The organism is Fibrobacter sp. UWB2 (genome assembly GCF_002210425.1).
In the GTDB taxonomy this organism is placed as follows: Bacteria; Fibrobacterota; Fibrobacteria; order Fibrobacterales; family Fibrobacteraceae; genus Fibrobacter; species Fibrobacter elongatus.
The window spans coordinates 230,687-346,029 of record NZ_MWQK01000005.1 but is presented as its reverse complement, the minus strand read 5'-3'; the positions used below and the strand labels follow the sequence as shown (position 1 = coordinate 346,029).

General features: G+C 49.7%; 96 protein-coding genes, 1 pseudogene and 1 riboswitch (2 of these 98 running past the window's edge). Of the genes and pseudogenes, 59 read left to right on the top strand and 38 right to left on the bottom strand.

Translation table 11 applies throughout. The features are described from left to right. The 24 genes from B7982_RS11720 to B7982_RS11605 form a co-directional block, all read left to right on the top strand. Window positions 1–466, top strand: the 3' end of a protein-coding gene (locus B7982_RS11720; protein ID WP_088660907.1) for an adenylosuccinate synthase. It extends 818 nt beyond the left edge of the window; 466 of the gene's 1,284 nt are visible here — the last part of the coding sequence; its start codon lies beyond the left edge, outside the window; the stop codon is at window positions 464–466. A gap of 20 nt (window positions 467–486) precedes the next feature. Further along, window positions 487–1,197, top strand: a complete 711-nt coding sequence (locus tag B7982_RS11715; protein WP_088660906.1) for a Crp/Fnr family transcriptional regulator — start codon at window positions 487–489, stop codon at window positions 1,195–1,197. A 16-nt stretch (window positions 1,198–1,213) separates the two neighbouring features. Further along, complete coding sequence (locus B7982_RS11710) at window positions 1,214–1,975, top strand: PASTA domain-containing protein (RefSeq protein WP_088660905.1); 762 nt, start codon at window positions 1,214–1,216, stop codon at window positions 1,973–1,975. A gap of 20 nt (window positions 1,976–1,995) precedes the next feature. Next, complete coding sequence (locus B7982_RS11705) at window positions 1,996–3,912, top strand: hypothetical protein (protein ID WP_088660904.1); 1,917 nt, start codon at window positions 1,996–1,998, stop codon at window positions 3,910–3,912. Between the two features lie 57 nt (window positions 3,913–3,969). Continuing rightward, entirely contained in the window at window positions 3,970–4,707 is a 738-nt protein-coding gene (locus B7982_RS11700; protein WP_233138527.1) for a hypothetical protein, read from the top strand. A gap of 133 nt (window positions 4,708–4,840) precedes the next feature. Beyond that, window positions 4,841–8,272: a hypothetical protein gene (locus B7982_RS11695; RefSeq protein ID WP_088660902.1), complete on the top strand. Its 3,432-nt coding sequence runs from the start codon at window positions 4,841–4,843 to the stop codon at window positions 8,270–8,272. Window positions 8,273–8,305: 33 nt separating this feature from the next. Further along, the gene (locus tag B7982_RS11690) at window positions 8,306–9,199 is read left to right on the top strand and encodes an SUMF1/EgtB/PvdO family nonheme iron enzyme (RefSeq protein ID WP_088660901.1); all 894 of its coding nucleotides are present in this window, start codon (window positions 8,306–8,308) and stop codon (window positions 9,197–9,199) included. Between the two features lie 46 nt (window positions 9,200–9,245). Beyond that, window positions 9,246–9,674, top strand: coding sequence for a copper resistance protein NlpE N-terminal domain-containing protein (locus tag B7982_RS11685; RefSeq protein WP_088660900.1), 429 nt, complete (start codon window positions 9,246–9,248; stop codon window positions 9,672–9,674). Between the two features lie 12 nt (window positions 9,675–9,686). Continuing rightward, entirely contained in the window at window positions 9,687–10,451 is a 765-nt protein-coding gene (locus B7982_RS11680) for a LytTR family DNA-binding domain-containing protein (RefSeq protein WP_088660899.1), read from the top strand. Between the two features lie 12 nt (window positions 10,452–10,463). Continuing rightward, window positions 10,464–11,813: a signal peptidase I gene (lepB, locus tag B7982_RS11675; protein ID WP_088660898.1), complete on the top strand. Its 1,350-nt coding sequence runs from the start codon at window positions 10,464–10,466 to the stop codon at window positions 11,811–11,813. A gap of 15 nt (window positions 11,814–11,828) precedes the next feature. Continuing rightward, window positions 11,829–13,583, top strand: a complete 1,755-nt coding sequence (locus B7982_RS11670) for an Ig-like domain-containing protein (protein ID WP_233138526.1) — start codon at window positions 11,829–11,831, stop codon at window positions 13,581–13,583. 13 nt (window positions 13,584–13,596) lie between these two features. Next, window positions 13,597–16,314: a helicase C-terminal domain-containing protein gene (locus B7982_RS11665; RefSeq protein ID WP_088660896.1), complete on the top strand. Its 2,718-nt coding sequence runs from the start codon at window positions 13,597–13,599 to the stop codon at window positions 16,312–16,314. Between the two features lie 302 nt (window positions 16,315–16,616). Next, complete coding sequence (locus B7982_RS11660; protein ID WP_088660895.1) at window positions 16,617–17,306, top strand: hypothetical protein; 690 nt, start codon at window positions 16,617–16,619, stop codon at window positions 17,304–17,306. A gap of 142 nt (window positions 17,307–17,448) precedes the next feature. After that, entirely contained in the window at window positions 17,449–19,314 is a 1,866-nt protein-coding gene (locus tag B7982_RS11655; protein WP_233138525.1) for a hypothetical protein, read from the top strand. 74 nt (window positions 19,315–19,388) lie between these two features. Then, entirely contained in the window at window positions 19,389–20,438 is a 1,050-nt protein-coding gene (locus tag B7982_RS11650; protein WP_088660893.1) for an SGNH/GDSL hydrolase family protein, read from the top strand. A gap of 107 nt (window positions 20,439–20,545) precedes the next feature. Continuing rightward, window positions 20,546–21,835 (top strand): GGDEF domain-containing protein, encoded by a 1,290-nt coding sequence (locus tag B7982_RS11645; protein ID WP_233138524.1) that lies wholly within the window; start codon window positions 20,546–20,548, stop codon window positions 21,833–21,835. A 9-nt stretch (window positions 21,836–21,844) separates the two neighbouring features. Beyond that, window positions 21,845–22,225, top strand: coding sequence for a hypothetical protein (locus B7982_RS11640; protein WP_088660891.1), 381 nt, complete (start codon window positions 21,845–21,847; stop codon window positions 22,223–22,225). A gap of 98 nt (window positions 22,226–22,323) precedes the next feature. Continuing rightward, the gene (locus B7982_RS11635) at window positions 22,324–23,160 is read left to right on the top strand and encodes a TIGR02147 family protein (protein ID WP_073425402.1); all 837 of its coding nucleotides are present in this window, start codon (window positions 22,324–22,326) and stop codon (window positions 23,158–23,160) included. Further along, a complete protein-coding gene (locus tag B7982_RS11630) occupies window positions 23,157–24,785 on the top strand; it encodes a hypothetical protein (RefSeq protein WP_088660890.1) in 1,629 nt (542 codons plus the stop codon). Before B7982_RS11635 ends, B7982_RS11630 begins: the two co-directional genes overlap by 4 nt. A gap of 46 nt (window positions 24,786–24,831) precedes the next feature. Beyond that, on the top strand, window positions 24,832–25,719 hold the full coding sequence (locus B7982_RS11625) for a polyprenyl synthetase family protein (protein ID WP_088660983.1): 888 nt from the start codon (window positions 24,832–24,834) through the stop codon (window positions 25,717–25,719). After that, a complete protein-coding gene (dxs, locus tag B7982_RS11620; protein ID WP_088660889.1) occupies window positions 25,720–27,588 on the top strand; it encodes a 1-deoxy-D-xylulose-5-phosphate synthase in 1,869 nt (622 codons plus the stop codon). It abuts the gene before it with no gap. Then, a complete protein-coding gene (locus B7982_RS11615) occupies window positions 27,585–28,832 on the top strand; it encodes an RNA methyltransferase (protein WP_088660888.1) in 1,248 nt (415 codons plus the stop codon). The genes dxs and B7982_RS11615 overlap by 4 nt, the downstream gene beginning before the upstream one ends. Beyond that, window positions 28,832–29,719 (top strand): orotidine-5'-phosphate decarboxylase, encoded by an 888-nt coding sequence (pyrF, locus tag B7982_RS11610; RefSeq protein ID WP_088660887.1) that lies wholly within the window; start codon window positions 28,832–28,834, stop codon window positions 29,717–29,719. The genes B7982_RS11615 and pyrF overlap by 1 nt, the downstream gene beginning before the upstream one ends. A 7-nt stretch (window positions 29,720–29,726) precedes the next feature. Next, window positions 29,727–30,566, top strand: a complete 840-nt coding sequence (locus tag B7982_RS11605; RefSeq protein WP_088660886.1) for a hypothetical protein — start codon at window positions 29,727–29,729, stop codon at window positions 30,564–30,566. A 1-nt stretch (window position 30,567) separates the two neighbouring features. Here the strand turns inward: B7982_RS11605 and B7982_RS11600 are convergent, their stop codons facing one another. Together B7982_RS11600 and B7982_RS11595 are read right to left on the bottom strand one after the other, a co-directional pair. Then, window positions 30,568–31,344: a hypothetical protein gene (locus B7982_RS11600; RefSeq protein ID WP_088660885.1), complete on the bottom strand. Its 777-nt coding sequence runs from the start codon at window positions 31,342–31,344 to the stop codon at window positions 30,568–30,570. Further along, window positions 31,338–32,348: an MlaD family protein gene (locus B7982_RS11595; protein ID WP_088660884.1), complete on the bottom strand. Its 1,011-nt coding sequence runs from the start codon at window positions 32,346–32,348 to the stop codon at window positions 31,338–31,340. Before B7982_RS11595 ends, B7982_RS11600 begins: the two co-directional genes overlap by 7 nt. Before the next feature lie 66 nt (window positions 32,349–32,414). Here B7982_RS11595 and B7982_RS11590 point away from each other — a divergent pair, with 66 nt between their 5' ends. After that, a complete protein-coding gene (locus B7982_RS11590; protein ID WP_088660883.1) occupies window positions 32,415–33,761 on the top strand; it encodes a M18 family aminopeptidase in 1,347 nt (448 codons plus the stop codon). A gap of 51 nt (window positions 33,762–33,812) precedes the next feature. On the opposite strand, the gene B7982_RS11585 is transcribed toward B7982_RS11590, so the two are convergent. Further along, window positions 33,813–34,925 (bottom strand): acyltransferase, encoded by a 1,113-nt coding sequence (locus B7982_RS11585; protein WP_233138523.1) that lies wholly within the window; start codon window positions 34,923–34,925, stop codon window positions 33,813–33,815. 117 nt (window positions 34,926–35,042) lie between these two features. Between B7982_RS11585 and B7982_RS11580 the strand changes: the two genes are divergently transcribed. Genes B7982_RS11580 through B7982_RS11560 form a run of 5 tightly spaced genes read left to right on the top strand, consistent with a single transcriptional unit; the run spans window position 35,043 to window position 41,014 of the window. Further along, a complete protein-coding gene (locus B7982_RS11580; RefSeq protein ID WP_088660882.1) occupies window positions 35,043–36,209 on the top strand; it encodes an acyltransferase in 1,167 nt (388 codons plus the stop codon). Beyond that, window positions 36,196–37,932 (top strand): NPCBM/NEW2 domain-containing protein, encoded by a 1,737-nt coding sequence (locus B7982_RS11575; protein ID WP_233138522.1) that lies wholly within the window; start codon window positions 36,196–36,198, stop codon window positions 37,930–37,932. The genes B7982_RS11580 and B7982_RS11575 overlap by 14 nt, the downstream gene beginning before the upstream one ends. After that, window positions 37,932–39,506 (top strand): glycosyltransferase family 39 protein, encoded by a 1,575-nt coding sequence (locus tag B7982_RS11570; RefSeq protein ID WP_088660880.1) that lies wholly within the window; start codon window positions 37,932–37,934, stop codon window positions 39,504–39,506. Before B7982_RS11575 ends, B7982_RS11570 begins: the two co-directional genes overlap by 1 nt. 51 nt (window positions 39,507–39,557) lie before the next feature. Then, complete coding sequence (locus B7982_RS11565; protein WP_088660879.1) at window positions 39,558–40,307, top strand: tetratricopeptide repeat protein; 750 nt, start codon at window positions 39,558–39,560, stop codon at window positions 40,305–40,307. Then, window positions 40,307–41,014, top strand: coding sequence for a hypothetical protein (locus tag B7982_RS11560; protein WP_088660878.1), 708 nt, complete (start codon window positions 40,307–40,309; stop codon window positions 41,012–41,014). The genes B7982_RS11565 and B7982_RS11560 overlap by 1 nt, the downstream gene beginning before the upstream one ends. 6 nt (window positions 41,015–41,020) lie before the next feature. Here the strand turns inward: B7982_RS11560 and B7982_RS11555 are convergent, their stop codons facing one another. Beyond that, on the bottom strand, window positions 41,021–41,368 hold the full coding sequence (locus B7982_RS11555; RefSeq protein WP_088660877.1) for a hypothetical protein: 348 nt from the start codon (window positions 41,366–41,368) through the stop codon (window positions 41,021–41,023). A 170-nt stretch (window positions 41,369–41,538) separates the two neighbouring features. Here B7982_RS11555 and B7982_RS11550 point away from each other — a divergent pair, with 170 nt between their 5' ends. The 3 genes from B7982_RS11550 to B7982_RS11540 are packed head-to-tail and all read left to right on the top strand — an operon-like array spanning window position 41,539 to window position 44,570. Further along, the gene (locus B7982_RS11550; protein ID WP_088660876.1) at window positions 41,539–42,912 is read left to right on the top strand and encodes a diguanylate cyclase domain-containing protein; all 1,374 of its coding nucleotides are present in this window, start codon (window positions 41,539–41,541) and stop codon (window positions 42,910–42,912) included. A 36-nt stretch (window positions 42,913–42,948) separates the two neighbouring features. Continuing rightward, complete coding sequence (locus tag B7982_RS11545) at window positions 42,949–44,349, top strand: DNA methylase (protein ID WP_088660875.1); 1,401 nt, start codon at window positions 42,949–42,951, stop codon at window positions 44,347–44,349. Beyond that, complete coding sequence (locus tag B7982_RS11540) at window positions 44,346–44,570, top strand: hypothetical protein (RefSeq protein ID WP_088660874.1); 225 nt, start codon at window positions 44,346–44,348, stop codon at window positions 44,568–44,570. Before B7982_RS11545 ends, B7982_RS11540 begins: the two co-directional genes overlap by 4 nt. A gap of 64 nt (window positions 44,571–44,634) precedes the next feature. Here the strand turns inward: B7982_RS11540 and B7982_RS11535 are convergent, their stop codons facing one another. The 3 genes from B7982_RS11535 to B7982_RS11525 are packed head-to-tail and all read right to left on the bottom strand — an operon-like array spanning window position 44,635 to window position 46,194. Next, on the bottom strand, window positions 44,635–45,315 hold the full coding sequence (locus B7982_RS11535) for a Spy/CpxP family protein refolding chaperone (RefSeq protein WP_088660873.1): 681 nt from the start codon (window positions 45,313–45,315) through the stop codon (window positions 44,635–44,637). Then, a complete protein-coding gene (locus tag B7982_RS11530; protein WP_014545894.1) occupies window positions 45,315–45,656 on the bottom strand; it encodes a hypothetical protein in 342 nt (113 codons plus the stop codon). The genes B7982_RS11535 and B7982_RS11530 overlap by 1 nt, the downstream gene beginning before the upstream one ends. Then, window positions 45,649–46,194 carry an RNA polymerase sigma factor gene (locus B7982_RS11525; RefSeq protein WP_088660872.1) on the bottom strand — a complete coding sequence of 182 codons (546 nt, stop codon included), beginning with the start codon at window positions 46,192–46,194 and terminating at the stop codon, window positions 45,649–45,651. The genes B7982_RS11530 and B7982_RS11525 overlap by 8 nt, the downstream gene beginning before the upstream one ends. A 126-nt stretch (window positions 46,195–46,320) precedes the next feature. On the opposite strand from B7982_RS11525, the gene B7982_RS11520 reads away from it, so the two are divergent. Genes B7982_RS11520 through B7982_RS11510 form a run of 3 tightly spaced genes read left to right on the top strand, consistent with a single transcriptional unit; the run spans window position 46,321 to window position 48,614 of the window. Next, window positions 46,321–47,853 carry a DUF1538 domain-containing protein gene (locus B7982_RS11520; RefSeq protein ID WP_015731938.1) on the top strand — a complete coding sequence of 511 codons (1,533 nt, stop codon included), beginning with the start codon at window positions 46,321–46,323 and terminating at the stop codon, window positions 47,851–47,853. Between the two features lie 9 nt (window positions 47,854–47,862). Next, window positions 47,863–48,276, top strand: a complete 414-nt coding sequence (locus B7982_RS11515) for a hypothetical protein (RefSeq protein WP_041260092.1) — start codon at window positions 47,863–47,865, stop codon at window positions 48,274–48,276. Window positions 48,277–48,278: 2 nt separating this feature from the next. After that, window positions 48,279–48,614, top strand: coding sequence for a P-II family nitrogen regulator (locus tag B7982_RS11510; protein ID WP_014545891.1), 336 nt, complete (start codon window positions 48,279–48,281; stop codon window positions 48,612–48,614). A gap of 24 nt (window positions 48,615–48,638) precedes the next feature. On the opposite strand, the pseudogene B7982_RS15230 reads toward B7982_RS11510, so the two are convergent. After that, window positions 48,639–48,725: pseudogene (locus tag B7982_RS15230) on the bottom strand (GNAT family N-acetyltransferase); the annotation flags it as partial. Between the two features lie 58 nt (window positions 48,726–48,783). Beyond that, window positions 48,784–52,434 (bottom strand): methionine synthase, encoded by a 3,651-nt coding sequence (gene metH / locus B7982_RS11500; RefSeq protein ID WP_088660871.1) that lies wholly within the window; start codon window positions 52,432–52,434, stop codon window positions 48,784–48,786. A gap of 267 nt (window positions 52,435–52,701) precedes the next feature. Between metH and B7982_RS11495 the strand changes: the two genes are divergently transcribed. Next, window positions 52,702–55,728, top strand: coding sequence for a spermine synthase (locus B7982_RS11495; protein ID WP_088660870.1), 3,027 nt, complete (start codon window positions 52,702–52,704; stop codon window positions 55,726–55,728). Window positions 55,729–55,956: 228 nt separating this feature from the next. On the opposite strand, the gene B7982_RS11490 is transcribed toward B7982_RS11495, so the two are convergent. Then, window positions 55,957–56,781 carry an outer membrane beta-barrel protein gene (locus tag B7982_RS11490; RefSeq protein ID WP_158213008.1) on the bottom strand — a complete coding sequence of 275 codons (825 nt, stop codon included), beginning with the start codon at window positions 56,779–56,781 and terminating at the stop codon, window positions 55,957–55,959. A gap of 288 nt (window positions 56,782–57,069) precedes the next feature. Here B7982_RS11490 and B7982_RS14830 point away from each other — a divergent pair, with 288 nt between their 5' ends. From B7982_RS14830 to B7982_RS11420, 11 genes are all read left to right on the top strand, one after another. After that, window positions 57,070–57,855, top strand: a complete 786-nt coding sequence (locus B7982_RS14830) for a hypothetical protein (protein ID WP_144065960.1) — start codon at window positions 57,070–57,072, stop codon at window positions 57,853–57,855. A 138-nt stretch (window positions 57,856–57,993) separates the two neighbouring features. After that, entirely contained in the window at window positions 57,994–59,307 is a 1,314-nt protein-coding gene (locus tag B7982_RS14825; protein ID WP_144065959.1) for a hypothetical protein, read from the top strand. A gap of 45 nt (window positions 59,308–59,352) precedes the next feature. Beyond that, complete coding sequence (locus B7982_RS11460) at window positions 59,353–60,321, top strand: hypothetical protein (RefSeq protein ID WP_233138521.1); 969 nt, start codon at window positions 59,353–59,355, stop codon at window positions 60,319–60,321. A 74-nt stretch (window positions 60,322–60,395) separates the two neighbouring features. Next, on the top strand, window positions 60,396–63,083 hold the full coding sequence (gene leuS, locus B7982_RS11455; RefSeq protein ID WP_088660863.1) for a leucine--tRNA ligase: 2,688 nt from the start codon (window positions 60,396–60,398) through the stop codon (window positions 63,081–63,083). A gap of 148 nt (window positions 63,084–63,231) precedes the next feature. Next, on the top strand, window positions 63,232–64,245 hold the full coding sequence (locus B7982_RS11450) for a YafY family protein (RefSeq protein ID WP_088660862.1): 1,014 nt from the start codon (window positions 63,232–63,234) through the stop codon (window positions 64,243–64,245). A gap of 166 nt (window positions 64,246–64,411) precedes the next feature. Next, entirely contained in the window at window positions 64,412–65,176 is a 765-nt protein-coding gene (locus B7982_RS11445; protein ID WP_233138520.1) for a hypothetical protein, read from the top strand. Between the two features lie 8 nt (window positions 65,177–65,184). Continuing rightward, window positions 65,185–66,255, top strand: coding sequence for an AAA family ATPase (locus B7982_RS11440; protein ID WP_088660860.1), 1,071 nt, complete (start codon window positions 65,185–65,187; stop codon window positions 66,253–66,255). Window positions 66,256–66,288: 33 nt separating this feature from the next. Further along, window positions 66,289–67,575: a VWA-like domain-containing protein gene (locus B7982_RS11435; RefSeq protein WP_088660859.1), complete on the top strand. Its 1,287-nt coding sequence runs from the start codon at window positions 66,289–66,291 to the stop codon at window positions 67,573–67,575. A gap of 9 nt (window positions 67,576–67,584) precedes the next feature. Then, the gene (locus tag B7982_RS11430) at window positions 67,585–68,748 is read left to right on the top strand and encodes a hypothetical protein (protein ID WP_088660858.1); all 1,164 of its coding nucleotides are present in this window, start codon (window positions 67,585–67,587) and stop codon (window positions 68,746–68,748) included. Continuing rightward, window positions 68,732–69,145: a metallophosphoesterase gene (locus B7982_RS15225; RefSeq protein ID WP_144065958.1), complete on the top strand. Its 414-nt coding sequence runs from the start codon at window positions 68,732–68,734 to the stop codon at window positions 69,143–69,145. Before B7982_RS11430 ends, B7982_RS15225 begins: the two co-directional genes overlap by 17 nt. Window positions 69,146–69,302: 157 nt before the next feature. Further along, entirely contained in the window at window positions 69,303–71,468 is a 2,166-nt protein-coding gene (locus B7982_RS11420) for a tetratricopeptide repeat protein (protein ID WP_088660856.1), read from the top strand. A 293-nt stretch (window positions 71,469–71,761) separates the two neighbouring features. On the opposite strand, the gene B7982_RS11410 is transcribed toward B7982_RS11420, so the two are convergent. The 10 genes from B7982_RS11410 to hisE form a co-directional block, all read right to left on the bottom strand. Further along, window positions 71,762–72,622, bottom strand: coding sequence for a TIGR02452 family protein (locus B7982_RS11410; RefSeq protein ID WP_088660854.1), 861 nt, complete (start codon window positions 72,620–72,622; stop codon window positions 71,762–71,764). Window positions 72,623–72,789: 167 nt separating this feature from the next. Further along, window positions 72,790–73,407, bottom strand: a complete 618-nt coding sequence (locus B7982_RS11405; protein WP_014545877.1) for an OmpA family protein — start codon at window positions 73,405–73,407, stop codon at window positions 72,790–72,792. 166 nt (window positions 73,408–73,573) lie between these two features. Continuing rightward, window positions 73,574–74,575 (bottom strand): dihydroorotase, encoded by a 1,002-nt coding sequence (pyrC, locus tag B7982_RS11400; RefSeq protein ID WP_088660853.1) that lies wholly within the window; start codon window positions 74,573–74,575, stop codon window positions 73,574–73,576. An 8-nt stretch (window positions 74,576–74,583) separates the two neighbouring features. Next, on the bottom strand, window positions 74,584–75,417 hold the full coding sequence (locus B7982_RS11395) for an ABC transporter ATP-binding protein (RefSeq protein ID WP_088660852.1): 834 nt from the start codon (window positions 75,415–75,417) through the stop codon (window positions 74,584–74,586). 3 nt (window positions 75,418–75,420) lie between these two features. Then, on the bottom strand, window positions 75,421–76,299 hold the full coding sequence (locus B7982_RS11390) for an ABC transporter permease (RefSeq protein ID WP_088660851.1): 879 nt from the start codon (window positions 76,297–76,299) through the stop codon (window positions 75,421–75,423). Continuing rightward, window positions 76,280–76,933: a ribosome biogenesis GTP-binding protein YihA/YsxC gene (yihA, locus tag B7982_RS11385; RefSeq protein ID WP_088660850.1), complete on the bottom strand. Its 654-nt coding sequence runs from the start codon at window positions 76,931–76,933 to the stop codon at window positions 76,280–76,282. The genes B7982_RS11390 and yihA overlap by 20 nt, the downstream gene beginning before the upstream one ends. Continuing rightward, window positions 76,930–77,568 (bottom strand): recombination mediator RecR, encoded by a 639-nt coding sequence (gene recR, locus B7982_RS11380; RefSeq protein WP_233138519.1) that lies wholly within the window; start codon window positions 77,566–77,568, stop codon window positions 76,930–76,932. The genes yihA and recR overlap by 4 nt, the downstream gene beginning before the upstream one ends. Beyond that, window positions 77,523–78,386: an EAL and HDOD domain-containing protein gene (locus tag B7982_RS11375; RefSeq protein WP_088660848.1), complete on the bottom strand. Its 864-nt coding sequence runs from the start codon at window positions 78,384–78,386 to the stop codon at window positions 77,523–77,525. Before B7982_RS11375 ends, recR begins: the two co-directional genes overlap by 46 nt. Beyond that, window positions 78,387–79,226, bottom strand: coding sequence for an ATP phosphoribosyltransferase (gene hisG, locus B7982_RS11370; protein ID WP_085491666.1), 840 nt, complete (start codon window positions 79,224–79,226; stop codon window positions 78,387–78,389). Then, window positions 79,223–79,483: a phosphoribosyl-ATP diphosphatase gene (hisE, locus tag B7982_RS11365; protein WP_014545870.1), complete on the bottom strand. Its 261-nt coding sequence runs from the start codon at window positions 79,481–79,483 to the stop codon at window positions 79,223–79,225. Before hisE ends, hisG begins: the two co-directional genes overlap by 4 nt. A gap of 210 nt (window positions 79,484–79,693) precedes the next feature. On the opposite strand from hisE, the gene B7982_RS14940 reads away from it, so the two are divergent. Both B7982_RS14940 and B7982_RS11355 read left to right on the top strand, forming a co-directional pair. Continuing rightward, window positions 79,694–81,223: a hypothetical protein gene (locus B7982_RS14940; RefSeq protein ID WP_158213006.1), complete on the top strand. Its 1,530-nt coding sequence runs from the start codon at window positions 79,694–79,696 to the stop codon at window positions 81,221–81,223. A gap of 82 nt (window positions 81,224–81,305) precedes the next feature. Then, complete coding sequence (locus tag B7982_RS11355) at window positions 81,306–82,520, top strand: hypothetical protein (RefSeq protein ID WP_088660846.1); 1,215 nt, start codon at window positions 81,306–81,308, stop codon at window positions 82,518–82,520. A gap of 8 nt (window positions 82,521–82,528) precedes the next feature. Here the strand turns inward: B7982_RS11355 and B7982_RS11350 are convergent, their stop codons facing one another. The 5 genes from B7982_RS11350 to B7982_RS11330 all read right to left on the bottom strand — a co-directional run bounded on the left by B7982_RS11350 (window position 82,529) and on the right by B7982_RS11330 (window position 87,155). Continuing rightward, window positions 82,529–83,332, bottom strand: a complete 804-nt coding sequence (locus B7982_RS11350) for an SAM-dependent methyltransferase (protein WP_088660845.1) — start codon at window positions 83,330–83,332, stop codon at window positions 82,529–82,531. Continuing rightward, on the bottom strand, window positions 83,332–84,669 hold the full coding sequence (locus B7982_RS11345) for a carboxypeptidase-like regulatory domain-containing protein (protein WP_088660844.1): 1,338 nt from the start codon (window positions 84,667–84,669) through the stop codon (window positions 83,332–83,334). The genes B7982_RS11350 and B7982_RS11345 overlap by 1 nt, the downstream gene beginning before the upstream one ends. Then, window positions 84,666–85,532, bottom strand: coding sequence for a TIGR02147 family protein (locus B7982_RS11340; protein WP_014545866.1), 867 nt, complete (start codon window positions 85,530–85,532; stop codon window positions 84,666–84,668). The genes B7982_RS11345 and B7982_RS11340 overlap by 4 nt, the downstream gene beginning before the upstream one ends. 142 nt (window positions 85,533–85,674) lie before the next feature. Next, window positions 85,675–86,541: a patatin family protein gene (locus B7982_RS11335; RefSeq protein WP_088660843.1), complete on the bottom strand. Its 867-nt coding sequence runs from the start codon at window positions 86,539–86,541 to the stop codon at window positions 85,675–85,677. A 65-nt stretch (window positions 86,542–86,606) separates the two neighbouring features. Further along, window positions 86,607–87,155 carry an NUDIX domain-containing protein gene (locus tag B7982_RS11330; protein ID WP_088660842.1) on the bottom strand — a complete coding sequence of 183 codons (549 nt, stop codon included), beginning with the start codon at window positions 87,153–87,155 and terminating at the stop codon, window positions 86,607–86,609. A 238-nt stretch (window positions 87,156–87,393) separates the two neighbouring features. Between B7982_RS11330 and B7982_RS11325 the strand changes: the two genes are divergently transcribed. From B7982_RS11325 to B7982_RS11315, 3 genes are all read left to right on the top strand, one after another. Next, the gene (locus B7982_RS11325) at window positions 87,394–87,849 is read left to right on the top strand and encodes a MerR family transcriptional regulator (protein ID WP_088660981.1); all 456 of its coding nucleotides are present in this window, start codon (window positions 87,394–87,396) and stop codon (window positions 87,847–87,849) included. Window positions 87,850–87,881: 32 nt separating this feature from the next. After that, a complete protein-coding gene (locus tag B7982_RS11320) occupies window positions 87,882–88,946 on the top strand; it encodes an MBL fold metallo-hydrolase (protein WP_088660980.1) in 1,065 nt (354 codons plus the stop codon). A 206-nt stretch (window positions 88,947–89,152) separates the two neighbouring features. Next, window positions 89,153–90,817, top strand: coding sequence for a putative transporter (locus B7982_RS11315; RefSeq protein WP_088660841.1), 1,665 nt, complete (start codon window positions 89,153–89,155; stop codon window positions 90,815–90,817). 172 nt (window positions 90,818–90,989) lie between these two features. Here the strand turns inward: B7982_RS11315 and B7982_RS11310 are convergent, their stop codons facing one another. Together B7982_RS11310 and B7982_RS11305 are read right to left on the bottom strand one after the other, a co-directional pair. Next, window positions 90,990–91,988, bottom strand: a complete 999-nt coding sequence (locus B7982_RS11310; protein WP_088660840.1) for a bile acid:sodium symporter family protein — start codon at window positions 91,986–91,988, stop codon at window positions 90,990–90,992. Between the two features lie 132 nt (window positions 91,989–92,120). Continuing rightward, window positions 92,121–93,398, bottom strand: coding sequence for an O-acetylhomoserine aminocarboxypropyltransferase/cysteine synthase family protein (locus B7982_RS11305; RefSeq protein ID WP_014545857.1), 1,278 nt, complete (start codon window positions 93,396–93,398; stop codon window positions 92,121–92,123). 204 nt (window positions 93,399–93,602) lie between these two features. On the opposite strand from B7982_RS11305, the gene B7982_RS11300 reads away from it, so the two are divergent. Then, the gene (locus B7982_RS11300; protein ID WP_088660839.1) at window positions 93,603–94,817 is read left to right on the top strand and encodes a hypothetical protein; all 1,215 of its coding nucleotides are present in this window, start codon (window positions 93,603–93,605) and stop codon (window positions 94,815–94,817) included. A gap of 31 nt (window positions 94,818–94,848) precedes the next feature. Beyond that, the gene (locus B7982_RS11295) at window positions 94,849–95,772 is read left to right on the top strand and encodes a DMT family transporter (RefSeq protein ID WP_088660838.1); all 924 of its coding nucleotides are present in this window, start codon (window positions 94,849–94,851) and stop codon (window positions 95,770–95,772) included. Between the two features lie 2 nt (window positions 95,773–95,774). Here B7982_RS11295 and B7982_RS11290 read toward each other — a convergent pair whose 3' ends face one another. Both B7982_RS11290 and B7982_RS11285 read right to left on the bottom strand, forming a co-directional pair. Continuing rightward, the gene (locus B7982_RS11290) at window positions 95,775–95,999 is read right to left on the bottom strand and encodes a hypothetical protein (RefSeq protein WP_088660837.1); all 225 of its coding nucleotides are present in this window, start codon (window positions 95,997–95,999) and stop codon (window positions 95,775–95,777) included. A 31-nt stretch (window positions 96,000–96,030) separates the two neighbouring features. Next, the gene (locus B7982_RS11285) at window positions 96,031–97,152 is read right to left on the bottom strand and encodes a radical SAM protein (RefSeq protein ID WP_088660836.1); all 1,122 of its coding nucleotides are present in this window, start codon (window positions 97,150–97,152) and stop codon (window positions 96,031–96,033) included. A 107-nt stretch (window positions 97,153–97,259) separates the two neighbouring features. After that, a riboswitch (cobalamin riboswitch) is annotated at window positions 97,260–97,453 on the top strand. Window positions 97,454–97,506: 53 nt separating this feature from the next. Here B7982_RS11285 and B7982_RS11280 point away from each other — a divergent pair. Then, window positions 97,507–99,564: a TonB-dependent receptor gene (locus B7982_RS11280; protein ID WP_158213005.1), complete on the top strand. Its 2,058-nt coding sequence runs from the start codon at window positions 97,507–97,509 to the stop codon at window positions 99,562–99,564. Window positions 99,565–99,631: 67 nt separating this feature from the next. After that, entirely contained in the window at window positions 99,632–100,726 is a 1,095-nt protein-coding gene (locus B7982_RS11275) for a hypothetical protein (RefSeq protein ID WP_088660834.1), read from the top strand. Window positions 100,727–100,775: 49 nt separating this feature from the next. On the opposite strand, the gene B7982_RS11270 is transcribed toward B7982_RS11275, so the two are convergent. Beyond that, a complete protein-coding gene (locus B7982_RS11270; RefSeq protein ID WP_088660833.1) occupies window positions 100,776–101,915 on the bottom strand; it encodes a sigma-54-dependent Fis family transcriptional regulator in 1,140 nt (379 codons plus the stop codon). 310 nt (window positions 101,916–102,225) lie between these two features. On the opposite strand from B7982_RS11270, the gene B7982_RS11265 reads away from it, so the two are divergent. Beyond that, window positions 102,226–104,283 carry a glutamine synthetase III gene (locus B7982_RS11265; protein WP_369833099.1) on the top strand — a complete coding sequence of 686 codons (2,058 nt, stop codon included), beginning with the start codon at window positions 102,226–102,228 and terminating at the stop codon, window positions 104,281–104,283. A 125-nt stretch (window positions 104,284–104,408) separates the two neighbouring features. Then, the gene (locus B7982_RS11260; protein WP_088660831.1) at window positions 104,409–107,825 is read left to right on the top strand and encodes an InlB B-repeat-containing protein; all 3,417 of its coding nucleotides are present in this window, start codon (window positions 104,409–104,411) and stop codon (window positions 107,823–107,825) included. Window positions 107,826–107,947: 122 nt separating this feature from the next. On the opposite strand, the gene B7982_RS11255 is transcribed toward B7982_RS11260, so the two are convergent. The 8 genes from B7982_RS11255 to B7982_RS11220 form a co-directional block, all read right to left on the bottom strand. Further along, the gene (locus B7982_RS11255) at window positions 107,948–109,351 is read right to left on the bottom strand and encodes a sodium:solute symporter (RefSeq protein WP_088660830.1); all 1,404 of its coding nucleotides are present in this window, start codon (window positions 109,349–109,351) and stop codon (window positions 107,948–107,950) included. A 70-nt stretch (window positions 109,352–109,421) separates the two neighbouring features. After that, window positions 109,422–110,105 carry an ABC transporter ATP-binding protein gene (locus B7982_RS11250; protein WP_088660829.1) on the bottom strand — a complete coding sequence of 228 codons (684 nt, stop codon included), beginning with the start codon at window positions 110,103–110,105 and terminating at the stop codon, window positions 109,422–109,424. Further along, window positions 110,105–111,295, bottom strand: coding sequence for an ABC transporter permease (locus B7982_RS11245; RefSeq protein ID WP_088660828.1), 1,191 nt, complete (start codon window positions 111,293–111,295; stop codon window positions 110,105–110,107). The genes B7982_RS11250 and B7982_RS11245 overlap by 1 nt, the downstream gene beginning before the upstream one ends. After that, on the bottom strand, window positions 111,276–111,704 hold the full coding sequence (locus B7982_RS11240; RefSeq protein WP_073423787.1) for a DUF4418 family protein: 429 nt from the start codon (window positions 111,702–111,704) through the stop codon (window positions 111,276–111,278). Before B7982_RS11240 ends, B7982_RS11245 begins: the two co-directional genes overlap by 20 nt. 227 nt (window positions 111,705–111,931) lie before the next feature. Next, window positions 111,932–112,876: a LysR family transcriptional regulator gene (locus tag B7982_RS11235; RefSeq protein WP_088660827.1), complete on the bottom strand. Its 945-nt coding sequence runs from the start codon at window positions 112,874–112,876 to the stop codon at window positions 111,932–111,934. Window positions 112,877–113,019: 143 nt separating this feature from the next. Beyond that, a complete protein-coding gene (locus tag B7982_RS11230; RefSeq protein ID WP_088660826.1) occupies window positions 113,020–114,231 on the bottom strand; it encodes a MalY/PatB family protein in 1,212 nt (403 codons plus the stop codon). Window positions 114,232–114,353: 122 nt separating this feature from the next. After that, window positions 114,354–115,157 carry an ABC transporter ATP-binding protein gene (locus tag B7982_RS11225; protein ID WP_088630191.1) on the bottom strand — a complete coding sequence of 268 codons (804 nt, stop codon included), beginning with the start codon at window positions 115,155–115,157 and terminating at the stop codon, window positions 114,354–114,356. Continuing rightward, on the bottom strand, window positions 115,151–115,343 hold the final stretch of the coding sequence (locus tag B7982_RS11220; protein ID WP_088660825.1) for an ABC transporter permease. 770 nt of this gene lie beyond the right edge of the window; only the last 193 of its 963 coding nucleotides appear in the window; its start codon lies beyond the right edge, outside the window; it ends in the stop codon at window positions 115,151–115,153. The genes B7982_RS11225 and B7982_RS11220 overlap by 7 nt, the downstream gene beginning before the upstream one ends.

The window sequence follows — 115,343 nt, the reverse complement described above, 5'->3', positions numbered from 1 at the left end:
GGGTAACGGTCCGTTCCCGACCGAACTTTTGGACGAAACGGGCGACACGCTCCGCAAGATCGGTAACGAATACGGTGCAACGACCGGTCGTAACCGCCGCTGCGGTTGGTTCGACGCTCCGGTGGTCCGCAAGGCTGCCGTGGTGAATGGCCTTACGCACCTCGCCATCACGAAGCTCGACGTGCTCGACACGTTCGACACCATCAAGATTTGCACTCACTATGAATGCGACGGTGAAAAGATCGAAAACTTCCCGAACCAGCTTTCCAAGGTCGGACGTTGCGTGCCGGTTTACGAAGAAATGCCGGGCTGGAAGTGCGATACCACCAAGTGCCGTAAGCTCGAAGAATTGCCGGCTAACGCTCGCAAGTATCTCGAACGCATGGCTGAACTTGTCGGCGTGAAGATCGGTATGATTTCTATCGGTGCTAAGCGCGACCAGAGCATCATTGTTGATCTCGACTAAAATAAAAAGGGGAAGGAAAAATGGATACATCCACAGTTGATTTGCTGAAGGGCGTCGAGCTCTTTTCGGAGTTGAACGAAGAACAGTTGGGGATGATTGCCAATCTGGTAATCGTCAAGAACTACAATCGTGATGAGACTGTGGTCCTGGAAGGTGATGATTCTGTGCAGGCTCTGTACTTGATCGCCACTGGTTCCGTGCAAGTCTACATGACAGGCATCGACGGACGTGAAACCATTTTGTCCTTCCTTGAACGCGGGGACTTTTTCGGGGAAATGTCGCTGATTGACGGCGAACCCCGGTCTGCCTCCGTCCGTACGGTGACTGACGCCAAACTTCTCGTCATCCACCGTGAATCTTTCCTTAGCTTGCTTCGCAAGTCACCCGAAATTGCAATGGCTCTCATGAGCGAACTTTGCAAGAGACTCCGCAAGGCGAATAAGCAGATAGGCTCTCTTTCGACCATGTCTGTCTCTGGCCGTGTGGCAGGGACGCTCCTCAACTTGATGCAGGAACGTGGCGTCCGTATCCATACGGATAACGGAAACATGGTGACTGTTATCCACAACCGTCCAACGCAGCAGCAGCTCGCCGATATGTCGGGCACGACACGTGAAACGGTAAGCCGTATCTGTTCCTTGCTGGTGCGTACAAACGCAATAGCAATGACCGGCAAGGATATCGTCATCTTTGACGAAGACATGCTCCAGGAAAAAGCAACTAAGGGTTAATTCCAAAAGAATTGTTATGAATAAAATAAAGTCGCTTTGGAACAAGGTTAGGCAGACTGCCATTTTCAAGGCTTTCGTCATTTGGATTGTTGTCGTTATCGTGCTTGTCTTTATGGTCGATAAGCTTTTGATGCCTGCATTTGCAGGGGCTTTTGCCAAGACGGGCGAGGTGCCGAATCTCGAAGGCCTCTCAGAAAAGGCCGCCGAAACGGCTTTGACCGAGGCTGGCTTCAAGTTCGAATGGGTCAAGGAAGGCCGCTATAGTTCGCAGGTGCCGGCAGGCATGGTGCTCGTGCAGATGCCGAAAGCAGGCCGCACGGCAAAGATTGGCCGTACAGTAAGGCTTACGAAGAGCCTCGGACTTCGCAAAGTGATTATTCCGGATTTGCGCGGCAAGAGCCAGAAGCAGGCCGATATCTCGCTTGTCCGAGCTGGACTTGTCAACGGCGGTACAATCCAGGGCGCACACCAGAGCATCCCGCGCGGTGCCGTTATCCGTACAATCCCGCTTGCTGGCGATACCGTCCGCGTGGGCGATACGGTGAAGGTCGTGATTTCTGCGGGCGCTACGAGCGGTAGAACATTGCTCCCCAATTTTGAAGGAATCCTGATGGACGAAGTTTATCCGCAGATGGATAGGCTTGGTTTCAAGGTGGGTTCTGTGAAGCGCCAAAAAAGCGAAGACGGTGCTCGTCCTGGTTCAGTGATCGAAACGTCTCCGAAGTACGGCGACTACCTCAAGCCGGGTGCACGCGTGAACTTTATTATTGCTGACTAGAGTTGTCTTGGGAGATTTTAATGCGTCATGTCTTTTTTCCATGGGTGCTTTCTTTGGGTGTGGCCGCTTTGTGCGCCTGCAGTTCTGCCCCTGCGAAAAAGACGGATGATGCCGCGAAATCCCTGACGGCCGCTGATTCCGCCTTGGTCCAGAAGGTGGTTGAAGATACGGCCGGAAAGACTTCCAAGGTCGAAGTGGACCTTGAAGCGGCCCATGAATTTTTCTTCCTTGCCAAAAACATGGAAATGCGTGGCGACCAGCGTGAGGCGGATTTCTTCTGGAAGCAGGCCTACAAGGCCGACCCAACGAGCCGTTACTTAGGCTTTGGTGTCGCTGAACGCCTGGTGGCTGCAGGCGAAGATTCCTTGGCTCTCGTCGAAGCGAAAAAGGCATCGCAACTCAAGGGCAAGCGCACGGCAGCCCAGTATGCATTGCTTGCCCGACTCTACGTGAAGGTGAGCGAAGCCGATTCTTGCCGCAAGTATTTTGTGATGGGACTTGATTCCTCGCGCTATCAGGACATGGCTTTGCTTTATGACTATAGCCTTTTCCTCGAAGCGGTCCGTGACGAAAAGGAACTTGTCCGCATTTACGACTTGCTTTTGCCGAAGGTCAACTACATCTCGACCTTGTTCCAGCGCCAGCTTTCGCTCCTCCTGGATCTTGGTCGTGATTCCGCTGTTGTTGAACTTTTTGGCAAGGCGCACGAGGCAACGGGCGACAAGCAGATGCTTTTGCAGAAGGTGCGCGGCCTTATGGCAATGAAGCGCTTCAAGGAAGCGGCCGCCATTGTTGACACCCTTACGAGTGCAAAAACCGAAGACGAAGAAATGACAATTATGGTGCTTTCTTCGATGCCGGGGGACAGCGCCTACGCTTTTGCACGCAAGAAGTACTTTGAAGACGGCGTTAAGACGCCTGCCATTTTGTGTTTTATCGGCCAGTACGAATATGACGTCGACATGCGCGATAGTGCTAAGGTTCACCTGTTGCAGTCCGTCGATAAGTTGCAGGGCCAGCCGAAGTATGCAAACCGTGCATTCCTTGGTCTTGTGAATATCTTTGCGAGCGAACAGAATTTTCCTGAAGCGATAAAGTATGCCGAAAAGTCCGATTCTGTATCGAACGGCGATACCCGAATGCTGCTTGCTTCTGTGTATGCTCTTGCAGACAAGTACGAAAAGGCGTTCCCCTTGCTTGATTCGCTTATGAATTTCTGGGAGAACTGGAAGCCGCTCCCGGGCGTTGTGGATTCTGTGAATTTAGTACAGATGAAGAACGAGGCGCAAATCAAGTATTTGCAGGTTTTGGATATCTATTCAAGAGCGCTTATCGGCGAGGCCTTGGACCTCGAAAAGGACTTGAAGGCAGATTCAGCCAAGAAGGCCCGTGCTACGAACAATCGCACCCGCGCCGAGGCCATGCTCGAAAAGTTCTTTGCGAAGGATTCCTCGTACAATCGCGTGCGCCTCTCGATGGCGATGAACCTGGAACGCCTCAAGCGCTATGACGAATCGTTCCGCCATTTCGAATTTTTGATAAAGAAAAACGAGTTCAGCCCACATGAAAGGGCTTCGACGCTCAACTATTACGGCTATTCGCTCATCGAATTGAACCGCTCGACGGCAGAAGTCGAGAAGGGTTACAAGCTCGTGCTCGAAGCGCTCGCTCTGGAAAAGGATGGCGAATCGAAAGACGCTTACCTCGATTCCAAGGCTTGGGGGCTCTACCGCATGGGCCGCTTTGATGAAGCTTATGAGGCCATGCAGCTGATTGACAGCAAGAAAATGAGCCGTGATGACGTTTTCTGGGAACACATGGCTGCCATCCAGGACGCTCTTGGCCTTAAGAAAGAAGCCCGCAAGTCTTACCGGAAATTGCTGAAGCTGAACCCGAAGCACCCGGATGCATTGAAGTTCTTTGGCAAAAAGAAGTAGGTGCTTATGACCGTGGCTAAGTGCGGCGCCTTTTTGCGGGGACTTTTTTTACTCCTTTTGTTTAGCCTCTTTTTGATTGGCTGCACCGGTGGAAAGCCGGCGACCGATCCTGCTTCGCAGAATGTTGAAGCCCCTGCCGATAGCTTGCGTGCAAAATTCACCCTTACGATTTATTCGCAGGATGGAAAATCACAGGAATTGGATGCCGTGCTGTTTTCTGTGCCTGGCAAGCGCTACCGTATGGAACTTACGGGCTCGCTAGGCATTGGAGTGGCCTCGCTCTTGTGGCTCCCTGAAGGCTGGCAGATGGTTTTCCCGACTGAAAAGCTTTACATGCAGGGCGTGGGCTACATGGTTGGCCTTCTGAACGATCCGTCGCTCCCGCTAGTGCATATCCACCAGGTGGCAGGACTTTTTGAAGGTCATGTGGTTCCCGAGAAAGTCGAAGAAATCTCGGTGCGCGATTCTGTGATTGTTGGCGTCGGGAGTTCTGATTCCTCCGTTGTGAAAATTCACGAAGCCCGCGATGTCCTGACGCGCCACTATACCTACGCCGAAAAGGATGGCGAAGTGCTTTGGCTACAGACGCTTGGCCGCGATGGCAAAGATGAAACACTTGTCATCGAGGAATACAAGGAATTTTCCGGTGTAAAGACTCCTTCTAAAATTTCCTTTATTCGTGACGAAACGACATTCCTCGAAATTCGTGTGCGCAAAGTCGACCACGGAAAGAAATTTGGCATGGGCACCTGGCGCCTCAATATCCCGAGAAGCTACCAGCGCATTGGCGAATAACTAGCGTTTTTTCCGTTCTACTTGTACTTTCGCTTCACTCGCCTTACGCAGTTGTCCTACTAAGTAGACTTTAAATTAAAAAAACTAAGTTCTAAGTTCTAAGTTCTAAGTTCTATTTTAGTAAATTATAAACATGAAGTTAAATGCCAAGATTTTCGCATTGTTTTTGGGGGTCCTCTCTTTTGCGTCATTTACGCATGCGGCGGACACGCTCGAAGTTTTTGTGCTGCGCGTGCAGTTTAAAAAGGAGTCTCCGGACAACTCGCTCACTACGGGTACCGGGCGATTTGGCTCCGATACGGCAACGTATAACCTGGACCCCTCCGAAAGCCGCGGGAACAAGTATTACTGGGAAAAGCATTTGCAGTTTGCGAATTCCTATTACCAGGCGGCAAGTGGTGGCAAACTCGTCATCAAGACGACGATATTCCCTGAAAATGGGACGGCTTACGAAATCAACAAGCCGATAATCGACTATAACCGAACCCAGAAACTGAAGGGCGAAAAGACGGCTGCGTATGACGAAGCCCGCAGCCATGACTACTTGCGTTTTGTCTATGACGCGGTGATGGCCGCGCACAAGTCCGAAGATGGATCTCCGTTCAAGATTCCGCTTTCCGAAAATCCGAATACCAGACGTTCGTTCATGATTGCGCATGCGGGTGCTAACCGCTTGCTCGATGGCGGCAGCATGGGGACCAAGGGCGCAAATACTCCGGGGGATTTCCTGGATATTTACATTGGAAGGCCGGACTGGATTTACCTGCAGAGTGATTCGCTTCCGGAGCTTGTTGTTTCTGATGATTCCCTGTACAATGGCCTTGTGCTGAAGGGTTCTGCAATTGATACGCTCAAGAGCATCATGGTGGTGAGCGAAACGGCATCGCAGGATGGCCTGAACTGGGGAATTAACGGCATTGTGGTGAACCAGATTGGCCGTGAACTTGGCATGCCCGATACCTACGACCGTGTTCAGGGAATTTCTCGCCTGGGCTATTTCGATGTGATGGATTTTGCAGGCTACAATACGGGTAACGGATTCTTCCCGGTTTTACCGGCGGCTTGGGAACGTGCCTACATGGGTTGGTCGGCTGTCAAGGAAGTACACCCGACAGCAGGGCATCCGGTGACGGTTGATATTGCGGCTGCGGGTAGCGGCCTCGGCACCGAAATTGTGAAGGTCGCCTTGAGCGCAAACGAATACATCTTGATTGAGAACCGTCAGCGCTCTTGGGAAAAAGATGGCAAGGTGACTGTTTATCTTGGCGAGGCTAAGCAAAATAACGATGTCGAAAAGCGCTCGGTCATTGCAGATAGCCTGAATACGGTTTTTGAAGATAGCCTTTGCACGGATGGCAAGTGCAAGCGCAATACGAACATGGCGAAGGGGCTTGTGCTTGGCGTGAGCAGCTTTGATGCGGCTCTCCCGGCGAGCGGTATTGCCGTGTGGAAGGTGAACGACTGGTACTTGCGCGAAGCGGTGCAGTACGGGGCCGCAAACCTTTGGGGTGGTGATGATTTTCGCGACCATCAGTTTGGACTTTCGCTTGTGGAATCCGATGGCGTGCTGAGCATTGGCAAGACGTTCAAGAATGCCATTGGTGAAGATGCCTATGATTTTGGTGGCGGTACGGACCTGCTCCCGCATGCCCGCTATTCAAAGGACAAGAAACCTACGGATACAGTCAAGACGATTCTCCCGACGGGCTATGCCAATACGGCTACGACGCTGGGCGGCCATACGGGAATCAAGATTTCTGTCGAGGTCCCGAAGGATGCCCGTATCGAAAGGAACGCCAACTCGTTCAAGGGCGATAGCGTGTATAACTTTGCCGCTCCGATTATTCGCGTGACGATTAGCGTCGATGACGGCAGTATCGAAAATTCGAAATTCCCGAAAAACGTCGGGCTTGCAAATGCTGTGCGTGGCGCCGTATTCGTGAATTATGAAAATGACGAAACGGGCAAGGCTGTTGTATTTGCCTCCGAAGATGGAACGCTCCAGGCGATGAACGCTCTTGGCGATTCCCTCTTTGCCTCGGATACGTCTGTCGTGATAGAACAGGTCTCGAAGAACAATGCCAAGGTGGAGCAGCTGCTGTATCGCGTGGGGCCGAATTATGGTCCGCTTGTCGGGCTTGCTGGTGACGGAGAACGCGTTTATTCGTTGCATAAAAAGTACTTGGTGCGCACATCGTTTAATGCCGGTGTCCCGATGCAAGACGTAATGGACTTGCAGAAATCTGTCTCGGGAGCCCCTGCAATCAAGTCGGCATTGGTCGGCCCGATTGTGGCTAACTCGCACTTGTTCTTTGCTTCTGATTCGGGATTCTGGACGGTGAACTTGACCGACGAAATGACCCGTACGTTTACATCGACGGAAGGCGTTCGTCCGCAGGACATGGCTCTTTGCAAGGTGGACAAGAAGGATTACTTTGGCGTGGTCGTGGGCGATGAAGGCAAAATCTTCATGCGCAAGTTTACGCTCGAAGACAAGGCCGATGAACGCCCGAGCTTTAGCAAGCAGAAGGCGGGCTATGCGCAGTTGTCTGTCGCCAGTGGCGAAAAGTTCCGCGTGGCCTGTACGGACTTGGACCGCGACGGAACCGTTGAGGCAGTGATGCTTGGTTCTCGTGGGACTATTGCAAGCTTTAAGCTTTCTGAAGGCGACAAGCTCAATGCAGAATGGGTCCGCGATTACAAGCGCGGCGCTTCTGGCAAGAACGGTCTCACGGATGAAAATTCTGGCATTGCTCTTGGCGATATCAACAACGACGGCTATCCGGAAATTGTATTCCTCGGTGATAATTTGGTTTATGCGCTCGACCGCTTTGGCTTGCCGTTAGATGGCTTCCCGGTGACAATCAACCGTGGTGCGCCGATTCTCGGATTCCAGAGCGACCCGCTTCTTGTCGATGTCACGGGCGACAAAATTCCAGAGATTCTCGTGCCGTCGAACAATGGCCTTGTCTATGCTTACACAAGTGCGGGTAAGCGTGTGTCTGACCGCTTCCCGATTGCGGCTGGCAGTTATGAGTTGACGGATTCACTTTCGCAGCTTGTGCCGATGAGCATCTTTGTAACGGATGCTGTCAAGGAATCCAAGGGCCCTGAACTTTATGCGTTCCACAGGAATAGCGTGGCGGCGTTCCGTCTGGACAAGGCTGCCAACGGGGCCGAGAAGACTGCAGCTGCATGGGCTCTCCCTGCGGGTGGCAACGAACGTACGGGATTCTTCGATGCTTCCAAGCTTGGCGATATCAACGCCATAAAGTCGAGGGACGAAATTTCGGAATTCTTCATTTACCCGAACCCGGTGCGCGGTGGCGATGCGAAGGTGCGCATGGAACTTGGTGCAAAGCCGCAGTCCATCAAGCTTGAACTGTATGACATCACGGGCCTCTGCGTTTTCAAGACGAACATCCCGGATGGCGTTGCGGGCAAGAACCAGGCCAATCTCGACTTGCGTAATCTCGGCAGTGACGTTTATACGGCCCGCCTGAAGGTCAAGTTCCAGAGCGGCAAGACTAAGCAGAAACTTTACCGCGTGGGCGTTGTCCGCTAGCGGTTGCGTTTAGAGCCTAAAGGGGACGTGGTTATGAATCGTAGACTTTATCTGTTGAATGGCCTTGTGCTTGCATTGTGTGCGTCTGTTCTGCTTGTGGCGTGCACGGCAAGTGGCGATGCTGTCGAAAGCGAGGCCGTTTTCCCGATAGACAAAAATAAGACGTCTAGTTCCGATTCGAAAAATTCATCGAGCGCCATCGCGCCTGATGTAGACCCCATCATTTTTGGCATGTTTGACTGGAAGCGCATTCCCAAATCTTCGATTACGCGTGGCGTGAATTCCTTTGGAGTAAACTCCTTTGCCATTGCATCGACCGAAGTGACCCAGAAAGTCTATGAATTTGTAATGAATGGGCTTCCGAAACAGTCGAAAGAAGGCGAGAATAGACCCGTTTCAAACGTGGACTGGTACCATGCCGTTCTGTTTTGCAATGCGTTCTCGAAGCTTGCCGGGCTTGATACATCTTACGTTTACAAGTCCATCTCTAAGGACTCCGTCTTGGTGGACTTGAAGATTGACTATTCGGCCGCAGCTGTAAGGCTTCCGACTGAAAACGAATGGGAAGTGGCGGCCCATGGCGGCACCACGACAACTTATTACTGGGATACCGATGTGGCGTCCAAGTATGCTTATTATGGACAAACTGCCGGACCTGATGAGGTTGCTCAAAAGTTGCCTAATGGTTATGGCCTTTATGACATGGCAGGAAACGTCGCCGAATGGGTTAACGACTGGTATGACGCTTATCCGAAAAACAAGAGCGACAACTACACAGGGCCAAATTCAGGCGAATACCGCATTGTCCGTGGCGGTGGCTGGTCGGACAAGGTAACCGCGCTTGCTCCAAAGGAACGCGAAAAGCTCGCACCTGCCCAGTCCAAGGTGACGGTTGGCTTTAGACTGGTCTATTCTACCGGTTTTTAAAGTTCTGTTCCTTTAGCCTTGTCTGAAATTTTTTAGATTATTGTACATGAAATATGCCTATGTGCTAGCCGCAATATTTTGCGGTCTTTTTGTGGGTTGTTCCGAAGAAAAAAAGGAACCGCTTCCTGACTTGCCTCCCGTAGAAATCCCTGCGGATGTCTTTGGCTATTATATGGGCAAAATGCCGTGCGATGACTGCAAGCAGCGTGTCCTGGAAATGGATTTGCTCAATGACGGTTCCGCTCAGGTTATTGAGTCCGTTTTGAAAGATTCCCTGCATGTCGATACGCTCCATGGGACGTTTGTGTATGCCGATAGCATCGTGAAACTTTCCCTCACGGAAAATAATGCTGCATGGGCTTTCAAGCGCGACCGTGTCGGGAACTTGGCATTGATGAAGTTTGGAAGCGTGTACCGCGATGCCGAAGGCATGAAAGCGGTGCTAGTCCGATTCTATAAAAAAATTAAGATGTAAGAGCGAGAGAATATGTTTACTGCCCTGATTGCCGATGATGAACCTCTAGCTCGCGTACGCATGCGTTCTCTGCTCGAAGCGTATTCGGGCGAAATTGAAATTCTTGGTGAAGCATCCTCCGGTGCGCAGACCATTCAGAAAATCCACGAACTCGATCCGGATGTCGTTTTCCTGGATATCCAGATGCCCGACATGGATGCGTTCGAAGTCCTGAAGTCGCTCAACGAAGATGATATCCCGCTCATCGTTTTTACGACGGCGTATGATAATTTTGCCCTCCGCGCTTACGAAGAGAATGTCGTCGATTATCTCCTCAAGCCAATCGATCCCGAACGTCTGCAGGCGACGATGGGCAAGCTCCGCAAGCGTATGCCGCACGAAAGCGGCCAGGGCGTGCCTGCCGATTTCTCGTGGGACAAGTTTAAGGAACTGATGAGCGCAAGCGGACTGTACATGCAACGCTTGCAGGTCAAGCAGTCCGACCGCATTCTGCTTGTGAACATGGACGAGGTCATCCGTTTCCAGAGCGAAGAAAAGTACACGACCGCTTACACGACTACATCGCAGTATGTGATTGACCAGACGCTTGTGGAACTCGAAAAGCGTCTGGACCCGCGCCAGTTTGTCCGTGTGCATCGTGCGCACCTGGTGGCTATTGACTATATCGCCGAAATCCGCAAGACGGATAGCGGCCGCCTGTGCATCGTATTGCGTGACAAGAATCGCACGCAGATTACGGTGAGCCGAAATTTTGTAAAGACTGTTAAGAGTCTGTAATTTGGAGTTTTGATGGAACAGATACCTGAAAAAAAATCAGCAAAGAAGTTTTTGAAATCTTTTACGCGTGAAGTTATTGTCCCTGTCGTCCTTGCGCTAATCGTTATCCAGTACGTCATCCAGGCGTTCCAGATTCCGAGCGGTTCTATGGAAGATTCCCTCAAGACGGGAGACTTCTTGCTGGGTCTCAAGTTTACTTATGGTTCCCCGATTCCGTTCTCGAACCAGAAGTTCCCGGGATACGCCGAACCCAAGCATGGCGATGTCGTTATCTTCCGCTATCCGGGTGAGCCTGAATATCCCGATAACAATCCCAAGCGCTACACGCACTTGTTCAATGCGCTCATGCTCGGCAATTATTACTGGGACCATTCTCCAGAAAATGGCCAGCCGCATATTGTGCATTACGGCGATGGCCCGAAGGATTACATCAAGCGCTGTGTTGCCGTGAGTGGCGATACTGTTGCCGTACATGGCGGCAAGCTCTTCTTGAATGGCAAGCGTCAGGATTCGCTCCCGGCATTCGGAAAGTGGACTGCCAGTGTGCGCACGTTTTCTCCGCGTGACGAGGTCGAAGAATTTGTGGTGCCCTCGGTGGGCGATACGCTGTTCGTCGATTCTCTCCCGATGATTAAGCTCTGGTGGCTGCGTTCGCTTGTCGCACAAGAAAATCCGGATTCTTCTGTGCGCCTGGAACTTTCGCTTTTGCGCGATGGCCGCGAAAACAACAATTACGTGTTTACGGACTTTAGGTTCCCGGTCGAAAATGACCGCGGTCTTTTGTTGCAGTCGATGTACGACCGGAATAGGACTGTTCGCCAGCAGCGCTTTATGCAGGGCGATACGTTATCTGGCGCCATGCCGTTCAGCTATTTTAGGGAAATTACGAAGATTGGCTTTTTGCCTTTGATCGACCCGCACGATCCGCAGTTGAATAGCGGCTTTACGCGCCCGGTAAGCTATGTGTCGTTTGAAGGTTCCGTCCTCCAGGACCTCGAAGGCAACGTGAAGCGCTTGAATGCGGTAACGCCTGTCCAGGATTCTACGGATTCTGCTGAAGTTGTCGAAAAGAACCATTTTGAAATCCAGCGCAGCCTTTATTTGGGTTCCGAAAAGATTGACCGCTATGTCGTGAAGTACCCGCAGTTCTTCATGATGGGCGATAACCGCGACAACTCTGCCGATAGCCGCTACTGGGGCGTGGTCTCGCTCCGCAACATCCGCGCAAAGGCTTTTGTCATCTACTTCTCGTTTGAAAATGATGATGGGAAGTTTGCCCTTGGAAATCCGCTCACCTGGTGGCGCATCCCGTTCCGTATCCGTTTCACCCGCATTGGCAAGATTATCGACCTGATCAAGTAAATGAAGTTTTCGAGTGTGGCATATTTCTTGGCGTCGTGCCTGATGATTGCCGCTTGCGCAACGCAAGTGGCTCCGACAGGCGGTCCCGAAGATAAGCTCCCGCCGCGTGTGGCTGGAGTCTTGCCTGCGCCGAAGACGGCGAACCACCCGAATGAACTTTATGTGAAACTTGAATTTGACGAATGGATTAATGCTTCGATTCCGCGTGGGGCCATAACTATTTCGCCTCCGATCGAAAAGAAGTTGCGTTACGAAGTGCACGGCAAGACGCTTGAAGTCTATTCGCGTGCGGAACTCGATACCGGTACGACTTACACCGTGACATTTGCGGGTGGTATCAAGGACTTGCGCGGAAACGCTCTTGCAAAGCCTTTCCAGGTGGTGTTCTCGACGGGTGCTACGATTGATTCGCTTTCTATTTCTGGTCGCGTGATGGTGAGCGATTCCCTTGTCCGCAAAAAAGCTTATCCGAGCGTCGGCCTTTATCTGATGGGCCCTGAACGTGAGTCCAAACGCTATCTCGAAAAGTATCGCGATACGACCACGAAGGTGCTCGATTCCCTCCCGATGCTCACGAAGGAAGAGCCGCTTTACCTCACGGCAGCGGATAGCATCGGTAGCTTTACGTTTACGGGCCTCAAGGCCGGGCGTTACCGCGTTGTCGCTTTTGTCGATGGAAATGGCAACCACAAGATTGAACCCTCGTCGGAACTTGCGGGCGTGTGGATATCGGACTTGAACCTTGAGGAATCTACCCAGGATACCTTGTGGATTGCACTTGCCGACCAGGATACGACACTCCTGGAAATGGATAACGTCACACAGCCGTTTGCAAACATTCTCGAAGCAAACTTTACGCGCCGTGTGTATTTCGATTCCGCGTTTGCCGATACGTCCAACTGTTACCTTTCTTCGTCCACGGGCGATACGCTTTATCCGCGACTTGTGTATCTCGGAACATCGAGCGCTCCGCGTTTCTACTTTGACCCGAAGCCGAAGGACGAGGTCCTGTACAAGTTTACATGCCTCAATGCTCACGATTCCCTGAACCGCGCTTTGGATACGGCTCGTAACTATGCCGAAATCGAATGGAAGGAAATGGAAGGCGATACACTTGATCCTTCTATCCAGACAGTCAAGATCATGGGGAAGGCGAAAAATGCGTTCCCGGATGATTCCCTTGTCGTGATTTACAATAAGCCGGTACTCGATTCCCTGAAGGATATGTTCTTTATCGTCGAGAACAAGGATACGACTCAGGTATCCGTCCATAAGCTTGACCCGATTCGCTATGTTGTCAAACGCAGCGAGCGCTGGCCAACCGATTCTAAGTTCTCCTTGTTGCGTGGCTATCAGGATACGACTTTGGCAAAGGCCGATAGCAATGGCGTTCGCGATACCGTGATTGAGACAAAGTATCAAAGCAAGCTTACGTTCGAGACGATTTCTAAGTTGAAACTGGCCTCGATGGTGGGCCGTATTCCCGGTGCAAAGGAAGGCGCTATTGTCCGCCTCAAGTCTGCCGAAACCGGAAAGTTTGAATATGCAAAGTGCTCCCGTTATGGGGCTTTCGCATTTAGCGACCTCGTTGAGGGCGGCTATATTATTGACTATTATTATGCAGACAAAGGGACCGATTTGCCTGATGGCGGATCGCTCAATCCCTTCAGATTTGGTTCTGCTTGGCGAGCCCCGCTTGATACACTTAAAATCAAGAGTGGTGCAAACGATTTAGAACAACTGATGCCGAATTTGCCGGCATTGCCTTAAAGGATGGATTAAGATGGTAAAGATTCCCGCATTTGTAGCGCTTGACTTGGAAACGACAGGTCTTGATTTCGAGAAAGACGAAATCATTGAGGTCGCGCTCGTTCGCTTTGAAAATGGCGAACCGAAGGAAAATCTCGATTTCCTGGTGAAACCCTCTTCTGCGGAACTCCGCCCCTTTATCGAAACGCTTACCGGCATTAACAAGGCCGATCTGGAAAACGCATCGGATTTTGCAACGATTGCAGGCCAGGTTTGCTCCTTTGTCGGAGACCTCCCGATTGTCGCGCACAATGCCGTTTTCGATTCCAAGTTCTTAAAGCAGACGTTTACGAAGGTCGGGATTTCTTACGATTCCCATGTGTTCTGGGATTCGCTCACGCTTTCGCGCATTGCTTTCCAGGATGTGCCGAACCATCGCCTCGATACGCTCGTGCAGGAACTGAACATTGAACGTAGCCGTGCCCACCGCGCCTTGCCCGATGCCGATGCTTGCGGACGCTTGTTCGTGAAGGCACTCGAAAAGATTTCTACGATGGACCCGTGGATTTACGATGCCCTTTCTAAGGTGGCAAAGGGTTCTGGCTATGAGACGCTTTTCACATCGAACGTCGAAACACTTACTCCTCCGAAATACAAGTTGCCGACAGCCCCTGCATTGGAAGCATTGCCCAAGTCCAAGGCTCCGCGCGTAAGCGAGTTCTTCAAGGAAGGCGGATTCATCTCGTTTGTCGTCGATGATTACAAGCCGCGCCACAACCAGCAGGATTTTGCCTCGGTCATGGAACGCAACATGTACAAGGGCGGCCTCTGCGTGCTCGAAGCTCCGACCGGTTCTGGAAAGACTCTGTCTTACCTCATTACCGCAGCAAACAAGGCTATCACGGGTGAACGCGTGCTTATCAGTACGGCAACGCGCACCTTGCAGGAACAGCTCTGGACCGAAGCCATCCCGCAGATTGCAAAGATTTACAATGGAGAACTCCGCCCGGCAATTTTGAAGGGCCGTGACAACTACCTTTGCCTCCGCAAGTTCGAAGAACTGCTGATGCACCCGCAGACGCTCCTCTCCGCCGAAGAACGCGATTCCTTTATGGCGCTCATTCCGTGGGTCCTCACGACCGAAACGGGCGACATCAACGAATGCAATTCCTTTAGCCAAAGCCGCAATCGTGTGCTTTGGTCTAAGCTTTCTTGCAGCGCCTCTTGCTGCAACGGCGAAAACCACTCGCATCACGAAAACTGCCCGGCGCTCATTGCAAAGCGCAAGGCCATGAATGCAAATATGGTGCTTGTGAACCATTCGCTCTTCCTTTCGGACCTGCAGCTCGATTTTGCATTGCTCCCATCTTACGAACACATCGTGTTTGACGAAGCCCACCGCTTGCCCGAAATCAGCAACCAGGTGTTTGGCCGTTCCATCTCGTTCTTCGGATTCAGAAATATCGCGAAGACGCTTGAACCTTCCAAGGCGGGTGGCGATGGTCTCATTGCAGAAATCGCAAGCCGTATCCCGGCAGAACAGCCGGAACTCCATGAAATCTGCGACAAGCTCTCCGAAGCTCTTGGCGAAGCCGAAAAGGCTCTGCACCGCTTCTTCATGAAAATCGGTAAGAAGCTTGCCAAGCAGAAGAATGGCCGTAGCGGCTTTACGTACACGAACAGCATCCTCGCTGAATACGAAGCGGACCCGGCAACGTTCCTCGAGCAGTACAATAATGCACGTGGCTTTGCCGAAAAGCTCGTTGCCGCTACTGCGAACATGGACGGCCTCAAGGGTATCGTGAGTGATCTCGATAGCCGCATGACTGAAATCAGCCACTTCATCTCTGACTTTGAATTTGTCACAAAGGCGGGTCGCAACGACTGGGTCTTCTACATGGAAGAACCGTTCAACCCGCATACCATCAAGCTGCATGCGCTCCCGCTCCACTCCGGCAGCGTCTGGAAAGAAAAGTTCTATCCGTGGATCAAGTCTGCAACGTTTACGTCTGCAACGCTTTCTGTGCAGGCTGACCTCACGTACTTCTTGCAGAAGATGGGCATGGACAATTTGCGCTTGGGCAAACAGCCGTTCGTGCGCGTTTATACGGAACAGTCTGACGTGAACGAACGCCGCTCCGTGATGGTCGCGAAGTTCCTCCCGAAGCCTTCGGCTCCGGAATTTGGCGATGCCTTGAACGATACGCTTTTGAAGGTGCTCCCGAATGTCGAAGAAAACACGATGGTGCTCTTCACAAGTGTCGCAACGATGATGAAGGCGCAGGCTGTGCTTGCCCCAGCATTTGCTGAACGCAACAAGCTTTTGCTCTGCCAGCATGTCGATGGCTCGCTCGATGGGCTTGTCGCGATGTTCCGCAAGGAACGCGGCGCTTGCTTGCTCGGTTGCCAGAGCCTTTGGGAAGGCGTGGACTTCCCGGGTGATGCGCTCAAGCTGCTCGTCATTACGAAGCTCCCGTTCCCGAACCCGAGCGATCCGCTTGTCGCCGGACTCACGAACGAGATGAAGGCTGCAAACAAGAACTTCTTTAAGGATTACTTTATCCCGGAAGCCTACATCGAACTCCGTCAGGGCATGGGTCGCCTCTTGCGTTCCGATTCCGATTCTGGCAAGGTCCTCATCTTGGACAACCGCGTTGTCCTCGAACGCTACGGCAAGACCTTCGCCCGCATTTGGAATTTCAAGAACCGCATTGCAGGCTCCGTCTCCGACATCGAACGCTTCGTGAAGTAAATCTTGCGTTGTCACCCCGGACTTGTTCCGGGGGCGCTTCAAGTTCACTGAGCCCGCCGAAGTGAACTGCTTTGCAATGTGTCATCCTGAGCGAACCCTGGAGCGTAGCGATAGGGGAAGTCGAAGGATCCAGTGAATTGTCATGCCCGCCGCCGCGCGGGCATTCGCATACACATTCTTACAACACGGTCATGCCGCACTTGTTGCGGCATCGCCTTTTTTGTAGGAAAAACGAATTTTTGTATATTGATTTGTTAAAATGAATGTGTAAAAAGTAGTTGAATATTTAAAGTGGATAGAAAATGAAGAATGCAGTTAGACTTTTTGCCTTTATTGTTATGTTGTTTAATTCTCTATTTGTTGCTGGATGTGGCGAAAAAGATGTAGAGGTTCTAAACGAAGAGTGCAAGGAACATGGCTTTTTTACAAAAGGGGATTTGCCTGAATATTGCAAATATGAAAAAGAACGTTTCAAATTTTATATGGGTGTGGCAATAGAAGATTTCTTAAATACTTATGCAGCTAATGATAGTGCTTTTTCTTTAAAGGATGATTTGTTGATTTATTTATATGGTAGTAAATCGTTTATTTATTCGAAAAATAAAATTGGTGGTGATATACTATGGTCTGATTATTGTGAATCGTATATAAAATTAAATGAAGAGCAAATAAAAATTATTGATAGCCTAGAGAAAAAACTAATAGCAGAATCTGCTGAAAAACCTGTAACAGGAGAATATATGGGTAGATTGTTGCTATGGCGTGGAAAATACGGGGCCTCGAAAAATAAACATTTTGATTTCATTATTGTCAGCAATATATACTATAGTCCTAGGTCTGAACAAGATTATTATGCGTATCTAAAAGATTTGTACGCTGGTAGATGCAGAGGTGATGAAATTCGGGTAAAAAAGAAAATTGAGTTGCTAAAATGCTGGGAAAAAAAGGAAAAGAATCCTGAATTGCATTGTGGACCTTTGAACAATGATTAACATACCCCTAAGGGCGGAACCCTCCCCCATTTCTCACACCTGTTCACGTGAGTAGCCCCTTAACTAACCGCGTGATTTTTATTATATTTGGCACCCTGCTTTAAGGTGCATAATGTTTGATTTAAGTGCTTTTTTTGATGGAATGTCCAAGCCCTTGCTTCGTAACGCCCACGCGAAGGCGTTCGGCAAAAAGGGCCTTTTAAACAATGCTCTCATCCAGTCCGAAACGCTCTCTTACTATTCCGACAAGGAACGCGTTGCGGGACTCTTTTCCAAGATGGAAATGTGGCAGCGTCGCTGCCTGAACTTGATTTATAATAGCGGCTCCAGAGGCCTTGCGTTTAATGAACTTCGACTGACGGTTCCTGTGAGCAAGAACCGCGAACTCCAGACGTTCCTCCTCACGATGTGCCGTGAATACGTGCTTTATCGCTCCTTCGTGGGCGGCACCCCAATTTACATGGGTTTTAGCGATTTTATTGGTTGCTTTGACATCAAGCCCGAAGGCGAAATCGACACAACGTCTCCGCTGATTTCTTACCAGAATCTATTGGACTGGCATGTTTGCGTCGTGCTCGCGAACGCAAAAAAGAAGCAGCTCCGCATCAACACGAACGGAACGCTCCATCGCCGTGGCCGCCAGATTTGCGCCGAAGTGTTTACCGCTTCCCGTCACGCTTCTGAAAAGGCCTGCGAACAGGAAATCTCGCTCATCTTCAGCTTCCTCGTGCAGAACGGCTGGCTCGAACGCGAAAACACCTTCTTGCTCCCGTCCGCAACCGCTATTGACTTTATCCACAAGAACGGTTTCCGTCTTCATCAAGACGTGATTTCCTGGTGGATCAAGGAACGTTTCCATGGCGACCGCGACCTTTGTGCTCGCTTGCTTACTAGCATTGGCGAAGGCCTCTCCGCTGCTGACGCCGCACAACTTTTCTGGGTGATGGATCCGTCCTACCGCTTGCAAGAAAAGAACAAGGTGCTGCCGTGGGAATTCCTGCCGCGCCCGCTTTGCGAACTCTGGATTTTGGGCCTTGTTGATTTCCGCATGGCTCAAGGCAAGGTGACTGCCGTTGTCGTGAGCAAGTCCGGCAAGGACTGGCTCGAAACCTCTATCGCTTCGATTCCTGAAGCAAACCTCACCGCGCTCCCGAACTTTGACTTGGTCGTCTCGACTGGCATGGCTCCGCGCGTGCTCTACTCCCTCGCATGCCTTGCAAAAGTCAAGAACGACGAAACGTTCCTCTGCTTCACGCTCGAAAAAGAAACGTACGTCGCTGGCCTCAAGAGCGGTTTCCCGGAATCCGAAGTTGAAAATCTCCGCAGCTGGCTTAAGCCGCCTGAGAACGTCTCCTCGACACTTGCCGAATGGAACGCCTCGTTCTACGGCGCCAAGGTTCGCACCGCCCGACTCCTCAAGGTCGAAAGCAAGGAAGTCCTTAGCGAACTTTCCCGCTTCCCGCAGTTCATGGAATGCACCGAGGAATACATCCCGGGTTACGGCTTCATTTTGAATCCGGAACTGGAATCTCGTGCTTTCGAAATTCTCGAGAACTACGGCTTCTTCCCGTATGCTGGAGAATCGACCGAAAACCGCACGCCTGCCGCTCAAGAAGAATGGAAGGCTGAATTCTCGATTGCATGGCCCGAAGCAAAGAAGATTGACTACGAATTGCGCGACGAAGCTGACGAAGCTTCTGCCCAGGCGACGATGGATTCTACCAAGTACGGTAGCGTTTATCAGAAGTTGAGCACGTTCGACCTCGTGAAGGTTCTCCGTTACGCAAAGACTGTGGGTACTCCGCTTGCAGCCAAGATCATGGACAAGACCAAGCGAAACGCAAAGCTCGAAGAAAAGATGTTCTACGTGCATGCGCTCCACCTCGCAAAATCCCCGTCGATGGTCGAAATCCAGGAAAGCGGCAAGGAAGAAAAGTTCTCGCTCGACCTTTCGTTTATTCAAGAAATCAAGGTCCTGAGCAAGAAAGCCGCCGCCCCGCAAGGGTAAGTGCGAACTTCCCGTCATCCTTGTTTTGGGTGTTGTCATGCCGGCATCTCCTTTTTATTTCTATCATTCCTTCAATGAATCTTGTCCGCATATTCCTTTTCCTGGGTGCGCTTGCCGCGTACTCTTTCGGAGCATCCTCTTCTATGGAAAACCTTCTGTTCAATGGCCGCTGGGCCCATGATAACGGCGTAAGCCGTGCGAGTGCGCCTGCCGCATCCATCACGTTCAACGCCAAGGCTTCAAAGATTACGTTTACGGTCGAAGGTCATTCCCGCTGGCGCCTAGACCGCGACGGCAAGCCCGTTGAACAGTTCGAAGTCGATTCCAAGGAAGAACGCGCGATCAAGGTAGAGGACGATGGCAATTTCCATAAGTATCGCTTTATCAAAATTAGCGAAAGCGGCGTTCCCGAAATCAAGTTTTACGGCATTTCCGTCGATGGTGAATTTGGCGAAGCCCCCAAACCGTCCAGTCGCCGCATCGAGTTCATCGGCGATTCCTTTACCGCAGGCTATGGCTGCGAAGGCTCCTCCGCCGAAGACGCTCCCGAGTTCGACAAGACGAACGCTTCCAAGAGCTACGCCTACCTCCTTGCTAGCGGTTTTAATGCCGACTACCAGGTGAATGCCTACAGCGGACGCGGCCTTGTGCGCAACTACGACAATATGGTGCCCGAATGGACGTACGAACGCCTCTATGATTACACGGTCATGGGCTCAGTCACCTCGTATCCGAAACCAGAACGCTGGGATTTGGAAAAGTTCCATCCGCAAGTCATCGTGATTTTCGAAGGAATCAACGATTTTCAAGGTAATCCGCCGTATGCAGATAAAGGAAAATTCAAGAAAGCGTACACTAAATTGCTTGATAAGCTTCGTAAGGCTCACCCCGGCGTGAAATTCTTGCTTGTTTCTACGAAAGTATGGCCCAATGATGACCTTGCTCCGACCATAAAGTCTATTTACGAGGCTCAAATTGCGTCCGGTCACAAGGATTTGGAGTATAAACACGTGCTTACGTCGAATGTCGGCTTGCATGGCCACCCCGACACCCATTCCCAGGAAGAGCTCGCGAACACCTTGAGGCCCATAATAGCCCGGCTTGGACGATGGCTTTCGAGATAATTTTGAGACATGAAAAACCTTTTTTGTATATTTAATCGTACGATCCCTAAATTGGATATGTGATTATGTCTTCTAAAGTTATGCGAAAAGTCTATGCCCTTTTCAGGATGAATTTCCTGATTATTGTGCTCCTTGTGGTTACAGCTGTAGCCATGTTTGCATATAGGCATTTCTTAGACGACGTCCTCGAAATCAATCTTGGCGAATACCCTTACGTGGTGGCTAGTGCCGACTCTGTGGATGGGGGTACGTCTGCTATATCCATGACCCGTACCGATAGCTCTGTCATTATCGAGTACGAACTCCGCGAGGGGTATGCCTACCCGTATGTGGGTATCAAGGTTTATCTCGGCGATGGCAAGACCATGGGCCGTGACCTCTCCAACTACGATAGCATTTTCGTGTGGCTCAAGCCGCGTAACGAGGGGTCTGTCCGCCTTTACATGCGCGGTTACGATAGCGCCCTTTATCGCAAGAACGACGAAACTTCCCTCAAGTTCAACGAAATCGAATTTATCCCGACCAAGGAACCGTATCCGGCTGTGTTCGTCCCGCAGGAATTCCGCGTGGCAGGCTGGTGGGTCTCCCAGAACGAAATCAACGTCCACAAGGCCCGTGTAGACCTTTCGAACATCCCGCTCATTGAAATCCAGACGGGTACAAACGCTCCGCTTGGCTATGGCGGTTGGGAGATCAAGGGTCTCCGCTTCAAGGGCAAGAAGATTTCGCAGGTGGACCTCGTGACGACGCTTGTCGCCCTTTGGTTTGTCACCTTCCTTATCATCTTGATTATCAGGTTCTTTGACTATAGCCGTGAACGTGCTATGAACAGGAAGAAGCAAGAGGAACTCAAGAAGAACCTCATTGCTCTCGAAATCGAAAAGAGCGAATACGAAAAGTCGAGTAAGGAAGACCCGCTCACGGGCTGCCTCAACCGCGCTGGCTTTAGTGGCGTGCTCCTCCGCGAACAGGAAAAGCTGAACCGCACGGGTACGCCGGTCTCGTTCATGATTTTCGATATCGACCATTTCAAGAACGTGAACGACACTTACGGACATCTCGTCGGTGACGAAGTCCTCGTGAACCTCGCAAAGCTCGTGCAGGGCATGATCCGCAATACGGACTCGCTCGTGCGTTGGGGCGGTGAAGAATTTGTCATCTTGAGCGACGATACGAGCATCCAGAATGCCGCATTCCTCGCCGAAAAGTTGCGCAAGGCTATTGAAGCCTCTACGCTTATCACGCAGCAGCAGGTGACTTGCTCCTTTGGCGTGACCGAGATGGTGCCGGGCGAAGACCCGAAATCCCTCATTGCTCGTGCGGACAAGGCGCTCTACTCTTCGAAGGAAAATGGACGTAACCGCGTGACGGTTGCAACGTTCAGGCGTAACCATTAAGAGGTTCATATGGCTCGCCGTTGGCTCTTTGCTGTCGCTGTTGTCGCGTTTGCCTTGCTGCTCGTTTCGTGTACCAAGCACCCCGAAGTGGACAACTTCAAGCAGGTCCAGCTCCATTGGAGTGCAATTGACGATGCTGCCGAACAGTCAGAACTGAAAGACAAGTGTGTGATTGAAATCACGTCGAAGGTGATGAGCGACCCTATGGTTCTCAAGTCCAAGCTCGTCGAAATCTCCTACGAAGTCATTTACCTCCTGGATGAAAATGGCGCTCTTGCCTTTGATGGCCGCTGTGGCGACACCCGTTTTCGTGATTTCCCGGAATGTACATGGCAGGCGACTTGCTCTGGTGGTTCGGCGCCCGTTGTAATATTCGACAACGAACGATAGCGGGCGACCCTAACCTATTGAACCATATATAGATATCTTTATAGAGGTTCAAACCGCCCGCATTGTCTAGTGTCGGCAGCTCGCCGTGAGGAATTTCTGTGAAACCGATTTTTGAATATACCGATTATCGCGAATGGATTAGGGATGCTTTTGAAGATTTCAAGAAGCGTAAGACCGTCATATCCTGGCGATACATGGCTATGAAGCTCGGTGCAGACCCCGGCAACCTCCTCCGTATTTCGCAGGGCAAGATCCACCTCGCGGTAAACTTCATCAAGCCGATGGCCGAATTCTTCGAGCTTGACGAGAAGGAAACTGCCTACTGGTCGGAACTTGTGTACTTCGGTCGTGCGAAAAGCGACCAGGAAGCATTGAACCATTATGAGAAGATGCAGGCACTGAAGGGCATCCCTTTAAAGCGCCTTGCCAAAAAAGAACTTGAATTTTACCGCCATTGGTACTACAACGCTATCCGTTCTGTAATTGGTATTTGTAATTTTAAAGATGATTATGAAGGTCTTGCCGAATGCTGCACGCCGGCTATCACGGTGGAGCAGGCGAAGGATGCTATCAAGCTCCTGCACGACCTGAACATGATTTCTGAGGGTAAGGACGGGTACTGGAAAGTGAATGATACATTTGTGAGTACAGGTGGTAACTGGAGATCCGAAGCGGTTCGGACATTCCAGAAGGAGACGATTCGCCTCGCGGGTGAATCGCTTGAACGGCATGCGCCTCCTCTGCGCGATATCAGCACGGTGACGATGACGTTCAACATGAACGATATCCAGCTCATTCGCGAAAAGATCAAGGAGTTCCGCTCGGACTTGCTGCGTCTTTCTCAAGATGGTACGGGTGACGATACGGTGTTCCAGCTGAACGTTCAGCTGTTCCCGCTTGCTTTTACTAAGAAACTGCAGGAGAAGTCAAAATGAAAAGGCTAGCCTGCATACTTTCAGCTCTTATGCTTTGGAGCTGCTCGGATAAGGTCGCAGGAGGCCCCGGCAGCGAAACGACGAACGGCATTGCCTACTTGGGCAATGGTGCTGTGGCGTCCTATGCTCGTGTGGCGGTCAGGAGTGTTGATCACACTTCGACGGCCGATAGCGCTACTAATGAAATTGTGAACGCGGACTTCTACGCGGATTCCCTCGGTAACTTCTCGTTCGAGGCTCCGGAAGGCAAGTACCGCTTGACGATCGTGTATGGCGGTTCGGCATACACAGGACTTTACTCGGGCGATACGACCTTGGGTAGTGTGAACCTTGAACCGACGGCAGCCCTTGGCGGCTTGGCCGAAGTGCCTGAAGAATGCGACTACGTCTGGGTGGGCGTGCGCGGCATGGACGTGCTTGTGCGCTCCGATTCGACGGGACGCTTTATGCTCGCTCAGTTGCCGTCGAACGACTCGTTGCAGGTGTACTTCTTGCGCGGTGACGACAACACGGTCTATGAAGACTTGTCCGTAAAGCTTTCGCCGAACGAAACGGAAATGATTGACCTCCAGCCCGAAAAGCCGGACCCGTACGCCGGGAAGGTTAAGTTTGTGGCGGTGGCAGATGGCAAGGTTGTTCCGTATGCATCGCTTGCAATCCGCAAGGCTCACGCCCGTGTCGATTCTCTGCACGTGAGTAACGTCATTGCCGAAGCGGACGCCTATGCTGACAAGGATGGTCTCTTTGTCATTGATTCCTTGAAGTCTGGCGATTACCGCCTCACGGTGATGCAGTCGGGTGCCGCCTATTCCAAGGTGCTTTCGGCAAAGCAGATTGCAGAGCTTGATACGGTTAAGCTCCAGGAGACGGCAAATTACATGAGCCGCGTGACGCTCCATGCCGGTGAAAAGTATGCCTGGGTGGGTGTCTATGGCCTTGACGTCTTGACGAAGACGAACGAAGAAGGAACGTTTACACTCCCGACACTCCCGACGAATGATTCGCTCGATATCTATGTTGTCACTACTAAAGATAGCTTGTATGTAACAAAGCGCATTGCGCCTTCCAAGGGCTCTGCTGATTTCGATTACCCGTATGTCGTGATGCAGAACTTCGAAAACGTGAAGGATACCGGAAACTGGTATTTTAGCACGGATTCTGTTGGCTCCAAGATTCTGTCCAAGTCGTTCGATACGGATAACGAGCGCAAGTCCAAGGTGTTCCACGGAAAGTACAACCTGGTGGGAACGAATAATATTTACGCTTGGGTTTTGACCGGCATGTTCCTCCGCGACGAAGGCTGGAACCTCTCCACGCTCGATTCTATTTCGTTCTATGCCAAGGGCTCGGGCCAGATTCGCGTGTCTCTTGAAAACTGGACCCGTGAATCCGAAGTCGCTGGGCTCTCGCTCAAGGCCGCCTCGGAATGGAAGGACCTGAATTCGCAGAAATGGACGCGCTATGTCGTGAAATACGATGACCTGTGCTATACCGCCCAGGATGTGAGCAACTGCTATATCGCTTGGAATACGCTCAAGGACGATGTCCGCCAGCTGCATTTCTTCGTAAGAAATGGAACAGAATTCTATCTGGACGATATAGTGCTTTATGGCGCTCTTTTCTAAAAATTAGACCTTTTAAGTGCGCCTCGAATTAAGTATCTTTGTGCACATGCAGTCTATTGAATCAGAAGCAAAAATTGCTCAGGAATATCTCGCCCGCATCGCAAAAGATGCCGAGGCGAAGTTTGATGAACATCTCCCCCCAGTAAAGGACCGTCCGTGCCGTTTGCACGAGGCTATGCGTTATTCCATGTTCGCAGGCGGCAAGCGCTTGCGTCCGGGACTTGCTAAGGCCACGTTCGACATGTTTGGCGGCAAGGGAGAAAAGATTTGGCTTGCAACGAGCGCTCTCGAAATGCTCCACACGTTCAGCCTTATCCACGATGACCTTCCGTGTGTCGATAACGACGACTACCGCCGTGGAAAGCTCACAAGCCACAAGAAGTTTGGCGAAGCTACTGCCGTGATGGCAGGTGACGCCCTCTGCATCCACGCCTTCGAGATGATGGGCAAGACCGGTAACGCAAAGGCGATTGAGCTCCTTGCTCACTTGCTCGGCACGTACGGCATGATCGGTGGCGAAATGACCGACATCGAATGCGAAGGCAAGACTGTCGATCTCGAAATTGTCGATTACATTCACTACCACAAGACGGCGGCCCTCATCGAAGCCTCTCTCCTCGTGGGTGCAATGCTTGCAAAGGCAAGCGAAAAGGATATGGAAATCATCCGCAACTACGGTCGCTCCATCGGGCTTGCCTTCCAGATTGTGGATGATATTCTGGACATTGTCTCTACGACCGAAGAACTCGGCAAGGATGCCGGGTCTGATATCGAAAAGGGCAAGGCTACTTACCCGTCCATCGTTGGACTGGAAAAGTCTAGGGAACGCGCTAGGGAACTCTACGAGGAATCCATCAAGGCTTTGGATGGCCTCACATGCGATACCACCATCCTCCGTTCTATAGCGGCATACATCATCACGCGAGTGAAATAAATGGAACTGAAAGACGTTAAGTCGCCTCAGGACTTGAAGCACTGTTCCGTCGAGGAACTGAACCATCTCGCCGCGCAGATCCGCGAGACCATCATTGGTCAAGTGGCTAAGCACGGTGGTCATTTGGCGTCGAGTCTTGGCGTTGTTGAACTGACTCTTGCGCTGCACTACGTGTTCAACGCACCCGACGATAAGATCGTGTGGGACGTGGGGCACCAGGCGTACGTGCACAAGCTATTGACCGGCCGCTATGACCGATTCGATACTTTGCGCCAGCAGGGAGGCATTTCCGGCTTCCTCAAGAGGAACGAAAGCGTTTACGACTGCTTCGGGGCGGGCCACGCCACGACGTCTATTTCTGCGGCTCTCGGCTTTGCCGTTGCGCGCGACCATTTCAACCGCAACAACAACGTGGTCGCTGTCATTGGAGATGGCTCCATGACGGGTGGTATGGCTTACGAGGCGATCAATAACGTTGGCGCCTCCAAGCAGAACATGACCATCATCTTGAACGATAACAAGATGAGTATCGCCCCAAACATTGGTGGCTTTAGCAAGTACCTGAACCGCGTGATTTCGGACCCGGTTTACAACAAGATGCGTACCGACCTGGATCGCCTGATGAACCGTTTGCCGGGCATTCTGGGTTCCCGCTTCCGTGACCTTTTCTTGCAGGTCGAGAACGCGGCGAAGAACGCCGTGAAGCCAGGTCGCTTCTTTGAAGACCTCGGCATCCGCTACTTTGGTCCGATTGATGGTCACGACATCGATGAACTTGTGATGATTCTTGAACGCGTCAAGCAGCAGCAGGGTCCGTGCCTTGTGCACGTGCTGACCGAGAAGGGCCGCGGTTTTGACGCCGCCGAAAAGAATCCGACGAAGTATCACGGTTGCGGCGCATTTGACCCTGAAAGCGGGCTCCCGCTTGCTCCGGGCAATCCGAACCCGTCTCTCACGAGCGTGTTTGGCAATACGCTTTTGCAGCTTGCCCGCAAGGATAAGCGCATCATGGGTATCACGGCTGCAATGCCTACGGGCTGCGGCATGGATATCGTCGCAAAGGAACTCCCGGACCGCGTGATTGACGTGGGCATTGCCGAAGAGCATGCCGTGACGTTTGCGGCGGGCATGGCTTGCGATGGCGTTGTGCCTGTGGTCGCGATTTACTCGTCGTTCATGCAGCGCGCCTACGACCAGATTATCCACGACATTGCACTCCAGAACTTGCATGTGGTGCTTGTGCTCGACCGTGCCGGCCTTGTCGGTGCAGACGGTCCGACGCATCATGGCGCCTTTGACTTGTCGTTCTTGCGGACTGTTCCCGGAATGACCATTTTGGCACCCTCCAACGAAAATGAACTGCGCGACATGTTGACTGCCGCCATCGATATGGAAGGTGTCGTGGCTATCCGCTACCCGAGAGGCACTGCACTTGCTGCAGAGCTTGTCCCCTCGGAAGGACCGTTCGACTATAAAAGCCCCAAGATTCTTGAGAAGGGCTCCGGCATACTCCTTCTGGGCGCCGGCTTCATGACAAATGAACTCAAGAAAACAGCCGCCGTGCTTCGTGAAAACGGATACAACCCGACGCTTGTGGATGCCCGTTTTATTAAGCCGCTCGACCAGGAATGCTACCGTTCGCTGTTTGACAGCCACAATGTCATTGTGACGCTCGAAGACAATACGAAGGTGGGTGGCTATGGTTCAGCCATTGCGGAACTTTTGTCCGATCTCGGCTATACGGACAAGAAGCTGTACCGGTTTGGTCTTCCGGACAGATTCGTTGAACAGGGAGAAATCAAGGCTCTCTACAAGATCTTAGAAATTGACGGGGAATCCGTCGCCAAACAGTTGATGGAAAAACTATGAGTGAAGAAGAAAACAAACCGAAGCGTACTGTAAGAATCACGCTGGATCGTAAATTCGGAGTCAGTGAAGCTCCTGAACGCCGCCCTCGCCGTAACGACGACGAACGCGGTTCCTTTGGCGACAAGCCCTCGTTCCGTGGGGATCGTGGCGACCGTCGTTTTGACCGCGACCGCGGCGACCGCCGCTTTGACCGTGGTGAACGCCGTTTCGACCGCGACAACCGCGATGAAAACCGCGAAGGCCGTCCGTTCAACCGTGAAGAACGCCGTGGTGGTGGCCGTTTTGACCGTGACCGCCGTCCGCGCCGCTTTGGCGACAAGCCGTTTAACCGCGGACCGCGCGGTGCCATGAACGCCCCGGTCTACCGTCAGCGTCCGGAACAGAAGGAAGCCGTTGACGAGAACTTGGACGAAGCCGCACTCGAAGCACGTGCCGCCCAGATTGAAGCCGTTGAAGATGCAGGCTCTACACCGCCGTGGTTCAAGCGCCTCATCGCTTGCACGACTGAAAAGGGTCGCGAACGCGAAGGCAAGTTCCTTGGCGAAGGCGTTCACGTTGTCGAAGAACTCGTGAAGCACCACCGCGAACTCGTGATTTCTGTTTACGTTGTTGAAGGCTTTGAAAACGAAGAACTCATCGAAGCTATTAACGAAGCTGAAATTACGCTCCACACTCTTACCGAAGACCAGATGAAGCGCCTCTCTTCGACGATGACGACGCAGGGCATCATTGCTTACTGCAACATCGCAAGTAAGAAGCCGGTCTACGAAACAAGCCGCAGCGTGCTTACGCTTGTGGACGCCGTGCAGGATCCGGGTAACCTCGGCACGCTTTTCCGCACGAGCCTCGGTTTCAATTCTTCGGGCATGATTCTCGGTCGTGGTACCGTGAGCCCGTTCAACCCGAAGGTCGTTCGTGGTTCCTCGGGCACGTTCCTCCGCGTTCCGTTTGAATTCGACGTGGATCTCGTGGACCAGATTAACTTCCTCCGTAGCAAGGGCTATACCATCATCGCAACGGATTTGCATGCTAAGCAGTCCCTCCGCGAAATCCCGGCTCACAAGCTCCGCAAGATGGCTTTCCTCGTGGGTAACGAAGGTGCTGGCACGAACCCGTACTTCATCGAACTTGCCGACGAAACGGTGAAGATCCCGATGAGCAGTGAACTTGAATCTCTGAATGTGGCTGTCGCACACGGCATTCTCTCTTACGAAGCCGCTCAGATTCAGGAGGAATTGAAGTAATGACGTGCTTTTACGATCGCCTTGAACAGCGTATTGCAAAGTGCGGTAACCCGGTGTGCATGGGCATGGACCCTGTGCTCAAGCTCATTCCGCTCGAAGGCACTCCCGAAGACCGCATCAAGCGCTTCTATTCCGACATCTTGGAATGCTGCCTCAAGCGTAACGTGCAGCCGGCTGTCGTAAAGCCGAACAGCGCTTATTACGAATGCGTGAGCGTGCAGTCGATGCTCGTTTTGCAGCAGCTCATTGCTGATTACAGAAGCGCCGGCATTCCGGTTATCTTGGATGCAAAGCGCGGTGACATTGGCAAGTCCAGTGCCGCCTACGCCAACGCTGCTTACGATGTTTACCGTGCAGACGCCGTGACCGTCTCTCCGTGGATGGGTGCCGATTCCGTCGGTCCGTTCATTCGCGAAGATAGCGAAAACGGTGCCTACGTGCTCCTCCGCACAAGCAACAAGGGCGCTCACGATTTCCAGGATTTGCCTGTTACTCGCAGTGACGATCCGCGCGACGTTGCCGAAGCGTTCTATTCCGTAGCGGACAAGATTATGGAATGGGATGCTGACAAGGGATACCTTGGTGCCGTTGTCGGTGCAACCCACCCGGAAGAACTTGAGAAGATTACGGCTTACACCGTTGCTCACAAACACGAAATCCCGTTCCTCATTCCAGGCGTGTCCATTCCGGGCGTGCCGGGCGGCCAGGGCGGCGATGCAAAGACCGTGCTCAACGCTATCGCAAACGGTGGCGGCAAGCGCAAGTTCCATGTGCTCAACTCGAGCAGTGGCCTGAACTTTGCTTGGCAGCGTAACGACACGCCGGCAAACTATGCGAACGATTGCGTCGATGCACTCGAAAAACTCGCAGAGGCTTGCCAGCTTTAATTAACTTATGCGTTTCCTTGCGGCTATTATAACTGCTATTGCCATCATCGCGCTTGCGTTCCATTACGCCAAGCCGTTGCCTGGCACGAACTTTGACGAATCCTTCTTGCCGAAGGCTTCGTCTGTTCGCTATGTAGCTGCAGGGCATGACGCTTCGGTAGCGGGGCTCTTCTGGATCAAGGGCCTCACCGAACTCGGTGAAAGCTACCTCACCGGCAGGGAATATGCGTATCTCGGCCATGTCGCTGAACTTTCGACGAGCCTGGATTCGCTATTCTACACGCCGTATTATTTTGTCGGTGGCGTGACGCCCGTAGATGCTCCCGATACTTCGGACTTCTCGGTACTCCGCCGTGCGACTCGCGTTTATCCTGAAAACTGGCGCCTTTCGCTTTACTTTGCACTCCGTCTCGCTCGTGGTCCGTACCCCAACAGGACCGAAGCCGCGAACGTGATGCGCAAGTATTTCGATAGCCCAGATACAACGATTCCCGATCACATTCGCACGATTTACCGCAGCTTTGAACTTGACTCTATGCAGACCGAGACTGCGCTTGAAACTATCTTGAACGACGTGATGCAACCGCGTTTCAAGAAGTTCCGTGCAAGCTTTTATGTGAAGATTCTCAAGCTTCTCGGTTACAAGGGCTTGATTAACGACTACGACAAGGACGAAAATTACCAGAAGGTCAAATACCTTGTCGATGGCATGCTTGATGGCCGCATCCCGCCGGTTGTCGTTTACAACCGTCTCCTGGCCATGAAAAAGGTCGAAGAACCTGCCGCAGATTCTTCCGCCGCGGATACGGCTAAAGTAAGTGTCGCGGATTCTTTAGAAAAGAAATAAATTATTTCCCGCAGCGTGCGGAATTTTTCTCAAGTCCCATCAGTTCGAAGGCTGTTTTGCAACGGTCGAAAAGCTTGCGTGCTTCAGACGGGTTGGATTTGCTCAGGAACTTTCCGCGGTAATAAAGGATGTTTGCGGTCGTGTAGGGAGTGTTGGCTTCGACGGATTTTGCTTCGGCCTTGCGGTAAATGGCATCGGCATCGCCAGACTCTTGCAGGTCTGTTAGACGGGCGTCCGTCCAGTAGTAAATTCCTGTGTCATCGTCGGTGCACTTGCCGACCATCTTGAGGGCCTGTTTGGCTTTCTCGTCGTTGTGGGCGCCTGCGTAAGCGATGGCGCATTCCGAATAGAAAGCTCCCTGCAGGTTGTCGTCAATTCCGTTGAGTTCGTCTTCCTTGACGTTTTCACAAAGTGATACAGCGTCCGAGTATTTTTCGGTCGCATTTTTCAGAGCCATTTTGGCCTTGACGAGCATTATTCTCGTCGAACGGTCCATGCCTTCGTTCTGGACGTAATTCAGGAGCGAATCGGCCATGCTATAGTCCAGACTCATTGTGCGGACTTGACCCATGGCGATGATAATGCGGCCTTCAGAACGTCTGTCCGCTTCCTTGCGGCTTGCAATAAGAGCGCGTTCGAGTTGCGAATAGCCCTTGGCAAAATTCCCTGCCTTGATGGACTTCTGCGCACGTCCGGCAAGCTTCCCGGATTCCGTGGCGAATGCGGTGACTCCGCTAAGCGCTACGCAAAGGGCGATTTTCAAAGCCTTCGTTACCATAGCGTCTCCACGACAAAGGGCACAGAATCATGCCTAGGAACATTGCCTTTCAAAAGCCACATCTTGGACATGCCGTTCATTAGGTCGTCTGCACTCTGCAATGTGGATTCCGTCGTGTTCATAAAGTCTTGCAGTCCGGTTGTGACCGTACCGAAGTCTGTGACGAGGTGGTCTACACGTCCGACGGTAGAATCCATGGAATTTAAAAGTGATGTGACCTGGCTCGGTAGCGGCTTGAAGTCGTCGAGCAAGTTGCCTACGTTGTTTGTGACTTCGTTTGCGCGGCTAAGGAGCGTCGGAACGCCGGTATTCATTGTGTCGAGCAAGAAGGAAGTCTTCTTCAGCACGTTCTTACCGAGTAAGGTGATGTCGTCAAGTCGGTAAAGCTGGCGGTTCAAGTTGTCGTAAAGAGCGCGAGATCCAAACAGTGCGCCCATGGTCGTGCCTGTGTCAAGAGCCATGGCTACGAGTTCGTCGGCGGCGTCCACAAGTCGGTTGACGCGGGCCAAAAGATCGTTTGCGGCTTGAATGACGGTTTCAATATCTTGAGCCTTGCCTGCCGATAAGATGCCTTTGTCTTCAAGTACGTGGCCTTTATTTTTCTTAATGTCGATATTGATGACTCGGGCCGAAATCAGGTTCTGGTCGCGGATGGCGTAAGCTTTTGCACTGTCGGTAATGAGGTTTTGGTATTTCTTCTCGATGGAGAATTCCATGAGCACGCTATCGGATATGGCCCCCGCTGCATCTTTTTTGATAGAAACGTTGGTTACACGACCGACATCGACGCCGCTAATTTGTACACTCGTTCCTTTTTTAAGGCCCAGCGCCTTGTCGAATGTACTGTAAAGCTTGTATTCATCCTTGATGACACCGACGTTCTTGTCGTAAAGGTAGTGGTAAAGCACTAGCGAAAAAATCATGACGGCAACAGTACTGACAACGCCGACCAGGAGGCCGGACATTTCCATCCAGTTGATCTGTTTTATCTTTTGAAATACCATTGCTTTCGTGAAATATAAATAGATTATATTGTCAAATTGAATTTAATTGATTTTTTTCGAGGAAATATGGAATTTTTTGATTTTTTGAATACTGCTGTAACGCCGTACCATACCGTAGACGCTTTGAAGTCGTTTTTTAAGGCAAATTCTTTTGCAGAAATCGGGCTCGCAGCAAATTTTGAACCCGCAAAAGCCTATTTCGTGTGCCGCGAAGGTTCGGTCATTGCGTTCCGTACGCCAAAACAGTGGTGTGACACGTCGAAGTTCAGGATTGCGCTTGCGCATACGGACTTCCCGACGCTCAAGATTTCCCCGAATCCAGATGGCGTGAATGCGGGTGTGTGCACGCTCCATACGGAGGTTTACGGTTCTCCGCTTTACACGAGCTGGCTTGATCGCGACCTTGGCTATGCGGGGATGCTTGCGTATGTAGATTCGGCGGACAAGTCGAATACGCTCAAGACGAAACTGTTCCGCGGTGATAAACTTTTCAGGATTCCGCAGTTGGCGGTCCACCTGAACCGTGGTGTGAATCAGGACGGCCTCAAGGTGAATCCGCAGGTAGATTTCAATGCGTTGTGGACGGGTGCCTCGGGCAGTAGTGCTTCTGAAAACCGCAAGAACTTGTTTGTGAAGGCGCTTGAAAAGGAACTCCCGGAAGGCGCTCGATTGATTGATTTTGACGTGCAGCTATTTGATGCCCAGCCCGCAAATCGCGGCGGCTTTAACGACGAATGGATTTATTCTGGAAGGCTCGATAATTTGAGCAGCTGCCATGCCATTGCCGAAGCGATGGTGTCTGCGACATCCGCTGAAAACGATTGCCTTGTTGCGTGTTTCTTTAACAACGAAGAAGTCGGTTCCAACACGCGCGAAGGAGCTGCCGGTAACTTCTTGAAAAGTGTGTTGGATTCTATCGCTTCGCTCCAGAATGACAATGTTAGGGATGTCATCCTGGAGGGGCAAAGCCCCGATAGGATCCATGAAACCTTTACATCAAAGGGACATGCCCGACCTCTTACTTCGTACCTTGCAGAGTCCATCGCGCTCTCTATCGACATGGCGCATGCCGAGCATCCGAACCACACGGAAAAGCACGAGCCGAATCACGCTCCGCTGTTGGGCAAGGGCATTGTACTCAAGACAAACTCACAAAAGCGTTACGCGAGTGACCTGATGAGCTCTGCTCAGCTCCGTTTGCTTTGTGAAAAAGCGGGAATTCCACTTCAAGTTTTCATTATGCGAAACGACATGCCTTGCGGCTCGACGGTCGGTCCGACGGTTTCTGCAAATCTCGGAATCCCGACGGTCGATATCGGCGAGCCCATGCTCAGCATGCACAGCATCCGCGAGATGATGGCCGCAAGCGACCACGAAGACATGATTAAGCTTGTAGAAGCTTTGTATTGCTAGTAGTCTTGCTTGCCGAAGCCTGTCATGCCCGTCGCTGAACGGGCATCTCCTTTATTTAAATAGTTTTGCAACGGGCTTTTCGACAACGTATTTAAAAACAATCGCAATCGCTAGCGTTATGCCAAATACCGCTAGTGAATTGACAATGTAATATGCTGTGATGTTCGGAAGCGTCATTGTGTAATGAAAGTTTCTCCAAAGCATTCCGCGGAAGTTCCAGGTGCTGTTAAGGACTAGCATATGGAAAAGATAAATTGCAAATGTGCAGGAACCGATGTAATTGATGATGCGTGCGATGATGCTGTTTTGCTTAATCCATGTGCCGAGTGCATACACGGTCATGAACATTCCCGTTGCTGTCACAAAACATAGCGAGCTTTGGAGCCAACGGAATTTGTTGTCGACATATCCGTAATGGCTGAACATATAATTCTGCAGTCCAAACTTTATCAAAAATCCAAGTAAGTAAATTGCGATTCCCATCGCTAAAAGCTTTTTCTGTCGATCGTCAAACTTGCGGATGAATAGCGAAAGTTCGTACCCGAGAATGAGGAATATGGTGCAGTAACCCCAAAGGAATTTGTCGAGCTCAAACATACTCATCTTGAAAAAATACTGAATGTCGCTAACTACAGCGCCTGCAATGGCGATGGCAAGTAAAGTGCGCCTTAATTTGTTCTTTTGTGGGTTGTCTTGACAGACAAACGCTAGCATAGGGAAAAAGAAAATGAAGGACATGTAAGTACAAATGTACCACAGATGGTCACCTGGCGCGAGCCTGAAAATAAAACGCCATAAATAATCCCAATCGAGACTTGAAGTAGGCAATTGCGTCTCTGTGAAGTGGCGATAGAAAATGCTAATTAGGATATAGACGAGGGTCGGGATGTAAACGCGTGAGAGAAATGATTTTGCCTTGTAGGGAAAAGTCGGGATAATGTCGGCGTCGGATTTGATGCGCCCAAAGAGAAAGAACCCGGTCACCAATAAAAATAGCGGAACATCGTCTGCGATAATGGTTGAAAATGCGAGTCTTCCGCTGACAATGGCGTTTTCTTCGACAACGCTGAGCTGGCTATGTGCCATGATGACAAGCAAGCACGCAATGATTCTTACGAGTTCAATGGAATGATTTTTGGCCGCCAGGCTCTTTATTTCGGGCATAATGCTCCTTCTCCTTTATAATTCCTAGCATGAAAATTTATAAAATAGGAACAATGTAAAAGGCAATCGCCCGAAAGATTTCTATAATTTCTAAATCAATTTACGCAAAAGAATATTATGCAAAAAAGTCCAAACGAAATCGATAATTTTTTAACACCTGACGATACCAAAATTATGAAGGGGATTGCCATTATCTGCATGCTCCTGCATCATCTTTGGTTTTTCCCGAATCGAATCCCTGGTGGCGGCGTTGTGGGCTTGCTCACATTGTTTAATTCTCCGGCGACGCTTTACGTAGGAATTTTTGGCAAAATCTGCGTCCCGATGTTCTTCTTCTTTGGCGGGTATGGCGTTTACAAGAGCAGCTACGGAAAACCGTACGATATTGTGGGACGCCTCAAGAGACTTTATTTTGCATACTGGAAAGTCTTTCTTATTTTCGTCCCGATTGGTTTTCTGTTTTTCTCTTCTCAAGTTCCGTATTGCAGTGATCCTTTTATTTATTCTCGTTTTGCGATTTTTTCGCCCAGAGAACTGCTTTCGAACTTCTTTGGATTTACTTCGACGTACAACAGGGAATGGTGGTTCCTGATAAGTTATGTGTTTGCCTTGATTTCTTTTCCGCTTATCAGGGCTGTTATTGACCGCTATTCGGCAAGAATCAATTTGTTTATCATCGTGATTGTGTCGCTCTTGTTTGCGCATATTTTCCCTGGGCTTAAAACAGTGACTGCGCTTGGAGTGCTTGGCAATAGCCACATGTATCTCCGCTTTTTCTGCCAGATTGCTCCGTATGCGGCATGCTTCTGGATGGGCGCTATCGTTGCCCGTAACGGGCTTTTTGACCGCCTGCATGGATCGTTGAAACAACATAAGCTTTTGAATCCGCTTGTGGATATCGCCGTCTGGTGCATGGTCATTGTGATGCGCCAAAATGAAGTGGGTGATATTTTTGACGTGTTCTTTATCCCGGTTTTGACGGTGGCGAGCATGGACTTGCTGAACCACATTAAACTCCTGAAAAAGGGAATTTGGTATCTCGGCCGCCAGAGCACCTCGATGTGGCTTATCCATCCGTTCTTCTGCTACTATTTTGATGTCCCGGCAAAGATTGTCGCGGCTCCGCATTATGCGATTCCGTCGCTTTTGGTGCTTATCGCCATGACGTACATCGCATCGGTACTTTTGGCTTATTTCTGGAAGGGTGTTGGTTTTGTTTTTCAGAAGGCGAATGCCGTGAAGATTAATTTTAAACATTTTGGAGCTTCGGGTGAAAAACAATAAGTCTCTCCAGTATTTTTTGATTTGGGGCGTCATCTGCCTGCTTGCAAACTTGTTCTGCACGAATGCAGCCGCTTTTGGCGGTGACCAGAACTATTGGGTGGATTGGGTCAAGCAACTGTCGAAAAACGGTCTTGAACGCTTTAACGGTAACTATCCTCCGCTTTATGTTTTTTGGCTCTGGATTGTGGCGCAAGTCCATAGCTTGGCAAACATCCCGATAGAAAAGGGAACTCTTATCAAGTTCTTCTGCCTGTGGCCGGTTTACTTTGGTCATGTTGGACTTGTCGATTTGGCGAGCCGCCTGGTAGCACGCTTCAAGTTGCCGAAGTACTCTGCACATCTCGTGCTTGCGTTTGTGGCCTTGAACCCTGCGCTTTTGCTCGACGGTCCGATTTGGGGACAGGTCGATTTGTTCCCCTGCATCTTTGGCATTGCCGCCCTTTACTGCATCAACTTCCGCGGACTTTTCAAGTACGCTTCGATGTTCTTTGCACTTGCGCTCTTGGCTAAGTTCCAGATGATTTTGCTTTTGCCGATTTTCGGTGGCATTTTCCTCCGTCGCTATAAGCAGTCCTGGCGCGGGCTCCCGCTCATGGCGGTTGCAATTGTGCTTGTGCTTTTGCCGTTTTTTGTCGCAGGGAACCTCTCGGGGCTCCTCACGCATGCTTACCTCAACACGACGGAACAGTACCCGTTCTCGACTTACAATGCTGCAAACACTTGGATGTTCTTTGTGGGCAATACGAGCCGTGATGCCAATCCGCTTTTCGGGCTCTCGCCGGAAGGTATTGGATTTTTGCTTTCGCCGTCTTGGCTTGGAAAAATCTTGTTCGTGATTATCTCGGCATACATTTTAAAGTGCGCACTCTTTGCAAAGACGCTCCGCCGCACGTTTGAACTTGCGACTTGGGAAGCATTTGCTTTCTTCCTTGTGTTGCCGGGCATGCACGAACGTTACCTGATTTACGCTGTTCCATTTGCTTGCGTGTGGATGGTGCTTGAAACGAAGAAGGCCTGGATTTGGTCGCTTCTGGTGACTGCTATTTGCGCTATGAATATTTCGATGGTGAATGGCTTCAAGGGTGCGGACTTGTGGGTCCCGGTTTCTGGACTTGCGCTCCTCATCTTCATTGCAGGTGTTGTGAACAACTTTGCCCCGCGTGCGTTCCCGGCGCTGATTGAAAAGCTTGCCCGCATCCCGTTCCCGCGCTTTACGCCGTACGTGGTACTTGCACTGTTCCTTTTCCCGATGCTCATTTCTGAAATTGTCGGACTCATGCCGGTCAATGTAGAACTCCTGTCGAACCAGTTCTACCTCACAGATTTGCCGATTGACCATTTCACGCAGCAGTACGGGAGGCCTCGTGTGAACCGCGCTGTCGATGGCGCTACGCTTACCGTTCGTGGTCAGCAGTACAAGAACGGCATTGGTACGCACGCCAATTCTGAACTGTTCTTCAAGATGCCTGCGGATGCGGACTCGCTCGAATTTGTCGTGGGCATTGATGACGAAGCGGGTGGCGGTGGCTCCGTGCGCTTTATTGTGGCAACGCCCGAAGAAACGCTCTGGAAAGGTGACGTCGTGTTCGGCAATAGAAAGCCGCAGGCGGGTAAAGTCTATATCGGAGGCAAGCAGACGATTATCCTCAAGGCTGATGCCGATGGCGACAACGCTTATGACCATGCCGACTGGCTGAATGTCATCGTGACAAAGAGGAAGTAATGGACAGGGTTCTTGCTTGGCTGAAATCGCGAACGGCTGCGCAATTTGTCTTTGCCGCAATTTTGCTGTTGGGGACGTTTGCTCGTGTCTATATGTTCGGCTCTGTGCCGGGCGATATCAACCAGGACGAAGCTTTTGCGGGCTATAACGCCTATACGCTCTTGCACCACGCTGCTGATTCTTACGGCTACCGCTTACCGGTTTACTTGACTGCCTGGGGTTCCGGCATGAACGCTCTCGAATCGTATTTGATGATTCCGTTTGTGGCGCTCTTCGGGATGCATGTCTGGGTGATCCGTTTGCCGATGCTTTTGGTGGGCCTCTTGTCGCTTGCGGCGGTTTACTTCTTGGTGCGCCGATTCTCGAGCGAACGCTTTGCTTTGGGAGCAACACTTTTGCTTGCGATTTCTCCGTGGCACGTGATGCTTTCGCGCTGGGCGCTTGAATCGAACTTGGCGCCGGGCTTTGTGCTGTTCGGACTTTTCTTCTTTGTGAAAGGCCTTGAAAAGCCGAAGTTCTTGATTGCCTCGGCTGCGTTTTATGGACTCTCGCTTTATGCGTATGCGACCATCTGGGTGGCCGTTCCGTTCATCATCTTGTTGAACGTACTTTATGCTCTTTGGACAAAGTCTATTCACAACAATCGTTACACTTGGATTTCGCTTGGCGTGCTTGCTGCACTTGCGCTCCCGCTCATGCTTTTTATGCTCGTGAACAAGGGCGTCATCAATGAAATCCGCTTGCCGTTTATCAGCATCCCGAAGCTTGTTTATTTCCGTGCAAGCGAAATTTCGTTCCAAAAGATTCCCGAAAATTTCATGAACCTTTGGAACATTTTGAAGAACCAGTCCGATGGACTCCCGTGGAATTGCATCCGCAATTTTGGGCTTTTCTATCCGGTGACGCTTGCGTTTTTCTTTGTCGGCCTTGTCGAAAACATTTGGCAGGTCGTGCGTGATGTGAAAGCGCGCAAGCTTGGGCTCCCGTTCTTTATGCTTGCCTGGCTGCTCGCCGCTTTTACGATTGGAATTTTAATTAGCGTCAATGTCAATCGCGTGAACTTGATTTTTATCCCGATTATCGTCATGGCTGCGCAAGGGATTATTATCGCGTTTAGCTATATCCACCCGAAGTTGATTTGCGTTCCGCTGGTCGCGTATCTCTTATGCTTTGCAAATTTTGAGCGAGAATACTTTACGATTTATAAGGACCAGATTGCAAATCCATTCTGCGAAGGCATTGGCGATGCCATGGAATTTGCACAGTCGCAGTCGAAACCGGGTGATAAAATTTATGTGGACCCGGGCGTAAGCTACCCGCGAGTGCTTTTTTACGGCAAGGTGGACCTGAATTCTTACCTTTCGACGGTCCGCTACACGAATTTCCCGAGCGCATTCCTCTACGTGCACGAATTTGACCGCTATGTTTTCACGTTTGATTTGGATAATGCCGATACGCAAGCGGTTTATCTTATGGAAAACAAGGATTCTAGACTTTCTTGGTTTGAACAGCGTGGCTTTTCGGTTCGTAATTTTGGAAAATATATTGTAGCATACCCCGCAAAATTACTCTGAGAAGTTGAAATTTGATATATTGGTGTTCGAAAAAGAATAAGAAGTGTGAATATGCGAATTTCTACTGTATTTAAGATTTGTTCTTTGTCGATGCTTATGGCTGTGGCTTCGTTTGCCCGGCCGATTAACGATGGCAATAAGCTCTTTGCCGCTGGCGATTATGCCGGCGCGCTCGAAAAGTACATGAAGGCCCGCGAAGCGGAGCCCGCAAATCCGCTTTTGTTCTACAACATTGGAACGTGCCAGTACAAGCTCGGCAATTTTGAAGAAGCCAAGAAGGAACTTGAAAGTGCCGTGCGCATGCCGGACAAGAATATGGCTGCTAAGGCGGCGTACAATCTGGCCAATACGTATTTCCGCGTGGGCGAGAAGGCTCAAGAACCGAGTGCTCGCATTGCGGCCTGGCGAGAATCGGTTGCTTATCTGAAAAAGGCGATTGACCTAGACAACGATTTCGAAAATGCGAAGAAGAACGTGGAAATTGTCCAGCGCAAGCTTAAGGAAGAACTCGACAAGCAAAAAGAAAACAAGGACCAGAACCAAAATCAGAACGACCAGAAACAACCTCCGCTGAGCGATAATGCAAAGCAGGTCTTGGCTCGTGCGCTCCAGCTTTGCAAGGATGGCAAGTATGCCGAAGGCAAGCAGATGCTCGAGAACCTGATTGCCGAAGACGAGACCGCAAGCCAGTTGAGCGGCCACGTGCAGCGCATTGACGACGTCATCGAAATCAAGGCCGGCCGCAAGCCCAAGACGAAGATTGACGCCAGCAACACCGACAACGACCTGGAGGTGATCTAATGAAGCAGTCTCTCTCCTCTCTCGTCATTCGTCTCTCGTCTGTAACTTTGTTCCTTGCATCCGTTGCATTCGCGGCTCCGAAGTCTGCTTCGGCTTACTATGGCGATGCGGCGTTCCAGTACATTGAAAACCGCTTGCCGACGGCAGAAATCACTTGCAACGAAGGCTTGCAATACTACCCGAACGATCAGAAATTGCAGATGCTCCTCGACCGTATTCACGAAGCGAAAAACGAGCAGCAAAACGAAAATAAGAAGAACGATCCTAAGAACGACCAGAATCAAGATCAGAATAATCAGGATCAAAACCAGGATCAGAATCAGGACAAGCAAAACCAAGACCAGAATAAAGATCAGCAGAATCAAGATCAGCAGAATCAGAACCAGAATGGCGACCAGAGCTCATCTAGCGCCCAGAATGACCAAAACCAAGATCAACAGAATCAAGGTCAGAATGGTCAATCGAGTGACAGTCAACAGCAAAGTTCCGATAGCAATGGCGGTGCCGGAGAGCAGCAACAGCCTGAACAGTCCGAAGGGAATTCCAGCGACAGTAACGGCGGTGAACCGGAACAGCAGCCGCTTCAACCTGGTGAAATGACTCCTGAAGAAGCCGCCCAGCTCCTCAAAGACTTTGACGAACAGAACGGCGAACGCAAGCCCTGGAAACCCGTCCGCGGCCAGGTAAGACCTGCTAAGGATTGGTAAGGCTGGCTAGAAAGACCAGTACATGCAGAAACCGCCCAGGACCATCATTCCGATGCTTCCGGCTAGCCCGATTTTGGCTCCAGATTTATTGTAACCGGAATCATCGTCTGTTCCAAGGACTGCTGCGCTGAAAGTTGCGGCTACAACTCCACCAAGAAACAGATAGACCGAAAAGAAACGTGCTAAGTAAACCATTCCGTCGGTCGATTCTGCGACTTCTTCGGTCGCTCCAGCGGCGGCCATCGATCGGTCTTCTTTTTCGGCGTAAACCATCGGCGGGTGTAACGATACCGTCGCAAAGCTCTCTGCGGTCAAAAGTGAAATGCTCAAAATAATGGCGACCAAAAATTTCATGGAATGAATATAGTATTTACTTGTTTTAAGTGCCCGTGTTGTCGGAAAAACACCGGAAATATGGCCAAAATCGCGTGTTTTCGGCTTTGGTTCTCTTGTGAGGCGGTATATTCTATTTAAAAAGATATATATTAATAAGACCTGCCAAAAAAATCGTGGGGAGTTGAAGTATGAATTTTGATGTTCTGTTGTCGCACTATAGAGCGAAGGCCTGCGTCGTTTCCGTCGAATTTTTTCCGGACGGGACGTATGGGAATATTCGCGTAGTCGCGGGTAACAAGGCGCACTGTGACGACATGGCGGCGCTGAACCATCCGTTTGAGCCCGGCTGCCCTTACGAAGCCTGCTTCCCCAAGAATCCGAATTTCGAAGACCATTGCTTCCGTTGCATTCACGACGGCAAGCCGCTCCATGCTTACGTGGACCTTTACATGATGGGCCTCTGGCTTAACATGTTCCTTATGCCGTTGGATTCAGACCAGGAAAATATCGGCTATTGCATTTATTGCTACGATGTAGCGCCTAAGGTGGATTCTTCGGCGATGGCGGACCTTTCTGCAGATACCGCTGCCGATGTTCTCAAGGCATGCATCAAGTTGCGCGGGTCGCAAAATATTAGACAGGCGTTCCAGGAAGTTATTGAGGATATCGGCGCCATTTGTGGATCCGACCATTGCTGTGTCTTGCTGACGGATGATGAAAAGCATGAGTGTACGACTTTTGCAGAATTTCTCCGTGAAGGTTCGGGCCTGTATCCGATGTCTCGTTATATCCAAGGTTTTTATGAGATTGCCCAAACATGGCCAGATACGCTTGCCGGTAGCACCTGCATTATTATAAAAGATGAACACGACATGGAAAAGCTGCTGGAGCAAAATCCGGTTTGGAAGGCGTCTCTGGACCAGGCTGGGATAAAGACTGTTGTGTTATATCCGCTTCGCCATGGCGGTGAACTGCTCGGTTACATGTGGGCATTGAACTTCAATGTCGAAAACGTTTTGAAGATTAAGGAAACGCTTGAACTCACGACGTTCTTCCTCGCTTCTGAAATTTCGAACTATCTGCTCTTGGATAAATTAAAAATCCTGAGCACGATTGATACGCTCACGAGTGTTAGAAACCGTAACGAGATGAACAACCGCGTGGACCGCATTGTTGCTGGAAACGAACCTGTGCCGCAGGGTGTGCTTTTTGCAGACTTGAATGGGCTCAAGCGCGTGAATGACGAACAAGGTCATGCCGCGGGCGATAAGATGTTGCGTGCCGCCGCTTCCATTTTGCAGAGTGTGTTCCACGATGGCGAAGTGTACCGCGCAGGCGGTGATGAATTCATGATTCTCGTGAACGAGATCAGTGAAGACGACGTGCAGGATCGCGTGGCCCGTGTGCACTTCTTGTCGGGCAAGACGGAAAACGTCCGCTTCTCGATTGGCGTGTGCTATGGCAAGAAGAATATCCGCAAGGCCATGCGTTTAGCTGATGAGCGCATGTATGCCTTTAAGAACGGCTACTACGAAGCTCACCCGGAATTGAAGTATCGGTAGAGTGTCTTTTTGTGCAGTAATTTCTATATTTGACGTATGAGATTGCCGCGCGAAACACGTACTTATGTTGCTATCGACTTGAAGTCGTTTTTTGCGTCTGTGGAGTGCGTGCTTCGCGGACTTGATCCGCTTTCGACGAATCTTGTGGTGGCGGATGCGAGCCGTACCGAAAAGACGATTTGTCTTGCGGTGAGCCCGAGCCTTAAAGCTTACGGGATTCCAGGGCGTGCACGCCTTTTTGAAGTTATCCAAAAAGTACGCGAAGTCAAACGCCAAACGGGCAAGGATGTAGAGTATATTGTTGCCCCTCCGCAAATGGCGAAGTACGTGGAATATTCCACCCGCGTTTTTAACGTTTATCTAAAATACGTGAGCGCAGACGATATCCATGTCTATTCCATTGACGAATGCTTTATCGACTTGACGCATTACCTTTCGATGTACAAAAAGTCGGCGCGGGAACTTGCCAAAGACATGATTCGCGATGTGCTTGAAACGACGGGCATCACGGCTACAGCGGGCATCGGGACAAACCTTTACCTTTGCAAAATTGCGATGGACGTGATGGCGAAGCATGTGGCTCCTGATGCTGATGGCGTTCGCATTGCAGAACTCGACGAGATGACGTACCGCAAGGAACTTTGGGGCCATCGGCCGATTACGAGCTTTTGGCAATTGGGGCGCGGCATTGCTGAGCGCCTTGCGCATTGCTACTTGAATAACGGTCGTGGCATTTTTACGATGGGAGACCTTGCGCGTGCTAGTGTCAAGCATCCTGATGCGCTTTACAAGATGTTCGGCGTGAATGCCGAAATCCTGATTGACCATGCGTGGGGCTATGAGCCGTGTGGCATTGCCGAAATCAAACAGTACAAATCCAAGACGCATAGCATTGGCGGTGGGCAGGTTTTAAGTTGTGCATACGACTGTGCCAAGGCGAAAATCGTCATCCGCGAAATGGTCGATACGCTTGCACTCGACCTTGTCGAGAAAGGTTTGGTCACGAACGGCCTTACGCTCCATGTGGGCTATGACCGCGAAAATGTGGACAAGGGAATATATCACGGTGAGACGGTTATCGATAATTACGGGCGCGAAATCCCGAAGCCTGCACATGGGACGGCTCCGCTCTTGAATTACACTTCGTCGGCATCGACAATTGCAGAAGCGGTGATGAAACTTGCAGACCGCATCATGAATCCGTCGCTTACGGTGAAACGATTGAATCTCACAGCGAATAACGTCTTGGAGGCAACGCAAGAAAGCTATGACCTCTTCACGGATGTGAAAAAGATTGAACGCGAAAAGAAGATGATGCAGGCGCAGATTGCCATCAAGAAGCGCTTTGGCAAGAACGCCATTTTCAAGGGAATGGATATGCAGGAGGGCGCGACCACCCGCGAGCGCAACCAGCAAATCGGAGGGCATAAGGCATGATTGACGATTACAAAGACATCATCGACTTGCCGTATCCGCGGAATGACTGGAATTTCTTGATGAAGCACCCGAGAATGTCTGTGGCGAATCGTGCAAAGATTTTCAGCCCGTTTGCGGCGTTGCGTGGCCACAATGAAAAGATTGCCGAGACTGCGGAACAACATCTGGATGAATCGCGCGCCGAGCGGATGTGGGACGAATCGGGCTTTGATGATGCTTAAAAACAGAAAGCCTCCGGTCGGGTGACCGGAGACTTATTTTTCAAGGAATCATGAAAATAAAATTCTAGGGATGATTGCGGTGATCCTTGTGGAAGCTCTTGAACTTTTCGAGCTGTTCCTTGGTGAGGATCTTGTTGAAGTTCTTTACACCGTTAATTCTGTGGTCGAGCAATGCTTCCTGAGCCTTGAGGATACCTGCTTTGGCTGCGATGATTTGCTTTTCGTCATTGCTATCGAGCGCTTCGTGCAAAGCCTTTTCGGCATCTTTTTTCTGCTTGCGGAGTTCCTTGAATGTGGAATCCGTCTTCAAGCGGAGCGATTCGAATGCGGCCTTTTGTTCGTGCGTGACCTGGAGAATGGAATCCATGAATTCAGGACCCGGGCCTTTCTTGAAGTCAAACTTCTTGTCGAACGGTTTGCCTTCCTTGAAGTGTTCGCGCGGACCTTCAGGGCGGCCATCGCGGAAGTCCTTGCCGTGGAAGCGTTCGCCATGGAATTCGCCGTGGTGCTTGCCGTGATGCATTCCGCCGCGCTTGCAGCAGTTGCAAGAACAGTCGTTCTTGGCGCAGTCATGGTTTTCGCAACTGCAGGCGCACTGCTTATGCGTAGGCGTGCATGTGGACTGCTTGGAACAGCAAGAGGCGCCGAAGCCGCGGTCTGCAAAGCAGAAGGCGCCAATGGCAAATCCGAGAGAACAAGCGAGAATGATGATGCTTGCGAGGAAGGTCTTGGTGGATGCGTTCATTATTTAGTCTCCTGTAATAAATAGCTGATGGATTTGTATGTGTCCAAATTTTCAAGTTCGTCATCGCTTGTTTCACCGAGATTTCCGTACCACGAGACGAGTTCGTCGGAGGCGACGTTTGTCATGAGGATGTCTTCGGAATCCAGGTAGTTGTACACCGTAAAGACGGTGAGGAACGAGACGACAATCAGGCTTGCGGCGAGGGCGTACAGCGATCTCGCTTGGATAAACTTGATGAACTTCTTTTGGTTCGAAGAATCGAGTCTAGCGCAGACGGTTTCCCAGGAGCCTTTCCTGGGTTCGATTCTTTCGAGTCTTGAAAAATCGATTTTATCATGCATAGTTCAGGTTCTCCTGTAAAAAGTTCTTGACGACTGTTCTTGCTCGGCTAAGCCTTGCCTTGATAGTGCCTTCGGGCATGTTGTAGATCTCGGATAAGTCCTTGATGCCAAGATCTTCGGCGTCCTTGAGCCAGAGCATGCTTCGCGTTTCGGCGGAGAGCTTTGACAGACCAATTTCCAAGAGTTCCGGGTCGTAATCCTTTTGTTCCTCGTGCTTGCTTCCGAGAGCGGAGTCCGTCACGAGATCGATATGTTCTTCTTCGAGCTCGGCATGGCGCTTCTTGGACCTGAGCCTCATCAAACACTCGTTGACGGTGAGGCGGTATAGCCAGGTGTTGAGGGCGCTATCGCCGCGGAACTTTTGGATTTTCCCTGGAACTGAGACGAAAATGTCCATCAAGACGTCTTCAGCCTCGTCGCGATTCTTGAGCATTCTGAACGCGAGGTTCAGAACGTTCGTGCTATGGGACTTCCACAGCACGCCAAGGGCTTCACGACTTCCTTGTTGAATCTTCTTTATAATGACTTTTTCGTCCATTTCGTTATTTTTGATGCATGGGGATGAGGGTTGGTTGCATGGATGCTGAAATTTTTTTTAAAAGGAGGTGCCCGCTCGGAGGCGGGCATGACAAGAAGAGTAAGAAATAAAATATATTTTATAGCGATGCAAAAAATTCTTTTTGAAAAATTGAAAGAGGCTTTTGCCTCTGTTTTGCCCATTACGCTTATTGTGCTGGTGGTTTCGCATACCCCGCTTGTGACTTTTTCGCTGAAAGAGCAGATTGTTTTTACGGTTAGCGCGATTTTTTTGATTATCGGTATTGGACTTTTTAACTTGGGAGCAGACCTTGCAATGACCCCGATGGGGGCGTATGTGGGGTCGGGTTTGACTAAGTCGCGTAGGCTCCTGTTGCTCGTTTCGGTGTGCTTTGTGATGGGGGTTCTCATTACGGTTGCGGAACCGGACTTGTCCGTACTTGCAGAACAGGTGAAAAATGCGGTACGGCCGATTCTTTTGATTTCGACGATTGGCGTGGGGGTCGGGATTTTTTTGCTCCTTGCGATTTTGAAGATTGTTTTTAAGAAAGACCTTTCGTTGATTATCATCTTCTTTTACATGGTGCTGTTCATGCTCGGGATGCTCATGGTGTCCGTCGGGCGGAATGCGTTTGTGCCGCTCGCGTTTGATTCGGGTGGCGTGACGACGGGGCCGATTACGGTGCCGTTCATCATGGCGCTTGGCGTGGGTGTTGCGGGTGCGATTGGTGGTAAGCATGCATCGGAAAATAGCTTCGGCTTGATTGCGCTTTGCTCGGTTGGCCCGATTTTGGCGCTGATGGGTTTGGTGGTATTTTCGAAGGGCGACTTGACGTATGAACTTTCGACGGCGGCATATTCGGTGGACGCGAGCCTTGGTGAACACTTTTTGCCTACGGTGATGGTGATTGCCCGTGAAGTGCTTGTGGCGCTTGGGCTGATTGTCGTGTTTTTCTGTGCGCTGCAGTGGACGGTACTCAAGCTCCCGATGGTGAAGCTTGTGCAAGTGGGTGTCGGGATTCTTTACACGTTTTTCGGGCTTGTGATTTTCTTGACGGCGGTGACGGTCGGATTCTTGCCGATTGGTTTTGAAATCGGGTGTGAACTGGCGAAACGCCCGCATGCGCTTGTGGCGGCTGGCTTTATCATCGGCATGGTGGTGGTGCTTGCAGAACCGGCGGTGCATGTGCTCAACAAGCAGGTCGAAGAAGTGACCGGTGGCCTTGTGACCAAGCGCTCGATGCTGATTGCGCTCTCGGTGGGCGTGGGTATTTCGATTGGACTTTCGATGCTTCGCATTATTATCGGATTCCCGATAATCTATTACCTCTTGCCGGGTTATTTTATTTCACTGGGGCTTTCGTTCTTTGTACCGAAACTTTATACGGCGATTGCGTTTGACTCCGGTGGCGTAGCGAGTGGTCCGTTGACTTCGAGCTTTATTCTGCCGTTGGCAATTGGCGCGTGCTCCGTGATTCACGACGGTGGCGATTCGATTTTGAATTATGCCTTTGGCATTGTGGCGATGGTCGCAATGACTCCGCTCATTACGATCCAGGTGCTTGGTTTCAAGGCAATTGTGGCAAGGCTTTGGCGCAACAGGATTATGATGCGTCGCTTGCAGGATGCCGATGACGAACAGATTATTGACTTTGTGTAGAGGCATGCGATGGTTGAAACTGTGAAGAATGTTTTGAAACGGGCGATGCCTCAAAAGGTTCATTCGAAAGTCTCGATGAATCGCCTCAAGATTCTGGTGACGACGGTGAACCGTTCAAAGGCGGACTTTTACATGGATTACATCCAGTCGTTTGGCGCGAATATGCAGTTCGTGTTTTACGGGCATGGAACGGCTCCGCGCGAAATCATGGCGGCACTTGGACTTGCGGACTCTGAACGCGCAGTGATTATCAGCATCATTGGCGAAGACCATGTGCCTGCCGTCCTGGAATGTCTGGAAGAAAAATTTAGGACGATTGTGAACGGCAAGGGCATTGCCTATACGATTCCGATGTCAAGCGTTATTGGCAAGTCGGTATTTAACTTTTTGAGCGACAACCGATCTCAGGTAGGGAGAGGGTAATTATGAAACCGAATACACATGAATTAATTATCTGCATTGTGAATAACGGATTCTCCGATACTGTGATGGAAGCCGCTAAAGAGGCGGGTGCCCGTGGTGGCACGGTCTTGAACGCCCGTGGTACAGCAAATAAGGAAGCGGAAGCTTTCTTCCATATCGCTATCCAACCTGAAAAAGAAGTCGTGATGATTCTCGTGCCGCTGAACGTGAAGGATGCGGTGCTCCATTCTCTATACGAAAAGGCTGGCCTCAATACGATGGGGCAGGGGATTGCGTTTGCGCTCCCAGTTGATAATGTCGTTGGGCTTACGCCGTGGAAGGCGGAAAGTAAAGCTTAATTACAAGATTTTAGTTGGCAGAACTTAGAATGTTAAGCGCATTTGGTACCAGACGACTCCGCCGTGGACGGAATTGCTGACACCTTCATTTACAAATCCGAATTCGACGAACGAAATTAACTTGTCTCCATCGAACATCAACCAAAAGTGGTTGCGGTTCTGATTTGCATTACAACTTTACCTGGAAGTAATCGATTTCGGGGTGGCTAATGTAGAGGCCACTTACGGAGGCTTGCGGGTACATGGCGCCGTTTTCGGTGAGGCTGATGCCTACGCTCTTGAAGTCGATGAGTTTTGCGACGTTGAAGATTTCCTTGATGTTCGGGAGCACGGGGTAGCCGACGGCCGGGCGGATGCCCTTCCAGCCGCTTGTGCGGTCGAGTTCCTGGCTCAAGTATTCAGCGCCTGCTTCGGCGAGGCGGTCGGCGACAGTCTGCATGAGGAGCACGTCGTAATCGCTGCCGCCCTGTTCTGCTTTGAGCTTTTCGAGGCGCTTGACGAACGTGTCGCTCATGGTCACTGCGAATGCACCGACGATGTCGCGGAAAACGTCCTTGCCTGCGGGGGAGGCGAAAACGCTTGCGGTATTGGCGTTTGCCGGAGCGACGTAATCGCAGAGCGCAAGACAAGTGCCTTCGGGATTCTGCTGGCGTGCGGTCGAGACTTCGATGAGGTCTGCGTCCGTGCCTGTGCGGCCCGTGTTAAAGATAACGGACTTTTCGGTACCGGCAGCGGGGTAGAATGCCTGAACGGCGCGGAGGGCGTATTCGGGCTTTGTGAGCGACTTGATGAGCGCCTCGGCATCGGCCTTGAGCTTCTTGGCTTCTTCTTCGTCCGGCTTGATTTTCCAAGTGAAGAAGAAGTATTCCCAGCTGATGAGCGGGATAATCTTTTCGATAGGAATCGGCGGGAGCTTGCTTTCGCCCATGAACGGTGGCTGTACTGGCTGGTATTTGCTCCAGTCGTATTGGAAACGGCGTTCTTCCGGCGTGGAGGCGGCTGCGGCCATGGCGTTTGCTGCTTCCGTTTTGATGCCGTTTTGCTTGTCGCGGATGCGCTGCTGCTCTTCGCGGTTTTCTTGAATTGTCTGTTCGCGAGTGGCGGGGTCGAGCAATTTCTGGGCGAGGCCCGGATTGCTGGCGGCGTCGCGCACGTGGAAAACAGGACCGTCATAGCACGGAGCGATTTTCACGGCAGTATGCGTGGGCGAGGTGGTGGCACCACCGACGATGATCGGGATGCGCTGACCGGCGGCTTGCATAGCCTTTGCGACCGTACACATTTCTTCAAGAGACGGCGTAATGAGACCGGAAAGGCTCAAGATATCCGCTTTGTTCTCAATCGCAGCCTTGACGATGACATCTTCGGGAACCATCACGCCGAGGTCTACCATGTCATAGCCGTTACAAGCCATAATCACAGAAACGATGTTCTTGCCGATATCGTGCACGTCGCCCTTGACGGTGGCGATGACGATTTTACCGCGGCTCGATGCGTTTGCATCTTTGCCTGCTTCGATGTAAGGCTGCAAAATTTCCACAGCTTTTTTCATCGTACGTGCGGTCTTCACGACTTGCGGGAGGAACATCTTGCCTTCACCGAAACGACGGCCGACTTCGTTCATGCCGTCCATCAGCGGACCTGAAATGATGCCGACCGGGCTATCGCCACGGTTGATGAGTTCCATCAAATCGGGCTGGAGCGTTGTGGATGTTCCCTTGAGGAGTGCTTCTTGCAAGCGTTCTTCGGGCGTGGTGGGCTTGGCGTCAGCGGACGCGTTGCCTTCGTCAGAAGAGCTGCTTGCACCTGTGCTTACGGCAAAGATTGCTTTCGGGTCGTACTTGGCGCCAGTTTCCTTTGCCTTGGCTTGGGCGGCCGTCATGCGGCTTGCAATTTCGATGAGTTCTTCGCTTGCTTCCGGTTCCGTGTTGAAGATGACTTCGGTAATCGCCATGCGGAGTTCAAGCGGAATCGTCTTGTATTTGATAATGGCGCTCGGGTTCATAATCGCCATGCCCATGCCGTTCGGGATGGCGTAATGCAAGAACGTGGTGTGCATTGCTTCGCGCAAGTAGTTGTTGCCGCGGAATGCGAACGAGAGGTTCGAAAGACCGCCCGAGATGCGGACGCCGGGGAGGTTGTCCATAATCCAGCGGACAGCGCGGATAAAGTCAATGGCGTAGGCGTTGTGTTCTGCCATGCCGGTAGCGACCGTCAAAACGTTCGGGTCGTAAATGATATCGGACGGGTCGAAGTGCAGTTGCTTCACCATGATATCGTAAGCACGGGATGCAATTTGTACGCGGCGCTCGTAGTTCGTGGCCTGGCCTTCTTCGTCGAAGAGCATCACGATCACAGCGGCACCGAGGCGCTTCACGGTGAGTGCGTGTTCGATAAACGCCTTTTCGCCCATCTTGAGGGAAATCGAGTTCACGATGCTCTTGCCCTGGATGCACTTGAGGCCTTCTTCGATAACTTCAAAGCGGGAACTGTCGACCATGATCGGCACGCGGCTCACGGCAGGGTCAGATGCAATCAAGTTCAAGAAAGTGCGCATTTCGGCGGTGGCATCGAGGAGGCCGTCGTCCATGTTGACGTCAATGACGTCGGCGCCGTCATCGACTTGCTTACGGGCAATGTCGAGCGCTTCTTCGTAATTCTTCTCGTTGATGAGACGCAGGAACTTCTTGGAGCCCGCGACGTTGCAACGTTCGCCGACCTTCACGAAATCATCGGCGTTGCAGCTGTCGGCGCCGTTGCTCGGACGAACCTGTTCTCTGAACAACGGTTCGAGCCCCGCAAGGCGGAGGCGCGGGCTGGTAACGTACTTTGGAGCGGGTTCACGGCGCTTGTAGTCGGCCGGGAGCGCATCAAGCATCTGGCGCATCGCGGCGATGTGTTCCGGAGTCGTACCGCAGCAACCGCCAATCATGTTCACGAGCTTGTCGTCCAGATAAACGCGCATCAGGCGCACCATGTCTTCGGGCGTATCGTCATAACCGCCGAACTGGTTCGGAAGACCTGCGTTCGGGTGGCAGCTGAGGTAGCACGGAGCGATAGCGCCCATGCGGCGGAGGTACGGCACCATGCCGTCTGCACCGAGACCGCAGTTTAAGCCAATGGAAAGCGGGTGCATGTGCATCACGCTCACGGCAAATGCTTCGACCGTTTGGCCCGAAAGCGTACGGCCGGAGGCGTCGCTCACGGTCATCGAGAGCATAACTTCAATCGGCTTAATTTCTGCTTCGGGAGTGCCTGCAGCCTTGGCGGCTTCAATGCGTGCATCGTTTGCCTTGCTGTAAGCGCTGAGGGCCGCTTTCGCATTCAGCGTATCGAAAATCGTTTCAATGAGGATGGCGTCAACGCCTTCTTCCATGAGCACGGAAATTTGTTCCAAGTACGCATCTTCGAGTTCGTCAAAAGTGATGGCGCGGCTTGCCGGGTCGTTCACGTCTTCGCTCATGGAAAGCATCTTGCTTGTCGGGCCGACGTCGCCCAGAATATAGACTTTGCGGCCATACTTCTTGAAGCCTTCTTCGGCGGCCTGCTTTGCGATTTTCACGGAAGCGCGGTTCATCTCGGCGATGCGATGTTCCTGGTGGTATTCGTGTTGGCTCACGCGCTGGCTCGAGAACGTGTTCGTGGTGAGGCAATCCACGCCTGCATCCACGTAACGACGCTGGATGTCGAGAATTATCTCGGGCTTTTCGATGGAGAGCATATCGTTGTTGGCGCCCTTGATCCCGTAAGTCTGGATAACAGAGCCCATGCCGCCATCGAGCAGCATCATCTTTGATTCAAACGCTTCGCGAAGAGTCATTTTGATTTCCGTGTTTAAAATTCGAATTTATGCGTATATTTGTTTTTATGCATAAAAATAGAAAATGCTCGGATTGCTGTCACGAGCCATGAACCCATAATACCCTAAATTACATATTCCTATTGAAACGGTATGTAGATTAATCGGTTAAATGATTTCAATGACGGCTGCGGGTGCTTTTTATCTAAAAGAAAAGTCTTTAAAAAGTTACAATGAAAAAGCGTTGCGGGTGATTTATAACTACTTAATTAGTATAGATTTGCACTCATGAATATCGTTATTTACGCGCTTTTTGCTCTTTCTGGTTTTGCGGGTCTCATTTATGAGGGGTCGTGGGCCAGGTACCTTAAACTTTTCCTCGGACATTCGAGCTATGGTCAGGTGCTCACGCTCTGCATTTACATGGGCGGGCTTGCGATCGGCAGTTTTGTTGCGGGCAAGCTTGTGGAGCGCGTGAAGAGGCCGCTACTCGGGTATGCGGCGGTGGAGCTTGCGATTGGCATTGGCGGGCTGATTTACCACCCGATGTACATCTGGATTACGGATTATTTTTACGATTCAAATTTTGTGGCGGGGTTGAGTTCGCGCGGCGCGGAAATTCTGAAGGTCGTTTTGGCGACGGGCTCAACGCTCCCGATTGCGATTGCGGTGGGCATGACGTTCCCGTTCATCGCGGCAGGTCTCATGCGCAAGAGCGGTGCCGAAGTCTCGCTCCCGATGCTTTACTTTACGAACAGCCTCGGTAGTGCCATTGGTATTTTGTTCACAAGCTATATCTTGATTCCGGAACTCGGAAACCACATCACGCTTTGCGTCGCGGCTTCGATTAACTTCTTATTGGCGGCGGTGTTCTGCTTTATCGGCTATACGACGCCTTCGACGTACGAGGAAGAACTTGAAGAAGAAGGGGGAGAGGAACCGCTTAACGAAGATTATGTGGCGGAACACAAGCTTGCGATGCCGCCGAAGAACATGTGGTTCTGGATTGCTGGAATTACGGGACTTACTTCGTTTGTCTATGAAATCGTCTGGATCCGTTTGCTCTCGCTGTTGATGGGTTCTTCGAGCCACAGCTTTGACCAAATGCTTTCGGCGTTCATTTTAGGGCTTGCAATTGGCAGTGCCGTGAGCGGAAAGCTTTTGAAAAAGGACTCGCTTGTGGTGCTTTCGCTTGCGCAGATTTTCATGGGATTCTTTGCGCTTTGCACTCTGTATTTTTACAAGCCGTTCTGGGAAGGCATGAATGTCGCGAACCAGATTTTCAATACGACAAATGACGGTTACGTTTGCTGGAGCATTTTCAAGTACGCACTTTCGATTTTGTGGATGGTGCCGACGAGCTTCTTTGCTGGCATGACGCTCCCGCTCATTACGTTGATTCTCACGCGTGCGTTCAAGAGTGAAGCCCCGATTGGCAAGGTTTACGGCTGGAATACGGTAGGATCGATTCTCGGTTCGGCAGGCGGTGGACTTTTGCTGTTGCCGCTGATGCAGCTCAAGGGTTCGCTTGTGCTCGCTGCCGTGCTTGACTTTATGATTGGCTTTATCTTGCTCGTCATTTATCGCAAAAAGTTCCGCTATAGCGTACTTTTTTACGTGATGACGGCGGTGATGATTTTGCCTTCGTTCTTTGTGAATTTCGATCCGCACATGATTACGTCAGGCGCCTTCCGCGCTTACAAGAATTTGCATCCGGACGAAAAGATTGTGGTGCGTGACGGTAAGACGGCGACGATTAGCTTCCACGAATCCGATGTGCATTATTACGTAAAGACGAACGGCAAGGCCGATGCGAGCATGAGCAAGAATCGTGAGCGCCCGATTGAAGGCGATGAGCTTACGCAGGCGGCGACTGCATTTATGCCGATGGCGATGAAGGACAAGCCTTACGATGCGGCGATGGTCGGGTTTGGCAGTGGCATGGGTGCGCATTACTTGCTCTCGGATCCGCTAGTGCGCGATTTTGACTGCGTGGAAATCGAAGAAGAAATGATGAACCTCGCTCGCGGATTTTATCCGTGGAACGCTCGCGGTTACGATGACCCGCGCATCCATATTTTCATTGACGATGCGCAGACGTTCTTCCTTACGAACCGCCGCAAGTACGACTTGATGATTAGCGTGCCCTCTAACCCGTGGGTGAGCGGTGTCGCGAGCTTGTTCAGCCATGAATTTTATACGAAGATGCGCCGCTACATGAAGCCGGGCGGACTTTGGGTGCAGTGGATCCAGACTTATGAATTCAATGATTTGCTGTTCCTCAACATCTTGAAGGCGCTCGATGTGGCGTTCCCGTACGTGAGTTTGTACAAGGCTCCTGAGGAGCCGGACATTATCATTGTCGCCAGTGACGAGCCGGTGATGCAGCGTGCTATTGGTCGCTTCAGCACGGATCCGACGCTTGTGAAGGAATTCAAGCGCATCCACCGCGAACCGGATTTCTTTGGCGAACAGAATTTCCTCTTTACGTCGAAGATGATTACATCGCTCTTGGATGGTGTGGAACCGAATAGCACGTTTATCCCGATTGTCGACAACAAGGCGGAAGAGGCTCGCTTCGTGCATTCGAATGCGCGCATTGTGCAGGTGTTTGACAGCTGCGAAATTTGCTGGCCGGAATATTTGGACTCGGCAGATTATGCATTGCGCCGCCCGATAAAGGTGCAGTCCATGCTCAAGGCGGGTACGGACAAGTACCGCGAACGCGCTTTGCTCGCTTATATCAAAGAAGTGAAAAAACGCAAGAAAGTTTTCGAAGGTATTTCGACAATGCTTGATTCCAATGCGGATGATTCTGAAAAGGGCTCGGATTCCGCGGCAGTATCGGAAAATTCTGTTGATTCAGCGACGGCGGTGGATAGCCTCGTGCGTCCAAAATTCAAGGTGGATGAAACTTCTCCGGATTGGAAAAAGTTCCGCGAAGAATATGTGGAATGGATGCGTGGTATCCCGATGGAAGCTCGTGACACGAACAAGGTCTATGTGAAGGTTCGCAAGCTCGTGAATGCAAACGTGCTTCCGGAATCGTTCGTGGATGAGTTCAACATTATGGAAGCGGCCCGTGCCAAGGATTACAGGCTTGCTGCGGAATATGTCGCGAATTTCTACGAGAAGTACGAAGTCGCTGCAATGGATGAATTCTTCTTGCGCAACGCGATTTTGATTGCGTTCCTGGCGCACAACCCGACGCTTGCCGATGTGCTCTACAAGGAAGCCATCAGGCCGCACGAAGAATTTGCTCCGATCGAGAAACTCCTCATCCAAAAGGAAATCCCGAGAATCCGCAGAAGGTAGGCCACGCGTTTCGTCATCCTGAGCAGACGATGCACGTCTCGCCATTCGGCGGCACATCTCGTCAGTCGTGATACTTCACTGGATGTTTCGCCCTACGGGCTCAACATGACGAGAGTGCGGACTCTCGTCTTTCAACTCAGCGAAATTGATGTGCAAAAACAAAAGGAAGCGTTTGGCGCTTCCTTTTTGCAATTAATAACTATTGACTACTGATTAATAACTAATCAATTAGAACAGGAACGAAATACCGGCGTTCGTGTAGAACGTGAGGAGCGTTGCCTTGTCAAACGGCTGCTTGACGGTCAAGCCCTGGTTCAAGAGGTTCGTAATGCTCTGGACAATGCGAAGGTTCACGTGGATATTACGCGTGAGCATGTAACCGCCTTCAATAGCGAAGCCCACTTCCATATTCGTGGTTGCAATTTCGGTCGTGGATTTCAGGCCGTTGTCGCTGTCGGCGATGACGCCTGCTTTCGGTTCGGATCCGTATTCTGCGCTACCCATCAGCTTGAGACCGAGGTGCAAACCTGCAGCCGCAAAGAAATCGTATTGTTCGAACGTGTAGCGGAACATGATCGGAAGCTCAAATAACATAATGTTGATCTTTGCCTTGTTCGTGTAAAGATCATTCATTTCTTTTTCGTAATTGTACTGGCGGTAGTTGAACGTGAGTTCCGGTACCAAGCTAAAGTTCTTGGTGAACATCGAAATCTTGATGATAAGGCCGCCACCGACGTTCCAACCTGCCCCCCAGCCATCGGAGTGTGAACCAAGGAAAGTGTTGAAACCACCTTGCAAGTGTGCTCCAAGGAACACGGACTGCGAGAACCCTTCACTGCGCTGCTTGCTAATTTCGGAACGCGATGTCGTCTGCGTCTTGTATCTGGCGTAAGCGCTTGCGTAATCTTCGTCATTTGCAAATTCGCTGTCGTTCGATCCATCGTAAGAGGTGTTGGAATCGCTACTGGATGCTGGCCTCGGGGAATCGACAGAAACCCATTCGTCATCATCGGAACTTTGAGCGAATGCACTTGTGGTAAGTGCTAAAACCATGGACGCGAGTAAGCAAGATTTTCTTAAAAGCATGGCGAAATTATAACAAAACGTGGAGGTTCAACGAGTTAAAAATATTTTAATACGGCTGAAATAAAAAGAAAAAAATGTTTACAGAAGACCGGAATCACGCTATTTAAAGGGCTCAGCGTCAAATCGGGATGAAAAGTCTCTATTCCACCTAGAGCCGTTCTCTTGTTTATCATATATTTTTGATAAAATTTTAAATAAAATGACGCTTAATGTGCTATTTTATCAAGTAGTATTTAAAAAGGAGTGGCCCTTTTTATGTTCAAAAGGAATCGTGTTTCTGTGCTGGCTATGCTGGCGTCTTTCTCGTTGTTGCCGTTCACGGCGTGCAATGACGATATCGTAAGCGGTCCTTTTCAGTTAATTGCGGAATCGTCTTCGTCGGAATCGGGCGCTGTGGAGTCGTCGGCTCAGGAGTCTTCTAGCGATGTGGTTTCGAGCAGCTCGGAAATTTTGCTGTTGGAATCGTCCAGCAGTTCAGAGCCTTTGCCGCTTAGTTCGTCGAGCAGTATCAAGTCTTTGATACCTGAATCATCGTCTGCGACTCCGGAATCTTCGTCGTCTGTTAAATCTCCGATTGACAGAGTATGCAATGATGAAAACGAAGGTGAGGTTGATTCCTTATGGACGGGGAATGACGGTAATCCTAGATTCCGTTTTGTGGGTACCGAGGAGTATTATCGTTGCGAAAAGGGCTCGTGGATTCATGGAGATAAGTGGCTCGCGTGTGATACGACCGGACTTACGCCGGGAGCGGTTTGCTCCAAGACGGAATGGATGGCTGGATTAGGATCTACTGAGTATTTCTACACTTATGAAGGAGGTGGCATTTGGAGTACTTTGGGTACTTTGAGTGATGTGCCTGGCGGTATTATGGACAGAAATCGTTTGGTTGTGCCCAAAGAGTGTTCCGCTGAAAATGAAGGTTCGCTAGAAAAGATGACTTTAGGAAATGAAACGGGCAATGTGGTCATTCTTTTTAAATGTGTAAGCGGTACTTGGAATAGAGTAACCAATGTTGATTCGGGTGAAAATGCCCCGTAAAGTTTCTCTAGACTTGCAAATGAGCCTGGGCTAAAGCCTGGGCTTCTTTTTTTCTTACAAATTTTTGTAAAAATGTTTTTTTAAATTGTGAGTTTGTATTTTACTGATAAATTTTGGAACATAATGGGAGTTGTTTTTATGTTCGGAAGGAATCATGTTTCTGTGCTAGCGATGCTGGCATCTTTTTCGTTTTTGTCTTTTACGGCGTGCAGCGACGATGTGGTGAATAACCCGATGCCCGTGGCGGCTGAATCTTCGGCGGCTGAATCTTCAAGTAGCGAAGTTGTTTCAAACCCTGTATCTTCTAGTGATGTGACTTCGAGTAGTTCTGAAATTTCGAGCGCTTCAAAAATTGTGGAATTGGCGCGACTTTCAACGTGTGATGCACACAATGAGGGGGCGGTTGATTCGATATGGGGCGGCAATGCTAAATATGGTTTTAAGATTGATTATTATAAGTGCAAAAATGGGCATTGGTATGAGGCGGAGCCGTCTGTCGCTTGCGATTCTGCAGGCGTGTCTGTGGGGAGTCTTTGTAATGTTCATTCTGCGCAAGGCGGTTATTGGGGTGCTGGCGGACGTGGTGGAAGATGTTATGAATATGTGGGAACCGGAACGTGGAATGAAAGCAAATGCTTAAAGGCTCCTGCCAAAGAATGCAATGCTGAAAATGAATGGAGTACTGGAAAAATCACATATTCAAATGGATATACGGATTTTTTTCAATGCGAGCATGTGGTGTATACTGATTTGAGTGAAGAATTACATGATGAAGGTTTTTTATGGCAGTCTGTAAATGAGGCTTATTATAATTGCCGAACGGGAAAAAACGTTGAAGGAGACACTTGCTCGTTTGAATCTCAAGGCGAAAAGCAATACTATCTATTTGAGGGCGGTCAATGGGTGCAGTTTAATATTGACCCTAAATTGGGAATATGCCGGATTTATAATGATTTGCCTTATGAGCTACATTTTAAAGAATTTGAGGGTGAATACTATTATTGTGTTGATGGCAAATGGAACCCCATAAAACTTGTACCGCGTCAATACACGGATCCTCGAAAAAAAGGCTTGACGGATGAGGAATACGATGTTCTGGATTTGCCTAAAGAGGCTAAGGTCGGCGACCGTGCAAATGGGTTGCTTGAATATTGCGGTTATGGTAAAACGTTAGACTATTTTGACTCAAACGTCTATGATTACTGTTACTCGACCAATCGCTATCGGTATCGCGAAGATGGTTCTTGGACAAAAGAAACGGATGAAGACTTGTGGGAAGATGATGCTTATTTCGGCAGTAAGCCTTGTGGGGATGATACATGGTGCTGTGCGAAAACAGAGGGGATGAAACGCAACTTTTTTGACTACCTTGAACCAGGAAAAACCTACCAGTGTGTTTCTGGCGAGATTGTTTTGGAAGAATACCTTTGGAACCGATTTGAAAAGAAGTAATTGGGAGGTCTTATGTTCAATAGGAATTATGCTTCAGTGCTAGCAATGCTAGCGTCTATTTCGGTTTTGCCGTTCGCGGCATGCAGCGACGATGCTGGGAGTAATCCGATGCCCGTGGCGGCTGGATCGTCGGCTGTAGAATCTTCGAGTAGCGTGGCTTCTAGTAGTGAAACAGGCTCAGGTCCAGTATCTTCTAGCAGCGAGGCTGTTTCAAGCCCTGAGTCTTCTAGCAATGTGGCTTCGAGTAGTTCAGTTCAAGAAATTGAACGCCCGTCGTTGGAAAAGTTGAATGAAAAATGTAGAGAACAACATGATGCTGTTAGTATTGCTGCGTTTGACGGCGTGAAGACGGAGTATTTTTGTTTGCTCGAAGCCTATGGCCCTAAAATCGAAGAAACGTTTTCGATTTTGGACCATGCTGAAATTTCTCTTTATACCTATGCAGAAAATGGATGGCAAGAAGTAAAATGCAATGCCGAAAATGAAGGCCGCAAGGAACTTTATGCCTTTTTTAATACGCACTGGCCAGGCAACTTATATTACAAGTGCACTAACAATCAGTGGGTGCAAATTGGATATGAGGAATACCATAGTTTGTCTGAGTTGACGTGCTCTGCCGAAGAAGAAGGCAAGGTAGATTCTGCTTGGGTGGGGGCGAATAATCCTAGATTCCATTATGTTGGACAAACAAAGTATTATAGGTGCGAAAAAGGGCTGTGGATTTTAAGAGACCGGAGAATAACCTGTGATACGACGGGTGTTGCTGTTGGTGATGTGTGCACTAAGGAAGAATGTTTTGTAGGTGTAGGATGCTCCCAGTATTCTTACACGTATGTTGGGAATGGTGCTTGGAGAGAAGCTTCACTTTCGCTCACGGATAAGGCTCAAATAATCGCTAATTGCCAAAAAGAGGATACCGTTGTCGGCGATACTTGTTCTGTGGAAATGTCTGATGGCACGAAATGCTACAGGTTCAATGAGCAGAACGACTGGGAAGAATGTGAATCCTTCTAGATAATTTTCTAAATTTTGCCTCGAAAATTTAATGAGGTCGTGGCGGTTCCGTCGCGGCGTTAGAGGAATAAATAATGGCAAAGTATAATCCGCAAGAAATCGAAACCAAGTGGCAAGCCTACTGGGAAGAACATCAGACGTTTAAGACTGGCGAAGACAAGTCCAAGCCGAAGTATTACTGCTTGGATATGTTCCCGTACCCGAGTGGTGCTGGTCTCCATGTGGGCCACCCGGAAGGTTACACTGCAACGGATATCATTTGCCGCTACAAGCGCAGCCGCGGTTTCAATGTGCTCCACCCGATGGGGTGGGACGCTTTCGGCCTCCCCGCTGAACAGTACGCCATCCAGACCGGTACGCACCCGGCCATCACGACCAAGAAGAACTGCGACAATTTCCGCCGTCAGATCAAGCGCCTCGGCCTCTCTTACGACTGGAACAAGGAAGTCAACACCACCGACCCGAAGTATTACAAGTGGACGCAGTGGATTTTCAAGCGCCTTTATGGCACCTGGTTCGATGAAGACCAGCAGAAGGGCCGCCCGATTGAAGAACTCCCGATCCCGGCCGATGTAGAAGCCAAGGGTAAGGACGAAGTTCGCAAGTACCGCGACGGCAAACGCCTCGCTTATTACGCCGATGCTCAGGTGTGGTGGTGCAAGCACTGCAAGATTGTCTGCGCTAACGAAGAAGTTTTGAACGACGGTTCTCACGAAAAGTGCGGCACCAAGGAAGTGGAACGCCGTAACCTGAAGCAGTGGCTCATGCGCATTCCGCTGTATGGCGACCGCCTGCTGAAGGGCCTCGACAAGCTCGACTGGCCACAGGGCGTCAAAGACATGCAGAAGAACTGGATCGGCAAGAGCTACGGTGCCGAAGTTGATTTTGCTATTGCCGATGCTGAAGGCAAGCCGACCGAAAAGAAGCTCCGCGTTTACACGACCCGTTGCGATACGCTGTTCGGTGCAACCTACATGGTCGTTGCTCCGGAACACGCTATGGTGCCGGAACTCACGACTGCCGAACAGAAGGCCGCCGTGGAAGAATACGTGCATGCCGCCGCTCTCAAGAGCGATCTAGACCGTACGGAACTCGCCAAGGAAAAGACTGGTGTGTTCACTGGTTCTTACGCCGTAAACCCGCTCACCGGCACGAAGATTCCGGTGTGGGTTGCTGACTACGTTTTGACGGGCTATGGCACTGGCGCTATCATGGCTGTGCCGGCTCACGATACTCGCGACTTTGACTTTGCAAAGAAGTTCAACCTCCCGGTGATCTGCATCATGGAACCGGATGCAAGCTGCCCCGAAGATGTAAAACCGCTCGTGCTCAAGGGTGAAGCCTGTTGGGCTGCCGACGGCACCTACATCAACAGCGAAAATGCAACGCTCTGCCTGAACGGTCTCAACAAGAAGCAGGGTATCGCCAAGGTCATCGAATGGCTCGAAGCCAACAAGATCGGTAAGGCCACGGTGAACTACAAACTTCGCGACTGGCTCTTCAGCCGTCAGCGCTACTGGGGTGAACCGTTCCCGATTATCCACTGGGAAGATGGCGAAATCTCTACCGTCGACGATTCCGAACTTCCGGTTCTTTTGCCGGAACTCAAGGATTACAAGCCGGGTGACGGCGGTCAGTCTCCGCTCGCGAACGCCACCGAATGGCTCCAGGTCGTCGATAAGAACGGCCGCAAGGGTATTCGTGAAACGAACACCATGCCGCAGTGGGCCGGTTCGTGCTGGTATTACCTCCGCTACATCGACGCTTGCAACGGTGACGCATTTGTGGCAAAGGAACTTGAAAAGTACTGGATGCCGGTTGACCTCTATGTGGGTGGTGCCGAACACGCCGTGCTTCACTTGCTCTACAGCCGTTTCTGGCACAAGGTTTTGTTCGATCTCGGCCTCGTCTCTACCGACGAACCGTTCCAGAAGCTCTTCAACCAGGGCATGATTCTTGCCTTTGCATACGAAGATGCCGCTGGTTCCAAGGTCCCGACTGACGAAGTCGAAGAAAAGAACGGCAAGTACTTCAAGAAGGGTACGGACATCGAACTCAAGCAGATTGTGGCTAAGATGAGTAAGTCCCTCAAGAACGTCGTGAACCCGGATGACGTTGTCCGCGATTACGGTGCAGATAGCCTTCGCTTGTATGAAATGTTCATGGGCCCGCTCGACGCCGTGAAGCCGTGGCAGACCAAGGGCATCGAAGGCATGAACCGCTTCCTCGGCCGCGCCTGGCGTTCTGTTGTCGGCGACAGCGATGAAGCCCCGGTCTTCGTTGACGAAGCCGCTCCGGAAGCTATCGAAAAGGTGATGCACCAGAGCGTTATCAAGGTCACGAACGACATTGAAAACATGAGCTTCAACACCGCGATTAGCCAGCTGATGATCTTCAACAACGAAATGATGAAGATGGACAAGCGCTACCGCGAACCGTGCGAAACGTTCGTCAAGCTCTTGCACCCGTTTGCCCCGCATATCGCCGAAGAAATGTGGAGCATACTCGGTCACGAAGGCTCGCTCACGAACGTCGCCTGGCCGGAAGCCGACCACTCCAAGGCTGTGGAAAACACCGTGGAAGTCGTGTTCCAAGTGAACGGCAAGGTCCGCGCCAAGGCATCTGTCGCCAAGGACTTGGACAAGGCCGCCCTCGAAAAACTCGCACTTGACAACGAACGTATGAAAGAGTTTATGGCAGGCAAGACCGTTGTGAAGTCCATCGTGGTTCCGGGCAAGCTCGTGAACATCGTGGTGAAGTAAAACCCGCTGTCATCCTGGAGCGTCCGTAAGGATGCGATAGGACCCATAAAAATTTCAGACCGTAGCCTCGCCGCTGCGGTCTTTTTGTATGCGTCCGCATTTGTCGTATTTGATTATATTTTTAAATAGAACATCTTCAGGAGTTTTTATGGCGGACATGACTCGCGGCGAAAGAACTGTGCAACTTTTTGCGAAAGTGATTTCTAATCCAGAAAAGAAATTTACCATCAGCGATTTGATGACTTCGTTCGAAATTCCTGAGAGTGAACGCCGCAATGTGCAACGCGATATGCGCTTCCTTTCGGAGATGGATGGTGGCCGCTACATCGCAGTTGATACTGTTGGCCGTACGTCGTATTACACCTCTGCACTTCGCAATGCCGAAAGGCTCCTGTTCCCGAATTTTGAAAACACGATGCTCCATTTCGTGTTCCTCAAACGCATCGCGAATATTTACCCTGCCACGAGTGAAATTATTTCGCAACTTCTGGAGCGCATCGAAAAAAGCTTGCCGGGCCGCGAACAGAAATCGCTCCGCCATCTCGGCGAGGAGCTGAACTCGAAAATCATTTTCATGGGGACTCCGCCGGACTTCGAAGAAGATGCTAGCGAAAAAATGCGGACGATTCTCCAGGCGATTCACGACCACCGTAAAATTGACGTGTTTTACAGGACAGCCTCCGCTTACAAGAAGTCGACCCGCATTCCCTTGATGATTATCGTTTATCAGAACGAAATTTACGTGGGCTGCGAATCTGAAAAAGTCAAGGACGCCACCTATACGCTCAAATTCCGGCGAATGGTCAAGGTGCAACTCTCCAAGGAAACGTTTGTGGAAAATCCGAAAGTTCTGGAAAAGTTGCGTCGACAGGTCTCGTCGGGGGCTGCGTTCATGAGCGAGCAGGAACCCCATCCTGAGGATGTTGAAATTGAATTTGAAATGAACGCTAGCCTTTATCTTATGGAAAACAAGTTCAACCGAACGATGCATATGAGACTAGCCAAAAATGGCAAAATCCTAGTGAAAATGAAAGCTGATGTGAACCAGCTTTTGGTGAACTGGGTCGTGTCATTCTCGACTGCCGCCCGCGTCATAAAGCCGGCCTCGCTGCAAACTCGCCTCAAGGAATACGGGGAGTATTTGCGCTCAATTTACGCGTAAGCCGTTTAACCGGTTTAATGAAAAATTAGGGTTGTAGAAAAAAAATAGTACAATCCTTTTACAAAATCCCCTTGTTTTACGATAATAATTATGCATATATTGATATATGTGCATAATTTTGTTTCCTATGCGTCGATATTTGACGTATGCGGGTTCTATATTATGCGTGGGTAATGATATGATTAGTAGGATTTTTAAAAAGGAATGCTTTGAACCGGTTGCCCGCAAGTATTGGGAAAAGCTGGTTTGCGGGCTTCTTGTTCCTGGAGAGCGTGGGTGCGCCCCTTCCGAAGGGGAGGTCCTTTGTGCGTACAATGTGATGAAAAGTTGCTATCCAGGATGCAAGTGCAATGTAGTGAGGTCGGGCAAAAGTCAAGGTGATGCGCTCCAGCGGGATATGTTCCAGCAGGGCGATAAAATATGTGGCATCAGGGTCGTTGCTGAGCTGAGTGCGGCAAATTCGTCTATTGAATTCGTTTCGGCGGATTCGTTGTATTATGTGCATTTTAAAACCGATGGAATCGACTCCTTTTCTCATCGGGTTGATACTTGCGACTTGTCGCAGACCATGACGAATATAAAGGAATTTATCGATAATTTCCCTGCGCATCTTGCGGCACTTGAAAACGAAAAAGTTGAATTTGAGAAGAAAGCAAAGCTTAAGGAAATATCAAGATTAAGCCTGAAAACGTGCGTTGCGCAGATGATGTCACAATTGGGTTACGAATGGAATTTGGCGGATAGGGGTAAATTTTTTTTGCTCCAGATTGAATTGGGCGAAAAGCGAATGGTTGAAATTTCGCTGAACGATAAAAATTTTACCAAAAGAATTCCTGCAATACCCGAGGTGATTAAAAGCGTTGAAAGCCTGCTTGAAACGCTTCCGTTTCCGGTGGATATCTCAATGACAAAGGGAATTTTAAAACTGTAGAGGTTTGTATGTCTGTACGTATAAATGTACGAGAATTGGAAAGCTTGCTGGAGGCAACTCCCGCATCGCAAAATATAATGCTCACGGGCAAGCACGGAATTGGCAAGTCGCAAATCCTGGAGAAGTTCTTTACATCGCGTGGCGAGCGCGTGGTGATTCTGTTCTTGGGGCAGATGAGTGATCCGGGCGATTTGATTGGCCTCCCGCGACTTGACGAGGCAACGGGTAAGACTTTGTTTATGCCGCCGTATTGGTTCCCGACGGATGGCAAGCCGGTGGTGTTGTTTTTGGATGAGCTGAATCGCGCTCGCCCGGAAGTGTTGCAGACCATCATGGACTTGACGCTGACCCGCACGCTTGCGGGGCGCAAATTGCCTGAGGGCTCGCGTGTGATTAGCGCGGTGAATGATGGCGAAGAATACCAGTTGACGGATTTGGATCCGGCACTTGTGAGCCGTTTTAACATTTACGAATTTAGGCCCACTGCGCAAGAATGGCTGTTGTGGGCATCGAAGGCGGGCTTGGACAGCCGCGTGATTGATTTCATTTCTGAAAATCCAGAAATGCTCGATGGTGCTGCGTTTACTCGCGAAGATCAAGGACTTGAAAAATCTCCTGACCGTCGTGGGTGGGAACGTGTCTCGAAGATTTTGCAGACGAACGAGGTCTCTTCGCTTTTGAAAACGATTATTGCGGGAATCATCGGTATGCCTGCCGCAACAAAGTTCTTTGCGACAATCAACCAGAAACGCTTACCTAGCGCAAAAGAAATTTTGCTTGGTGATTTCGCGAAGCAAAAGACTGCACTTAAAAAATGTTCTACGCCGGAACTTGCTGCCGTTAACGAATCGCTCTTCCGTTTTATCGAAACGAAAAACTACGACGAGAAAGATACTGAAATGGTGGCTACGAATTTTGCCGCTTATTTTGAGTTTCTTTCGGTCGAAAAATTCCGCGAGGCGCAGGCACATTTCGCAAACTTGTATTCGTCTTCGCTGTACCCGTCAACGATGACGTTCGCCATTATGCATTGCCAAAAACTTTATAAGAAAATTACAGAATTTATCAAGTCGATTTAAGGCAGAAATGCGCCGAACAGGTAATTTAAATCTATGACTGTACTGGATAGAATAAAGAAAATTGGTGAACGGTGGTTCTTGACAGAGCCACTTTTATTTGCGGTGTACTGTAGCCATGAATTTTACGAGAATGATTCGCTTGTTGTGGCGATGCGAACCGGAAATAGAACGATCGAATTTGCTCCGAAACTTTTGGATAACGTTACAGATATAGTGCTGGCGGAATTTTTGAAAGTCGAAATGTTTCGCATTTTACTCAAACACCCGTATCAGCGACAACCTCCGTTTGCAATGAAATCGATACTTACGCGGGCGAGCAACGTCACAATCAACGATGTCTATGAAGTTCCGCCAGTTGTCAAAAAACAGATGAGCGGCGCAGAAATGAATTTACCTAGTGCTTTGTGCTTTGAAGAGTATTACAGTTTGCTCAAGGATACAGTTATGCCTTTTGCTCCATCGGATGGCCGCGGGATTCCGAACGATGTCAGCGAGGCAGCGCAGGGCGAAGGTGAATCTTGCGAATCGAGCGAATTTGGAGAAACGTGCGCGAACAGCGGCGCTTCTTGTGCCACGCAAGGGAATAGCGACAATCAGAAAAAAAACGACGCGGATGTGCAAGAAAAACTAGATGCGCAAATTTCGGAGCTTTGGGAAGAAAACGAATCGGCCTGCTGCGACATAAACGGCTTTATTGAAGTTGCTGAAGCCAGCAACAATTGGGGCTCAATTTCTAAAAAGTTGCAAGGCGTTATCAAGGCGAGTAAGAAAGTCGATATGGATTATCGCAAAATGCTGAGCCTGTTCAAGACGTCGGTGATTTCTAGCAAGCGTCGCCTTACTCGCATGCGCCCTAATCGGCGTTTCGGCTTTGACGCCATGGGTAGCCGTTACGAACTTTCAACGAACTTGCTCATTGCCGTTGACGTGAGCGGATCCGTTACGGATAAGAACTTGCAATTTTTCTTTTCGGTGATTAATCGGCTCTTTAAATATGGTGTCGAAAAACTAGATGTTTTGCAGTTTGATTCCAAAATTCAAGGCGAACCCGAACCGTTAAAAAAGGCTCGTAAGTCCGTAAAAATCATGGGTCGCGGTGGAACAAGTTTTCAGCCCGCCACCGATTATTATTGCGCACATCCCGAATATGACGGGCTCATCTACTTTAGCGATGGGTGCGCCCCGCCGCCTAAATTCAACACCAAACGCCCCATTGACGTGCTTTGGGTGCTCTGTGGAAAATCAAACTACGATGAACACGCCAAGTGGATTAAAAAGCTAAAACGCAACCGGGTTACATACATTCCTAAAAGCGAATAAGGAGGCAATATGAGATACAAACAAGAAATTGATTTAAGACCGATAAAGTTCGTCGTCAAAGAAATCAAGGCAATAGGCGCAGCTGAAGCCTACGAATTTGACGAAATCATTCACCCAAAAGACAGAATGCAACAGCGTGGATTCCTTGGCGGAGTGATTGTCTGCCCCGCTGATTTGCAGACCAAGCCAGGATTGCACGGGGTATCGAGTTTATTGAAGTCTTGTCGAACGCAGATTTTTCATCGCTGTTTCTGGGCTCGACTTTTCGGTAAGAAACGAGATAATGTCTTTTTGGATTACAACGATTTTAGCAACGATAGTATATTCAAGGGACATTTGCTTAACAGAGAATCAGGCGAAATATACGATAGCCATTCTGCAACATTTGAAATAAGCGGACTTTCGTCAAGAGAACTTCTTGCTTTGGCAAAATGCATTCTTGACGATTTGCACGATAAAGGTCATGAAAAGGAATTGTTGGTTAACGACTTGAATCAGCGTAAGCATTATTTGATTTGCGTTCAGGAACCTCCGCAGAAACAGGTGCCTGTCGTTATTGATGATTCTGTTGTAGATAAAATCTCAAATTATTTCGAACAATATGAATGTGCGGTGGTTCGCAAATTCCCAGGCCGTATTGAAAATATAAACGATGGTGTCTATAGCAAAATTCGTACGTATGCAGATTGCGAAGAATGCAAAAATGTCGGCTTTGTCCCGCTGATGTACCGACGTGATTGGGACCGCAAGCTCTATGCTATCGCTCTCAAGTTGCGTTATACCATTGCGATAGGCGATGATTGCTATGTCTTTATCAATATGTGCGGCAATCCGGATTTTTTCAAGAATGTCCAGAAACTCGCCAAAGCGTTCAACCAAAAGTCTATTATCGTCAAGGATGCGTCTTCAAAGAACGCTTTCAGGGAGCGTGTCAACGTTGATGGTTCGCCGCGAGAACCCGTCGGCCATTTTGTGGATAACATTCCTCTCTCCGAAATTATGCAGCACGCATCTAGTCCGTTGAGTATGCCATTGCATTTTAAGGACGATGGTGATTTAAAAAGAACGATACAACTTTGTCTAGATTCTTGGGAAGGGCATAGCCATATGGGCAAGTATATGGTCTCGCAGATAACCAAGAAAATTATGGAAGAACTTGGAATTGAAGGGTAGTGAACGACAACTTTGGATTTGTGGGGATATTCACGATGAATTATCTGCGCTTGTCCGGAATACGATAAATCGTGGGATATCGTGTGCCGATATCCTGGTTGTCGGTGATTTTGGCGCTGGTTTCGGTCGTCCAAATTCGATGAATGTCGCCTATGGCAAGGTGCATGCTACTCTTGAGAAAAATGATATTTGCATACACACGATTCGTGGCAATCACGACGATCCATTGTTTTTCGATGGCTTGCATAATTTTGAACGCCTTCACTTTTTGCAGGACCATCGCATATTACCGAAGGTCTCCCCGAAACGGTCGACATCGTTGTTTCGCACGAAGCTCCGCTTTCTTTTGAACCGCCTCTTGTGCGGGTTGTTTGATGTTTGCAATATGCGTCGTTAATTGTCGCGTAGGGAAAGTATATCTATGGATAAAAGGAGTATTGATATAAAAATTTTTGAGTTTTTTTGTGGGAAAAGCCCCATCGCTTGTAAATCCCTCTCAAAATGAAGTATATTGAAGAAGCTGCTTTTTGAAGAGTTTTTCAAGCGTAGATAAAATGACGTTGCGTACTAGTTTCATCAAGGTGTCCGCTATCGGACTTGCTGTAGCCAGCACTTCTTTGTTTGCTGAGTCCAATTACGCGCCGAATACCTATCAGCAGAATGACTGGTTTGCCGAATTTGGTGGTAACTCCTCGATGTTCGTGAACCCCGCTGGTATCTCTGAAACCGACCAACTTGAATTCAGCGCTGCATTCTTCAGCACCACTGGTGGCGAAGCTAGCCAAGAATACGTCAGCTTGACATACCCAATCGACTACAGGCACACTTTGGGTTTCTCCCTTTTCGAAAACGCGGCTTTTGTTGAAGGCGGACTGTCCCATGGCGAAATTGCCGCTCAGTTCGGTTACGCTTACAGGCTTTTCCATTTGCTCTCCCTCGGTGTCGATTTCTCTCTCTTGTACATCAATCAGTTCGATGATGGCAAACAGCTTACGGTCAGTGCAGATGTGGGCTTGAGCTGGAACCCGCTTGCTTCTTCGAAGTACGGGGACTTGCTCATTGGCGTTGCTTTCCAGAACATTGGAGGCGACCGTTCCGATGCTTACAATATTCCTTCTAACCTTAACTTTTCGCTTTTCTACCGCGGTTTTAACCGTCTCCTCGAATTCAAGGCTGAATTTTCGCTCATCGATGTATTCCACTCCAAGACCGAAGATGGCGAGGGTTGCGACCTCGAAATGAGTTTTTCCCTGACCTATTATCTTTCGCCTCACCTCGGTGTTCGAGCCCGTTTCACTAAGGAAGGCAATCCGGTCATCGGTGCAACGGTGAACGTCAAAGATGTGAGCATCTTCCGTTATCTCGCTTTCGACCTCGAAATGTCTCACGATGACCTTTGGGCCAAGAAAAATCGCGGTTTAGTGTGGGCCGCCAAACTCACGACCCGCTTCGGTGATACCCGTGAAGAGAAAATCGGCGAAGAACGCTATCGTCGCTTGAATATTGAGCCTGAAAACGACTACTATGCAGCTATGAATCTCTATTTGAATCGTCGGTTCTTGGATGCCGCATACGCTTTTGGTAAAATCCAGACCAAGTACCCATCATTCCGCTTGGCGGACGAGGCTGCTTTCTACATGGCAAAGTCCTTTGAAAACCTCCGTATGCACAAGGCTGCGAAGTCCATCTATGAAGACGCTATCAAACGTTATCCGCAGAGCGATCAACTTGCCAAGTTCCACTTCCAGTTGATGAATATCGACTATAAGGATGGTAAATGGACTGAAGCTTTGGACAAGTACCAAATCATTGCCCGAAATTTTGGCAAAAGCAACGCGAAGGCTGACGCTGACTACATTGCAGGCCAGATAAAGTTCGAGCAGGGCTACTATCAGGAATCCATTGACCTGCTTGCCTCTATTCTTCCGGGTAACGCCAATTATTTCTACGCTCGCTATACCATGGGTATCGCTTACAACCGTATGAGCAAGTTTGACGAAGCCGAAAATTGTTTCCGCGCTATTACGGAACAGCCTGTTACCAACAACTCCGAACGCGATATTCAGGACGCGGCCAAGGTCAAGCTCGGTCACCTATTCTTCTCTGCAGAAAAGCCAGACATCGTTGCGGCTGCTCAGATGTATGTCCAGGTGCAGAAGGATTCTCCGGTGTTCGACGAGGCTATGCTCGGTATTGCATGGTGCTTTCTCAAGGCTCGCAAACTGGATGACGCTATGAAAGTGGCAAAGTGGATTATAAACAACTTTCCGGAATCATTCCTCGTGTCTGAAGCATATCTCGTGATTGGCTTCTGCTACTACATAAAGGAAGACTGGCGGAACGCTATCGAACCTTTGAGCGAAGCTGAAAAACGCACGGAAAAGCCGATGGTGTCTGTTGCTTCTCGCGATAGTGCTCGTCAGGCATACGATGCAATGCAGAGTGAATTAGACTCCGTTCAGGTTGTCGCCTTGGATCTAGCTCGCCAGTTGCCGACTCCTCGTGTGGAAAGCAAGCGTAAAGCTTTGCGCCCGACATTCGACAAGGTTCACCAGGCTATTGAAGATTACGCGTCGTTTATGCAGAGATCAACCCAGAGCGACCACTTTGAATATAACCGCAAGCGCGTCTTGGATTATGCGGGCTTTTATCTCGTATGTGTCCGTTCTGGAGCTGCTTGTGCACCAGAAGAGATTGATCCTCCTGAGATTGTGTTTTGAATCGACGATAAGACCCAGGTCCATCTACGGGCGAGGAAGTTCCTCGCTTTTTTGGTGGGGGGAGAATCTTGAAAGAACTTAGCGTTTTTGATGGCGTTCATCCGCTCATTAGACATTCGGTACAAATGCTTTTATATCGAAAAAAAGCATATTGAGGATTCCGTAGAAGCGACTGGCAAACTTTCTAAACAAATATCCTTGTTTGTAAGAAATCATTTTGATGAATTTACCGAACCGTCCAAAGTCACAAGTTGCGACTTTGAACATTAGCGGAAACAAACGTGGTTGCAATATTATAACCCTATCTCTCGCAATTTACTGAACTCCTTGTAGTTCTGCTCAAAGCCGGGTCGGCAGAATACGGCGAATTCGATATTCTTGAACGCGTGCAGGTAATCCTTGATGGCTTCGGCGGTGGCGTCTGCGACGATTCTTGGATCGTTCATGAATGCCCCGCAGCCGAATGCTCCGAGAATAATGCTTTCGACTTTATTCGAGATGGCGATATCCAAAATGCGGCGGAGCCTCTTGATGTGCAGTTGCTTTAGACCTTTGTCGGTGATAGAACCGCAGCCGTATTTATCAACTAACAATCCTTTTTGGCGCTCAAAATTGCGCAAGTTTGGAGCAGCACAGGTGATAACGTCTACGTTGTACCAATCGGATTCGTCTAGCAATTCGGGGGCGGATGTGTCGGTCTTGATGACCGTTACGCCAGGTGTGTAAATGCAGTCGTCATCATGGAGCGCATTTTTCTGGTGCCAATGCGGTTCGTAGAATTGCTTTTCCATTTTCGGTGCCAGGAAGCATTGGTGCAATGTGGAACATCTGCAGATGCTTTCTTCTTGGGCGCCTGCGCCTGTTGTGACACCGCCGCCTGGGTGCGATGCGGATGCAAAATTGAGGACTGCGACTTTTGTGTTTGCGTAAGCTTTGGCTGCTTCGAGTGTTCGCTTTTGTGAGACGATGATGTTGGCGCGTTCGGTGAAAATCTTGCGGTTTTTGACAATGATGTTTTCGCGCTCCCCGGTGAATTTCTGTTCGCGTATAGAGCGTTCAATAGATTCTCGCAATCGTGCGTTTGTGCGGCACCGTTCCGCAGTGTCTTCGTAGACTTCGATGTTTAATTTCTTGTAGTCAATTCTGTTTTGCATAATTACCTAGTGTATTTTCCTTAATATCGTCTTTGCGGTGCTATTTGTCAAGCGTGCGCTCCGCGGCATATTGCGAGCGGCATTTTGAATCAACATCTTGAATACACGAAAAAGCCTCCGCGATTGCGGAGGCCATTCAAACGTTTAAGTTTGTTCGTCTTGAAGAATTACTGGATGCGGACGTTCACGCGGCGGTATTCTTCTCTGGAACCGTACTTGAACTTCTTGAACATGCGCTTGCCATACCACTTGGCAGTGATCTTGGAAGCCGGAATGTACTTGGAAAATTCAGCCTTGACGGTTTCAGCACGGCGCTGAGAAAGTTCGTCGTTGTAAGCGACAGAGCCGAGGTCGCAGGTGTAGCCTTCCACGAGGAGGGATGCGGCATCGATGTTGGTCTGTGCGAACTTGGAACCGACTGTTGCGATGACGGCGCGGCCTTCGCTGCTGAGTTCTGCGCTAGCGAGTTCGAAGAGGCTGCTCACGTTCGGGAATTCGATCGAGGTGGCCTGGCCGTTTTCAACCTTGGCGAATGCGTCGTTGAGGTATGCTTCGACTTCGGCATTCGTGGTCAAGAAAACCTGGGAATTGTTCTTGATTGCTGCGAACTTGGAGAAGTCAAACGGTGCCGGCTGTTCTGGTTCCGGTGCCGGGGCTTCGACCTTGGCCGGTTCCGGCTGCTTGACCGGAGCGGGCTTTTCAGATTTCTTGTCGCCGCAAGCGACGAGGACAGAGAGCGAGAGAGCTACCGGAAGAATACGACCAATTGTTTTTACCAGATTCATTATAAAACCTCCGATTGAAAAGTGGTATAATCCTTGGATCGCTTTTTAATATAAGTAAAAAAAGCGGAAGAGGTAATTTTTTTTTATTTGTACAAAAAAAATTCGCCTTTTACGGCGAATTTTTGTATGAAATTTGCGAATTTTGTTGAAAATGCGGTTTTAGCCTTTATTTCAGCTTCCATTCAAGCGTCTGTCCGGCAGCGAGCGGTACAACGCCGTTCACGACAGCTGGGACGGTCCACGATTCCTTGACCACCTCGATTTGCTTTGTTGTGCGCGGGAGGTGGTAAAAGTCTGCACCGAATCCTGCGATGAAGTTCGGGAGCTTGTCGAGGGCTCCTGCGCGGTCAAATTCCTGCACCAAAAGCGGGATGGCGACCGGTGCGCTGTAAACGCCTGCGGCGCCACACGGGCATTCCTTTTTGCCCTGCTGGTGCGGGGCGGAATCGGTACCAAGGAAGAACTTCGGGTTTCCGCTGAAGGCGGCTTCGCGGATGGCCTTGCGGTCTTCGGGGCGCTTCGGCAAGGGCTTGCAGAAGTGGTGCGGGCGCAGTGCATCGCCGACGATATCGTCGAGGGTCATCATCAGGTGGTGTACCGTGAATGTGGCGGCGACGTTTGCGGGGAGGCGCTTCACGGCTTCGACGGATTTTGCGCTGCTCAAGTGCTCGAACACGATGCGGAGCTTCGGAAACTTTTCGGCGAGAGTTTCGACGCGCTTGATGAATGCGGGTTCGCGGTCCAGGCAGAATTCACCGGGTTCTTCGCCGTGTACACAAAGTACCAGGCCTAGCTTTTCCATCATGGCGACAACGGGGAAAACCGCTTCGAAATCGCTGATGCCGTCCTGGCTGTTCGTCGTTACGCCTGCGGGGTAGTACTTGCCTGCGACAACGCCTACGGCCATCATGTCCTTCAAGTCCTGTTCCGTGTAGTTCGGGTTCAGCTTGAATGTCATGAGCGGTTCAAAGTCCGGGCGCACCGGAGCGGCGGCTTCGAGAATCTGTTTTTTGTAGTCGGCGATTGCTTTTGCGCTAGTCATCGCGGGAACTGTGTTCGGCATGATGATGGCGCGGCCAAACTGGGCTACAAGATCGCGGACGTAACCGGGCATGAGTTCGCCTTGGCGCAAGTGCGCATGAAAATCGTCTGGTAATGGAAGGAACATAACTGTAATTAAGTATTGGGTGAAACGGATTGAAGATCGCGGAACTGGTCCTTCGAAATTTCGCTATCCGAATGGAGCCAGTAGTCAAAAGAGTGCGGCTCGGTGAGCTTTTTCTGGTGCAAGAATACGAGGTTGCAGTCCAGTTCTTTTGCAATCATGAGGTCGTGAGTGACGATGATGATGGACGTTTTGAACATCGTTCGCATGTTGTCAATCAACGGCAAGAGGTTTCTGCGGTTGTAGTTGTCAAGCCCTGCGGTCGGTTCGTCCATGAGCAAAAGCTTCGGGTCCATGGCCCACGACCTTGCGATGGCGACACGCTTTTGCATGCCCACGCTGAGTTCGTGTGGGAACATGCTTGCCACGTTACGGACGCGCATCAAGTCCATGGCCATGTTGACTTTTTTGGTAATTTCGTCTTCGGTACCCATCTTGTGGTAATGAAGCGGCAGTGCGATGTTGTCTGCAACTCTCAGGTTTGATATCAGTGCGGCGTTCTGGAGCACGTAACCCACTTGGCGCTTTGCGACTTCGAGTGCATCAAGCCTTTCGGATGGGATGTATTCGCCAAAGTAATAGATGTGCCCTTTGAGCGGTCGTGCAAGCCCTGCAATCATGCGGAGAATGGCGCTCTTGCCTTTGCCGGAAGGGCCGCCGATGCAAATCGTCTCGCCGAGTTTTAGCGTGAGGTTTGCCCCTGCGATGAGCTGGTTGTCCTTGTTGCTTTCGCTAGCCTTTATGTTCTCGAAATAGCTAACAGCCCTCGGGAGCGAAAACATGGTTCCCGAAAGTTCATTTGTCGAGAGGTAAACATCTTCTAGTCTGAGGGCTTCGTCTAGCATATCTTAAATAATCGATGAAAGGTTATGCATGTAATCTTGAACGAAGTACATCAAGAACAAAGCGTCGGTAAAAACAATATAGAGGAAGGACGTGATGACCGAGCGGGATGTTGCCTTGGGGACTTGGCGGATGTCTCGCTTGATGTTCAAAGCCTGGTAGCAGGCGTTGATCGTGATAATGATGCCGAAGAGGAGCGGCTTTACGATGACAAAGACAAAGTCAGGCATGGTGAGCGCCTTGATAATTTCGGTCGAGAGGGCGTTCCATGTGATTTGCAAGTTGGGGGCGTTGCCGGTGAATAAGATGATTCCTTTTGTGACGAGGTATCCGGCTCCGATGGCGCTTGCACTAAAGATGATGTTCATGATGATGGTCGCTATGGTACCACCGATCACGCTAGGCATGACAAGGTAACGGATGGGGTTGATTCCCATGGTTGCAAGAGCGTCAACTTCGGAATTGATAACCATGCTGCCGATGTAGGTGGTCAGCGAGGAACCTGTACGGCCTGCGATGAGGAACGCCGTGAAGATGGGGCTCAGTTCGCGGATGATGATCACAACGATGAGGGAGCCGATGTCATTTGAAAAACCCATCCTGCCCATAAGGGAGAACAGATAGATGATGACGACGGTTCCGAACAAAGTGGCAACGGCGAATAGCGACGGGAAAATTTCGACGCCGGTAAAGAACGTCTGCAAGATGATGTTACGGGAGTCACTCTTGAAATTGTGGCTTTTGTCGAAAAGGGACGCTACTGTGCGGAGAAACAGGGCAATGAGTTGCCCGAATCTACGCTTCAAGATGAATATGCCGAGCGAATGGAACAATCGCCCGACAGGGGTCATCTTTTGCCAGTTTTTAAGTCGCGTCTTTTCCATTATCGCTATGTATTGCCTCTAGGATTTCGGTCCAGAGTTCGTCGAGCCCGGTTTTCTTGAGCGAACTGACGCAAAGCGGCTTCTGGTCGAGGTCCAGGCGCTGCTGGATGTCGCGGAGCCCCTTGGCGAGTTCGGACTGGTTCACCTTGTCACGCTTGCTCGCAACAACCAACACGGGGCAGCCCGTGGCGCGGATGCTTTCGACCGTCTCGATGTCGATGGGGGTTCCTCCGTGGCGGATATCTACGAGGTAGATAAGTCCCTTGAGGTCCTTGCACTTCTCGACGTATTCTCGGATAAAGTCGGACATCTGGTCGCGCTTTGCATTGTTGACTTTAGCGAACCCTACACCTGGTAAATCTACAAGAAAAAATTCGTCATTGACTTTGAAAAAATTCAATTCGCGCGTTTTTCCGGGGGTCGAACTGATTTTCACGAGTTTTTTCTGGCCCATGAGGGTGTTCATGAGCGAAGACTTGCCCACGTTGGAGCGTCCGAGGAAGGCAATTTGCGGGAGGTGTTCTTCGGGGAGACCCTTGAGGTTCACGGCGGCCTTGACAAACTTTGCCGAACGGACGGTGTAACCGCCAACTTCGACAGGGGCCTGGTGGACGACTTTTTCTTTTATACTCATAAGGATACTCTCCCTTCGAATGCGCGAAGCATGGTGACTTCGTCGATGAATTCCAGGTCGCTGCCCATCGGGATGCCGCGGGCAAGGCGGGTGCGCTTGACGTTGACGCCGGCGAGCATGCGGTCGATCATGAGCGCGGTACTGTCGGCTTCGGGGCTAGAGCCGAGTGCAAGGACAAGTTCTTCGATGTTTTCTGTTTTGATGCGTTCCACGAGTTGCGGCAGGTGGAGTGCTTCGGGGCCGATGCCGTCGAGCGGGGAAATCACGCCGCCGAGGACAAAGTAAAGACCTTTGTGTACAGATGAACGTTCAAACGGCAGGATGTCTGAATTCTTTTCGACAACGCAAATGGACTTGGCGCCTTCGCGGGCTCTGCACGTGGGGCAGATGTCTTCGTCGGTGAAGGCGTGGCAGCGCGGGCACGGGTGGACCTTTTCGGCGGCCTGCATCAAGCTATCGGCAAAGCGTTCGACATCGCCTTTCTTGCGCGAAAGCATGTGGTAGGCGAGGCGGCGTGCCGTCTTTAAGCCAATCCCCGGAAGGGAGGCAAATTCAGAAATCAGGTTTTCTAGGCTTTGCGGTTCTACGTTCATGAGCGGGAGTCCAAATGCGCGTACAGCATGATCGTGAGCCATTCTTGGATGTGCTTCATGCCCACCCAGACGATGGCACCTTTGACGCTTTCGATGACGGGCTTGTTGCGCACGTCGGAATTCACGAACTGCAAAAGGTTCGCCGAAATGTCCGGGTGCTTGTCGAATTCATCGCAGAGGACTTCGAGCGTCGGGCGTGTGCGCAAGAGCTTGATGATTTCTAGGATGGCGGCCGATGTGGCGTCAATCTTTTGGCCTGTTACGATTTCGGGCTTTGCAAAAAAGAACCCCTGGAAGAAATCGTAGCCGATGTCTTTGCAACGTTTGTATGTCGGTTCGTCTTCGACTTTTTCGGCGAGCAACTTGATGTTCTTTGCTTTGAAAAACTGCGCCGCTTTTGCGATGTCTTCGGGCGAGTTATCGACCAGGTCCATCTTGACGTAAGAGACGAGTTCGAACAGCGGCTCGAAGCGACGGATGTATTCGTCGCTCATGATAAAGTCATCGAGCGCAAGTTCAAAGCCGAAAGACTTGTGGCGCTGAATGGCGCGGATGAGGTTCTCGTCTACAGCGACGTCTTCGAGAATCTCGAGGACGAAGCGGTCGGGGTTTAAAAGTCCGAATAAATTGTCGAGAAGAATCTCGCGACTGCAGTTGATGAACGCCTTGGATTCACCGACGAGGCGCGTAAGCCCGATGCTGTTCAAGATGTTCTCGAGCACCTGGGCTGTTGCCTGCAAGTCGCTTGCGATTATTGCGGTATCGCTACTTGGCGAGTCGCGGAAAAGCAACTCGTACGCGAAGATTTTGCCCTCGCGGTCAAGAATCGGTTGACGTGCCAAGTAAGCGAGAGATTGCATTTAGATACGTGCGCTTTCGATGCCGAACAGGAGGATGCTCCTTGCGCCTGCGTCCCAGAGCTTGTCCATGATGGCGTTGGCTTCTTCGCGCGGCACCATGGCCTTCACGGAGTACCATTCACGACCGTGGAGCTTCGTCACCGTCGGGGCGTCGAGACCCGGAGTCATTTCGCAAGCCTTCGAGAGAAGTTCGGAGGGACAGTCGTACTCGATCATCATGTACGTCTGGGCGACGAGCTTGCCCTGGATGCGGCGGATGAGCGTGTTGACTTCTTCGAGTTCGGTCTTCTGCGGGTTGCAGAAAATGGCGGCGTTAGAGCGGAAAAGCGGTTCGCCGATGATGCGGAGGCCGGCCTGCTTGAGCGTCGTACCTGTTTCGACAACGTCCACGATGGCGTTTGCAACACCGAGGCTCACGGAGATTTCAACGGCGCCTTCGAGCACCACGAAGTCCATCTTCTTCTTGTAGTAGCCTTCCACGATGTTCGGGAAGCTTGTGGCGATCGTTGCATCCTTGAGGTCAGCGAGGCTCTGGATCGGGCTTTCGTTCGGGACTGCAGCGCAGAGCTTGGAAGCGCCAAACGGGAGGTCCAAAACCTTTACAGCCGGGCTCTTGGCTTCGGCGTTGAAGTCAATGCCTGTGATGCCTGCGTCGATGATGCCGCGACCCACGTACATCGGGATGTCGCTCGGACGGAGGAAGAAGAATTCGATACCGTTCTTGGAATCGATCTGGGTCAAAGTCTTGTAGGGCTTGGATGCCTTGTAACCGCAGGCCTTGAGGAGTTCCTGGGTCGGTTCAAAAAGCATGCCCTTGTTCGGGAGAGCTACCTTAATCATAGTTTTGCGTACACTTCTTCGAGGGTGAGACCTTTTTCTGCCATCATGACGGCAACATAGTAGAGCACTTGAGAAAGTTCGAGGCACTGGGCGTCGCGCGATTCAAAGCGAGCGGCCATCCAGCTTTCGGCAGCTTCTTCGACGAGCTTCTTGCCGATGCCGTGCGGACCCTTCTTGAAGAGTTCCGTGGTGCCCTTGCCTTCCGGCATGTCTTTCTTGCGCTGGCAGGCCAGTGCGTACATTTCTTCAAACGTCATAATTAGACCTCTTTAGTTTTACAAGCCCAAAGATAAAAATTTTAATTAGCTTCGCTTGTGAAGCTCTGCTTTTTGAACGCAAAAATGTATATCATGCGGGCGGGGACCGTGGCTGACGCTTTCTGCGAAAATGACGGAAAATAGTTGATTTGTCATGCCCCACTTGATGGGGCATCCCCTTTTTAATGAATTTATATTTATATTCTCTATATGAGTTGGTTTAAGTGTTCGACATTTTTGTGTGTATTGTTCGGTGTTTGCTTGTTCTCTGCTTCTTTGGCGTGGGCAGATTCCGTAGATGATTTTTCTGGAGAACGCTATTTCCCGGTGATTCTTGTAGAAACCGCTGATTTCAAGGCGTTGGATTCCGCTTTTATCGCAAGGATGTTCAACGAAGAAGGCTTCAAGGAAAATGGAGTGTACGGAAGCGTTCGCGATTACTACATAGAAAGCTCCGCCGGACTATTTAAGCCGACATTTGACATCTACCCAGTAAAGCTTCCCAAAAATTTTAGCGAATACAATACCTATACAAAATTCATTTTGCCTTCCATTGATGCAATGGTCGAACGTAGCGACTTCCAAGCTCGCGCAGACTTGTACGGAAACGATATTCCGTTCCTCATTTTGCACCCCACATCGAAAGAAAAAGCACAAGAGTATAACAAAAATTTTATGAACCATATGCTTGAATTGAAACAAGTGTTGGGATACGTTTATTCGAAAAAAGGCTATACCTTTAATAGTTACGCCTTTGTATCGCAAAAAGCAGAAAAAAAGCCGAATGCGACAAGTACAAAGGATGTCGCCATGTTGGGGGCTTTTATTCATGAATTTAGCCATGTTATGGGGCTTGCTGATTTGTACAGTTCCAATGCTGATGGTTATGCGACGATTGGTCCCTTGCCTTTTGACGTGATGGCGCTTGGGCTCCGCAATGGGAATGGCGGGTATCCGCCGACGTTTTCGGCTTTCGAACGCAAATTGATGGGCTGGATGAATCTTACGGAAATTTCGAAAAGCAAAAAGATTTTTGAGCTCAAAAATATCTCGGGCATGCAGGCCTATGCGGTGTCGAATCCGAATTTTCCCAATGAATTCTATGTCATTGAATATCGCCCGGCGGTAGGCTTTGATTCTAAATTAGGGCAGTCGTCTTACAGTGGCAAGCAAGGCAAAAACGGTGTGTTTGTCTGGTATTTTGATTACGATGAGAAGGTGTTTCGCAAGAATAATCCCAATAAAGACGTCGATCACCAACGTGCCGAAGTGAAGACCGTCCTGAATCAAAAAGGGGATTCGTTTACAGAATTTGAATTTGTCAATAATGGCGGAAAAACATCGGTCGAAGGAATTTTCAATGTTGTTTTTGATGGGACAGACCGCGTGTGTTTTACCATAAATCGCATGACTGCATTGGACCAGTGCCCAGACCTTTCGTCATCTAGCTCTTCTGTAGAAAGCTCGAGTTCTTCGGCGGGAACGATTTCGATTGCTCAAAGAGCTGTGCGCGGTGCGCGCGTGTTCTTGACCCGCGGATTCCTGAATGTCGAAGTCCCTGTGGCAGGGCAAAAGACGCTCCGCTTTTATGATGCTCTCGGAAACGTTGTTGGTACGCATTCGTTTGTTGAATCGTTTGCGTCTGTCGATATTTCTGGGTGGAAAGGTCCCGTCTTTGTCCGGTTGAATGTCGATGGACGACAGTTGCTTGCAAAACGCATAGCGAATTTGCCTAAATAAAATGGCAAAAAAATCGAGTTAGCTATATTTTTACTGTAGGCTATGACGCCAAACCTTGGTGCTTTTGCAAAATGAGGAATTGATGAAGAACGTTTGTTTACTGGGGAGCGCAATTGCTCTTTCGTTGTTGGGATGTGCTTTTACAAGAGGCGATAGTGTCTCCAAGGCTGAAAACTTTCAGGGTAAAACCGGGATTATCGGCGTGTTCCGCCAGCCCGCCTATTACTGCGGCGAAGGTATTCCGCATACGATGGTTTTGGGCGGTAAGTCCATCATTGTAAAACCCGCCTTTAGCAGCGAACAGGAAAACGTGTTCTTTAGCGAAATGAAGCCTGGTGTCGCTACGCTTACGGAGTACAATTACACTTGCGGCGAAAACGAGAACAAGATGGCGCTTGACACGGTGGGTGCCGGGAATGATCGCTTCCCGACGTCAGTCGTGATTCCCGAAAAGGGGTTCTGCAAGGTGGTCATCTCGTTTATGGAAGGCGACAAGCTTTTCTCGTATAATGGTGACATCTTGAAGGAACAGTTTGCCAAGGCCGAAGTTGCCGTGAATACCGACAGTATCCCGTATTGCGAAGTCCGCGATAATAAGGGCCAGAAGGTTTCGATGGCGAACCGTGACTCTATTTTGGATGCGCGCTATGCCGATGCCGTCAAGGATGCGTCCGAAGCGCTTGAAGAAGAAAAGTTCAATGTCGTGACGATTGACGAATACAGCGACAAGGTCACGTGGAACGAAAGCAAGTCTAGACTCCTCGTGGTAACGCTCACGTCGGACCCGGAAACGTACAAGGATGGCAAGCTTGTCAAGTCCGATAGCGTTGTGTGGGTCGTGAACGAAAAGGAACTCTTGTTGTGGTATCAGGAACATAAGGAAGGTATCCGCAACTGGGACTTGAGATTCAAGCAGCTGTTTGGCGAGCCGAGAACATCCAAGGCGACGCACATGGCGTTCTTGTGGGTAAAGCCGGAAGACCTGATGCGCCCGGCATATGTGCCGGATGTAAAGGCTTATGATATGCGCACCGCTTTTGAAGGTGAGCTGAGCAACGATGCGGAAATTACGGAACGCATGATGTGGTTCAAGAACTGGTTCGATGATCGTGCATCGAAGAGCTACACTGGACCGGATGCCCGCCCCTGGACGCGTTTAGGTTATACGTACGACTGGGGTAGCAAGGGTGAAAAGTACGGGCTTTCAGAATTTATCGTGGTGCCCGGTGCCGAGATGGACGTGCGCTTTACGCGCAACTTGAAGTTCATCGCGAACTGGATGAAGGACAGGAAATAGTAGGAACGTTACTTTCTGATGAATGCTCGCCATAGTTTTTGGCGGGCTTCTTTGTATTTGCGCTCGAAAGCCGTTTCTGGTTTTTTGGGGTCGAAGCTCTCGCAGGTAATTGTCATTCCCGCCACCGAGTGGTCTTCTCTTTTGTCATCCTCGACCGAGCGAAGCGAGGAAGGGGATCCATTAAGTTCTTGCGCGGCAATTCTCGCGGCTTCGGCAAATTCTCGGGCGTAGATTTCCCAGTTCGTGCGGAGTTCAATCGTTTTTCCGAGCGCAAGGAGCGTCGGGAAAATTGGGTGCATGTGGAAACGTCTCGTGGCTTCGCTTTGCTTTGGCCACGGGTTCGGGTAATAAACCGCATGGTACGGAATCGTCCACTTGCATGCTTTGACGTAATCTAATGCGAGACGCCAAAAGTCTAGCAGTTCTGCGCGAATCCAGAATGCGTTTGCGGGAACGTCTTCGCCCGCCGTTTGCGATGGGTTACCTGCCTTGTTCAGGCGGGCGCAGGACTTGTCTATCCCGATGACGGGAATGCCCGGAAAGCGGCGAGCGATGTGGAGCGTGCTTTCGCCTGTTCCGCAACCGGAATCTAGAATGACAGCGACTGGCGCGGTCATCCCGCACCCTGTTGCGGGGTCGGCATTTCTTGCTTCGTAGAACTTCCGTACGAATTCTTCGACTTCTGCAAATGCTTCTCGTGTGTGGTCTGCGATAGGACGCAAAAAAGTTGTCCGCGCGTATTTGCGGACAACTTCTTCAAGATCTTTATGCAGAGTCTCTTGGTTCGATGTTACGGAATTTGCTCCAGACATTATTTGTTCGATTTCCAGATGTTCAGCAAGTCATTGCCGATGAACTCGAGATTGTCGAAGTGGAGTTCTGCATCGCTGTGGAATACGAGACCGATTGTAGTTGCGCTCTTGCGCGTTTCTTCGTTGGGCACAATGTCTGCAAGTGCGAACTTGTACTTCTTCTTCTCTTGCGTGAGCTCCATGAAGGTCTTGCCGATGGTGAATGCTGCTCCACCAAGCGAGGCGTCGACGTCCTTGAGCGTTGCATCAATAATTACAAAATCTGCGGTGCCTTGGCCCCATGCTTCAAATGCAATCGTATCGATGGGGGAGAGGTCGTAGCTTACACCAGTATTTCCGATATCCACTTTGACAATGGCGCTAGCCTGCTTGTATGCGGATGTATCCGGGAACTCAATTGTAAAGTGGACTTCCTTGCCTCCGTTTCCATCATCTTGAATAACGGCTACGAATGGGGAACCAAAATTTGCGTATGATGCTGCCGGAGTGATCTTGAACGATGCTGGGTTCGATGAATCGTTTATAAATACCGGATCGGTGTTTATCGCCCATTGACCCCCATAAGAGCCGAATATGAAATTCGTGTATTCGGGAGCGAGGCGGTGATAGAAGTCCCCGTCTTCAAAATCTTCAATGAGGAGAGTCTCTTTTTCCGGTTCCGGAGTATTCGGCTTGAGCGTCGTGACGGAATCGCCAGCATCCGTTTCAACAGAGACCTTCACCGTGTCGGCGGTGTCTGTCGGGATAATCACCATGTTCAGATGACCTGCCGGGAGACCGAAGATTTCAAACTTGCCGTTCGTGATGGCGGCAGAATGATCGAGACCGCGGAACTTGACGTAGCCGTTCATGTTTTTGAGGCTTTCAGTCGTGTCGTCAATAAAGTCGGTAATTGAACCGCCGATAAAGACGGACTTCTGCAAATTCTGCTGACCGAGTTCAACATCGCTTACGGTATCCTTGACATCCACAGGGAGCTGGAGTGCGAGTGCGGATTCATCAAGGGAGGCTTCCATCGTGTAGTTGCCAATGGCGACGTTTTCGATAGAAACAAAGCCGTTTGAGTCTGCGGTAGCCGTATAGCCTTGACCGTCGAGACTGTTGTGCTCGACGAGCTTGACGCGTGCATTTGCTGCAGGTGCATTGGCGATAAGGATCTGTGCAGTAATGGCGTTGCCTGCTTCTGTGCCGCTCGGGCCGCCGCCTGCAACTTCAGAACCACCGCAGGCGCAAAGCGAAAACCCGATTGCAAGCGGTGCAATCAGCGAAATCATGCGTCTGTTGTTGTTCTGCTTCAAGTCCATACCCTTAATATATAATTTCTTTTTGAAAATCATTTTGCACCTCCTTTGTTTTCGGGCGAGGTAGGGCCTGTTGCCGGGTCGGCTACCTTGTCGGAGAGGGGGTACATAGCGATGTTCAGTGCATAAACGCGGTCGGCGCGTTCGCTCTTGCGGGCAAACTGCAGAAGGCCGCGGCGAAATTCTTCAATCTTGTGCTTGATTTCGGGCAGGTCGGATTCATCAGCGGTGAATACCACGCTCGAAATGTCGCGTTCTTCGGGCTTGTGACGGTCGAGCGATTCCTGCGCAAGTTCCATTGTGTGTCTGTGGAAACTGCGGACTGCAGAACTCTTGACTTCGCCGCCAGTACTGATAATCTGGTCGGTGATGTTCCAACCGCCGGTGCCGTCCGGAACGACGAGACCGAGCTGCTTCAAGATGCCGAGCGCATTGCGGGCGTCATCCTGCGAAATGGGCGGATTCAAATGCTTGCCGAGACCGGCGATATCGCTTGTGTCCTTTGTAATGCCGATGAGGGCGCGGAGCGCGGCGCATGCCCAACTGCCAAAGTAGGCGAGTTCCGGTTCCGAAAGTACGCGTGTTTCAAGGGAACGGAGTTCCAAAAGCTTGTAGTAAAGCTCGGAAAGCGTCTGTTTTGCCTTGGTCTTGTTGAACCTGTAAAGGGTCTTGAAATACTCTGCCCTTCGATCGTCTAGGCCGCAAATTCTGATGAACACGGGCAGGGTGCTCTCGTTCAGATGGCCTTCTTTTTGGAAAACTCGAACAAGCCAGGCCGGGTCCACGCCGGTTTTCTGGCCGAGATAGCGGTACGAGGTGAACGGGTTGTCTTTCTTGGTCTCGACAAACCAGTCCTTAAGGTACTCGCGGTATTCCAGGTAATCTAATACTTCAGGCATACCCTATAATCTATATTATTATAGGGACGTGTTGCGAAAACGCGTTGAGAAAATGGGCTTCGCGTTGTAAAATTTTCAACGAGCGTTGTAAATTGCCGTTTTTTCGCGAAAAACGCAAGGTGCACGCAGGGGGGGGGCTGCCTTATCCTTCTAAAAATTTCAGCAATTCCGGCATTTTGTTGTGCGCATCTTCCTTACCGAGCTCGTAAAGTTCCGCAATTTTCTTCTTGTTGCTCTCGATGTCCGAAATCTTGATGAGTCGGCTCGGGCGGTAGATGAAGACTTTGCCCTCGGATTCGAGTTTGGCGAGCCTGTCGAGTGCCTGGTTGTAGCGGATATGGCGTGTGGCGACTGCTTCGACGAATTTCGGGTAGTGGCGGAACGCGAGTTTGACGAGCGGGAGAGCCTTGTTGACCTTTTTGCGGTAGCCGAGCGGGCGTGTGAGGATCACGACGGCGCGTTTAAAACCGCTTTTGAACATGGGCTCGAACGGAATGCTGTCGGCTACGCCGCCATCCAGGAACTTTCTCCCGTGAATTTCGACAACCTTGCTTAAAATCGGGAGACTAGCCGATGCGCGGATGCGGTTCATGTCGTCTTCGTTGCGGTAGTCCAAAATGCGCGGGTATTCTGCAAGACCGGTTTCAACGTCTGTCATGCAGACGCGGAATTCGGTCTCTTGGCACTGGGCTGCGAACTTGTCAAATTCAAATGGGTCAATTTTGTACGGAATTTGCTTGTAGCAATAGTCAAAAGCAAAGTAGTCGCCTGTAAAAAGCAAGTTCCTGAAGCTCATGTAGCGCGGGCTCTTGGAGTGCACGGTATCGACGCGGAAGTTGCGCCCGATTTGTCCTGAGAGAAAACTGCACAGGTGCGTGGCGCCTGCCGATGTGCCGCAGGCCCCGCCAAACTTGATTTCTTTGTCGGCGAGCACGTCAAGAACTCCGCCGGCATACGACCCGCGTAAACCGCCGCCCTCGACAACAATGGCTGTGTTTTTGTACTTCATAAAATTAACCCAAATCCGACTTATTAATCTACATTAATTAGTTTGGCTATTTAACTACTTTAAACTTATTTTTGCATAATTTGTAATGATTTTATCCAGGCGTAATCTTTGGGGTGGTTGACGAATTTTTCGGGATTTTGAACGAGCATGGCCAAAAATTCATCGCGCGTCATCAAAATGAAGTCGTCCACTTCACCTGGCTGCGGAACGAGATGTTCCACTTCTTCGTCAGATAGCGTTATCTTGTACGTGTCATAGTATTCGTTATCGAAATACGTTTTGTTGTTCAAAACGTTCTCGTGAGTCGCTTCGAAAAGGTATTCCAGGTCTTCGGGGCGCTTGTGAACGCCCATTTCTTCGCTGAGCTCGCGGATGGCTGCGTTTCGGCTGTTGTCGCCTGCGGTGATGTGCCCTGCGCAACTGGTGTCGAGCAAGTTCGGGTTGTTCTCCTTGAGGTGGCTCCTCTGCTGGAAAACGATTCGACCGTTCTTATCGAATGCCCAAATGTGTACGGTGCGGTGCCAAAGCCCCTTCGCATGGACCTCTGTCCTTCCGCGGGAATACCCCGCTGGAGTGCCGTCGCTGTTCAAAATGTCAATCATCTCTTCTGCCATGTCTACCCGCCCGAAAAAAAACTTGTTGCAGTATAATATAGTAATGAACGAAAATGTGTGGACGGCAAGAGAAAATTTTTCTAAGCGCAAATTTTTTCAAAAAATACCTTGACCTAGAGCTAACTCTAGATGTTATATTTTTAGAGAACATCTAAACCAAGGATGAATGGCTATGGACAATACCGCGCAGAACGATTGTGAAATAGGCAAGGAAAGAGGTGTACATGGGGGTAAAGCAATGAGCTATTCTATCGGTGAGGTTGTCAAGAAGACGGGTCTCTCTGTGCATACGTTGCGCTATTACGAAAAAGAGGGACTGCTTCCTTTTGTGCAAAAGAATAAATCCGGAATGCGAGCCTATTCCGATATGGATTTGCAATGGTTGACGATGATTGAATGCCTCAAGGATTCGGGGCTTCAAATCAAGGAAATCCGCCAGTATATCGACTGGTACCGCGAAGGTGATTCTACGTTGCAGCAACGATTGAAACTTTTCCGAAGCCGTTGTGAGGCGGTTGAAAAAGAAATGAAACGCCTTACGGTGGTGCTGAACAAGATCCACTTCAAGGAACTCTTGTACGAGGAAGCCGTCAAGCAGGGAAGCCTTGATGCCGCTGACAAGAATCCGAAACTTTTACGACTCAAGAAAAAACTGTTCGAATCACCGGACGATTTTGACAAGGTAACAGGCTAGACGTGAAAAAATTAACGAAGAAAAAGAAAATTATGATTATTGCACTTTCGACCCTTTTTATTTTGGGAACCGTTGGCGTGCTGTTCCTGAACCAAGCGAAATTTGGGCGTATTCCGCAAGGTAAACGCCTTGAACGCATCAAGCAGTCACCACATTACGATGGCCAGAAGTTCGTGAATGACGAAAATACAGTCACGATGACGGGTGATAAGAACTTGTTTGAAACGACGCTTGAATTCTTGTTCGGCAAAAGGTCGCAAACCGTTCCCGATACAGCGCTGACGGTTGTCAAGACGGACTTAAAATCGCTACCGCAGGACCGTGATTGGATTGTCTGGTTCGGACATTCTTCGTATCTGATGAACTTATCCGGAAAAAAGATCCTTGTGGATCCCGTGTTTTATCAGGGCTCGCCAGTAAGCTTTGTGAACAAGATGTTCAAGGGAACAGACGTTTACAAGCCTGTCGACATGCCGGATATCGATTACCTGGTGATTTCGCACGACCACTGGGATCATCTGGATTATCAGGCCGTGAAGGAACTCGAACCGCGCGTAAAGCGTGTGGTGACGGGACTTGGCGTGGGAGAACATTTTGAATACTGGGGTTACCCTGTCGAAAAACTCGTGGAACTTGATTGGTGGGAAACTGTTGACTTGGAAGCGGCTGAGGATGCAAAGTTTGTGGTGACATCGACACCTGCTAGACATTTTTCGGGTCGTGGGATAAGGCCGAATAAGTCGCTGTGGTCCTCGTTTGTGTTCAATACTCCGAAACGCACTGTTTGGATTGGTGGTGATAGCGGTTACGGCAAGCATTTCAAGAAGATTGGTGAAAAATTTGCAGATATCGACCTCGCCATTCTCGAAAACGGTCAGTACAACGAAGATTGGAACCAAATTCATGCCTTGCCCGAACAGCTCAGTAAAGAAATGCTGGACTTGAATGCAGACCGCTACATGACGGTTCACCATTCCAAGTTCTGCTTGGCTTATCATTCTTATTTCGAACCGCTCGAAAACGCAAAACGCGCCGCTCAGGAATCAGGAAAGCTTGTGCTTATGCCGCAAATGGGCGAAGTGGTGTATCTGGAGTAGTTTTTGCCGAGAATCTGTAAGGGGTAGACCTTTTTGTTTGCCTTTGGTAGCGCGATAAAATTATATTAATACTAGCAACTGGAGGGGCGCAAATTGTGCAAATGCGTTATCTATCATTTTTCGTTATTAATCTAATATGAATAATCTATTAGTCATTATTAATCTCCTAAACTAAATTTGGGTGCGAAAAAAAGAAGGTGTATAAAATGGACTGGCTAATTGACCTGTTTGCAAAGCCCTCCGTAGGGCAACAAGTACTCGCGCTATCCTTGACGGCTGCCATCGGCATCATGCTGGGCAAGGTCAAGGTGAAAGGCGTGAGCCTTGGGGGAGCTGGCGCTCTTTTCGTAGGAATCCTTCTCGGTCATATCGGAATGCGAATCGAGCCCAGCGTTCTTCATTTTATGCAGGAATTTGGCCTCATCCTCTTTGTCTATACAATCGGTATGCAAGTAGGCCCGGGCTTTATTGACTCCATAAAGCGACACGGTCTGGTGCTCAACATTCTTGCGGTGAGCATTGTCCTCCTGGGTGTACTTGCTACCGTTCTTATTTACTTCACGACGAACATGCACGATAACGTGCCGGTGCTGATTGGCATGCTTTGCGGAGCCGTGACGAACACGCCCTCGCTCGGTGCTGCGAATTCTGCTCTGACGGCGGCTGGCGTGGACGCTTCACTCACGGGCGTTGGCTATGCGGTGGCTTACCCGTTCGGCGTGATTGGCATTATCCTCGTGATGATTCTTGTGCGCGTGTTCTTTAGGCAAAAGCCGGAAGTCGCTGCTGCGGAATACCAGAAAGAAATTGCAGAACAGTCCAAGGAAATTGTCTCTTGCACGCTCCGTGTGGATAACGTAAATCTTGTGGGCTGCAAGATCAAGGACATTCCGGGGCTCATCTCTTCGGGTGCTGTGGTAACGCGCCATGCTCGCGATCAGGTGATTAACATGCCGAAGGGCGATATGACGCTTGAGCTCCATGACTTGGTGCATGTCGTCGGTATGCCGGACGCGATTGAAAGCTTGCAGAAGATTATTGGCGAAAAGCAAGAAAATCCGATTACGCTCCAGAAGTCGAATTTGGCGGTCAAGACGATTCTCGTGACGAACAAGAAAATTCTTGGCAAGAGCATTCAGCAGCTTGCGCTCAATGACCGCTTTGGCGTGACCGTGAGCCGCGTGACGCGTGGTGGATTCAAGTTTACCGGGCGCCTCGATATCCGTGTGAAGTTTGCAGATAAGTTGCTCGTTGTCGGTACGCCGGAAAGCATTGCCGCTGCTGCAAAGGAATTGGGTGACTCGCTCACGGCGCTTGACCATCCGGAAATTCTCCCCGCATTCCTCGGCATTTTCATTGGCGTGATTGTCGGTAGCATTCCGGTGGCGATTCCTGGAATGCCGACCCCGCTCAAGCTCGGCCTTGCTGGCGGCCCGCTGATTGTCGCAATTATCCTTAGCCGTAAACGTAAGATTGGCCCGCTCAACTTCTTCATGGCGAACAGCGCAAACCTCATGCTTCGTGAACTCGGTATTACGATATTCCTCAGCTGCGTGGGCCTCAATGCGGGCATCAAGTTCTTCGATGTGCTCTTGAACGGTGACGGATTCTACTACATGGCGCTCTCGGCGATTATCACGTTCTTCCCGCTGATGATTGTAGCGATTGTTGGCAAGGCTGTGTTCAAGGTCAATTACCTCTCGCTTTGCGGTGTGCTTGCAGGTGCGACGACAGACCCTCCGGCACTTGCATTCGCAAACGGCCTCAGCAATTCTGAAGCGACAAACGTTGGTTACGCATCTGTCTACCCGCTTACGATGCTGCTGAGAATCTTGAGCGGTCAAGTCCTCGCGATACTGCTAATCTCTTAGAACGTTGGCAAGATGCTTCTCAAGATGCGTTGCGAGAAACGTGTCGAGAATCGCAGCGGAATGTATATCAAGATGCGCGCGGCACGATAACTGTTTTTGGTTTTCCTGGTCATAACAAAGGGCGGCTCGAAAGGGCCGCCCTTTTCAAATGATTTGTCGTTATCGAACGCTATTAAGCTTTGACTTTCTTCTTATCCATGTGGGCGTAGATGCCGGCGAGGATTGTGCCGCTGATGGAATGGTAGGCGCAGCTGATGGCGCATGGAACGACACAGAGGGCGGCTTCCGGGTGAAGCGCGAGATTCTCCGGGTTGGCGAAGAATGCTCCGGCGAGGACTGTTGCCATGCCTGCATTCTGCACGCCGACTTCAATGGAGATGGTGCGCTTCTTGGCGGTGTTGAATTTGAACAAACGACCGACATTGTAGCCGAGCACGTAACCGAGGCCGTTATGCAAAAACACCACAGCGAGGATGAGCGCGATAAGGCCAACGCCGTTCGCGAAAAGCTGCGGGCGGACGGTCACGATAACGCCACCGACGATTAACGCAAGGCCGATAACGCTCACGGCGGGCATGTTTGCCTGGAATTCCTTGAAGCCAGCGCGCTTGCCGAAGAAGTAGTTGCAGGTGAAGCCGATTGCAATCGGGAACACGGTCACATAAAGGATGTTGAGGAACATGCCGACGGCGTTCACTTCGATGCTTGTGTCTGCAAGCCAAAGGACCAAAAGCGGGGTCATGAGCGGAGCGAGAAGTGTGCTTGCCATGGTCATGCTTACGGAGTAGGTCACGTCGCCTTTAGCCAAGAAGCTCATAACGTTGCTTGAAACGCCGCCCGGGCAGCAACCGACGAGAATGATGCCGATGGCCAAATACGGGTCAAGTCCAAAGAGCTTCGTGAGCGTGAATGCGACGAGCGGCATGATGGTGTATTGCGCGACGGCGCCGAGGAAAATGTCGCCAGGACGTTTCATCAAGTTGCGGACATCGTCCATGGTAATGGTAAGGCCCATGCTGAGCATGATGATGCCGAGAATAATCGAGCTTGTGTTGCCGTGAACCCAGCCAAAAAGCGTGGGGATGAAAAATGCGATGACTGCACATGCGATGACGAAAAGCGATGTGTATGTCGATAAAAAGCGGCTAACAGCCTTGATTAAATTAAGCATGATTGTATCCTTCTTTGTGTGGCTTAAATATAGGCATATACGCGGGGTGTGGCTAGGTAATAAAAACACGGCACCGTTTTTACGGTGCCGTGCAGAATTTACTTGTGAAATCGCAGATTTCTCAGTTGCAGATTACACTTTTTCAAGTGCCTGCGTGAGGTCGGCGATAATGTCTTCGACATTTTCGATACCGACGCTGAAACGGATGAGGTCCGGTGCAACGCCTGCTTCGATGAGCTGTTCGTCGGTGAGCTGACGGTGCGTATGGCTTGCCGGGTGCAGCACGCAGCTACGGGCGTCGGCCACGTGGGTCACGATGCAGATCATCTTGAGACTATCCATGAACTGGATGGACTTTTCACGACCGCCCTTGATGCCGAACGTGAGAACGCCGCACGGGAGGCCGCCCTTGAACTGCTTCTGGGCGAGTTCATAGTACTTGTCGCCTTCGAGACCAGCGTAGTTGACCCAAGCGACCTTCGGGTGGTTCTTGAGGAACTTAGCGCAAGCGAGAGCGTTTTCGCAGTGGCGCGGCATGCGGAGGTGCAAAGTTTCGAGACCGACGTTCAGAAGGAATGCGTTCTGCGGAGACTGGATAGAACCGAAGTCGCGCATGAGCTGTGCGGTTGCCTTCGTGATGTAAGCGCCCTTGCCGAAAGCCTTCGTATAGGCGAGGCCGTGGTAGCTCGGATCCGGTTCGGTGAGGCCCTTGAAACGGTCGTGGTTTGCTTCCCAGTCGAAGTTGCCGCTATCGACAATGCAGCCACCGACTGCCATGGCGTGGCCATCCATGTACTTGGTCGTGGAGTGGGTCACGATGTCAACGCCGAATTCAATCGGACGGCAGAGAATCGGGGTCGGGAAGGTGTTGTCGACGATCATCGGAACGCCGTGCTTGTGGGCGAGATCAGCAAAGCGCTTGAGGTCCAAGACCTTGCCTGCCGGGTTTGCGACGGTTTCGCCGAAGACGCACTTAGTGTTCGGGCGGAAAGCCTTTTCGATTTCTTCGTCGGAAGCGTCCTGGTCAACGAACGTGCATTCGATGCCGAGCTTCTTCATGGTGACGGAGAAGAGGTTGCTCGTACCACCGTAAATAGCGGAAGTGCTGATGAAGTGGTCGCCGGATTCGCAGATGTTGAAAACGGCGTAGAAGTTTGCTGCCTGACCGGAACTCGTGAGCATAGCAGCCACACCACCTTCGAGAGCGGCGATCTTGTTGGCGACGGCGTCGTTGGTCGGGTTCTGCAGACGGGTGTAGAAGTAGCCGGAAGCCTTCAGGTCGAACAAGTCGGCCATGTCGTTGGTGGTTTCGTACTTGAACGTGGTGCTCTGGTAGATGGGGAGAACGCGCGGTTCGCCATTTTTCGGCTGCCAACCGCCCTGAATGCAAAGAGTTTCGATCTTGGACATTTTTTTAGAATCCTTTATAAAATTTTTATGTTGTGTAATATAGTTAGATTCTATAACGTGGTCTAGTAAAAAGATTTCCAAAAATGGCGGAAAAACAGAAAGTATTGGTTAAATTAGGTAAAAGTTATAGATAGTAATAGAAAAACGTTATAGCTGTGAAATGTATTTTGAACAGCTTCTTTTGTTTTTAATGCCGTTTATTTTATGAAAAGATGTCGTGTTTCGCGTTTTTTTTGTAAATTAAGAACAAAGAAAGGGAGAAAAATGCGCTTTTCGAGAAATATTTTTTGCTCAAGTGTTTTGGCACTTTGTCTTGTCGCATGTAGTGACGACTCCGCTGCGATAAATGATGCTTTTGTTGCGATTTCCTCTAGCAGTGAAACGTTTAACGAATCGTCTAGCGAAATGTCTGGGATCAGTGTGGTTTCTTCGAGTGATGCGTTGTCATCTGAAAACTTGATTTCTTCAAGTAGTCAGGTTGAGGGGACATCTAGTACTGCTGTTTCATCTTCATCGGTATCTCGTTTTGAAGGAATTGTTTTTCGAAATGGTGACAAGAAAACAGCTGTCCAAAAGTCTGACATCGATTCTGTTAAAACTCAGGCCGCGGGGCGTTTTTGGCTTGTGATGAGGGATCCCCTAAACCAAAAAGAAACAGAATCCCTTGAAAATATTGGAATTTACAGACAACGTTGCTATGAAGGCTATCGGTATTATCTGTATGACTATAATGGTCCCTCCCGAGATGATTTGGGGTACATGTGTCTTTGCCTTATGAAGGCGGAAAAAGATGTCCAGAAGAGTGCTATCGATTCACGGATTAACGAATTCTACAACTCATTTGATGCGGATGAAACGGTGGCGGAAGGCATTGTCTGGGAATCCCGAGATCAGAAAACGGTGGTCAAAAGATTTGGCGATGATTCCCTTATGACGCAAGCCGCAGGGCGTTTTTGGCTTATTACGGATTATTCGTTGAACAAAGAAGCAAGAGCATCTCTTGAAGCTTTCGGAGTAGAAACGCTAAGCTGTTCTGCTCTCCATACCGAAAGTTTGGACATGGGCATTTGCTTTATGAAGGGGGCTCGCGATATTCAAAAGGCCACCATGGATTCCTTGATTGTAGGGTTTTATAACACGTTCAGTGTTGATGATACGACAAAGCTGGAATTTGATTACACGGGGGCGCATTGGGTTGTTGAAGATGTGTCTCTTGAAATTGTTGTCGGCTGCTGGGAAGATGTCTCAATGGATGCTTGCAAAGAAATTGTGAAAACTTGCAAAGGCGAGGATGCCGCATTGGATCGATCTGTCATTCTTAGCACAGCTACGAGAGAAACGATTGATTGTCTTTTATCGAATAAAGATGTAAATCGTGTGGAACCTGTGCGATATGGGGAACCAACCGTTATAGATTGACGGCTTTAGAAAAAAACTATCTTTGCGGTTGATGAAACCGGTTCCGATTAAAGCTCTCGAATCTTCTGCAAACGCTTCGCGCGGTCTTGCTCTTTGGCATTTGCTTGCCATAGGGACGATTGCATTTTGGGGCACGAGTTTTGTGAGCACGAAGGTGCTTTTGAATCACGGTTTCTCGGCGGTGCAGATTTTTACGTTGCGCTTTACGGTGACGTACTTGCTGCTGCTTGCTATGACGCATAAACAATTCCGTTGCGAAAACTGGAAGCACGAGTTGATTCTGTGCTTGTGCGGACTCACGGGGTGCACGTTTTACTTTTGGGCGGAGAATACGGCGCTCACGATTTCACCGTCGAGCAATGTCTCGTTGATTGTCTGCACGAATCCGCTTTTGACGATGATTTTTGGCGGGCTCATTTACAAAAGCGAACGCCTTTGCAAACGGCAAATTTTCGGGTGCGTGATTACGTTTATCGGGATGGTGCTTGTTGTGTTGAATGGAAAGTTTATTCTGAAGCTTTCGCCGGTTGGCGATTTGCTCGCGTTCAGTTCGGCATGCATGTGGACGATTTATTCCTTGATTGTCCGGCCCCTCAACGGAAAATATTCTACGTTGTTTATCACGCGAAAGATGTTTTTCTATGGCGCGCTCTCGTCAATAATCATTATGCTTGGCGAAACGGATAAGTCTGTCCCGTGGCAGAACTTTGCGGAACCTGTCGTGTCGCTCAACTTCCTTTGCCTCACGGTTTTCTCGTCGCTGTTTGGCTACTTGATTTGGAATAAAGTTTTAAAGCAACTTGGGACGGTTTTGGCGAGCAATTACATATACGCAATTCCACTCGTGACGATTATTACAGCGGTGATTGCGCTTGGCGAAAAAATAACGGCCGTCGCCCTTATGGGGGCAGCGGCCATTGTTGCGGGCATGGTGCTCGCGGAATGGAAAAAGTAAAATTATCTTCTGCCAATGTTCTTGTCTTTGATTACGTCTCTCAGATGAGTTTTGCCACCGGTTGTTATCTTTGGATCGATGATGGGTTCCTTCGGTTCTTTCGGAATGTACCCCGGAGCAATGTCGCCGTCTAACGGCTTGATGCGGCTATTGACGTCGGCTGTATTCAATTTTTTCAAATCGGCTGCAGCGGTGACTTTGTTGATGCTGATTTCTTTCTTATCCATTTTATCTCCTTGTTGTATAGGTGAATAGATTTTATAGAATGTCTTCCGCCTTACCTTCATTTTGAAGCTTGACGGCGAATTCATCGCAAATTGCGCTTAGAATTCTTTCGTGGGTGCACACTTCTGGTGAAACCCCAAATAGACTTCCTGTTGTGTAAAATGAGGTACAACCACATTCATGTGCAGCGCAGCGATGTTGGATTGCACATCCGATGCATTCCTTTTTTTCGGTTTCGAGAAACTTGTAGACTTCTTGAGCGGCGGGACTGTCGTATATGTGATCTTCTTTGTCTAGAACGTTGCCTAGTAAGTAGGGTGCATTGGGCTTGCTAGAAATGAATCTGCTACACGGAAAGACATTTCCATTTGTGGCAATGCCGATAGATCCCTTAAGAATGTCGCAGGAGCAATGTTTTACCTTTAGATTGAGGGCGTGGAGCAGAATATGGTCCTGTATTGTTTGTATGTAAAAATCGCTTTTCTCTTTTTTAAGGTTGTACCATAGTTCTGCAAGTTTGGTATATTCAGCTGCAAGCACATCCATGTCTTCAGAAGTCCAATGCCCGTCGAAATCAACTGCATTTTGAACTTGATTAAAACCTTGCGCTTTAAGCCATTTGACAGAATCGGTTAATCCCTTAATATTGTTCCGGTTGATTACTGAAATCACGAAAGCATTTTGCTCGACCAATTTGGGAATGAATGGTGCTATAGCTTCGAAACTCCCTTTGTTGTTTACGGTTCGTCTTGAAATGTTGTGTCGTGATGCAGGGCCGTCGATTGATACGTATATTGAGAATTTTTCTTTTTTGAAATATTCGAGAACTTCGTCATTTAATAAGGTGCCATTCGTGTTTATGGCAAATATCAATGCAAAGCCTTTGGAATGTTCAGAACGGCGACTTTCGACAAGTTCTTTGAGAAAATCAACGCTTTTTTGAATAGCGTCAAATCTTAGGAGTGGCTCGCCTCCGAAGAATGTGATTGAAAGAAAATCGTGCTTAAATTCGATGGTCTTGTCTAAAAGGTAACGGAGGCTTGCTTCTCTGACCTCGTCGCTCATGTCGGCGCAACGTTCGTTTTGGCTCTCGTTATAATAACAATAGGTGCATCTAAGGTTACATTTTTCTGTTAAACTTAATAAAGCTCTCATAAAATCCTCTTTCTCGGGAAACTATAAAAGATTGTTTGTAAGGTAGAATTGAAAAATATTTGTTACATGCCCTTGCCGTTATTACTATATTTGGCAATGAAAATGCCTTATGCGGTAAAACGCTGTATCGTATCGCCAAAGATTCGATATAAGAGAATCCCGTGAAAGCCGGGAACGGTCTCGCCGCTGTAAGGGTGGACGAAACCAGCATAAACCAATGCTTGCCGCAAGGCGGGTGTGAAGGGGCTGGAAGTAGAGTGATCCCCGAGCCAGAAGAACTGTAAGGCATAAAGGGCGCCTTGCGCCATAGGTTGTTAAACGGTGCGAAAGACATCGCTTTGCATAGCCACGCGTTTGCGTGGATGTTTGACTGTATGCCGTAGTGTTTACGGTCGTTTGGGCGTTCGCGTTTGTGCGGGCGTGCTGTTGGCGAGCGCTTTTTCGTTTTCCGAAGAATTCATTCAAGATTTAGGCGAGTCGTCGGTTTTTACGACGACGGATGTTGAAAAGCCCTTGCAGGCGTCTTCGAGCTATGCCGAAGTCAAGCCCGAAGCTTGGGAAGGCCGTGGGCTTTCGGCGGCCGAAGTCTTGGCCGCGCTCCCGGGTGTGCAGTATTACCGCCAGGGCGGTGTCGGGAGTTTCCAGACGGTGAGCATCCGCGGGGTAGCCGCAAAGAACATTGTCGTGTGCATCGACGGAATTCCGTTGAACGATGCGTCGGGCGGTGCGGTTGACTTGGGAACAATCGACTTGAATCAGGTCGAAAAGATTGAAGTCTACAAGGACCGCGTGCCGGCGAAGTTTGGCGGTCGCGGTATTGGCGGTGCAATCAACTTTGTCACGAAAGGCTCCAGGCCTGCCGAAACGGTGCTCTCGTCTGACGAGAGAAAATCGGGACGCGTGCTCTTGAGCTATGGAAGCCACAACACGTGGGAAGCCTCGACACAGTTGCTTTCACGTTTGACGGACAGCGCTTCGGTAAGTGCTTCTTTGTCGGCGCGCCACAGCGACAACGATTACGAATTTAGCAGTAACAACAAAACACCTTCTAATCTTGAAGATGATTTTACGGATACTCGCAGAAATGCGGAGTTTACGGAATACTCTGGACTTTTCAAAGCTCGCATACTTCATGCCAATGGCGTGTTTTCGACATTGAACTTTAACTTTAGTTTAGCTGAGGGTGGTAATCCTGGTCGTGATGACTATCAGACATCAGTAGCTGGTTACAAGGGCGAATTTGCGTCGGCTGTTTATCGAGCAGAATTGCCGCAACTTTGGAATTGGCTTTGGCTGGAACTTTCGTTGACGGGACGTTTTGAAAAGGCGGTTTCGCATTCGTACTATCCACTAGATCACTTGGGCTATGTCTCGTCGGATTTTTTGAAGTATGGAGCCGCGGGTTACAGTCTCGTTCCTGAAATTTTGGCAAATTACTCTAGCGAAAAAATCGAAGCAAATTTGCGTTTGTCGTTAGATATGAGCTATTATCAAGGGCGGGGTTCTTCGAAGCCTTGGAACTTGACCCGCTATGCAACGACGGTTTCGGGTGATGTTATGTATAACATTTTAAAGACTCTGTCGGTGGGCGGTGAAGGCGCGGTACTTTTTATTAAGGATGATATTCATGGTGGAGAGTATGTATCGCCGGTGCTGTCAAAAAAATTGACATCAGCTGAAGATCGTGATGTGTCCTTTATGGGGCGAGGCTTTATGCGTTATGACGCGCCAGATTCTCGATATGGAGGCAGTTTGAGTTTTGGTCGGTTGTTCCGTGCACCGCAGCTGATGGAACTTTATGGTGTTTATCCTGGGGTGGTGTCGAATACGGATCTTTGTGATGAATCTGCGCTCCGCTTTGAAGTGGGGGGCTACTATATGATTCCAAAAAGTAAAACGGTTTTGCGAGCAACGTATTTTGAAACGAGTATAAAGAATGCGATTTATTGGGTCAGCAGTGGAAATTTTATGAAGCCTCTGAACATTGGCAAATCGCATATTCGAGGTTTAGAAGCTGAATTAGAAAGTAAACCTAAAAAGTGGTTTACTGCAATTTTGCGTGCGACTTTCCAAAAGACGGAAGACGAAAGTAGTGAGCCTTATTATAACGGAAAAATGCTCCCGTACGAGCCGGCACGTTCGTATTATGCCGAAGCAAAATTTGATTTGCCTTACCATTTTGATTTTACATGGACTTCGGAATACCGTACAAGAATTTTTGAAGATAGAACAAATCGCATAAAGCAACCTGCTGTGGATTTGCATCATTTGTCATTGGGCTATAATCCTTTTAGCAAAACTAGACTCGTGTTTTCGCTTCGGAACTTGACGGATGAAATTTATCGAACGACTTATTCACCGTTTCCAACTCCGGGGCGAGAATACAAATTAACATTAACACAGGGGTTTTAACCCCGCGCAGTAAGGGCTTTGCAAAACGTGTAATGCTTTTGCTGTGGCAAACATAAAGAGGTACAAAATGAAAAAACTCCTAACACTCCTTGCTGGGTCTACTCTTGCATTCTATATGCAAGGCTGCTCGGATAACGCAACATCTGCTGATGACGATACGCCGCTATCCAAGGGCTCGGTTTATGTTTATACTTCTGAATGGACTGCAAAATCTGGCGAACTCCGTTGGATCGATGAAGACGGAAAACTTTCCAAGAAGAGTGTAGAATTCTATCAAGATTCCAAGATTGTTGGTGTTGATGGAAATTTGTTTGTGCTTGAAGGTTCGGGCACGGATAATCTTATTCTTGTTGATCCGTCGACTAACGAGAAAAAATGGGAAAAGAGCTTGGAAGATCTTGCTAATCCCAAAGATGTTGTCAAGGCAAATAAGGACGAAGTTTGGGTTGCCTTGGAAGGCGTAAGCAATTTTATAAAAGTTGCCGTAAAGGATGGCAAGATTGTGAAGACCGTCAAAACCGACGGCTTTGAGGTTAAAAAGGGACAATCTCCTCACTTAGTTGACTTTGAAACCCGTAATGATACTTTGTTTGGTCTTTTCCAGCGTTATACTTCGACTCCTTCTGACGATGGCTATTCCAAGATGGACTATTCGACTCCGGGTCTTTTGGCTATGTATAAGCTTGAAGATGGCTCATTGCTTGATACGGTGCAACTCGTAAAGAATAATCCGCAGGTTATGGGCTTTGCTAAAGGCAAGCTTTATGTAGGCTCTGTGGGTGATTATGCAACTGCAGATATGTATGGTATCGAGGTTGTTGATTTGGCTAAGAAGAAATCTTCTGCAGTTGTTGATGGGAAGAGCCTTGGTGGTGGCGTTTATGCGATGGCATTCGACTCAAAGGATGGCTTGGCATATGTAGCTGTTTATGAGGGCTGGGGCAAAATTACTCTTGCTGAAGTTGATTTGAACGAAAAGAAAGTGAAGGCGATTAAGGGGGTTTCCAATATCACGGGTTCTTTAGCTTATGATGAAGCTGATGGTGTTCTGTATATTGGTAATGATGATGCTGTATATACCTATGAAGATGATAAGCTCAACAAGGTTGAAAGTGCGGTAAAGGATGTTCTTCCGCCGTATAACATTACCATTGTTCGCTAGTTAACGAGAAATAATGGATTCTTCGCGTTGCTCAGGATGACGCGAAGCGTCAATTCGAGGCGGCTATTCCTAGCCGCCTTATTTTGTATAGCATCATGCGCGGGCTTACGGAAAGGTCGCGCCCAGCGGCGCTCATGTTGCCGTCATGACGGCGGAGCGCTTCGCTTAAAATTTCGCGCTCGTAGCTGTCCATCAGAGTCGCAAGCGGGCTGTTGCCTTCGGGGAGTACGGAAGTGCCCGAAGTTACGTCGGTTTGCAGCGTGGGCGGCAAGTCGTAGGCATTGATGCAGACGTCAGTTGTCGCAAGGCATGCGTGTTCGATGCAGTTTTCGAGTTCGCGCACGTTACCTGGCCAATGGTAGCTCATGAGCATGTCGATGGCGGGCGAACTTAAACGCAAAATTTTCTTGCCGTATTTGTAATTCATCTTTTCGATGAAATGGTCCGCTAAAAGTAAAATATCCGTCTTGCGCTGGATAAGCTCGGGGAGTGAAATCTGGAAAATGTTCAGGCGGTAATAAAGGTCTTCGCGGAACGTGCCATGTTGCATCATGGCTTCGAGATTTTTGCCTGTGCTTGCGATAAGGCGCACGTTGCAGCGCTGCTCAATGTTGCTGCCGAGGCGCTTGAAACTTTGTTCCTGAATAAATTGCAATAGCTTGATTTGCGCGGGGAGCGGCAAGTCGGCAACTTCATCTAGAAAGAGCGTGCCGCCGTTAGCTTGTTCGGCCTTGCCGATGTGGCGGTTGGTAGCGCCTGTGAACGCTCCGCGTTCAAAACCGAAAAGTTCGCTTTCAAAAGAGTTCGCACCTTCAGTGAGGGCATCGCAGTTTAGCGCTACGAACGGAGAATCTTTGCGTTCCGAAAGTTCGTGAATGCTGCGGGCGACGTATTCCTTGCCGGTGCCTGCCTTGCCGCGGATGAGAACTGTTGCTGCGGTGGGGGCAATTTGGCGGACGAGCTTGCTCACTTCGCGCATTTCGCGCGTGTTGCCGATGAGTTCGCCTGGAATGCCTTCAATGACGTTACGAATTTTTTGGCATTCGATTTGGTGTTCCGCTTCGACTGTTTCGAAGTTTTTCTTTAAAATCCCGTGAATGCTCTCTAAAAGCTCGCCACGCTTGCGAACCTTTTGGATTTTCTCGACGATGGCCGCGAAAGTCGTGTTTTCAAGAGCTTCGATATCCATTTTGCATTTCGGAAAATCTCTGTTGCTGTGCCGAGCCTTCGGCAGCCCGACGCAGCTCTAGGAGAGATGAACGTGTTTAATATAGTAATAAATTGCGATTTTGTATTACAAAAATGTAATAAGGTGATATAATTTTACAAAAATGTAATGAAAAGCGCAAAAAATAGGCGATTTTGTACGGTGCAAAGGCCAATTTTCGTTGCTAATTTTGATGCAAACAGAGATAAACCAATAAAAAGACTGGTGAAAAATGAACAATAGTCGTAATAAGGCCATCTACGATATCGCAACTGCTCCGGTGAGTGCTGTGATGCCTGCCGCTCCTGCGAATGTCGATTTCTATGGCGAAGACGTTTTCAATGCCGATGCCATGCGCACCTACCTCCCGAAGGATATTTGCGAAAAATTGCTCGCAACGATTGACGAGGGCGTGGCTCTTGATCCGAGCATCGCTGGTGATGTCGCTCATGCTATGAAGCGCTGGGCGATGGATCGCGGTGCAACGCACTTTACGCATTGGTTCCAGCCTTTGACGGGTTCGACGGCCGAAAAGCACGACAGCTTTATTGAACCGTCTGGTGGCAAGGCCATTATGGCTTTCAGCGGCAAGAATTTGATTGTGGGCGAACCGGACGCTTCGAGCTTCCCGAGTGGTGGTTTGCGCTCCACGTTCGAGGCTCGCGGCTATACCGCTTGGGACCCGACTTCTCCGGCTTTCATCAAGCGTCACGGCAATGGTGCTACGCTCTGCATCCCGACTGCATTCTGTAGCTACACCGGTGAAGCTCTCGACAAGAAGACGCCGCTCCTCCGCAGCTTGCAAGCGCTTTCCAAGTCGACTCGCCGCCTCATGACTTGTTTCAAGGCCGGTCCGAAGAAGACGACTGTTACGCTCGGCGCAGAACAGGAATACTTCCTCATCGACAAGAGATTTTATCTGCAACGCCCGGACCTGTATCAGGCCGGTCGCACGATTTTCGGTGCTACTCCTGCAAAGCACCAACAAATGAATGACCATTACTTTGGCAGCATCCCGAGCCGCATCTTGAACTTTATGAACGATGTGGAAAAGGAACTGTGGAAGCTTGGTATCCCGGCAAAGACTCGTCACAACGAAGTGGCTCCGGCCCAGTTCGAACTTGCTCCGCTCTTTGAAGAAGTGAACCTTGCTTGCGACCACAACATGCTTGTGATGGAAACGCTTCGCAATGTGGCTGACCGCTACGGTCTCGTTTGCTTGTTGCACGAAAAGCCGTTTGCAGGCGTGAACGGTTCTGGCAAGCATAACAACTGGAGTCTTTCTTACGGCAAGGGCAATTTGCTCAATCCGGGTAAGGACCCGCATCAGAACGCCGTGTTCCTCACCGCCATTTGCGCCATCATGTATGCTGTCGATACGCATGCTGATTTGCTCCGCATGACTTGCGCAGGTGCTGGTAACGATCACCGTCTTGGCGCTCACGAAGCTCCTCCGGCAATCATCTCCATTTACCTCGGCGATCAGCTCACGGACGTGATTGAACAGCTCGAACAAGGCGTGCCGAAGTCCAGCAAGCAGGCGGGTGCCATGAAGCTTGGCTCTGATACGCTCCCGCCGCTTCCGCGTGATGCTACGGATCGCAACAGAACTTCGCCGTTTGCATTTACGGGCAACAAGTTTGAATTCCGCGCACCGGGCTCAAGCCAGAGCTGCTCTGAACCGAACGTTGTTCTGAATACGATTGTCGCTGAAGCTTTCGACATAATCTCTGAGCAGCTCGAAAAGCTTGATGACAAGAACTTCCACACGGGCCTGCAAAAGATTCTGCAAAAAATCGTGAAAGAACACAAGCGCATTCTTTACAATGGCAACGGCTACACTGAAGAATGGGTGAAGGAAGCTGAAAAGCGTGGCCTCCCGAACATCCGCACTTCTATGGAAGCGCTCAAGGCTTTGACGAAGGATGAAAACATTGCGCTCTTCGAAAAGTATGGCGTGATGAACCGTGCCGAAATGGTTTCCCGTTACGAAGTGAATGTGGAAGATTACCACAAGCGCATCCACATCGAAGGCGAAATCGCTCGTGACATGGCGAAGAACATCATTTTGCCTGCTGTTGTCGAAGCATACTCCAAGGCGCTCAAGACAAACGAAATGGCCCTTAACCAGGGCTTCCCGGGTCTTGACGGCTACGCCAAATCACTTGGCGAAGGCTTGAATCGTTTGACGACTGCAATTGACGTAATGGAAAAATCGCTCGGTGGACTCCACGAAGGCATTGTCGATGCGATTGCCGCTCTCCGCAAGGAAGTGGATGGCCTCGAAAAGATTGTGCCGAACGAACTTTGGCCGCTGCCGAAGTATCGCGAGATGCTGTTTATTTATTAGTAGATGCAGCCGGGCCGCACATTTTATCATGATTGATCTGTAACAAGTGCCGCAGTTGATGCGGCATTTTTTTTTAATTTTGTAATCAATTACAAGTTATATGTTTTTGTTTGTTGGAGAGAATCATGAAAAGTTTCAGTAATTTATTTTTCGCTTTAATCTTTGCGACGTGCACCATTTCTTTTGCGGATCAATACCGTGAAGTCCCGAAAAAAGTGGGCGACTGCTACCAAATTTCTACCGCACAGGAGCTAAATGGCTTTATCGGCATTGTCAATGGCAATTTTATAAAACAAGATACGCTCAACGAATTTGGGTGGTATGACTTTGTAAAAGACTCCACGGCCTGCGGTGTACTTACTGCTGATATTAAGCTTGTTGCCGGAGAAGATGGATGGGAACCGTTTAAAGTCTTTTCGGGAACTTTTGACGGAAACGGACACACGATTTCTAATCTAGGAGTCGGTGGCGGCTCGTACTTTTTTGATACGCTTGTTAAATACTCAAAAGACAATCCGCTAGTTGTCAAGAATGTGCGTTGGGCGGATGCCTTTGCTAAGGTGAGCTCTGCACTGGTTGGTGAGACTAATGGCGATGTTGTTCTTGATCATATTTATAATGAAATCAATTGTGGTTTTGTTCTTGGTCAATCAGGGCATTTGACTATTTCTAATTCATACAATACGGGACGTATTTCTAAAAGTGGGGGCGTTTTTGTTGGAAAATCTCTAGGGGTAGTTTCTTTAAAGAACATCTATAACGTGGGTAGCGGCGCTACTTTGGTTGGCTATGCGCGTGATACTGTATCCGTTGTGAATGGGTTCTCGATTGGGGACGGAATGAAGAGCACGATTGTATCTCGTTATGACTATCAGGGCAGTTATTCTACGATTGAATGGGAAAACTACTACTATTTAGATACGGCTAGCGGAAGCAATGGTGGCGATTATGGGGAACAATTTGCCGATGGGTCTATTGCTTTGAAGTTACGTTATATGAATGACGATGGTGCCATCTGGGGCCAAAATGTAGGGGTGGATTCGGTTCCGAATTTTAGCGGTAAAATTACGGGAGACCACAGTTCCACGACGAAAGTGTCTAAAATAACAGTTGTGTCTTTTAATGGCGACACGACCTCGTACCCCAAGTATTACGTCGAAGGCGAGCCAAGACCTTTTGGGTATGTGCCATCGCAAAGAGATGGGTATGTTTTTAGCGGCTGGTTCTATAATCCGAAAGGAGCGGGAGCTGCAATCAAAACGATATCAGATCGAGCTACCGGCGATTTGACGATTTATGGAAAATGGTGGAAGATTCCCAAGCCTAAGGGAGATTGCTATGAAATTGCTTCGATGGACGACCTGTTTGGCTTTGCCGCCATTGTAAACGGAGCCCCTGGTGTGAAAAAGGATTCTCTGGCTTGCGGAAAGCTCGTTGCCGACATCAAGTACGAAAGAAAAGAAGAAGACGTTTATGACGATGGACTGTACAATAATGGATTGTGGTGGCTCCCTATCCAAAATTTTGCCGGAAGCTTTAATGGAAATGGATTCACCGTTAGTGGACTTTATTCGGTGAACGGTGAGTTTTATGAAGTCAAATCGGAACCAGTAGGCTTGTTCGGTTCCATTTCTGGAGGCAGTGACGAAAAGCCTGTGGTCGTCAAGAACTTGAAAATTCGGGACAGCTATTTTTATGCACGCTGGAGTGGCGCACCTGTTGTTGGTCGAATAAATGAAGGTGCTAGGGTTGTATTGGACAGCATTGTTGTGGATATGCCACATTATGGTGCTCATGATGTCGGGGGTATTGTAGGCCTTATTAACGGAAATACAAAGGTGACTTTGAGCAATTCTAGCAAAATAGGCGAGACCATTGGCGAATACTTTATTGGCGGGCTTGTCGGATGCATGTTAGGGGAGCAACAGGTGACCATTGCCAATAGTTTTGTCGATGGCGAAGTCACGGCGAATCACAATGCGGTGGGCTCCATTGTCGGCTCTGCAAATAAAGCCGATATCTTGATAAGCGGGGTCTATGCTAAAGGGAACGTTAATGGCTATAGTTATATGGGAGGCTTTGTCGGTAGCAATACCAAGCGTGTCCGTATAGAGAATTCCTACCATATTGGGGATATTGTAACGGGTCAGAGTTGCCCGATTGGGGCCGGCGCTTTTGAAGGTGTCGTGATAGGCGGCTTTGCTGGAACTGCTACAGTGTTGTCGATAGTCAATTCTTATCAGTTGGGGACTATCCGTAACGAATGCTATCCGAATAGGATTGGTGCACTGGCTGGTTATGTTAATCCCGAAAACGTGCATACTGATAACGTATTTTTCCCGACTACATTGGCTCTGGCGGATTCTGCGAAAGGCGTTGCCGAGGAAAAGTTTGCAAATGGCTTTGTCGCCTATGCCTTGCATCGTTACGATAACGGAAAAATCAATGGGTCGATTTGGGGTCAGGAAGTAGGCGTGGATCCGTATCCCGTGTTTAAGTCTAAATTAGAAGGATTCAAGATTGATAACAAAATATCGAAACTGGTTTTGCATACATACGAAGGTGACTCGCTGAAGTACGCTAATTCTTACATGGAAGGCGTAGAAACGCAGCTCCCCATACCGTATCACGAAGGCCACTACTTCCACGGATGGTTTACGAATCCAGAATTTACGGGAGATTCTATAGGCGTTATTCCCTCGACCGCGAAAGGCGAGTTGCATTACTACGCTAATTTCGAAATAAAGAGATTCTATATCGGCGTTAATATTCATTCTCCAAAAGAGTGCAAGAGTAAAGTTGAAGGTGTTGGATATCACGATTATGGATCCAAGGTCGTGCTGAAACCTGTAACCAGTGAATGGTGCGAGTTGAACGATTCGCGTACGACATTCACCAATGGTGTAGAAGTCATTGACAAGGTGACGGAATCAGATACCCTAGATGCTTTCTTTACTTATAAACTCTATAACATTACATGTTATAACGATACTACTGTATATAGTCGTTTGGAATATACTTATGTATCTGGGGAAAAACTTGATAATTATGTATGGGGAGGAAATTGCCGAGATTTTCTGGGGTGGTATGACAATGAAAAATTTGAGGGCGAACCGTATGATTCTGTTCCAAACGGTTCTATGGGAGACAAGAAATTTTGGGCCAAGTTTGGATTGAAAGACAGTGAGGAGTGTAAGGTGTCGTCTAGCTCTGTCGCCAAATCCAGCAGCAGTAGCGTCGTAAAGTCCAGTAGCAGTAGAGATGGCGGCTCATCGTCCTCCATGACGAAACCGTCTTCTTCCAGCAAATCGAATTCGCTTGTTCAAATCGTTCGCCCGAACTTGAAGATAAACGTCTTGGGAAGAAGTATCCAAATTGAATGTGCTGTTGTCGGGACTCCGTTTGCAGTCCTTGACATGCAAGGACGAGTGCTTCAATTAGGATATATCCAAACGGAGCATTTGAATTTGACTGTCGCTCGATCCGGAACGTACTTGGTCAAAATCGGTAGTGTTAAACAGCTTGTGCGGGTAGGGAATTAAAATCAAGAGGGTTCACGTGCCGTGTGCCGTGAACCCTCGAATGCAAATTTTGCAAACAACCGTTATCAAATTTCGTTATTTTGCAATTGATAGTTTGCACGGAATTAGTATAGCGGACTCTTTTAATTCTTTCTTTTCAAGCTCGCTAGCGCGAACACAAGCGATATCGCAATCCCGACAAGCGGCAAGTAAGCGGGGCTTTGGATTTTTGCAGTGGAGGCGAGAATTGCGGGAATGAGTCCGAAGAGCCCGCCGATAATCACGCCTGCGTACCAGAGCGTTTTCTTGACTTTGAATTTTTTGTGCGCGATGATGGCGACCGCGAGCGGGGCGACGATACCCGGCGTGTAAACGGAGTAGGCCATTGTCAAAAGCCCGATGATGTCTTTACCTTGGAGCGCAAGGTAAGTGGCGATAATGCCGATGACAACGACGGAAATACGCACGACGGAAATGCGGCGCGTGTTCAGAATGTCGCTTCCGAAAATGGCGGCGGAATTGATAAGGCATGTATCTGCCGACGAAAGGAGTGCCGACAAAAGCCCAACGGAAAGAAGTGCTGCAAGCGGGAGCGGGAGCACGCCGGAGGCGAGGCGGAACAGCGGATTTGTGGCGGAGCCTGCTGTAGCGGGAGCGTAGGTGGCAGCCCACATGCCGAGTAAAACGATAATCACGCTAAAGGCGAGTATGGCAAAACTGCCCGCAACAACGGCTTTGCGTGCCGATGTTGCATCTTTAGCGACGAGGTTTCTGGAGATGACGTCGGGACCGAGGAAGTATGCTCCGCCGATAGTGAATAGCATAATGGCTAAATCGCTAGCACCGAATTTTTCGTTCAAAAGATTGAAGTTGCCGAATGTCGCGAGACCTGCGTTGCCCGCTGTCGAACTGCTGGCAGCGAGAGTGCCCGCGGTTTGGAGTGCCGCATTTTCTGCGCCCGAGAATCCGCCGAAAAGATAAACGGCGGCGGCGAAAAATCCGAGTGTCAAAATTCCAAATTGCAAAGCGTCGGTGCGCACAACAGAAAGTTGCCCGCCCAATAGCGTATAGACAATGACGATCACGGCGGTAATCAATACGGATTGCGTACCGGCATCGTGACCGAGCACAAGCCCGATGAACCCGGCGACGGCTGCGAATTGCGCGGCGATAATTCCAATCCACGAAATTGCAATGATTAAAGCGACAAGCTTTCGGCCTGTTTTGCCGACTGTTTTTTCTGCAATTTCGGGGAGCGTGCGCACGTCAAGATCGTGAACGGGTTTGCTCAAAAATGCGGCTTGAAACCAGAACCCAATAGCTCCAACGGCGAGCCACCAGAAGGCGGCGAAACCGATGCTCTCGGCACGTGCGGCAATGCCCACCGTTGCTGATGCCCCAAGGACGGTCGCCATGAGGCTCATGAATACAAACGGGGAGCTTTGCTTGCGACCAGCAACAACGTAGTCGTCAAAATTCTTGACTTTGAACAAGTCTCGAATGCAGATGAAACCGAGAACAAAGAAGTAAATGAGTAATAGTTTCATATCGACATGAAAAGGCGATGCCCGATTAAATCGGGCATGACAGGTTTACGACGTTGTAAAATTAGAAATTTTAGAGATTGCCGTATTCTCCAATGTCGGGGATGAGCGTGCCCGATTTCATGTGGTACGTGCGATTGCTGTAGCCAAATGCCGATCGGTCGTGCGTGGCGACAATGACGGCTACACCTGATTTTGCAAGCCTTCCGAAAAGGCTGAAAACCTTGCGGCTGTTGTCTTCGTCAAGATTGCTTGTCGGTTCATCGGCGATAATCAAGTCGGGATTGTTGACAAGAGCACGTGCGATGGCGACTCGGCGCAATTCTCCACCCGATAAGTTGGCGGGGTATTCGTTTGCCAAATGAGCGATGCCGAGTTTTTTGAGGAGACTCTGGATTTGCTCTTTGTCAATGCGGTGCTTGTAAAGGCTTGCGGCAAGTTCGATGTTCTCGGTCACGGTGAATGCGGGCAAACAGGCGGCGTTTTGGGGGATGTAGCCGATGCGCTCGTTGCGTAACTTGGAACGATCTTCGTCATTCAAGGTGTAAAGCGGTTGCCCGTCAATGGCGATGCTGCCAAATGTTGGTGCACTGATGCCTGCGAGGGTGTTCAAAAGCGTGCTCTTGCCGCTTCCGGATTCTCCGAAGATGACCGTGTAATCGCCTGACCAGGCGAAGAAATCGGCGTTGTTGACGGCTGGGAACTTTTCACCGCGTCGGGTATATTCTTTTGTAATGTTGTTACCATTGAGTATCATTAAGTTTCCTCCTTTAAAGCCGAGTAAACATCTAGACGGCCAACTTGTTTAGCTATTCGATAGGCGGCTCCTGTGCCTGTGATTGTGGGAATGAATATTGCAACGATGATAATCGCAAAAATGGTTAGTGCGCTCGGAAGCAAGAACGGTACGGATAAACTGTCGATAATGAACACGCGGAACGAGAGCGTTGCAAATACGCTGATGAACGCGCCTACGACAGTGCCGATGATGGTTGCGAGCAATGATTCGCCAAGAACGATGTGTTCCAATCTCTTTTGCGTGAAACCGATGACGCGGAGTGTTGCAAATTCGCGCTTGCGCTCGTTTGCAGAAATTGAGAAGGCTATTGAAACGGCGGCGATGGAGACAATCAAGAAAAATACGGCGATAACCCATACGATAATTTTGAAAGAACCTGCCGTGGCGATGACGTTATCGAATAAATCCTTGCGTGGAATCACGTGGATATTGTCGAATTTCTCGTGAAGCGTCTGCGAAATTTTTTCGAAGTCTGCACCTTTTTCGAGATTCGCAAGAATCGCGGAAGGTTCGCCTTCGGAAATGAAGTTGATACCTTTTTCTTTCGCTGCTTTCTGCAAGATTTCGATGGTCCCGACATCGGCAAAAATGGCTTGGTCAAGCTTATTACCCATGCGTTCTAGGTGTGCTACGACAGTAAATTCCTGATCGAAGAACTTGATTTTCCCGGATTCATCGACTTGAATGTCGCTACCCGCGATTACAGAACCAATGGGAAAGTCTTTCTTGTATGTTTTGCGAATCCACGGCTTGATGGTAAAATCGGTCTTGGAATCGAAACCGATGATGTTGACTTTTTTATCGCAGCAGCTAGATCCGAGCGTGGAAAAATAAAATTGCGATGTGGCAATTTTGATTCCTGGAGTTTTTCGGGTGAATTCGAGAATTTCTCGGGGGAGCGTGCGATGGCTTAATTCTCCTTGCAAGAGAACTGGCTGGTCTTTTGCTTCGCTGCCGTATGGAACGATGAGCAAGTCTGCGCCCATGCGCGATGAGAGCTGTTCCAGGCCTGCGTCTAGGCTTTCAGAAAAAAGAGCGCTTGATAAAAGTGTTGCCGAAGCGACTGCGGTTAAGATGACAAGTCCAATGCTTCGGAACGGATGACGCCAAAAGTTTGTATAAATAATTCTAAGTATGATTTGATTCATTTAAAGTCTCCTGTCGCGTTATACTGCGATTCAATAAGTAAATGCTGTTAGCGATTCCAACGAGCGCAATGACGATTCCTGTGATTTGCAAAACCGGCGAAGAAATGGAATGACAATGCATGTGGGGTGCTGCGCAAACGCCTACAATCACGGCGGGTACAAGGGCTGTGAAAACACCGCCTGCAATCACTGCTGCCGATAATGCTTTTTGTGCTTTCGGGATCGCGATATAGGCAATGCCAAAAATCGCGATGACAATGCCGATAATTCCGTCAACACTAGAGGTCTTTTGGCAGCGCATGATCATGTCTCCATGACCCGAGCAAAATGGGAGCAGAACAAATGAAAGTAGCGAAACGAGAACGCCAAATGCAATTGCTGTTGCGCCGAATAAAATACCTTGTTTCATAATGACCTCCTAGATGACTTTTTGTTTTTGTTCGAAGCCAAATATAGAAGGCAAATATGAGTTTGTCCAATACTTTATTTCTAGCGTGTTTTATAGGTTCTTGCTATAACAAGACGTGTGTGGTGATGCCCGCTCGGTGGCGGGTATGACAAAGTGGTTGGCCGGGATGACGTAATGAAAAACGCCCATCGATGATGGGCGTAGTGCAATCGCTTTGTATGTAATGATTAGGCGTTTGGTTTGTGCTCGGCGGTGTATGCCTTGAGATATTCTTCCATCTCGCGGATGTAGATGCGGCAGATGGTGCTGAGCATAAAATTCTTCTTGGTGATGTAGCCGATTTCCATAGAGCGGTCGTCTTCGCCTTTCGCATCCTTGAACGGCACGGCAACGTAATCGGAACCGTTGATTTCTTCGCTAATGATGCCGGAGCAAAGTGTGTAACCGTTGAGGCCCACCATCAAGTTGAGCATTGTAGCGCGGTCGTTTGCCTTAATGGTTTTGTGGTACTCGTTTGTACTCAAGATTTCTTCGGCGAAGTAATAGTTACCGCTTTCGCCCTGTTCAAAAGAAAGGCACGGGTAATCCGAAAGGTCTTCAAGGTTCACGTAAGGCTTGTTGGCGAGTGGATTGTTTTTCCACATGTAGGCGTAAGCCTTGCAATCAATCAGCTTTTGGAAAACGAGATCGTGTTCCTTGAGCAAATACGTGATGTACTTGCGGTTGAAATCGCTCAAGTAGATGATGCCGATTTCACTGCGGAGGCTCGTCACGTCATCGATGACTTCTTTGGTCTTTGTTTCGCGGATGGCGAATTCGTAATCATCGATGTTGAACTTTTTGGCCATGTTCACGAAGGACTTGACGGCGAAGGAATAGTGCTGTGTCGAAACGGCGAAACGCTTCTTCTTCTGTTCTTCCTTGCTGTAGCGTTCGAGAACGGACTCGTAATGGTTGTAGAGCTCGTTCGCGCGGGCGATGAATTCTTCGCCTTCGGGCGTGAGCGTGATGCCTCGGCTTGTGCGGTTGAAAACGGTGATGCCGATTTCATCTTCGAGCTCGCGGATGGCTGTCGTGAGAGACGGTTGGGATATGAACAAGGATTCGGCGGCCTTGTTGAAGGAGCCTGCTTTTGCAATCCCGATGGCGTAACGTAATTGTTGTAGTGTCATGTTCTGTTTATATCCCTTTATAGTTATGTGGTAAATATAAGAAATTTAATAGAAGAATCCTATATGTATTGTAGGAATATTAAAAAAAGAAGAAACCCCCAGGTGGATTCTAGGCTTCCTGGGAGCTTCTCGATGTGCGTAGCCTATGTATTGAACGCAACTTTTAGTCTATCGAGTGCCTCGACCAGGATACTTCGTGGACAAGCAAGGTTAAGCCGCTGGAATCCTTCTCCGTTGTTCCCGAAAAAGATCCCGTTGTTGAGCCACAGTCGCGCCTTGTTGCGGACGCGATCTTGGATTTCGTCTGGCGAAAGTCCTGTCCCGTTGAAGTCTATCCATGCGAGGTAAGTCGCTTCCATTGGCGTAAGCTTGACGCCTTTCAGATTTTCTTTAATAAATTTGTCTGTAAATTCAATGTTGCCTTTGATGTACTTGAGGAGGGCATCGAGCCAGACTTCACCTTTGCTGTAGGCGGCTTGCGTCGAGACGATTCCCTGGATGCTGACTTGGCTATAACCGGTGGCAAAGATTTGCTTGCGGAACGCGCGACGGATTGATGGATTTTTTATGAAGGCGTGTGCGATTTGGATGCCTGCCAAGTTGAATGTTTTTGTTGGCGCCGTGACGATGATGGATTTGTTGGCCAGTTCTTCGCTTATGGAGGCGAATACGGTGTGCGTACCTTCAAAGACGAAATCGCTGTGGATTTCATCGCTCACGACGATTACATTATGCTTGAGGCAAATCTCTCCGAGGCGTGTAAGTTCTTCGCGAGTCCAGACGCGGCAAACGGGATTGTGCGGGCTGCAAAGCAAAAAGAGCTTGATATTGTTTTCGACGATTTTCTTTTCGAAATCTTCAAAGTCAATGTGATAGCGACCGTCTTCTCCGTAAACGAGATCGTTGCTCACGACTTTACGGTCGTTATTGACGATGGCATCGGCGAAGTGCATGTAGACTGGCTGCTGGATAAGTACTCCATCGCCAACGTTTGTGAATGCTTTTATTGCCATGCCAAGCGCGAACATCACACCGGGAATCTTGATAATCGATTTGCGGTCTTCTATATCATAGTGGTGTCGGCGGCGGTAGAAATTTTTGACAACTTCGTAGTAGTCTTCTTTGGGTTCGCTGTACCCGAAGATTCCATATTCGGCAACGCGGGTCAACTCATCTTGAATAAACGAAGATGTCTTGAAATCCATGTCGGCAACCCAAAGCGGGAGAAGACTGTATGGATCTTCACTTGGCTTTACAACACGGCGTTCAATAGCAAAATCGTATTTGATAGAGTTGGTATGGCGACGCTCAATAACGGTATCAAAGTCTAAATTTCGTTCTTTAATTTCTGACATGGCGAGTCTCCCTTGCAAAATTTTGCAGTTGTAGGCTTTTCACGCCGGCACATAATATAGAAGGAATTGATATTTTTGTCCAATATTATATTTCTAGCACCTTTTATAGATTTTTACTATAGCTACAAGTAGTATTCCGGTTCCTGAATCTTTCCTGCAAAGTTTAGCAGTTCGAGAATCTTTTTGCGGTATTGGATGAACGTGTCCTGTGTTCGTGCGCGCGGGAACGGGAGTTCGATTTTGATGACCTGCTCGATTTTTGAGGGGCGGGCCTTCATCACGACAACGTAGTTGCTGAGGTAAAGCGCTTCGTCAACATCGTGTGTGACCATCACCATCGTGGTCTTGTACTTTTCCCAAAGGCGGTGGATTTCGTCTTGCATTGCCATGCGCGTGAAAGCGTCCAGTGCACCAAGGGGCTCGTCCAAAAGGAGAATATCCGGGTGGCCGACAAGCGCTCTTGCAAGGCTTGCTCGCTGATTCATGCCGCCGGAAAGTTCGTGCGGGTATGATTTTTCGAATCCCTTGAGCCCGACCGTTTCGATGAATTCGTCAACGTCTTGCTTGTGTTCCTTGTACACGTGGCGGGCCCTGAGCCCAAGCGAAATGTTGTCGCGGATGTTGAGCCATGGGAAAAGTGTTGCTTGCTGGAATGCAAAACCGCGATCGGCACCGGGCTTCGTAATTTTTTTGCCATCGACAAATACGCCGCCCGAAGTGGGTTCGGCAAGTCCTGCGATTTGCCTCAAGAGCGTTGTCTTTCCGCAGCCGGATGGACCGATAAGGCTCACAAAACTGCCGGCGGGAATGTCGAGGTTGACTCCATTCAAGGCGGCGACGGTATCGCCTTCGTTACTGATAAATGTCTTTACAAGATTATCAATGTGGATTGCGCCTTTCACGTTTTCGATATTTTCTGCTACCATTTCAAAGTTCCCTTTTGCCAATTCAAGATTTTATCGCGCAATTTAAAGAGCAGGGTGAGTATGAGCATGCAGTAAACTGCAATGACGATGATTCCTGCGTAAACACCGCTATAGACGAGCATGGCCTTTTGCCAGGAGATGTACCAGCCGATACCGTATTTGACGCCGAACATTTCTGCGGTCATG

Bases quoted from the DNA above. Each gene is read 5' to 3' on its own strand.
- B7982_RS11715 (WP_088660906.1), top strand. From the start codon at position 487: ATGGATACATCCACAGTTGATTTGCTGAAGGGCGTCGAGCTCTTTTCG.
- B7982_RS11710 (WP_088660905.1), top strand. From the start codon at position 1,214: ATGAATAAAATAAAGTCGCTTTGGAACAAGGTTAGGCAGACTGCCATT.
- B7982_RS11705 (WP_088660904.1), top strand. From the start codon at position 1,996: ATGCGTCATGTCTTTTTTCCATGGGTGCTTTCTTTGGGTGTGGCCGCT.
- B7982_RS11695 (WP_088660902.1), top strand. From the start codon at position 4,841: ATGAAGTTAAATGCCAAGATTTTCGCATTGTTTTTGGGGGTCCTCTCT.
- B7982_RS11690 (WP_088660901.1), top strand. From the start codon at position 8,306: ATGAATCGTAGACTTTATCTGTTGAATGGCCTTGTGCTTGCATTGTGT.
- B7982_RS11685 (WP_088660900.1), top strand. From the start codon at position 9,246: ATGAAATATGCCTATGTGCTAGCCGCAATATTTTGCGGTCTTTTTGTG.
- B7982_RS11680 (WP_088660899.1), top strand. From the start codon at position 9,687: ATGTTTACTGCCCTGATTGCCGATGATGAACCTCTAGCTCGCGTACGC.
- lepB (WP_088660898.1), top strand. From the start codon at position 10,464: ATGGAACAGATACCTGAAAAAAAATCAGCAAAGAAGTTTTTGAAATCT.
- B7982_RS11665 (WP_088660896.1), top strand. From the start codon at position 13,597: ATGGTAAAGATTCCCGCATTTGTAGCGCTTGACTTGGAAACGACAGGT.
- B7982_RS11660 (WP_088660895.1), top strand. From the start codon at position 16,617: ATGAAGAATGCAGTTAGACTTTTTGCCTTTATTGTTATGTTGTTTAAT.
- B7982_RS11655 (WP_233138525.1), top strand. From the start codon at position 17,449: ATGTCCAAGCCCTTGCTTCGTAACGCCCACGCGAAGGCGTTCGGCAAA.
- B7982_RS11650 (WP_088660893.1), top strand. From the start codon at position 19,389: ATGAATCTTGTCCGCATATTCCTTTTCCTGGGTGCGCTTGCCGCGTAC.
- B7982_RS11645 (WP_233138524.1), top strand. From the start codon at position 20,546: ATGAATTTCCTGATTATTGTGCTCCTTGTGGTTACAGCTGTAGCCATG.
- B7982_RS11640 (WP_088660891.1), top strand. From the start codon at position 21,845: ATGGCTCGCCGTTGGCTCTTTGCTGTCGCTGTTGTCGCGTTTGCCTTG.
- B7982_RS11630 (WP_088660890.1), top strand. From the start codon at position 23,157: ATGAAAAGGCTAGCCTGCATACTTTCAGCTCTTATGCTTTGGAGCTGC.
- B7982_RS11625 (WP_088660983.1), top strand. From the start codon at position 24,832: ATGCAGTCTATTGAATCAGAAGCAAAAATTGCTCAGGAATATCTCGCC.
- dxs (WP_088660889.1), top strand. From the start codon at position 25,720: ATGGAACTGAAAGACGTTAAGTCGCCTCAGGACTTGAAGCACTGTTCC.
- B7982_RS11615 (WP_088660888.1), top strand. From the start codon at position 27,585: ATGAGTGAAGAAGAAAACAAACCGAAGCGTACTGTAAGAATCACGCTG.
- pyrF (WP_088660887.1), top strand. From the start codon at position 28,832: ATGACGTGCTTTTACGATCGCCTTGAACAGCGTATTGCAAAGTGCGGT.
- B7982_RS11605 (WP_088660886.1), top strand. From the start codon at position 29,727: ATGCGTTTCCTTGCGGCTATTATAACTGCTATTGCCATCATCGCGCTT.
- B7982_RS11600 (WP_088660885.1), bottom strand. From the start codon at position 31,344: ATGGTAACGAAGGCTTTGAAAATCGCCCTTTGCGTAGCGCTTAGCGGA.
- B7982_RS11595 (WP_088660884.1), bottom strand. From the start codon at position 32,348: ATGGTATTTCAAAAGATAAAACAGATCAACTGGATGGAAATGTCCGGC.
- B7982_RS11590 (WP_088660883.1), top strand. From the start codon at position 32,415: ATGGAATTTTTTGATTTTTTGAATACTGCTGTAACGCCGTACCATACC.
- B7982_RS11585 (WP_233138523.1), bottom strand. From the start codon at position 34,925: ATGCCCGAAATAAAGAGCCTGGCGGCCAAAAATCATTCCATTGAACTC.
- B7982_RS11580 (WP_088660882.1), top strand. From the start codon at position 35,043: ATGCAAAAAAGTCCAAACGAAATCGATAATTTTTTAACACCTGACGAT.
- B7982_RS11570 (WP_088660880.1), top strand. From the start codon at position 37,932: ATGGACAGGGTTCTTGCTTGGCTGAAATCGCGAACGGCTGCGCAATTT.
- B7982_RS11565 (WP_088660879.1), top strand. From the start codon at position 39,558: ATGCGAATTTCTACTGTATTTAAGATTTGTTCTTTGTCGATGCTTATG.
- B7982_RS11560 (WP_088660878.1), top strand. From the start codon at position 40,307: ATGAAGCAGTCTCTCTCCTCTCTCGTCATTCGTCTCTCGTCTGTAACT.
- B7982_RS11555 (WP_088660877.1), bottom strand. From the start codon at position 41,368: ATGAAATTTTTGGTCGCCATTATTTTGAGCATTTCACTTTTGACCGCA.
- B7982_RS11550 (WP_088660876.1), top strand. From the start codon at position 41,539: ATGAATTTTGATGTTCTGTTGTCGCACTATAGAGCGAAGGCCTGCGTC.
- B7982_RS11545 (WP_088660875.1), top strand. From the start codon at position 42,949: ATGAGATTGCCGCGCGAAACACGTACTTATGTTGCTATCGACTTGAAG.
- B7982_RS11540 (WP_088660874.1), top strand. From the start codon at position 44,346: ATGATTGACGATTACAAAGACATCATCGACTTGCCGTATCCGCGGAAT.
- B7982_RS11535 (WP_088660873.1), bottom strand. From the start codon at position 45,315: ATGAACGCATCCACCAAGACCTTCCTCGCAAGCATCATCATTCTCGCT.
- B7982_RS11530 (WP_014545894.1), bottom strand. From the start codon at position 45,656: ATGCATGATAAAATCGATTTTTCAAGACTCGAAAGAATCGAACCCAGG.
- B7982_RS11525 (WP_088660872.1), bottom strand. From the start codon at position 46,194: ATGGACGAAAAAGTCATTATAAAGAAGATTCAACAAGGAAGTCGTGAA.
- B7982_RS11520 (WP_015731938.1), top strand. From the start codon at position 46,321: ATGCAAAAAATTCTTTTTGAAAAATTGAAAGAGGCTTTTGCCTCTGTT.
- B7982_RS11515 (WP_041260092.1), top strand. From the start codon at position 47,863: ATGGTTGAAACTGTGAAGAATGTTTTGAAACGGGCGATGCCTCAAAAG.
- B7982_RS11510 (WP_014545891.1), top strand. From the start codon at position 48,279: ATGAAACCGAATACACATGAATTAATTATCTGCATTGTGAATAACGGA.
- metH (WP_088660871.1), bottom strand. From the start codon at position 52,434: ATGACTCTTCGCGAAGCGTTTGAATCAAAGATGATGCTGCTCGATGGC.
- B7982_RS11495 (WP_088660870.1), top strand. From the start codon at position 52,702: ATGAATATCGTTATTTACGCGCTTTTTGCTCTTTCTGGTTTTGCGGGT.
- B7982_RS11490 (WP_158213008.1), bottom strand. From the start codon at position 56,781: ATGGTTTTAGCACTTACCACAAGTGCATTCGCTCAAAGTTCCGATGAT.
- B7982_RS14830 (WP_144065960.1), top strand. From the start codon at position 57,070: ATGTTCAAAAGGAATCGTGTTTCTGTGCTGGCTATGCTGGCGTCTTTC.
- B7982_RS14825 (WP_144065959.1), top strand. From the start codon at position 57,994: ATGTTCGGAAGGAATCATGTTTCTGTGCTAGCGATGCTGGCATCTTTT.
- B7982_RS11460 (WP_233138521.1), top strand. From the start codon at position 59,353: ATGCTAGCGTCTATTTCGGTTTTGCCGTTCGCGGCATGCAGCGACGAT.
- leuS (WP_088660863.1), top strand. From the start codon at position 60,396: ATGGCAAAGTATAATCCGCAAGAAATCGAAACCAAGTGGCAAGCCTAC.
- B7982_RS11450 (WP_088660862.1), top strand. From the start codon at position 63,232: ATGGCGGACATGACTCGCGGCGAAAGAACTGTGCAACTTTTTGCGAAA.
- B7982_RS11440 (WP_088660860.1), top strand. From the start codon at position 65,185: ATGTCTGTACGTATAAATGTACGAGAATTGGAAAGCTTGCTGGAGGCA.
- B7982_RS11435 (WP_088660859.1), top strand. From the start codon at position 66,289: ATGACTGTACTGGATAGAATAAAGAAAATTGGTGAACGGTGGTTCTTG.
- B7982_RS11430 (WP_088660858.1), top strand. From the start codon at position 67,585: ATGAGATACAAACAAGAAATTGATTTAAGACCGATAAAGTTCGTCGTC.
- B7982_RS11420 (WP_088660856.1), top strand. From the start codon at position 69,303: ATGACGTTGCGTACTAGTTTCATCAAGGTGTCCGCTATCGGACTTGCT.
- B7982_RS11410 (WP_088660854.1), bottom strand. From the start codon at position 72,622: ATGCAAAACAGAATTGACTACAAGAAATTAAACATCGAAGTCTACGAA.
- B7982_RS11405 (WP_014545877.1), bottom strand. From the start codon at position 73,407: ATGAATCTGGTAAAAACAATTGGTCGTATTCTTCCGGTAGCTCTCTCG.
- pyrC (WP_088660853.1), bottom strand. From the start codon at position 74,575: ATGTTCCTTCCATTACCAGACGATTTTCATGCGCACTTGCGCCAAGGC.
- B7982_RS11395 (WP_088660852.1), bottom strand. From the start codon at position 75,417: ATGCTAGACGAAGCCCTCAGACTAGAAGATGTTTACCTCTCGACAAAT.
- B7982_RS11390 (WP_088660851.1), bottom strand. From the start codon at position 76,299: ATGGAAAAGACGCGACTTAAAAACTGGCAAAAGATGACCCCTGTCGGG.
- yihA (WP_088660850.1), bottom strand. From the start codon at position 76,933: ATGAGTATAAAAGAAAAAGTCGTCCACCAGGCCCCTGTCGAAGTTGGC.
- recR (WP_233138519.1), bottom strand. From the start codon at position 77,568: ATGGCTCACGATCATGCTGTACGCGCATTTGGACTCCCGCTCATGAAC.
- B7982_RS11375 (WP_088660848.1), bottom strand. From the start codon at position 78,386: ATGCAATCTCTCGCTTACTTGGCACGTCAACCGATTCTTGACCGCGAG.
- hisG (WP_085491666.1), bottom strand. From the start codon at position 79,226: ATGATTAAGGTAGCTCTCCCGAACAAGGGCATGCTTTTTGAACCGACC.
- hisE (WP_014545870.1), bottom strand. From the start codon at position 79,483: ATGACGTTTGAAGAAATGTACGCACTGGCCTGCCAGCGCAAGAAAGAC.
- B7982_RS14940 (WP_158213006.1), top strand. From the start codon at position 79,694: ATGAGTTGGTTTAAGTGTTCGACATTTTTGTGTGTATTGTTCGGTGTT.
- B7982_RS11355 (WP_088660846.1), top strand. From the start codon at position 81,306: ATGAAGAACGTTTGTTTACTGGGGAGCGCAATTGCTCTTTCGTTGTTG.
- B7982_RS11350 (WP_088660845.1), bottom strand. From the start codon at position 83,332: ATGTCTGGAGCAAATTCCGTAACATCGAACCAAGAGACTCTGCATAAA.
- B7982_RS11345 (WP_088660844.1), bottom strand. From the start codon at position 84,669: ATGATTTTCAAAAAGAAATTATATATTAAGGGTATGGACTTGAAGCAG.
- B7982_RS11340 (WP_014545866.1), bottom strand. From the start codon at position 85,532: ATGCCTGAAGTATTAGATTACCTGGAATACCGCGAGTACCTTAAGGAC.
- B7982_RS11335 (WP_088660843.1), bottom strand. From the start codon at position 86,541: ATGAAGTACAAAAACACAGCCATTGTTGTCGAGGGCGGCGGTTTACGC.
- B7982_RS11330 (WP_088660842.1), bottom strand. From the start codon at position 87,155: ATGGCAGAAGAGATGATTGACATTTTGAACAGCGACGGCACTCCAGCG.
- B7982_RS11325 (WP_088660981.1), top strand. From the start codon at position 87,394: ATGAGCTATTCTATCGGTGAGGTTGTCAAGAAGACGGGTCTCTCTGTG.
- B7982_RS11320 (WP_088660980.1), top strand. From the start codon at position 87,882: ATGATTATTGCACTTTCGACCCTTTTTATTTTGGGAACCGTTGGCGTG.
- B7982_RS11315 (WP_088660841.1), top strand. From the start codon at position 89,153: ATGGACTGGCTAATTGACCTGTTTGCAAAGCCCTCCGTAGGGCAACAA.
- B7982_RS11310 (WP_088660840.1), bottom strand. From the start codon at position 91,988: ATGCTTAATTTAATCAAGGCTGTTAGCCGCTTTTTATCGACATACACA.
- B7982_RS11305 (WP_014545857.1), bottom strand. From the start codon at position 93,398: ATGTCCAAGATCGAAACTCTTTGCATTCAGGGCGGTTGGCAGCCGAAA.
- B7982_RS11300 (WP_088660839.1), top strand. From the start codon at position 93,603: ATGAAAAGATGTCGTGTTTCGCGTTTTTTTTGTAAATTAAGAACAAAG.
- B7982_RS11295 (WP_088660838.1), top strand. From the start codon at position 94,849: ATGAAACCGGTTCCGATTAAAGCTCTCGAATCTTCTGCAAACGCTTCG.
- B7982_RS11290 (WP_088660837.1), bottom strand. From the start codon at position 95,999: ATGGATAAGAAAGAAATCAGCATCAACAAAGTCACCGCTGCAGCCGAT.
- B7982_RS11285 (WP_088660836.1), bottom strand. From the start codon at position 97,152: ATGAGAGCTTTATTAAGTTTAACAGAAAAATGTAACCTTAGATGCACC.
- B7982_RS11275 (WP_088660834.1), top strand. From the start codon at position 99,632: ATGAAAAAACTCCTAACACTCCTTGCTGGGTCTACTCTTGCATTCTAT.
- B7982_RS11270 (WP_088660833.1), bottom strand. From the start codon at position 101,915: ATGGATATCGAAGCTCTTGAAAACACGACTTTCGCGGCCATCGTCGAG.
- B7982_RS11265 (WP_369833099.1), top strand. From the start codon at position 102,226: ATGCCTGCCGCTCCTGCGAATGTCGATTTCTATGGCGAAGACGTTTTC.
- B7982_RS11260 (WP_088660831.1), top strand. From the start codon at position 104,409: ATGAAAAGTTTCAGTAATTTATTTTTCGCTTTAATCTTTGCGACGTGC.
- B7982_RS11255 (WP_088660830.1), bottom strand. From the start codon at position 109,351: ATGAAACTATTACTCATTTACTTCTTTGTTCTCGGTTTCATCTGCATT.
- B7982_RS11250 (WP_088660829.1), bottom strand. From the start codon at position 110,105: ATGATACTCAATGGTAACAACATTACAAAAGAATATACCCGACGCGGT.
- B7982_RS11245 (WP_088660828.1), bottom strand. From the start codon at position 111,295: ATGAATCAAATCATACTTAGAATTATTTATACAAACTTTTGGCGTCAT.
- B7982_RS11240 (WP_073423787.1), bottom strand. From the start codon at position 111,704: ATGAAACAAGGTATTTTATTCGGCGCAACAGCAATTGCATTTGGCGTT.
- B7982_RS11235 (WP_088660827.1), bottom strand. From the start codon at position 112,876: ATGACACTACAACAATTACGTTACGCCATCGGGATTGCAAAAGCAGGC.
- B7982_RS11230 (WP_088660826.1), bottom strand. From the start codon at position 114,231: ATGTCAGAAATTAAAGAACGAAATTTAGACTTTGATACCGTTATTGAG.
- B7982_RS11225 (WP_088630191.1), bottom strand. From the start codon at position 115,157: ATGGTAGCAGAAAATATCGAAAACGTGAAAGGCGCAATCCACATTGAT.